We start from the raw sequence: 115,343 nt of genomic DNA on the forward strand, positions 1-115,343 counted from the left end.
TTTCAGTTGGGCCTTCAAGCGCTTGAAATAGGCAACATTATCTTTGGGCCCGGCAACCGGGTTGACAATAAACTCGTATTTACGTTCCATCACTTTTCCTGTTGTAAATGGCCGTCGTGCAGATATTGCACGTAGGCTTTTGCAAAATTCATCACCGAATCAGTTTTCGCCGGGGCATAGTTATAAAAGAAATCCTGTTTCCGGGTCTCCGTGTTCATAAACCATCCCATCTCGGGCGACATAAATCCCCAGCCTTCGCCCCTGAAATAAAACGCGTAACTGTCGTCAACCAGGAAATCCTTCGACAACAGATCGGGTTTGTGCTCCCAGCCCATTTGTTTCACCAACATCGGTGCCAAATCGTTGTGATTCCCAAACCGGTCGCTGATAAACGACTGCTTCACCACACCTCCCAGCAAAATCAACGGAATTCGGTAAGTCGCCGGCTCGGTAATATTGGTCGGCCCAGGTTCCAGTGAGGTGTGGTCGGCTGTGATCACCACCAGGGTGTGATCCCACATCGGTGTTTGCCGCAGCGAATCGATGAAAACACCCAGGCAACTATCGGCGTAAGAAGCCACATTCAAATAACGATCTGCTTTTTCCACCCCGGGAAACTTATTATAGTTGGGCACATCAAAAGGCTCGTGACTGCTTATATTATAAACGATACTGAAGAAAGGCTCCTTCTCCTGTTTCAGATCCTCGAACATGCGGGCGTACAGGTATTCGTCGGGCACACCCCACTTTTGTTTCAGGGCCAGCTCGAAAGGGAAATCCGTTTTGGAAACGATCTTATCGATTCCCGATTGGATCATCACCGCACGCGTGTTGTAGAAGTTAACGTCACCCCCGTAATAGAAAGACATGTTGTAGCCTCGGTCGGCGAAGTATTTCGGGAAATAATCAAGCTTACTCATCTTGTCGGGAAAAGCTAAAACCGTTGTTCTGCTCATATCCGACGGCCGGCCACCAATCAGGGCCGAAATACCCTTATCCGAGCGGTTGCCGGTTGAATAAAACGAGTTGAACGCAATCCCCTCTTTGCAAAACTCGTTCAAGCGAGGCGTCACATTGGGTAGCCCGCCCAGCGGTTCAATCACCTTGTTTGAAAAGCTTTCCAACAATACAACCACCACATTGGTCGGCTTTCCGACAACCGGCTGAATGATTTGCGGAGCTTTCAAACCAACTTTATCGTGTGCCTTCAGAATAGCTTCCGCCTCTTCATCCGACATATAATTCACCTCAACCTGGGCCTTTTTATTCTTCATCACATCACTCATGAAGTTCCAGAAGTAATTATATGCAAACTGGTTGGCCTCCAGGTGATCGCTAAAATAAACTTTGCTGTGATTCAAGGGTGCCCGATCGAAACCACCGCGAATCGGGATAATCAGCGCAGCCGTTAATACAAGCATCACCGGAATTCCCCACCATTGCAGGCGGAATTTGGCCATCTTCCACGCTGGCAACAAGCGGGTGAAACTCCAGAAACCGAGCCACACGATACCGCCCCACAAAACGGGAAACAGAATCAGTTGCCACCAGCTCATGGATGCGTAAATTCCCCCGGGAGTTTCCAGGTACATCAGCAGCTGCGCATTCAAACGGCTCCCCCAAGCCGGGTACACCCCCGCGTCGGACAATCCGAGTACCGTTAAAAAGATAAGAACGGCAAGCGTATAATATTTAATAAGGTACGAACTAAATCGACTTGTGAAGACAAATCCCAGGCTGAAAATAAGCCCGGGCATCATGCTGAAATAACCGGCAACCGACAAGTCCATGATGATACCATGACTGAAGATTCCCCAAAAGTCGGCCGATGGTAAGCCGGAAACAGCGTGATAATTATAAACGACAAAGAATACTTTTAAAGCCGTAAAAAAGAGTACCCAAAACAGGTAATATTTCAAAAAAGCGAAAAATACTTTTCTCATTCGATAACATAATTTTGGAAAAGTGCGACCGGCAAAATTACAAAATTATTCGTCTTTCGTCACCTGCTTTGTAATTGTTAACATGTCCCGCTATTTAAACGCACCCAGCCCAAACAAAGCGAAATCATATTTAATCGGGTCGTTCGGATCAAATTGCCGAAGTCGTTCCGACACTTCCAACACCGCTTTCCAATCGTCCTGTTTCCGCTCCAGCAAGCCGAGCTGCCGGGCTTGCTTGCTGGTGTGCACATCCAAGGGCAACAATAGAGCCGACATCGGGATACCATCCCAAATGCCAAAATCCACACCGGCATCATCCTTCCGAACCATCCAGCGCAGGTACATATTCAACCGCTTGGCCGATGCATTTTTGTCGATATTAGCAATATGCTTTTGAGTGCGACTCTCGCCGGCAACCTCGAAAAACACCTTTCGAAAATAGCGCAGCGCCCCCGCTACCGTGTCGTCCTGTTGAAAACCGGTCGCAAATACAGCTTCGAGTCCGCCGTGATTTTGATAGATATTCTTCAGCGAACGCAGAAAGTAAATGCAGTCTACGCCATTGAATGTGCGATGCTTAAACCCATCAAAATGCAGCCACTCATCTTCCGAAGTATTTAGTAGAAATGCATACGGATCGTGATCCATCGCCTCCATCAGCCACTTGCCATTTCTAATAATCGTGGGCCGCTGTCCCCAGGCAATGGTCGCCGCCAGGAAACCGGCAATTTCGATATTCTCCTTTTGTGCAAACTGCCGCGGAATTTGTATCGGGTCGGTTTCAATAAAATCGGGACAATTATATTGAAGGGTTTTCTCCTCCAGCAGGTCGTAGATTTCTGTATCACTTAAACGGGGAGCAGAGAAGTGGTCATTTATGGTCATTCTGTGGTCATTAAGTTGTCATTTTCTTTCGCGGCAAATGACGATCGCAATTCCGCGTTCAACCTTGCGCAAATTCCCTGCTTATAAATTTATTTTCCTAAGCAGAAAAAAAAATCGGCACCGCAGGGAATTTCAAAGTGCTGCGCACTGTCTTTAACTTTGCCAAATAAACAGAGAGCATTCCGGAATGTTGAGCCCAAATCAGTCGAGGGTTAATTAGCAGAACTTCGCCCCTGCGGATAACCTCATATTCGTCAAACTTTTATATTTTTGCAGCCTCTAATAAATACAACCGAAATACACAATTAATAGATACGATGGAGATTCCCAGCAAGTATAATCCGGCCGAAGTTGAAGACAAATGGTATAAGTATTGGATGGATCAGCGTTTTTTCCACTCTGTTCCCGACGAACGTGAACCTTACACGATTGTCATTCCGCCGCCAAACGTAACCGGTGTGTTGCACATGGGGCACATGCTTAACAATACCATTCAGGACATCCTGACCCGTCGTGCGCGCATGTTGGGCAAGAATGCCTGCTGGGTTCCCGGAACAGACCACGCCTCGATTGCCACCGAAGCCAAAGTGGTTAATAAATTGAAGGAGCAAGGAATCTCGAAAACGGATTTGACTCGCGAAGAGTTTTTGGAACACGCCTGGGAATGGACCCACAAACATGGTGGCATCATCCTGGAGCAGCTAAAAAAACTGGGCGCTTCGTGCGACTGGGATCGTACCTGTTTCACCATGGACGAGAAACGCAGCGAATCGGTTATCAAAGTATTTGTTGACCTGTATAAAAAAGACCTGATTTACCGAGGCGTACGCATGGTAAACTGGGACCCGGCTGCTAAAACGGCATTGTCTGACGAAGAAGTTATTTACAAAGAGCAAAGCGGAAAACTTTATTACCTGCGTTACAAAGTTGAAGGTGAAGACGATTACGCAGTCATTGCAACCACCCGCCCCGAAACGATTTTTGGTGATACGGCGGTTTGTGTAAATCCGAACGATGAAAAAACAGCTCGTTTCCGCGGAAAGAAACTGATTGTGCCGATTGTAAACCGCGTAGTTCCGGTTATCGAGGACGATTATGTTGACATGGAATTCGGTACCGGTTGTTTGAAAGTTACTCCGGCTCACGATGTGAATGACTACATGCTGGGTGAAAAATACCAACTCGAAAGTATCGACATTTTCAACGACAACGGTACGTTGAATGCGCACGGACTTCACTACGACGGCAAAGACCGTTTCGATGTGCGTAAAGCAATTGAGCAGGAACTAATCGACAAAGATTTGATGGAGAAAACCGAAGCCTACAATAATAAAGTAGGTTGTTCGGAGCGTACCGGTGTGCCGATCGAACCAAAGCTTTCAACCCAATGGTTCCTGAAGATGGAAGACCTGGCGAAACCCGCTTTGAGCGCCGTAATGGACGACATCATTAAGTTTGTTCCCGAGAAATTCAAAAATACATACCGCCACTGGATGGAGAACATCCGCGACTGGAACATCTCACGTCAATTGTGGTGGGGACACCAGATTCCGGCTTACTACCTGCCCAACGGCACCTTCGTAGTTGCCGAGACTGCAGAAAAAGCGCTGGAACTGGCACAGGCAAAACAACCGGAGCTGAAACTGGAAGATTTGCGTCAAGATGAAGACTGTCTGGACACCTGGTTCTCGAGCTGGTTGTGGCCGATCTCCGTTTTCGACGGTATCAACAACCCTGAAAACAACGAAATACAATATTATTACCCAACCAACGACCTGGTTACCGGTCCGGATATCATTTTCTTTTGGGTGGCCCGCATGATCGTTTCGGGTTACGAATACCGTCAGGAGCCTTGCTTCAAAAACGTGTACTTCACCGGTATTGTGCGCGACAAGTTGGGACGCAAAATGTCGAAGCAGCTGGGTAACTCACCCGATCCGCTCGACCTGATTGCCAGCTATGGCGCCGACGGTGTTCGTGTAGGGATGATGCTTTGCTCGCCTGCGGGTGGCGACTTACTGTTCGACGAAAGTCTGCCGCAACAAGGTGCCGGATTCGTCACCAAAATGTGGAACTCGTTCCGCCTGGTGAAAGGCTGGGAAGTTGACAACACAATCCCTCAACCGGAACATTCAAAAATCGCTATCGAGTGGTTCCGGCAAAAGTTCAGCCAGATTGTTGAGCAAACCGACGATCACTTCGACAAGTTCCGCATCTCGGACGCGTTGATGAACGCCTACACGGCTGTTCGCGACGAGTTCTCCGGATGGTTACTCGAACTGGTTAAACCGGCTTACCAACAACCGATCGACGGAAAAACTTACGGCGAACTGATTGACATCTTCGATGAGGTTTTACGCTTCATCCATCCGTTTATGCCGTTCGTGAGCGAGGAAATCTGGCAGTACCTGAAAGAGCGCAAAGAAGGCGAAAGTATCATGATCAGCAGCTGGCCGAAATCAACCGGCTACGACGCTGCCTTCCTGCAAAAGTTCGAAGATGCGAAAGAAGTTATTTCGGGTATCCGCAACATCCGCACGAAAAACAACATTGCCAACAAAGACACTTTAGAGCTGGCCGTTCTTCCGGGTGACAAAGGCTACAATGCCGATTTAAATTCAGTGGTTAGCAAACTCGGAAACTTGTCAGGCTACAACGAGGTTAGCACTGAAGTAGGCGGAGCCGGTTCATTCCTGGTTAAATCGAGTACTTATTTTGTACCACTAGGCGAGCTGGTTGATGTTGAAGAAGAACTGAAAAAGTTGGAAGAAGAGCTGAAATACACCAAAGGTTTCCTGAAATCGGTGATGGGCAAGCTGAGCAACGAACGTTTTGTTGCCGGAGCGCCGGAAGCTGTCGTGGCAAAAGAACGCGCCAAACAAGCCGATGCTGAAGCCAAGATAAAAGTTTTGGAAGAGCAAATTGCGAAGCTGAAATAATCGGCTACAAAACAATATTTTCAAAAGCCTTCTGTTTTACAGAGGGCTTTTTTGTTTGCAACAACAAGCAATTTCCGAAAGTCTGTTTATTTTTGACACAGCAATATTAATCATGCAATCATGCTAGTACACCCAAACCCACTGGTACAGTATCTACAGAAACCAGCCTCTGAATTCACGAAAGAAGACCTGATCCGTTACATTGAAGAACGCCAGATTGAGATGGTGAATTTTAGATATACTGCTGAAGACGGGAAACTGAAAACCATCAATTTCATGATTACCAGCGTGGAAGAGCTGGACATGATTTTGACCTCAGGAGAACGGGTGGACGGAAGCAGCATTTTTTCGTTTCTACCGACCAACAACAGCGACCTCTACCTGGTTCCGCGCTACAAAACAGCGTTCATCAACCCATTTTCGGAGATTCCGTCAATCGACATTCTCTGCTCTTTTTACGGGCCCGATGGTGAGCCGCTGGAAAGTTCGCCGGTTTACATCCTGCGCAAAGCCCGCAACCAGTTCAACAAATCCACCGGTATGACCATTAAGCTGATGGCCGAGCTGGAGTATTACGTGATAAGCGACATTGATGAACGGACGGTGATTGCAGAAAACGGCTACCAAAGTGCAGAGCCTTATTCTGCTCATGAAACGCTGCGGGTTGAAGCCTTAAAACTAATTGCCAAGTGCGGCGGCAAGGTTCGCTTTGGGCACGCTGAAACTGGAAACTTTATCTACAACCGAAAATTATACGAGCAACACGAGATTGAATTCTCGGTGGGCGATCCGGAGGATGCTGCCGACCAGCTCGCCGTGGCCAAATGGATCTTGCGCATGTTGGGATTGAAGTACAATGTCAATGTCACCTTCATCCCAAAAATAGCATTGAACCAGCCGGGTAGCGGCCTGCATATTCATTTCATGGTTGAGCACGCCGGCAAGAACGTGCTGATTGATCAGGAAAACCTGACGACGACCAGTTTGAAAATGATTGGCGGTATTTTGGATCTGGCACCCGCCTTGTGTGCGTTCGCCAACCCAACACCGGTGTCGTTTCTGCGCCTGATGAGCGGACAGGAAACCCCCAACCAGGTTTGCTGGGGCATCCAGAACCGATCCACGTTGATTCGTGTTCCTCTGGGCTGGAACCGCATGGAGTCCCTTTCGGCACATGCCAACCAGAATGCTGAAACGGTGATCGACCAAACCTTCCGCCAAACCCTGGAATACCGCGGAGCCGACGGATCGGCAAACCCTTACCTTTTGGTGGCAGCCCTGATCATGTGCGCCTTGTCCGGCCTCATGAACACCGAATCTGTAAAAAAAGCAGACCAGCTGAAAACCGACGAGAACCTTTTCTCGCCCGAATTAGAATCGGACTTTAGTTTTCTGCCTACCTCCTGCGAACAAGCGGCACAGCAATTGGAGGAACAGCGGAAGTTTTTTGAAGCCGACCAGGTTTTCCCGAAACCGATCATCGATCACACGATCGCGAAACTTCGTTCATTCAACGACAAAGAGCTGATCAACAATTTCAAAACATACGGCGAAAACCAGGAATTTGTCAAGCTGGTTGAAAGCTACCTTCATTTTATGTAATCAAACAGACAAACACTATTTCATATGACTCTGATTAAATCAATATCCGGGATTCGCGGAACCATTGGCGGCAAACCGGGAGAAGGCCTCTCCCCTCTTGATGTCGTGAAATTTACCGCATCGTATGCCAAATGGCTAACCGGCGTTTCCGGCGCAAAAAAATGTAAAGTGGTCGTGGGCCGCGACGCCCGTATCAGCGGCGAGATGGTTAATGCCCTGGTTTGTGCAACGCTCTCCGGAATGGGAATCGACGTGGTAAACCTGGGACTGGCAACAACCCCGACCACAGAAATTGCCGTTACAACCGAGCAAGCCGATGGCGGAATCATTCTGACAGCCAGCCACAACCCCAAACAATGGAACGCGCTGAAGCTTCTGAATGCGAAAGGTGAATTCATTTCCGCAGCCGACGGAGCTGCCATTTTAAAATATGCCGAAGAGGAAAGCTTCTCATTTGCAGAAGTTGACGACCTGGGTCGCATGACCGAAAAAGACTACACGGCTGAACATGTTCGTCAGGTCCTGGCGTTAGATCTTGTTGATGTTGAAGCCGTAAAAGCGGCCAACTTCAGCGTTGCTTTCGATGCTGTCAACTCAGTGGGTGGAATCGCCATTCCCGCGCTGCTCGAAGCAATGGGTGTGAAAAACATTGTACCGATTAACGAAGAGCCAACCGGACACTTTGCGCACGTTCCCGAACCGCTGCCAGAAAACCTGGTTGAAACCTGTGCCATTGTAAAAGAAAAGCAGGTTGATGTTTGTTTCGTGGTTGACCCAGACGTGGATCGTTTGTCGATCATTAGCGAAGACGGCAGCATGTTCAACGAGGAATATACTTTAGTAGCCGTGGCCGATTACGTACTTTCGAAAACACCCGGAAACACCGTCTCAAACATGTCGTCGAGCCGGGCGTTGCGGGTGATCACTGAAAAACACGGAAGCAGCTACACTGCATCGGCCGTTGGAGAAGTGAATGTCGTTACCGCGATGAAAGCAACGAATGCTGTAATTGGAGGAGAAGGAAACGGCGGAGTGATCTACCCGGCGAGCCACAATGGCCGCGACGCTTTAGTCGGCATTGCCTTGTTCCTGACACAACTTGCGAAGTCGGGTTTGAAATGTTCGGAACTGCGCAAAACATACCCTGACTATTTCATTTCGAAAAACAAGATTGAGTTGACGCCCGAAATCGAAGTCGACAAGATCCTGGAGAAAATGGAAGCGCTTTACGCCAATGAGCAAGTCAGCACCGTTGACGGCGTAAAAATCGACTTCCCCGACGAGTGGGTGCACCTGCGAAAATCGAATACCGAGCCCATTATTCGGATTTACGCTGAATCGACCTCGCCTGACAAGGCTGATACACTCGCCCAGAAGATCATAACGGATATCAAAAACCAGTTATAAAACACAAAGCCGGCCACTCGCCGGCTTTCTTTTTGGCATATTAATTGCATTTAACAAAACTTCGATAAACGCAATTCCTGTTAATCCACTGGGATAAAACCCAATTCGAAAAATTTGTTAAGGTTTCATAAACAGTATGAAAATATATCTTATGTAACGACCTGCTTTCTTAACTTTATTTACCGAACAGAAAACCTAAAAATCTAACAAAGCCGATATGAAAAAAAAGAAAAACCTCCTCTTTCTGTTAATTCCTGTCGTTTTACTAATCCTGATTCTCGTACTTAGCTCCGAAAGTGAAAAAAGCATTATGCTCACCGCACAGGTGCAGCGTGGCGACTTTCAGGTTGCAGTGTACTCCTCCGGGCAAATCGAATCTGAAAACAAAGAAAACATTCCTGTACCCGCAAAGCTTTCGGATCGCAGCCTTCGGATCTGGAGCCTGAAAATAACCGAGCTCGTAGAAGAAGGAACCTATGTTGATTCGGGCGATTTCGTTGCGCGACTGGACCCGGAAGCGGTGCAGGAGCAAATTAAAAATGTGCAGGACGAAATGGACAAAGCATTCTCAGAGTACGAGGATGCCAAAATTGACTCCAACCTCAACCTTTCCAACCAACGCGACGCCATCACCAACGCGCGTTTGGACATGGAAGAAAAAGACATTATCGTCAAAGAATCCATTTACGAGTCGCCTTCAATTCAAAAGAAAGCGCAAATGGATTACGACAAAGCCGAACGCAAACTCGAGCAGGAGAAAAACGCCTACGTGCTGAAAACCCAGCAGGAAGAAAACAAAGTCAACCGGCAGTTCATCAATTTTCGGCAGCTCAAAGAACGTTACGAGGGTTTGGAAGGACTCTACAACTCACTGACGATAACAGCTCCAAAAGCCGGCATTGTCACCTACATCAAAAACCCCTGGGGAATCACAAAAGTCGGATCAGATGTCGGGAGCAACGGATCGGTTGCCACGATTCCCGACATGACAAACCTGATCTCGAGAACTTACATTAACGAGATCGACATCTCTAAAATCAAGGAAGGTCAAAAAACTGACATCGGGATCGACGCCTTCCCCGATAAAGAGATGACCGGTGAAGTTGTCTCCATCGCCAATATTGGCCAAACCATGCCCAACAGCGACGCGAAAGTGTTCGAGGTAAAAATAAAAGTGTTTGGAGTTGACAAAGACCTGAAACCGGCGATGACCACGAGCAACATCGTTTACACCAACTTATACACCGACACACTCTACATTCCTATTGACGCTGTGTTTGAGAACGACAGTATGCAGTACGTTTACGTCGACCGCGGCAATATCAGCCGACAAGTCGTGAGACTTGGGGAGTCGAACGAGAACTACGTCTTGATTTCGGAAGGGCTGAAGGAAGGTGATGTCATCTGCCTGAACGAGCCCGAAACAGGTTCGGAACTCCCACTGAAAGGGACTGAAATTTACCAGGCAATGGTGCAGGAAAAAGAGGAACAGCGAAAACAAGCAGAAGAGGAAATATCGAAAGCTGAAAAAACGCAAAAGGATGAGAAACCCGGAAAAGTACCCCCAACAAAGTCCGGTGGCGCCGTCATCAGCAATTAAAATCACCTCTAACCTCAGCTTATATGATTATCAAAAAATACCTGCACGATATTGTTATCGCCATCGAAGCAATATTTGCAAACAAAGTGAAATCGCTGCTAACGGCACTGGGCATTATTTTCGGAGTAGCAGCCGTCATTAGTATGATGGCGATTGGCAACGGAGCCGAACAGGAAATTCTTGAACAAATTAAAATGGTTGGTGTCAACAACATCATTGTTACCCCTTCGGAACTATCAACCAGCGACAACAGCAACAGCGACTCAGAGGATAAAAGTTCCACCAAGAAATTCTCAAAAGGGCTTACCCTGCTTGATGCAGAAGCAATCGGATCAATCATCCCGTCGGTAGACAAGGTTTGCCCGGTAGTATCCTTCAACTATTCGGCCATGGTCGACGGCAAAAGTAAGCCGGTAGTCCTGGAAGGCACCAATGAAAACTACTTCGAACTGTTCAACATCAGCCTGCAGAGCGGTGAAATCTTTAATGAATTCCAGGACAAATCGGGACAACCGGTTTGTGTGATCGGCGACAACATCCGGGAAGTTTTTTTCAAACAAGACGATCCGATCGGAAAGTCCATTAAATGCGGGAAGATTTGGCTGAAAGTTATCGGCATTGCCGAACGGCGCGACTTCACCGCTTCGGCGTCTGACGAGATGGGCATCAGCAGTTCCGACAATAAAATCTTTGTACCCATCCAGACGCTCCTGCTCCGCTTCAAGGACCGATCATTGATTCGGGCCGACGAGGTTGAAAAAGTGAATTCAAACAAGGGAGGAAATGGTGGTGTCATCATCATCGGCGGAATGGAACAAAAGGACGATGCCATTGACGAAGATCCCGACATCAACCAACTCAGCAAAATCATCATCCAGGTGAAAGAAACCGAGCAACTGAGCGCCACCGCCAATGTCACCAAAAAGATGCTTTTACGCCGCCATTCCGGCTTGTTTGATTTTGAAGTAACGATCCCTGAACTACTTCTAAAGCAACAACAACGAACCAAAAACATCTTCAACATTGTGCTCGGAGCAATTGCCGGCATCTCGTTGATTGTGGGCGGAATCGGCATTATGAATATCATGCTGGCATCGGTATTGGAACGCATTCGCGAAATCGGCTTGCGCCTTTCAATCGGCGCTTCCAAGAAAGACATCATTGCCCAGTTTCTAGCTGAATCGACGCTGATCAGTATCTCCGGTGGAATTATCGGGATTATTTTCGGTGTAGCCCTTTCCAAGACCATCACCGCCATTTTCGACATAAAAACGGTCGTCTCCTTTTTCAGCATCTTCATCGCCTTTGGCGTATCGGCCCTTGTCGGCATTTCATTTGGCTACTTACCCGCCAAGCAAGCTGCAGAGAAAGATCCGATCGAATCTCTTCGACAGTAACCGAACGCTCATAAACCAATACTGAAAAAACAAACCCATGAAATACATCACACTCCTGCTCCTAACCTGCGGTATTTTTAACAATGCTTTTTCGCAAGACCAAAAGATAAAAATGAGTTTGAATGATGCCATCGAAATGGCATCTCAGAATTCAATTGATGCCTTCCGAATAACCAACATGTACCGGGCCAGCTACTGGGAGTACCGTTACTACAAAGCCGACCGACTCCCAACCTTGTCGCTGTCGGCTACACCCATCGATTTTAACCGATACCGAACCCGCGAATACAACTTTCAAACGAACGAAGAAGAATACGTTCAACGGGAATACCTTAGTTCGGACTTTGCGCTTTCGTTGACGCAGAATGTAGCGCTCACCGGAGGTAGCTTTTTCCTGAGCTCCGATGTGGCCATGGTCAAAAACCTTGGCGACAGTCAGAACGACAGCTATCAATCCACACCAATCAGTATTGGTTATCAACAAAGTCTGAACGGTTACAATGCCTTGAAATGGCAAGCGAAAATTGAACCGCTTAAATTTGAAATCGCTAAAAAGGAACTCATCGAGTCACGCGAGTCGCTTTCGATTAAGGCGTCTGAAAAATTTTTCGACTTGGTCGATGCTCAAATTCAACTGAATATCGCACAAAACAACCTGGCAAGTAACGACACGCTCTATCGATTAGGCAAAGGCCGTTTCCAGGTGGGAACAGTAACCCAGGATGACTTGCTGACATTGGAACTCAACCTACTGAAGGCCAAACAGTCGTTAAACGAGTCCAACTCAGAGGTTCAACGCGCCCAAGCCGATCTCAATTCTTTCCTCGGACTCGACAAAAACACGACTATCGAATGTATCATTCCATCTGATATTCCCCCCATTCAAATCGACGTTAGTAAAGCGATTGAAAAGGCGATGGCTAACAACCCGTTTCCACTCGAACAACAGCAACAGTTGCTGGAAGAAAACGAAACCGTGGCTGAAGCAAAGGCTGAAGCCGGATTCAATACAAGCATTTATGCAATCTACGGACTCGATCAATCCTCCAGTGAATTCTCTGAAGTCTACAAAAACCCGGACAACAGCCAGCGCTTTCGTCTGGGACTCAGTATTCCGATCATTGACTGGGGCCGCCGGAAAGGAGCCTACCAAATGGCACTTTACAACCGTGAAGTTGTAAAAGCAACAATCGAGCAGGCTCGGATTGACTTTGAGCAAGAGCTTTTTCAGGACGTCATTGAATTCAACCTGCAGGCTGAACAGGTGAAAACTGCCGGACTAGCAGATACCGTTGCCCAAAAAGGATACGAAGTCGCCTTGCAGCGATTCCTGATTGGAAAAGTAGATGTCGTTAAGCTCAACATTTCTCGAAATGACCTGGAAACAGCCCGCCTATCCTACATTTCTGCCGTACGAAAATACTGGAACTACTATTACACGCTGCGCATGAAAACTCTCTTCGATTTCGTGGAAAACGAAACGCTTTCGGTTGAATACGATAAACTTCTTGAAAAATAATTGTCATGAAGAAGAAAAAACTGATGGTTGCTGGAAGCATTGCAGCCATTATCATCATTGCCGCTTCTGTGATTCTCTTGGAAAGTACAGAATCAGGCAGCAGCAAACTAATTAAACGAGGAACGCTGAAAGCTGCAGTTACCGGACGGGGCGAGGTTCAGGGTGAAAATTCAGTCCGAATTGAATTGGCAAGCGTACTGCGAGACAATCAACTGCGCGTGTGGAGTTTCAAAATCAACGACCTCATCCCTGAGGGTAAAAAGGTAAAAAAAGGCGACTTCATCGCGCAACTCGATCCCAGCCAACTGGTAAGCAACATGCGCGAGCGCCAAACAGAAAAAGAAAAGTTTGATGCCGATCTCAGAAATGCCATCATCGACAGCACCGTAAACCTTACGGCCAAGCGAGAAGACATTGTCAACGCCAGGTTGGAACTGCAATACAAACAAATCGATCTCGACATGGCCGAGTTTGAATCCGGAGCCGAAAAACGAAAAGCGACAATGGCTTATCAGAAAGCACAGATTGCGCTCGATAAATCCAAGCGGGATTACCTGCTCGAAAAAAACCGCATGAAGACACGCATTCTCCGTTACGAATCCCGCGCGAAGCAGCTTCAGGAAGTCATCGACAAATTTCAACGGGCTTTGGCTGAATTGCGGATCACCTCTCCCGGCGACGGCATTGTGATGATCAGCGAAGACTTTCTGGGGAAAAAGCTGACCAAAGACAGCCGTATCAGCACCTGGATGCCATTGTTGGCAACCCTCCCCGATATGTCATCGGCCATCGTCGAAACCTACATCAAGGAAATCGACATCACGAAAATCAGTCTCGGCGACTCCGCTCAAATTGCAGTCGATGCCATTCCCAACAAACTTTTCACCGGCAAGGTGATTAAAGTGGCCAATATGGGTGAAGACAAAAGCGGCTTCGACATGAAAGTGTTTCGCGTCGTCATTCGGTTTGACAATGTTGACAATGACCTGAAGCCAGGCATGACCTGCAACAACGACATCATCTTTGCCGCCTACGAAAACCAGCTACTGGCACCTTTAAAGGCAATCTTCACAAAAGGAACTGACCGGATTGTTTACCTGAAACGAAAAGGAGAAATCATTGAGCAACCCGTTAAAACCGGGGCTGAAGACGAGGAAAATGTGGTTATTCTGAACGGACTTCAGGAAGGAGACCGGGTATTGTTATATCAGCCGTCGTCTGAAGAGATCAAAGGCTGATAACACGAGGCCGCAAAATGGTGTCTTTGGCTCGTTGGGTTGAATTGCAAAAGAATCTTAAAACGGTTAGCCTAATCCGCAAAACCTTTTATCTTTGTTTACTCGTAAAAAACACAAAAAAACAAAAATAAACACGTTATGAAAGTTACAGTAGTTGGTGCAGGTGCTGTAGGCGCTAGTTGTGCAGAATACATCGCAATTAAAGATTTTGCTGATGAGATCGTAATCGTTGACATTAAAGAAGGTTTTGCTGAAGGAAAAGCAATGGACCTGATGCAAACAGCATCGTTAAACGGTTTCGACTCGACCATCACCGGAACAACCAACGATTATTCGAAAACTGCCGGCAGCGACGTAGCTGTGATCACCAGTGGTATTCCTCGTAAACCGGGAATGACTCGCGAAGAGCTGATCGGTATTAATGCAGGAATCGTTAAAACCGTTTCTGAAAACCTGATCAAATATTCACCCAATGTTATCCTGATTGTTGTTAGTAACCCAATGGACACCATGGCTTACCTGGCACACAAAGCAACAGGACTTCCGAAAAACCGCATCATTGGTATGGGTGGTGCATTGGACAGCGCCCGTTTCAAATATCGTTTGGCCGAAGCGTTGGATTGCCCGCAATCTGACATCTCTGCCATGGTTATCGGTGGACACTCAGATACCGGTATGGTTCCATTGATTGAAAAAGCTGTTCGCAACAGCGTTCCTGTTTCTGAATTCCTTTCAGCAGAAAAAATGGCCGAAGTTGTTGAAGCAACAAAAGTTGGTGGTGCTACGCTGACAAAATTATTGGGTACAAGTGCCTGGTATGCTCCGGGAGCTGCAGTATCTGAATTGGTTCGCGCCATCGCTTTAGATTCTAAAAAAATGTTCCCATGTTCAGCTTTGTTGGAAGGCGAATATGGCTTGAGCGATATCTCGTTGGGTGTACCTTGCGTTTTGGGTAAAAACGGTATCGAAAAAATCGTTGAGATTGAACTTTCAGCTGCCGAAAAAGCAAAAATGATGGAAAGTGCTGAAGGTGTAAAAGCCGTAAACGCATTGTTGTAATCGAATTAGATTCCACCAGATATGAAAGCCACTGCATTTGCGGTGGCTTTTTTGTTTTTGACCTTCTCCCGATAAAACCAGGCAAACGTCTACTCATTCCAAACTGCTTACTCTTCGCAATAACTCGCCGTTTCATCTTTACCCTCATGAGCGATTGTTTGGCCGGAGGCTACTTTTATGCAAGAGATATTGTTACCGAAGCAATACAGATACTCCAATAGCGTATTCTGACTTACATCAAGGCTTGTCAGATTATTGTAGACGCAGTACAAAGACTTCAACAGTGTATTCTGACTTACGTCGAGGCTACTTAAATTATTTCCGTCGCAGCTCAAATATGTCAATGCGGTGTTCTGACTTACATCAAGGCTACTCAAATTATTGTAGCCACAATGCACTGATTTTAAAGCAAAATTGGGGCTCACGTTAAAACTACTTAAATTATTGCCTTCACAATTCAAAAGCTCCAATACTGTATTATGACTAACATCGAGCGTTGTCAGTTTGTTGTACTCACAATGCAAATATTCCAACGCCGTATTATCGCTCACGTCGAGACTGCTAAGATTATTATCTACGCAACTCAAAATTGCCAATTCTGCATTTTGATCTAAATCAATACTGATCAGTTCATTGCTCCCGCAGTACAGCATGATTAAAGCTGTATTTTTTTCAATATTGAGAGTGTTTAAATTATTATCATAGCAATGCAATGATGTCAACCTTGTATTTTGGCTCACATCCAGGCTAGTCAAATTATTGTAAGCGCAATCTAACTCTGTAATATTTTTAAAGTAGGCTATACCTGTCAGATCTTTTATTCCTTCTTCATTATAATATTCATCCCAAGTCCCCGCGACATTAATCTCAGATGCATAGTTTTCGGCTTCTGCAATGGAAATTTCGCCATCGTCGTTTGTGTCAATACTGTGGCGGCTCTTATCTAGCAACCGCTGTTTAAACAAAACATCGGGAAAGTTGATGTTTGCGCTTTTATCCACCGGAACCGAGCCATCTTCTGTCACACTCATTTGTGTGACATTTACAGTAATCGTAGTTTCCTTACACGAAATCAAAATGCTTGCGCTCCGATCCTCTCCGGTATAATTCACCAGCAGACTGATCGATACCGTATAATCGCCTGCTCCACTTCCGTTGTCGGGCGTAATAGAAAGCCAATCGGGCAATTCACTTGTAGTCCACACTGCGGTTGTGCTGAAAACCAGTTCGCTTTCTCCTTGTGTTTGGTCGGCAAATACTTGCTGAGTAAATTGGCTGCTGTCAAGTATTTCTATTGAGGGAGTGTTAATCGAGTCTTCTTTTTTACATCCTGTCAGGAGAACAGTCAACAATAGGAAACCAGAGATTAGTTTTTTCATAAGTATTACAAGCAATTAGGTTTTAGCAATGCGCGAACCAAATATAAAAATTCCTGAAAAAGAAATCGCTTATTTAAATTAATTATTTCTAGAGTCACTTAAATACACCCACATAAAAAACTAATTATGTGACCAATGAACAAACAACACAACCACATTACAATCAAATAAAAATAAAAAACCAACATAAACACTACCAACAACCAAGAACATCACAATAATCCGCTAACAAGAACACTGAATTAACTGTGCCCCATTAAAGCTCTCTGAACTTACCAAATACAGAATGCACGGACCGATTTCATCGAATCTCTTTGTTCTAAAAATCCAGAAATTCAAAAATCGGAGAATTCATCAATCTGACTATCTTTACCCCTTCTGACAAAAATATTGACCGGTTTGATGAAGAATCTGTTTTGCAAATCCATTGAATTACCGCTCGAAATCGTTGAGCTGGAAGAGCACAATTACCACCTGATGCTAAAAGGCCGCCTGGCTGATGGCGCTGAGGCTTGGTGGATTGTGGACACGGGCGCTTCTAAAACGGTGTTCGACCGAAACCAGGAAAGCTATTTCGAACTGGAGGAGTCGCACAACAAAAGCGACTACCAAAGTGCGGGCATCAACGCTGGGATGGTTGAAACAAAAGTCGGCAACATTTCAAAATTAAAATTCGGAACCATCAAGATCAAAAACCTGAAGGTTGCGTTAATTGACTTGAAACACGTGAACGACATCTACCAACGCTACCACGACAAACCGGTTGTCGGACTTCTAGGTAGCGACGTAATGGCCAATTATGGTTGTAAGATTGACTACATGAATAAAACCATTTCGTTTCAAACAAAGCCGCTGCGTAAATAGAAAAGTCCAGGTTCCAAATCCCAAAGTACAAATCACAAAAATCAAATTACCGCAAGTCGAAAGCTTCAAACTACGGGAAATGTTATTGATGGTCATTAGTCGTCAATACTGGCACCATGCAAACGCATTTTGTTATTTGGAATTTTCTTCTTTTGAAATTTGGTCGGAATGTCATTCATTGTCGATTGATCGCTTTGCTCCTTGCACTATGCCATTTGCCCTATGCCCAAAAATCTGTTCTAAAATAGTTGGTCATCAGGCTTAAGTTTTGTAAAAATGAATATATTTGCGACCTATTGAAAAAACTTTGAAGGAGTCTGACGACTCTTTTCCGGATTGAATTGAGAATGATGAAAGTCAAAAAACACCTTAGCCGAAAACTGATATGCCGCCTGTTGCTTTTTGCCGCAGTGGTTATTTCTGCCGTGTTGTTTGACTCCTACCACCAAGGTTCTGAGATCGTTTCAAAAGAAAAGTCTCACAAATCCGAATCGTCACAAAGTGTCATTACAACGCCTGAGTTTTGCGTTAACCCGGCTAGCACCTTCAAGCTAATCAGTGGTGCCGACAAGCTTTTCTCGGGTTTGGTATTTGCCGGAAATAAAAGTGATCTGCTCACTTCTTGGTTCAACAACCACTCTTTCCATTTATTAAAAGCAGAATCGCTGAACCGAAATAACCCGTTTTTATTATCGGCTCATTTCATGAAATTTAACTGTTGTCACCAGACCAGTCCCGACGACAGTTCTTCCGCTTCCGCTTAATTTTTCAGATCCGACACAGGTATTCGTCCCGAATGGGAGAATTGCGCCTGCCCTATTTTCACGAAAAAATTCAATACAAAACAATAGATTTTAAATTTTCGATCAAATGCAAAACAAAGGATTAATCAGAACTTTTGCCATTTTATTGGCTCTGGTTTGTGCTTACCAGCTCACCTTTACATTTGTAGCGCGCAAAGTTGAAAAAGACGCACGCGAATATGCAAAAGGTGACGAAATGAAGGAATTGGTTTACCTTGATTCCGTTTCGGGCACAACTGTTTACAACTTCCTTGGGCTTAAAAAATACTCTTACAAAGATGTAAAAGCCCTGGAGATGAACTTAGGTCTTGACTTGAAAGGCGGTATGAACGTAACCCTTGAGGTTTCGGTTGCCGACCTGATCAAATCACTTTCAAACTACAGCACCGACACAACTTTCAACGCGGCACTAGCTCTTGCAAAAGAAAAACAACGCAACAGCCAGGACGACTTCGTGACACTGTTCGGTCAGGCTTTTGAACAAGTTGATCCGAATGCACAGCTTGCTGCGATTTTCAACACACTGGAGTTGAAAGACAAAGTAAAATACAACTCGACCAACGCTGAGGTAATGCGCGTGATTCGCGAAGAAACCGATGCGGCCATCGACAATGCATTCCAAATTATTCGTTCTCGTATCGACCGTTTCGGTGTTGCTCAGCCAAACATCCAAAAGCTGCAAACTCCGGGACGTATCTTGGTTGAATTACCGGGTATCGACAACCCTGAACGTGTTCGTAAACTGTTACAAGGAACTGCCAAACTGGAGTTCTGGGAAACTTACGACAACAGCGAGGTTTATTCTGTGTTGATGCAAATCAACGAAAAAGTAAAAGAAGTTCAGTCGCTTTCAGGCGAACAAACTGCTGCGGCTGCAACTACTGAAAGCGCAGAAACTACTGCTGCGACAGCCGATACAACTGCAAACAGCTTGCTGAGCGAAATGGAAAGCTCTGGCGACACTGCTGCTGTTGATCAAATGACGAACTTCAAAAAGCAATACCCATTGTTTGCAGTAATGCAACCAAGCACAACTCAGGACGGCCAATTGTATCCGGGACCTGTTGTTGGTACTGCACACTTTAAAGACACTGCTACAATCGATTCATACCTGGCTTTACCACAAGTTAAGTCGGTTATTCCGCGTAACCTGAAGTTCATGTGGACTTCGAAAGCAATTGATGATGCCGGTAACTATTTCCGTCTGATCGCCATCAAGGTAACCGGTCGTGATGGCCGTGCTCCATTGGATGGTGACGTAATTGTTGATGCTCGTCAGGATTACGAACAATTCGGAAGCCGCCCTGAAGTTTCGATGACCATGAACAGCGAAGGTTCAAAAACCTGGGCTCGTTTGACGAAAGATAACGTAGGCAAATCAATCGCTATCGTATTGGACGGCTATGTTCGTTCATTCCCGAATGTAAACGGTGAAATCACCGGAGGTCGCTCAAGCATCACCGGTTTGGAATCGGTTGAAGAAGCGAAGGACTTGGCAAACATCCTGAAATCAGGTAAAATGCCTGCTCCTGCTCACATTATCCAGGAAGAAATCGTTGGACCTTCATTGGGTCAGGAAGCGATCAACAGCGGTCTGTGGTCATTCGCCATCGCCTTCATCCTGGTATTGGCTTACATGTTGTTCTTCTATAGCAAGAAAGCCGGTTTGGCTGCAAACATTGCCCTGCTTGCCAACTTGTTCTTCATCATCGGTGTGTTGGCATCAATCGGTGCTGTATTGACATTGCCCGGTATTGCCGGTATCGTATTGACCATCGGTATGTCTGTCGATGCGAACGTGTTGATTTACGAACGTATCCAGGAAGAAATTAAAGCCGGTAAAGGCTTGAAACTGGCAATCCAGGATGGTTACAAAAACGCTTACTCAGCCATCATCGACGGCCAGGTAACAACCTTGTTGACAGGTATCGTTCTTTACTTGTTCGGTTCAGGTCCAATCAAAGGTTTCGCTACAACCCTGATCATCGGTATCTTTACATCGTTGTTCTCGGCCATCTTCCTGACTCGTTTGACATTCGAACGTCAATTGTCAAAAGGCAAGAACATCACCTTCACATCAAAATTCACCGACGAGTGGTTGCGTAATGCAAAAATCAAATTCCTCGAAAAACGTAAAATCGCTTACATCATTTCAGGTGCATTGATTGTCATCTCGTTGGCTTCGATCTTCACGCGTGGTTTCAACTACGGTATCGACTTCAAAGGGGGTCGTACTTATGTTGTTCGTTTCGATGAAGACGTGAAAGTTGCTGAAGTTGGTAAAGCGCTATCCGCCGTTTACGGCGAAGCTCCTGAAGTGAAAACATTCGGTGGTAACAACCAGGTTAAAATCACAACAGAATACAAAATCGACGAATTGTCAACCGAAGTTGATGAAGAAGTTGACGAATTGATGTTGAAAGGTCTGCAACAAGGCGGTTTCATTGCCAGCGATGTAACCATGGCACAATTCGACTCAGAATATCGTATGAGTTCACAAAAAGTGGGTCCTACAATTTCTGACGACATCAAGAAAGACGCGTTGATCGCGATTGGTTTCTCGCTGTTGATCATCTTCCTTTACATCCTGCTTCGTTTCCGCAACTGGCAGTTTGGTTTGGGTGCATTGATCGCCTTGGCGCACGATACCATCATCACGCTTGGTTTCTTCTCGTTGCTGCACGGCTTACTGCCATTCTCGCTTGAAATTGACCAGGCGTTTATTGCAGCGATCCTGACGGTGGTAGGTTACTCGATCAACGATACCGTGGTAGTATTCGACCGTATCCGTGAGTATTTCCAAATTCACCCGAAACGTTCAAACGAAGTGAACATGAACGAAGCGATGAACTCAACACTGCGTCGTACCTTCAGTACTTCGTTGAGTACATTCGTGGTAATTTTGGCCATCTTCCTGTTTGGTGGTACTTCAATCCAAGGTTTCACATTTGCCTTGTTGATTGGTGTAGGCGTGGGTACTTACTCATCAATCTTCGTTGCAACTCCGATTGTTTACGATACTTACAAGCAAGTTGAAAAAGCAAAAGTTAAGAAAGCAGTGAAGTAATTCGCAGCAATCTGCATAATATTGAAAGCCTCTGGAAACTCCGGGGGCTTTTTTCGTTTTTAATAGATCTTTGGATTACGGGATTTCCAAATGTTGGACCAAATGACTACCAGACAAATTGAAGGTTTGTTCAGTTGACGGATTGAAGGCCCCCCGAACGAGAAAGAAAAAACAAAAATCCACCGCCTCCATCAACGACTCAACACTTCAACGTTTCAACAAAAACGACCAGTAGCAAGCAAACTGCAACCCGACACCAAGGACATGAAACAACGATCAAATAACCAGTCTTTTAAATCAGACATCGGACAAAAATTTATCAAGAAACAAACAACCAGAAACCAATAACAAGGAACTAGCAACTAGGAACAAGTAACCAGCAACTAGCGACCAAAAACAGAATTATTAATGATTGCAAATCAAACCAAGGAAGTCATAAACTTGTTTGTATATTTGCTAAAAATTATTCGATCATGGCGCATTCTTTCTTATTTATCAGTGGTGGCGAAATTGTAATGGTAATGCTGATCGCCCTGTTGTTTTTTGGGTCGAAAGCAATTCCCGATATTGCCAAAACACTCGGGAAAGGTTTGCGCGAATTCAAAAAAGCTACCAACGAGATTCAGAGAGAGCTTGAAGCCAACACTAGTGATTTCAAGCGTGAGGTGAATGACATTCAGTCTACCGTAAAAAGAGAATCGAACCGAATTTCTGATGACATCCGGAATGTTTCTTCGCGAATGGAGGAAGAAGGGAATAAGATTAGCAAAGGCGTAGAAGAAGAAATCAAAAAGAATTAAATCTGCTTTCATGTTCGAACTCGTATTGTATGCGGCAGCCATGCTGCTTTGCTTTGTATTATTGGCTCGTATCGTCGATAAATTTTTTGTGGTTTCACTCGACCGTATTTCCCACGACTGGAAATTGTCGTCGGATGCAGCAGGTGCAACATTAATGGCCGTTGGATCCAGTGCCCCGGAACTATTTGTAGCTTTATTCGCTGTTTTGAAACCCGGCGATCACGACGCTATTGGCATTGGAAGTATTGTGGGAAGTGCCCTTTTCAACTTATTGGCCATTGGTGGTATTGTTGCGTTGGTCCGCAAATCTACCCTCACCTGGCAGCCCATGGTTCGCGATATCCTTTTTTATTTCGTAGCCGTAGTATTGCTGCTATGGGGAATTATCGACGGTAATTTCAGCATTGTCGACTCACTCCTTTTCCTCGGCTTATATGCCGTTTATGTATTTGCTGTAGTTCGCTGGAGACGTTGGTTCTCCTATAAAGACAATGGCAAGGATGTTGAGCAAGAAGCAGAAGTTGACGAAAAACCGAACTTCATCGATCGCATTTTGGGCATTTTCTTTCCAAAGCCGGAACATTATTATTGGGTCTTTTTCATTTCAATCCTCCTCATCGCAGGCATGAGCTGGGTATTGGTTGAATCAGCCATTCATGTGTCGCATGTACTGAACATACCGGAATCGATTATCGCATTGACGGTATTGGCAGCAGGCACTTCAATCCCCGATTTAATCTCATCGATGGTTGTGGCGAAACAAGGCCGTGGCGATATGGCCATCAGCAATGCGATTGGCTCAAACATCTTCGATATTTTAGTCGGCCTGGGTTTTCCGTTCCTTTTAGTCATGCTCATCAGCGGCACGACTATAGAAACCGGCGGACACAATCTAGAGAGTTCATCAATTGCCCTTTTTGCATCGCTCATAGCTTTTACGCTTTTACTGGTAGCCAAACGCTGGAAGATTAACTGGTTCACCGGGATTGTCCTACTGTTGCTTTACATTGTTTATTTAACACGCGAAATCATTCTACTTTAGCTATCTTTAGAGGCAACCAAAAATTGACGCAGCATTGATTACCGCAAAAAATATTACGAAAACATTTGGCGACCTGAAAGTTCTGAAAGGAATTGATCTGGAAATCCCCGCAGGCAAACTTTACTCTATTGTTGGCCCGAGTGGCGCCGGAAAAACGACCTTATTGCAAATACTGGGAACTTTGAGCAAACCGGATTCAGGCGAAGTACACATCCACGACAAATCCGTTTTCGCTTTGGGTGAAAAGCAACTGGCTGCATTTCGGAATAAAGAAATTGGGTTTGTATTCCAGTTTCACTACCTGCTGCCCGAGTTCAATGCGTTGGAGAATGTTTGCATCCCGGCCTTCATTGCCAAGAAAGGCAAAAAGGAAACCGAAGCACGCGCCAAAGAATTACTCAACTTTTTAGGGTTGTCGCACCGTTTGACCCACAAACCAGCCGAACTTTCCGGCGGCGAACGTCAGCGGGTAGCTGTTGCACGGGCGCTCATTAATAACCCGGCAGTAATCATGGCCGACGAACCGTCCGGCAACCTAGATACACAAAACCGCAACGATCTGCACGACCTGTTTTTCAAGCTACGTGACGAGTTCAAGCAAACCTTGGTAATTGTTACCCACGACGAAAACTTTGCACGCCAATCCGACCGAATTATCCGGATGCGAGATGGACGGATTGAAGATTAGCTAATGTTTCATTACGGATTCAGAATTTCGACTACGAAAAAGCTGACTATCTCGATCTGGTTTCTATCAAGTCTTAAAGTCTTTAAAAATGCGATTTAGTGTATTTCGCCATAACCGTAGCAAACGCTTCTTCGATATTTTTATCCGCCAACTACCAGCGCAATGATGCACTCCAACTGAAATTCCGTTTTCTTCAATGGTTTGCTTTTCTTGCCTATTTTGGGGTGTAGGAGGATGAAACACCATTTTATCCGGAGTAAAGATATCTGCATAATCAGATTGCTGAAAAGCTCTGGTCAAAAATGCAGGCCCGGTCGTTTCTTCTTCCAGATTTGTGTACTCCTGTTTTTTATCGACATTCTGATGTCGGCCGTATTTTAAATCCTGAATTACGTCAAACCAAAATGGATGATTGGGTTCCGATGCAAGCAGACAGTTACCAATGCCTTCAAATTTATCTCCGTGTTATATTTGCCTGTTGTGCGGCAATACAACCCGATAATCCTTAAAATCAAACGGTTTCAGCACTTCATAATCTAAGTCTAAATACACCCCTCCTATTTTATACATAATCAGATACCGGAAGGCATCAGCACGCATCACATTTCGGGAAAAACCAAGATAGCGCTCAAGAAAATCCGGAAATTCGTCTTCGACAAACTTTTGCATCGCCTCATCAGTCCAAAGCTTGTATGTCCATCCTGAATTTAGCCGTTTAACCTTGTCAACATACGGTATCCATTCGCCGGGAATCTGTTCATCCTTCCACGTTTGATGTATTATTTTCGGAATCATCGTTGTATAGTTCATTGATCTTTTGATGCAGCGCTGTATGTGTAAAAGCATCCTGCTTTTCCTTCATACAATTTAATACTTTAGAATGAACTAAAATCCGGTTGAATAGCGAACTTCTGAATAAAAGCAAAAACACTATTTTTTCCGGAGTGCACAAACGAATTCGAATTCTAAACATCTGCTACACCTAATCAATTCCCCCGACACTAGTCCCCCGAAATAAAAAAACCCTGCCGATTGGCAGGGTTCCCCATTTATATAATTTCGTTCTACTATAAAAAAGCATCTACGTCTGCGAGTTCCATATCGAATGCTTCTGCAACACCGGCATAAACAATCTTTCCGTCAATCACGTTCAAGCCCTTTTTCAAAGGCAAGCTTTCTTTACAAGCTTTCTTCCATCCTTTGTTTGCGATCTGAATGGCGTAAGGTAAGGTTGCGTTTGTTAAAGCTAAAGTAGATGTACGCGGAACAGCTCCCGGCATGTTCGCAACTGAGTAGTGAATGATATCATCGATTACGAACGTCGGATTGTCGTGCGTTGTTGCTTTTGTAGTTTCGAAGCAACCACCCTGGTCAACTGCAACGTCTACCATTACAGTTCCCGGACGCATTGTTGGAATCATATCGCGGGTAACCAGCTTCGGAGTTTTCGCCCCTGGAATCAATACGGCACCGATAATTACATCGTGCGTTTTCACCATATCACGAATGTTATATTCGTTACTCATCATGGTTTTCACGTTGGCCGGCATGATATCGTCCAAATAGCGCAAGCGCTTCAAACTAACATCCATAATAGTCGTATCGGCACCTAAACCTGCTGCCATCTTCGCTGCTTCGGTACCAACAATTCCTCCACCAATAATCAGCACTTTGGCTGGCGGAACCCCGGCTACACCTCCCAGCAATACGCCGTAACCGCCGTAAGTTTTTTCCAGGTATTTCGCACCTTGTTGTACCGACATGCGTCCTGCAACCTCCGACATGGGTACCAACAACGGCAACGAGCGATCGTCCAGCTCAACAGTTTCGTAAGCCAAACATACTGCTTCGCTTTCGATCATCGCTTTCAGCAACGGCTCGCAAGATGCAAAGTGGAAATATGTGTATAAGATCTGGCCTTTTTTGATCAATTTGTATTCAGGCTCGATCGGCTCTTTTACTTTAATAATCATTTCTGCAATCGCGTACACGTCTTCAATCGTCGGCAGCATCTTTGCTCCCGCTACGACGTAAGCTTCATCTGCAAATCCACTTCCATTACCAGCGGTTGCTTGTACGTATACTTCATGACCATTTTTGACTAACTCAGCAGCGCCGGCTGGAGTTAATGCCACCCGGTTTTCGTTGTTCTTAATTTCTTTGGGTACTCCAATAATCATATCGCATCAAATTAAAATTATCATTCATCAAAATTAGATCAATAACCACATGGAAAACATGACAAAGGACAAGGAATAACATCCTGAGGAGAAACGTTAACAATTAGTTCAGATTGGTATGACAACCTACCAATAAACAGTGATAAATTCGCGGAAATAAATCTGTTAAAATTTCAAATTTGTATTCCTGCACCGATTTCAATTTAAAATTGATAATCGTATATTTGCCCTCCGAGCAAAAATTTTTAAATACATATGCCAACTACGTCCATTCGGGGAAATAAAATGCCTGATTCACCGATCAGGAAGCTTGTTCCGCTGGCTAATAAAGCCAAGGAAAAAGGAATTAAAGTGTACCATTTAAATATTGGTCAACCGGATTTACCCACTCCTCAGCGAGCGTTGGACGCGATTCGGAACATTGACCGCAAGATACTCGAGTATAGCCCGAGTGAAGGAATTCTGTCGCTTCGCCAAAAGTTGGCGGCCTATTATCACAAATTCAAAATCAATGTTGGGGTTGAAGACATTATTGTGACAGCCGGAGGTAGCGAAGCGGTTACCTTTGCCTTCATGTCGTGCCTTGATCCGGGCGACGAGATTATCGTTCCCGAGCCAGCTTATGCCAACTACGAAGCGTTTGCAATTGTGGCTGGTGCAATCATCAAATCAATTCCGGCAAAAATTGAAGAAGGTTTCGCCCTTCCTCCTATCGAAGAATTTGAAAAACTGATCACCCCGAAAACAAAGGGGATCATGATCTGCAACCCCAATAACCCAACCGGTTATTTGTATACGCAGTCCGAGATGAACGCTATTCGCGACCTGGTGAAGAAATACGACTTGTATTTATTCTCAGACGAAGTTTACCGCGAATTCTGTTACACCGGCGCACCATATATTTCGGCTTTCCACCTGGAAGGAATCGAGCAGAATGTGATCCTGATCGACTCCGTTTCGAAACGCTACAGCGAATGCGGAATCCGCATCGGTGCTTTGATTTCGAAAAACGCGGCTGTTCGCCGCAACGTAATGAAGTTCTGTCAGGCCCGTTTGAGCCCACCTTTGATCGGACAAATTGCCGCAGAAGCATCACTGGAGGAAACCGATGGCTACCTGATGGATTCGTACAACGAATATGTGGAGCGTCGCAAATTCCTCATCGATGGTTTAAACCGGATCGACGGTGTTTATTCGCCAATACCGATGGGCGCATTTTACACCGTAGCCCAACTACCGGTTGACGATTCGGACAAGTTTTGCGCCTGGTTACTGGACGAGTTCAGCTTCGAAGGAGAAACGATATTTATGGCTCCTGCCACCGGGTTCTACACCACACCGGGCTACGGAACAAATGAGGTGCGAATTGCCTACGTTCTGAAAAAGAAAGACCTGGCCCGTGCACTCAAAATTCTGGACGAAGCGTTGAAAGTTTATCCGGGAACGGTTTATAAACACAACCATTAAAACACGCACAAATTACATATATGAAAGCTGATCCTAACGGATTGGCTTTTTTTCATACAAAAATCGACCTGCGGAATAATATGCAAAACAGAATAACGTTTTAGCAAAAACCCCACTTTTTCATGAATGCTGTGCGACTAATCATATTATTTATCTTAATAGGATATGCTTGTCAAGCACAACAATCGCAACTAACCTACGAAAAGCCCAACTATCGAAAAATTGAAAGAGCGATCCGCAAAAAACACGGACCACTCTACTACCCAAGCTTGATGACCCGATTTGAGCAAGCCGATTCAACCCTTACTTTAAAGGAAAAACGTCACTTATATTATGGCTATCAATTTCAACCCAAATACAACCCTTATTCCTCTTCAGACTACATCGACCGCATGTTGGAAATTATGAATAAAGACCAACAAACGAATGGTGAACTGCAATTCATCGTGCAATGTGCCGATTCGGTATACCGAGAATACCCGTTCTCGGTACTGGCACTAAACTGCCAACTACATGCATTAAAGCAACTCGGCCAGCTTGAGCTGTATAATAAAAGACTGAAACAATTATTCACAGTTCTGGATGCACTTGTAAGCTCGGGAGATGGAATAACTAAGCGGACTGCATTCTACGTGATTGACCCTTCTCACGAATATGCTGTGATCAATATTTTGGGACTTGAATTCGCCGGCTCTCAATATCAAACCACCCATTTCGATTTTCTGGAACTAAAAACTAACAAAAACAAACTACGGGGCCTTTATTTCGATGTTACGCCAAGCTTAAAATACTCAGATCCATTTATAAACAAAAAATCCGGTATTCCTAATGAGGATAATACCGGATACTCAAAGTTTTTTCACAATACAATTCATTTAACTTAGATCTACATTCAACGTATAGAAAGGTGCTTTGTCCCGGTTTGTCACTACATTTTTTGATTCCAGGGAACTGATATACGCCTTCCCGCGTTGGTAGCTCAATTTAAGGTGCATAATGATGTCTCCCATCATACATTGTTCTTTCTCGTGAATCAGTTGGATGATCTCACGCTCGACTTCATTTTTCACTGTCGACAAGTCTAACTTTGTTTTCATAGGCCTTTTTTTTTATTGTTTGTTGTATGGAGTTGTTGCTGGCGGGATCTCCTCACCCGCCTCCGCTAATTGAAATCTACGACAATTTTTCCATCCTTTAATTCCTCGATTACAAAAAACATTTTTGATCAGCATTACCGGAACGTTTGGCACGGTTAAGCTTCCCTGAAACACAGGGCAGGTCTTCGCGAAGGGGCATCTTTTTCCTAAATATTGAATTCCTGTCATAACTCAATGTATTGCGATCGATCAGATCAAGTTTACAATCCCCAACATCTTGAAGCGCTCAACATGCTCTTTCTATAAAGATAAGCAACCTGCCTGAATGTTTTGTTCACCCTCATCGACGAACAAGCGCCTAATTCACCTAAAAATTAGACAAAAAAGAAAGCGACACTTAAATCAGCATCGCTTTCATATTGTTATTCAGACTATTAAATTCAAAATTGTGATTATTTGAACATTCTTATAAAAAGTTTAAAAAATTGTAAATTAATTTCCCATCTCCGACATGAACTTAATCCGCATCAATCGAATGTCCTCTTCCGAGTAATCATCCTCGCCCAATTCGTCCAAAGCTGCCTGGATAGAATCGTCTTCAGCCTCGCGGAAATACTCGTAAACTTCATCCTGATGATCTTCGTCCATCAGTTCATTGATGTAGTAATCGATATTGATCTTGGTACCGGAATTGACAATAGCCTCGATCTCACCAATGAGCTCGTTCATATCGATACTTTTCGAGTCCGCAATATCTTCGAGCGACATTTTACGGTCGATTGCCTGAATAATCTCAACTTTCGTTTTCGATTTGTTGGCAACCGTTTTAACCACCATATCCTGCGCCCGCTCAATGCTGTTATCCTCTACATAATTTGCAATGAGCTCCACAAATTCCTTTCCGTAGCGCTTGGCTTTTCCTTCGCCAACTCCCTGGATATTCTTCAACTCATCGATAGTTATGGGATATTGAATGGACATGTCAGACAAGGACGGGTCCTGGAAGATCACAAACGGAGGCAAGCTCAGTTTTTTGGCAACCTTTTTCCGAAGATCTTTCAGTGCCTCAAACAACTCGGGATCGCCAGCTGAACCGGACGACGGACCTGAAACTGTATTGTACTCTTCTTCCAGCTCGGTGTAATTGTGGTTCCGAACCAACAAGAAAGGCTGAGGTTTCTCGATAAACTCGAGCCCTTTGGGCGTGAGTTTTAATAATCCGTAATTCTCAATATCCTTGCTAATCAACCCAGCAATCATACTCTGACGAAATACGGCATTCCAGAAACTGTGGCTGTGATCGTCGCCATTCCCATAAGCTTTCAGTTCATCATGATGAAACGACTTAATCGCAGCTGTCATCTTCCCGGTTAAAATATCCGAGATGTGCTCCGCCTTGTACTTTTCTTTGACTTCCTGAATTGCTAATAAAGCGCGATGCACTTCATCCTGCGCCTGCACCTGCTCCTTCGGATTCAAACAGTTGTCGCAATTACCACAAGGTTCATCGAGTGTTTCGCCAAAATAATTCAGCAGAATGATCCGGCGGCAAATCGCAGACTCGGCGTAAGAAGCAGTATCCAGCAACAACTGGCGACCGATTTCCTGTTCTGCCACCGGCTTTCCCTGCATAAATTTCTCCAGTTTCTGGATGTCTTTATAAGAATAGAAAACCAAACATTGTCCTTCGCCGCCATCGCGCCCGGCACGCCCAGTTTCCTGGTAGTAACCTTCCAAGCTTTTCGGAATATCGTAGTGAATCACGAATCGAACATCCGGTTTGTCAATTCCCATCCCGAATGCAATTGTTGCGACGATCACGTCAACTTCTTCCATCAGGAATTTATCCTGGTTACCGCTACGGGTTGCCGAATCCATACCGGCATGGTAGGCCAACGCACGAATGCCGTTGACAGTGAGTAATTCCGCCAATTCTTCAACCTTCTTGCGACTCAAACAATAAATGATACCGCTCTTCCCTTCATTTTCTTTAATGAAGCGAATGATCTGTGCCTCCGGCTTCGCCTTTGGCTTAATCGCGTAGTACAGGTTCGGACGATTGAAGGACGCTTTGAAAACGTTCGCGCCCAACATACCGAGGTTCTTTTGAATATCGTGCTGAACTTTAGCTGTTGCTGTTGCCGTTAAAGCTATAATCGGAGCGGCACCGATATCCTGAATAATGGGACGGATTCGGCGGTATTCCGGTCGAAAATCGTGTCCCCATTCGGAGATACAGTGAGCTTCGTCAATGGCATAAAATGAAATCGTCACTGACTTTAAAAAGTCAACGTTTTCCTGTTTCGTCAATGATTCCGGCGCAACATACAACAACTTTGTTTTCCCATTCGTCACATCATCCTTCACCTGCTGCACCGCTTGTTTCGAAAGCGATGAATTGAGGAAATGCGCAATCCCGTCATCCGTTCCAAAACTCCGAATCGAATCCACCTGATTCTTCATCAAAGCAATTAGCGGAGATATAATGATTGCGGTTCCATCCATTATTAAAGCCGGCAGTTGGTAGCATAACGATTTACCACCTCCGGTTGGCATTAAAACAAAAGTGTCTTTTCCATCCAAAACACTTTTGATTACCTCTTCCTGCTGACCTTTAAAACGATCAAAACCAAAGTATTTCTGGAGTTGATCGGTCAATGTGAGATTATTCTCCATAAAGCCAATAAAATTTTGATCTCCTTAATCACGCGTTTTTTATGCGAAATCTAAGATAGCTAAAAACATTTTCATATCGCAACGATATTTTTGAAATTAAGGTGTTTTCACAAGGCTTTCGAAATTTTAAGTTTTTGCTTTTGGGTACTATTCTGAATATAAAACTATATTTGTTCCCGTTTGCCTGCGCGATATCAGGCAACTAAAATTCAACCCATTTGCGCAATATGGCCGAAGAGCAAAGCACCAAAAAAAGAGTCAAGGAAAAAGTGGAAGAAGTTGAGATGTCCTTCCTGGAACACCTGGAAGTTTTGCGCTGGCACCTGATCCGGGCATTCGCATCCATCTTCATTTTTTCGATTCTGGCTTTCATTAATAAGGATATCATTTTCGATAAAATAATTATGAGTCCCAAGATGCCGGACTTCTGGACCAACCGGATGTTTGCCAAGTTGGCTGACTTCACCGGAGCCGATTCACTAAGAATAAACACGACGGAACTCAAACTTATCAGTATTTCGATGGCCGGCCAATTCATGACGCACATCTGGACCTCGATTATTGCAGGCGTAATTATTGCCGCGCCCTATGTGATTTGGGAATTCTGGCGATTTATAAAACCGGCTTTGTACGACACCGAACGCAAACACTCGGTAGGTGCCGTTTTCTATATGACATTCTTATTTCTGACCGGCGTGCTGTTCGGATACTATTTAATAGTACCGTTGTCTGTTCACTTTTTGGGTTCCTACTCCATCAGCGGGGAAGTTGCCAACCAGATTAATGTACTGTCCTACATCAGTACCGTTTCATCTATCACCATCGCTAGTGGTGTTATTTTTGAATTGCCCGTTTTCGTGTATTTTCTGAGCAAAGTGGGCATACTGTCTCCGCAATTGATGAAAAAATACCGGAGACACGCCTACGTACTGCTGCTGATTATTTCAGCAATTATTACTCCGCCGGATGTTTTCAGCCAAATTATGGTTTGCTTACCTTTGGTATTCCTTTATGAAGTAGGAATTATTATATCGAAACGCGTGCAGAAAAAAGCCAATGCTGCGATGAATGCAGCTTAAGCGAAAAGCAATGAAATTAAAGCTATGAAATTAAGAGCCGATAATATTGTCAAGAAATATAAAAAGAGGACCGTTGTAAAAGGTGTCTCTTTCGAAGTTAACCAAGGTGAAATCGTTGGACTTCTTGGCCCTAACGGAGCCGGGAAAACCACTTCATTCTACATGATCGTCGGATTGGTTCAGCCTTTGAGCGGACACGTTTACCTCGACGATCTGGATATTACCGACATGCCCGTTTACAAACGTGCACAAAAAGGAATCGGCTACCTGGCACAGGAAGCATCGGTATTTCGCAAGCTTAGTATCGAAGATAACCTGCGCGCTGTTTTAGAGATGACTAAATTGACGAAAGCGGCGCAAAATGAAAAAATTGAATCGTTACTCGAGGAATTCCGTCTGACACACATTCGAAAAAGTAAAGGTTACCAGCTTTCAGGTGGTGAACGGCGTCGCTGCGAAATTGCACGTGCACTCGCCATCAACCCGAAATTTGTATTGCTCGATGAGCCTTTTGCCGGCGTTGACCCCATCGCGGTAGAAGATATCCAGGAAATTGTACGCACCCTGGTCGAAAAAAACATTGGTGTTTTGATTACCGACCACAACGTACACGAAACTTTGTCGATCACCGACCGCTCATACCTGTTGTTCGAAGGATCGATCCTAAAGGCCGGAACAGCAGAGGATTTGGCGAATGACGAAGATGTTCGACGGGTCTACCTGGGGCAGAATTTCACCCTGCGTTAAACCCGCAAACTAAAAAATATCCCAAAGAAGTTTTATTTCTCTTTGCAGATGTAAAAATAATGATTTACATTTGCGCCTCGATTAGCGGACGTGGCGGAATTGGTAGACGCGCTAGACTTAGGATCTAGTGTCTTACGGCGTGGGGGTTCGAGTCCCTTCGTCCGCACAAAAGAAAAGCTCAACCGCTATGCTTGGTTCTCAATCAAGCATGCGGTTTTTATTGATTTAAGACGTTGGTTAACGACCGACTTTCAACGGTAACTAATTGGTTATCCGTTCTTTTTCCAAAAAATTAAGTGGAACTTTTATGAATATTACAAAAGAAAACATCAACGAGCTAACAGCTACAATTACCGTTAAAATTGATAAAAATGATTACGAAGCAACGGTAAATGACGTTTTAAAAGACTACCGCAAAAAGGCAAACATGCCTGGTTTCCGTCCTGGTAAAGTTCCTGCAGGATTGGTTAAGAAAATGTACGGAAAAGCCATCCTGGCCGACGAGGTCAACAAAATGCTTTCAAACAAACTGTCACAATATATCGTTGACGAAAAACTTAATATTTTAGGAGAACCTCTTCCAAACGAAGAAAAACAACCTAAAATCGATTGGGAAACAACTGAAGATTTCGAATTCGTTTTCGACATCGCTGTTGCTCCTGAAATCGAAGTTAAACTGGACAAACGCAAAAAGTTTGTTTACTACAACATCGAAGTAGATGCTGATATGGTAAGCAAACAAATCGAATCATATACAAGCCGTTTCGGTCAAAACGAAGCTGCAGAAGTTGCGGGCGAAAAAGACACCTTACGTGGTGATTTCGTTCAACTGGATGCAGAAGGCAACGAACTGGAAGATGGAATCAAAGCTGAAAAAGTTGTGATCGCTATCGACCTGATGAAAGACGAAGCTGTTAAAAACGAAGCGATCGGTAAAAAAGCAGGCGACGTTTTGGTTTTCGACCCGGTAGCTGTTTACGAAAGCAAACACGAAGTTGGTCACATGCTGAACCTTTCACACGAAGAAGCTGAAAACATTGAAGGAAACTTCAAATTCACGATCGAAGAAGTGTTGAGCTTCAAAGAAGCTGAGATTAACGAAGATCTGTTCAAAAAAGCTTTCGGCGAAGAAACTGAAGTGAAAACTGAAGAAGAATTCCGCGCGAAACTGCAATCAGAATTAGAAGAAAACTTCAAATACTCAAGCGACTACAAATTCGCTTTGGATAGCCGCGACGCATTGGTTGAAAAAACAGCCATTGAACTTCCGGAAGAATTCCTGAAACGTTGGTTGAAATTAACAAACGAGGAATTAACTGACGAGCAAATCGACGCTGATTTCGACAACTTCATGCAAGACCTGCGCTGGCAGTTGATCAAAGATCGTTTGATTAAAGACAACGAGCTTAAAATTGAAGAAGGCGAAATCAAAGAATTGGCAAAACGAGTTGCTGCAATGCAATTTAGCCAGTACGGAATGCACAATGTGCCTGACGAACACCTGGAAAACTACGCCGGACACATTCTTCAAAACGAAGAAGAACGCAAGCGTTTAGCCAACAAAGCAATCGAAGACAAAATTCTGGAAGTCATTAAATCAAAAGTAACCTTGGATGAAAAACCAATTAGTTACGATGAATTTAACAAATTGCTTGAAAAGTAGTCCCCGACAATAGGGCAAAAGCATATTTTTTTAACTTTGTAAAAGTCGGTTCTCGTGCGCTTTCCAAAAGGTGGATGAGTTTGATGAAACCGATTTTTACAAAGTTTTTTTTTAACTGGAGGACAACAAATGAACGACGCAAAAGAATTCCAAAAATATGCTACCAAACACAAGGGTATCAGCAGTTTAACTATGCATCGATATGATTCGATCTTTACAAATAGCCTGACCCCTTATATCATTGAAGAACGCCAACTGAATGTAGCATCAATGGATGTTTTCTCTCGTTTGATGATGGATCGCATCATTTTCCTGGGAACACCAATTGACGATTACGTGGCGAATATCATCCAAGCCCAGCTATTATTTATGGAATCGACCGATCCGACCAAGGATATTCAAATTTATTTTAATACTCCCGGAGGATCTGTTCATGCCGGTTTAGGCATTTACGATACCATGCAATATATCAACCCGGATATTGCTACAATCTGTACAGGTATGGCAGCATCAATGGGTGCAGTCCTTTTGACTGCCGGTGCTGAAGGGAAACGCTCGGCCCTGAAACACTCTCGCGTGATGATTCACCAACCAATGGGTGGCGCACAGGGACAAGCATCCGACATTGAGATCACTGCGCGTGAGATCTTGAAATTGAAAAAAGAATTATACGACATTATCGCCAAACATGCTCATAAATCATTTGATGAAGTAGAACGCGATGCGGACCGTGACTACTGGATGACTTCAGAAGAAGCGAAGGAATACGGCATGATCGATGAGATTTTGGTGAGAAGCTAAAGCATTTGACAAAGGAGAATAAATAGTATGGATAAATGTTCTTTTTGCGGACGGGAGAAAAAAGATGTCAACCTGTTGATTGCAGGAATGGAAGGTCACATTTGTGACCGCTGTATTGAGCAGGCTTACGCCATCGTTGAAGAAGAATTCAAAACAGATACGGAATTTGATCTCACGGGCGTCAAACTCCTGAAACCAAAAGAAATTAAAGAGTTTCTGGATCAATATGTCATTGGGCAAGACCAAGCCAAAAAGATCCTTTCTGTAGCCGTTTACAACCACTACAAACGTTTGAATCAAAAGATTCAGACGGACGAAACTGAGATTGAAAAATCAAATATCATTTTGGTTGGACAAACCGGTACCGGCAAAACTTTGCTGGCTCGCACAATCGCAAAAATGCTTCACGTTCCTTTCACCATCGTTGATGCAACGGTTTTGACCGAAGCGGGTTACGTAGGTGAAGACGTGGAAAGTTTGCTGACTCGTTTGTTGCAGGCAGCCGACTACAACGTGGAAGCTGCAGAGCGCGGTATTGTGTTCATCGACGAAATCGACAAAATCGCCCGCAAAGGAGACAATCCTTCTATCACCCGCGACGTGTCCGGCGAAGGTGTTCAACAAGGTTTGCTGAAGTTGCTGGAAGGTTCGGTAGTGAATGTTCCGCCACAAGGTGGACGTAAACACCCGGAACAAAAAATGATCGCTGTGAATACAAAGAATATTCTTTTCATTTGCGGCGGCGCATTTGACGGTATCGAGAAGAAGATTGCCAACCGGATGAACACCAAAGTAGTTGGTTACGGCGCCCAAAAGAAATTGGACAAAGTTGACAAGGAGAATATGCTGCAGTATGTTGCACCGCAGGACCTGAAGAGCTTCGGTTTAATTCCAGAGATCATTGGCCGTTTGCCGGTGTTGACTTACCTGAAGCCGCTCGACCGTGAAGCCTTGCGCAATATCCTGACAGAGCCGAAGAATTCGCTGATCAAGCAGTACGTGAAATTGTTTGATCTGGACGGTATTGAACTGAGTTTCGACGAGGATGCGTTGGAGTACATTGTTGACAAAGCGGTAGAGTTCAACTTGGGTGCCCGTGGGCTTCGCTCAATTTGCGAAAACATCATGATTGATGCCATGTACGACAGTCCGTCGGACGGAGTGAAAGCACTGAGCATCTCCCGCGAATACGCCGAATCGAAATTCGATACGGAAGATCATCACAGATTAAAAGCTAGCTAATAAATATAAATGCCGGATGTAATGTCCGGCATTTTTTTGTCGAACCTTACTTATTCTTCATGATTCGCTTCAAGAACGTATCCCTCACATTGGGGAATAAGCAATTGCTCGAACAGTTCAACCTGAACATCGCCAAAGGCGACAAAGTCGTCATTTCCGCTCCTTCCGGTGCCGGGAAATCTACCCTATTGAAATTATTGCTCGGCTTCTTCGAGCCGGATGAAGGCAGGATTCTTTTCAACCAGAAAGAATTGAGGCCGGAGAACATGCGACTGATTCGAAGCCAGATCGGCTACTTGAGCCAGGATATTGATCTGCCAAACGGCAAGGTCGAAGAAGTTTTTGACGAAATCTTTCACTACGCTGTCAATCGCAACATCAACTACAGCCGCGACATGCTAATTGAAAAAATCAGGGAAGTCAATTTAAAGGAAGATATCCTTGCCAAAAACACAATTGACATTTCCGGTGGTGAACGGCAGCGTTTGGGCTGGATTTTAGTGATGCTGCTTAACCGCCCGGTTCTTCTGCTCGACGAACCAACCTCCGCGCTGGATGAAGCGATGAAAAACTATTTCGTCGATTACATCAAGCAAACGAAGAAGACAGTCATCTGCTCCAGCCACGACAAGGAATGGCACACCGAGCCTATGCGAATTATTACAAACCTAAGATCATGAATACACCACACATCAGCATATTGGGTGCCGCTGCGGGATTGCTGTTAATCCTTCCTGCCGTATTACTGGTGTGGAAACTCAAATTAGGCTTCAACCGGCAACTGATTACCGGAGCCGGCCGCATGGTCATTCAGCTCTCGTTCGTTGGCCTTTACCTCATTTATATTTTCAAACTCGACAGCATCCTCATCAACATTGCCTACCTCGGCATGATGGTGTTCTTCGCCGCTTTATCGGGCATCAAAAACTCGTCGCTTAGGTTGAAACGTTTTTTACTACAGACTTTCCTGGCAATGCTGTTTCCGACCTTTTTCACCTTATTCTATTTCAACTTGCTTGTTGTTCAGATCCCGAATGTTTTTCGGGCGGACATCATGATCCCCATTGGTGGAATGATGCTCGGCAATATCCTGAAGTCGAACATCGTCGCCTTGAAAACCTTTTTCACGCTCGTCAAGCGCGAAGAGAAAGTTTACCTGTACCTACTGGCGACAGGGGCAACCCGCAACGAAGCATTGCGCCCGTTTTTTAAAGAAGCCGTTAGGACAGCCATGGCACCCAACTTAGCTATGATGGCCACCGCGGGCCTGGTGTCACTCCCCGGCATGATGACCGGGCAGATTATTGGTGGCTCCGACCCGGCATTGGCGGTCAAGTACCAGATTATGCTGATGATCATGATCTTCTTCACCGGCCTGGTCAGTATTCTTATTCAGTTGTATTTTGCCGTCAAACAAGGCTTCGACAGCAACGACCGTTTTGATAAAAGTGTACTTCGCCCCTGAGCCACTCACCTTATAAAATATTAACAAAAGAAGTGTCCTATTCAAACAACCATCGCCTGTCCGCAGCGTTCTTCTTCTAGCAAATTGAAAAAACAGAAAATATGAATTGGAGAAGACTCTCGAGTTTTGTGATCGCAATTCTCATCCTCACGAGCGCATCGTTTGCACAAAGCGATAAACTGAAAGAACTGGACATCAACCTGGAAAATTACAAATATCCGTACCCGGTTCACTTCATCACCCTGAACGACCAACAACAATCGTTGAAGATGGCGTACATGGACGTACAGCCAAGTCACCCGAACGGCAAAGTCGTGATGCTTTTACATGGAAAAAACTTTAACGGCGCTTACTGGGGTGAAACAGCAGCCAGACTATCGAAAGAAGGTTTTCGGGTCATTATCCCTGACCAGATTGGATTTGGAAAGTCGACAAAACCCGAGCACTATCAATACACTTTCCAACAGTTAGCCTTGAATACAAAAGCGATCCTAGACACCCTGGGAATCGAAAAGACCAGTGTATTGGGACATTCCATGGGTGGAATGGTTGCTACCCGTTTTGTGCTGATGTTTCCGGATCGAACAGACAAGTTCATCCTGGAAAACCCGATTGGGTTGGAAGACTGGAAGCTGAAAGTTCCATACAAAACTATTGACTGGTGGTACCAAAGCGAACTAAAGAAATCGTACGAAGGCGTCAAGAAGTACCAGCTGGATAGTTATTACGACAACAAATGGAAACCGGAGTACGACGAATGGGTGAACCTGCTTGCAGGTTGGACGCTGAATAAGGACTATCCCTTGATTGCCTGGAATGCTGCTCTGACTTACGATATGATTTTTACCCAGCCGGTATGTTACGAGTTTAAAAATGTGACAGCGCCTACTTTGCTTATCATCGGACAGCGCGACCGCACGGCATTGGGGAAACCGCTGGTAAGTACTGAAGTTCGGGCTACGATGGGCAACTATCCCGAACTGGGACGTAAAACGCAAAAGGAAATTAAGGGAAGCCAATTGGTCGAAATCGACAACATTGGTCACCTCCCGCATATCGAAGCCTTTGATCAGTTTATTGAACCGCTGGTGAAGTTCTTAAAAGAATAGATTTTAGTTAGTGAGGGCATGACTTCGAGTCATCCCCTCACTATCTCCGCAATCCCTTTAATCCTCCAAAAATTTAGCCGGTAACTCTTTGCTGGCTTTCGCTCCAAGTTCGCGTAATTTTTCGGCCGAGCGAATCAGGTTTCCGCGACCATCGTACAACTTGTTCATCGCCAAATCATAGTTCTTCCGGGTCTGGTCCAGGTTATTGCCAATCTTTTCCAGGTCGGCAATAAAGCTCACAAACTTATCGTACAAAGCTCCACCTTGACGCGCAATTTCGATGGCGTTGCGGGTCTGGTTTTCCTGTTGCCAAATGGACGCAATTGTTCGCAGAGTGGCCAGCAAAGTTGAAGGACTTACGATGACCACTTTGTTATCCCAGGCATACGAAAACAGTTCCTGGTCGGCCTCGATGGCAACGCTAAAGGAAGACTCGATCGGGACGAACAATAACACAAAATCGGGACTATTAATCCCTTGCGCCAACTGATAGTGTTTTTCGCTTAACAACTTCACATGCGATTTCAAGCTCGCGAGGTGCTCCTTGATATGACGGGCACGCTCATCGTCGTCCGTTGCATTCACCCAGCGCTCGTAAGCAATCAGCGACACCTTTGAGTCGACAATGATATGTTTTTGATCCGGCAGGTTAATAACCACATCCGGCTGAATGCGCTGTCCGTTATCGTTCAGTGTACTGAATTGCTTGCTGTACTCCTGTCCTTCCTTCAAGCCCGAGCGTTCGAGAATCTTTTCCAGGATAACCTCGCCCCAGTTTCCTTGTTTTTTCACATCCCCTTTCAACGCTTTGGTCAGGTTGTTAGCTTCATCACTGATCTTCATGTTCAGGTCATGAAGCTTTTTCAACTCTGCTTTCAAGTCGGTTTGATCTTTCAATCCTTTCTCGTAAGTGTCTTCAACCTTCTTTTCAAAAAGCTGGATTTTCTCCCGAAGTGGATTCAGAATCTCACTGATATTTTTCTGATTGACTTGGGTGAATTCCTGTGAGTTTTGCTTCAGTATCTTGTGCGCTACATTTTCAAACTCAATAGTGAACTTCTTCTGTAAATCCTCCATCTCCTGTTTTTGATTAGCGAGCTTTTCGCGCAGGTTCGCGAACTCAACTTCTGCTTTTGCGAGTCGCTCCGCTTTCTGGTCATTCTCTGCCTGAACAGACACCAATCTCGCATCCAGACGATCCTTTTCCGAAGCCAGGTTTAAAACCCGCTCTTCCAGCTGAGCTTTATTTTTTTCGTACTCGGTTTGAACAAGCATTCGCTCTGCTTCAACTGACTTTGTCTCCAGCTCCGAAGACTTCGACTTCAACTTAAAAACAAGAAATGCGACCAGAAAACCAATTAACAGGCCAACAAGCAGATAGATAAATTCCATTACTGATCAATTTTGTTGGCTAAATGTACAAAGAACTAACACATCTGAAAAGAAAGATTCGGACGTTTTACGAAGAGGTACCAGCTGATGAAAGATGCCTTTAGCCGTATTCACAAGATGCGATACAACTAAATGTTTTTATAGCTCAAACCAAGGTTGTAAATTTATGGGCGATTCATAAAACAGAAACAATTCTTAGTTTTCACTTTAAATTCTATGACCATGAAAAAAATTATCGGATTGGCGGTCGTTCTGATTTGGGCTTTAAGTACGCAAGCCCAGGGCGAGAAAATAGGCCTGCGTGTAGGTTACCAAAACACCATGATGAAAGTGGATGGCAGCAAAATAGGGGACACAGGGAGCTCTTTCTTCCTGAATGTGTACAAAGACGCGCGAATAATTCCTTTCCTTTTCGTTCATTCGGGCTTGCAGTACTCGCAGGCGAAGGCTGACATCAGCGGAGACAATTACACCATTAACTATTTGGGAGCACCTGTTGGATTGAAGGCCAAACTTGGCCCTGTTTACGGATTGGCTGGAGCAACATTCAATGTCAAGCTCAGCGAAAAAAATTCTCCAACGGGCGACGATGCAAAGTGGTACGACACGAACACCTTTGTCGGCTTGGGCTTCAATATTCTAATGCTGAATATAGAGGGACGCTACTCGTGGGGATTGACCGACATCAACAGCGGCATCCACAACGATGCCTTCCAAATTGGCCTGGGAATAAGATTCTAAGCAACCAAGACACGAAATAGAAAAGGCGCCCGATTTTAAGCGAGCGCCTTTTTGTATTTTCTAATGGGAAAGCGGCAAAAAACAAAAAACCACCAGTTTTAAGCTGATGGTTTAGGATAATTACAATTCAATATTTTTAGCAATTGTAGCTGCTATTTCGGCAAACTGTTCCGGAGTAAATTTCTTTTTATCCGAAAAGTTCAGCAAATCGGCTTCGGTTTGCATGGGCACCAGGTGAACATGTGCGTGGGGCACTTCCAAACCCAAAACCATTACGCCAACTTTAGCGCAAGGAACAGCTTGTTTCAAGCCCTTTGCTACTTTCTTGGCGAACAGCTGCAAACCAATGTAAGTTTCGTCATCCAAATCAAACAGGTAGTCAACTTCTTTCTTCGGAATGCACAACACATGTCCTTTGGCTACCGGGAAAATATCCAGGAATGCCAGGTAGTTGTCATCCTCAGCCACCTTGTAGGCGGGGATTTCTCCTTGAACGATTCGGGTAAACAAACTTGCCATAATCTCTTACAGTGAAATGTCAATAATTTCAAATGCAACCACTCCCGACGGAACTTTAATGTCCACCACATCGCCAACTTTTTTACCGATCAGGCCTTTGGCAATAGGAGTTTCAATCGAGATTTTTCCCGATTTCAGATCTGCTTCGTGTTCCGAAACAATGGTGTAAACCATCGTCGCGTTGTTCTTTTTGTTCTTGATAGTTACCTTATTCAGGATTTGAACCTGGTCGGTATCAATCTTTGATTCATCAATAATACGGGCGTTGGCAATTTTATCGCGTAAAACAGCGATTTTTGCTTCCAACATTCCCTGCGCATCTTTTGCGGCGTCGTATTCTGCATTTTCGGAGATATCACCTTTTTCAATGGCTTCTCCAATTTGCTTTGAAATTGCAGGACGCTCAACATTCATCAAGTGTTCGAGCTCTCCTTTCAGCTTGTTCAAACCATCTTGAGTGATATAGGTCGCCTTTCCCATTTCTTAAACTTTTATTTTTAATGTTATGACTTCATATAAACAAAAAAGAATTCCGGCGAGCGGAACTCTTTGTGTATGCAAAGCTAATTAAAATATTTGATTTTAGCGAACGGTGTGTTCTAAAATTGTTTTTAAAACACTGCTAATTAAAAAGTTCTAATATTTCCGATTGATAATTTCGGAGTACAAAACTGCTTTCCGAAGCGAAAAATCTTTCATGATCAGATTCTTCGGACTGAGCTTCGCTTCGTCCTCCAACGAAAGCTTTTCAACCTCAAGCGTCTTCATTTTTCGTTCCGGCCGACTGTAGGAATGTCTCAAACTTTCACGCATCAACGGCTTATGTTCCATCTTTGCCGGAGCCTCCATTTTCGCTGGCGCTTTCATCTTCTCTTTCTTCGTCGGGGCAGGTGCCCGTTTAACGACTGGCGGCGGCACCAGGTTGTCTTCCTGCCCTCCTGTCATAAACAGGTCTCCTTCGAAAATTTCCTCGAAGACCGATCTCGAAGGGCGTTCATTCTCGTCCATACCGCGCATAGCCTCTTCCCGCTTCTTCTTTTGCTTATTCATGGCTCCAAACACCGACAGCGCAATTGCTATTAGTATAAAAATATAGTCTTCCATGATCTTGTTTTTTCGCGGCAATGAAATAAATTGCCAACTCTTTCGGTTTTGTTTATAAAGGTATAAAAAATGAACGGCATCAAACGATATTTACTGCGAATTACTTTTGCACTGGCGATTGTCACAGCTGTAAGCACTTCTTGCTCCGACAATTTCGAATCGTCGATCCCGTACGTGTATGTCAACCTCTCCATAAACATGGTAAATTATAACGACCTGACCGTACCCGGCAACGCAGTACTATTGAGCGGTGGATACGCCGGAATCATTGTTCTGTACAACGGTGTGCAATACTTTGCATATGACGCTGCGTGTCCATACGAAGCCTCACAAAGCTGCACGATATCGGTTGAAGGCGGAATAGGCACCTGCTCCTGTTGCGGGTCACAATTTAACCTCTGGGATGGTGGTTACGTGATGTCGGGATCTGCCGACGAGCCCTTGCTGCAATACCAGGCAACGGCCTCAGAAAACCGCTTGTACATTACCAACTAACCGAGCTCGTAAACCTGCTCGCTTCCCAAGTCGAATAAAAACACCCGGTCGAATCCGGAGTCAAAATTCAGGTTTTCGAGTTTGTTCTGAAGATTGAAATTGACCTCTGTCTTGATGGTTTCTGCATGAATCAGCAGCCAAATCCGATGAAGTTTCTTGCGCTGATAGAGGTAAAGCTTCTCCTCTTTGGCGGCAATTGTCTCCATAATATTTTCGATTAGTTGGGATGGATTCAACAAGCGCCCTGTTTGGTGGATAAAGTCCTGCCCTTTCAGCCCGGTCAATTCAATTCCGATTGACTTACGGGTATTGAGCCTAACCTGGAAATCGGGTGACTCTCCTGCCTGCAACTTTCCTTTGGGAAACTCATCAAAAAGAATGGTAAACCGCTGAAGTATCTCCTTTTCCTGTTGCTTATCCATGACTTGAAGATACGAAAAAAGCAGCCCGGGAGCTGCTTTTGAATTATTCTGGTTTAAAACCGATTAATAGCGGTAGTGATCCGGCTTGTAAGGACCTTCCTGTGGAACGCCCAGGTAAGAAGCCTGATCTTTTGAAAGTTTCGTCAGTTTAACACCCAATTGCTCCAGGTGCAAACGTGCAACTTCTTCATCCAAATGTTTCGGCAAACGATAAACATCCAGTTCGTAATCGTTTCTCCAAAGTTCAATTTGTGCCAATGTTTGGTTGGTAAACGAGTTACTCATAACGAAACTTGGGTGGCCGGTTGCACATCCCAGGTTCACCAAACGACCTTCGGCCAGCAGGTAAATTGAACGACCATCTTCGTATGTGTATTTGTCAACCTGTGGTTTGATGTTTGTTTTCACGATACCAGCCCAACGCTCCAAACGTGAAACCTGAATCTCGTTGTCGAAGTGACCAATGTTACAAACAATGGCCTGGTCTTTCATCGCGGCCATATGCTCAGCTGTAATGATATCTTTGTTTCCGGTTGTCGTTACGTAGATGTTTCCTTCAGCCAGCGCATCTTCCATAGTTTTCACTTCGAAACCTTCCATAGCAGCTTGCAGCGCGCAAATCGGGTCAATCTCGGTTACAATCACACGGGCACCGTAACCACGCATGGAACGGGCACAACCTTTACCAACGTCACCGTAACCTGCAACAACAACTACTTTACCGGCAATCATTACATCGGTGGCACGCTTAATACCATCAGCCAGCGATTCGCGGCAACCATACAAGTTATCGAATTTTGATTTTGTTACCGAGTCGTTCACATTGATGGCGGGGAAAAGCAATTTTCCTTCTTCCATCATTTGGTACAAACGGTGAACACCTGTTGTTGTTTCCTCGCTCACACCACGAATTTCTTTCGCAGCTTCAGTCCAACGAGTTGGTGTTTCGGCCAAAATGCGTTTCAGTGCTTTATTCAGTTGAATTTCGTCTTCTGCTTCAACGGCAACATCCAAAATTGAAGGATCTTTTTCTGCATCAACTCCGCGGTGGATCATGATGGTTGCATCACCTCCGTCGTCAACAATCAAGTTTGGACCAAGGCCGTTGCCAAAATCCAGGGCTTTTTCAGTACACCACCAGTACTCGGCCAATGTTTCGCCTTTCCAGGCAAAAACAGGCACGCCGGCAGCAGCAATCGCAGCAGCAGCATGATCCTGCGTACTAAAAATGTTACAGCTGGCCCAACGCACTTCAGCACCCAACTCAACCAATGTTTCAATCAACACCGCTGTTTGAATGGTCATGTGCAAAGAGCCCATCACGCGGGCACCTTTCAACGGTTTTTCCGTTGAATATTTTTTACGGATCGACATCAATCCGGGCATTTCTTTCTCAGCAATCTCAATTTCCTTGCGGCCAAAATCGGCCAACGAAATATCAGCTACTTTGTAATCCAATCGTGTTTCTGTTACTGTCGTCATTCTCAATTAATTTTGGACTGCAAAGATAATTTTTTCACCTGAATTGACCAGTGATTTTTTTATCGGAATGGATATTCTTTGCTTTGGGTAAGTTTACTGCTGACTATCAGCGAGTGTTTGAACCACAACTTGCTTGTCTTCTTCCAGTTGTGCGCGAAGTTCATCAATCGACGAGAATTTCTTTTCTTCCCGGATCCGCGCCACAAATTCCAGTTCAATCTCTTTGTAATACAGATCGCCCTCGAAACCGATGATGTGCACTTCAATACTACGATGATCGGCATTGTGGTTCACAGTCGGACGAATGCCGATATTGAGCATCCCCTGGTGTTTTACGGCCCCAACATTCACATAAACGGCATAAACGCCAAAGCCCGGAATTAATTTATTGGGATCAGACGCTTCGATATTGGCCGTTGGAAACTGAATCTTCCGCCCCAGCTTTTGGCCTTCAACCACATGCCCATGCAGCGTGTAGGGATAGCCCAAATATTTATTGGCGCGCTTCACATTTCCTTCCTGCAACGCATCGCGAATCTTCGTTGAACTGATGTTAACATCGTCCATCAACAAAACATCCAGCTTTTCAAGTTGAAAATTGAACTCCTGCGACAGCCCCTGCAACATTTCGTAACTTCCTTCGCGGTTCTTACCAAACTTGTGATCGTAGCCCACCACCAGTGTTTTTATTTTGAGTTTCTCGACCAAAACCTGGCGCACAAATTCAGAATAACTCAGCTGTGAAAATTCTTTTGTAAACGGGAAAATGATCAGGTGATCGATACCTGCCCGCTCAAACAACCGGATTTTTTCATGCAGTGTTGTCAAAAGCCGAAGATTCCTTTCATCGGGGAACAACACCAACCGAGGATGCGGGTAAAACGTAAAAATAACGCTCTCCCCGTTATTCTGCTTCGCGATCTCTTTTAACCGGTTGATGATTTTGAAATGCCCCAGGTGAACACCATCAAACGAGCCGATGGTGAGGATCGGGTTTTCAACGTGGAAATCATTTATATCTCGGTAAATCTTCATGCTGCTTGTTCTCTCAGGCAGGCCAAAATTACATTTTTTGCTTTGAACATACCTAATGGTATAACAAATTCATGTTTCAAAAGATTGAATCTTCATACCCGATTGATGTTGAAATTATTATTTTTACCGCTCGAATAAAATAAACTTCTGATCAGTGAGAAAATTTGGTATTCTTCTATTAGTGCTGGCAACAGCGATTGTTGCTTGTAATGATGCGTCTCAGTACAAAATTCAAGGAAAAATCAGCAATGCTGATGGTAACTACATTTATTTGGATGAATTGAAGGTATCTTCTACCGAAGCCATTGATTCGGTGATGGTAAAAGAAGACGGCACATTCAGTTTCGAAGGCAATGTCAGCTACCCGACTTTCTTTCTTTTGCGTCTGAATCCGAATAACTTCGTAACTCTTTTGGTTGACTCGGCCGAACATGTAAATGTGGCCGGCGATGCAGCTAACTTCAGCCGCGAGTATTCGGTGACCGGATCTGAAGGTTCACTTTTCGTTCAGGAGCTCAACAAACATCTGAGCCGCACAAAACACCAATTGGATTCAATCCGCTCGCTACAGCTATCCTTCCGGAATGATGCAGAGTTTGCTGAGAAAAAGAAACAATGGGACCAGGAATACTACGAAGTAAGACAAAACCAGGTGGAATATTCACAGAAATTCGTTTCTGACCACCCCTTCTCAATGGCGAACGTATTGGCGCTCTACCAAAAATTCGACGACGATACTTACGTGATTCAGGATTTGCAGTCGCTGAAATTGGCGGCCTCTGCACTAAACTCATTTTACCCGGAATCGGAGCACGTAAAAGCACTTTACGGCAATACGCTGAAGTTGATGGCAGAGGAACGTGCTGCTAAAATGAAACAGATGATCCAGGAACAAGGGGTCAACAGCCCGGATATTGTTCTTCCGAATCCAGACGGAAAAGAAATTGCACTTAGTTCGTTGCGCGGGAAATATGTTCTGCTGCAATTCTGGTCGGCAATGGACCGCGGCAGCCGCATTGCAAACCCGGTATTGGTTGAACTTTACAAAAAATACAAATCAAAAGGCTTCGAAATCTACCAGGTATCGGTTGATGAAAACCGTTATGAATGGCTGGATGCGATCGACAAAGACAAGTTGACGTGGACCAACGTTGGCGACATGAAAGGAAGCAACCAGGCCGTAAGTAACTATAATGTTACCAACATCCCACTGAACTACCTCCTCGATAAGGACGGTGTGATTATTGCCCGCGACCTGAAAGGCCCGAACTTGGATCGGTTATTAGGAGAAATTTTAAATTAACAGTCTGACCAACAATTTCCTTTTGCAACAAAAGTTGAGTATTTGCACTTCGGAAATTATATCTTTGTCAGCGTTTTAGAAAAACAGGAATTTTGATCGACCAAGGGCGTAAAATATACTTCATTTCCGACGTACACCTGGGAGCGCCGGCGTTAAACAACAACGCAGAGCGTGAACGTCTGTTTGTCCAATGGCTGGACGAAATAAAAGACGACGCAGCTATGCTGTTTCTCATGGGCGACATCTTCGACTACTGGTTCGAATACAAAAAAGTTGTACCGCGCGGGTTCACCCGTTCCTTGGGGAAAATAGCGGAGATCGCCGATTCCGGCATCCCTGTTCACTTCTTTACAGGTAACCACGACATATGGGTGTTCGACTATTTACCGAGCGAATTGGGAATCCAGGTGCACTACACGGAGATGCATGTCACGCTGGGCAATAAGAAGTTCTTCCTGGCTCACGGCGATGGCTTGGATCCATTTGATACCGGCTACCATTTTCTGAAGAAGGTGTTCACCAACCGTTTCTTCCAATGGATGTTTGCACGACTTCATCCCAACTTCGGAATTAAGATTGCGCACGGCTGGTCGAAGAAAAGCCGGTTGGACAAAGGTATGGGTGACGAATTTAAAGGTCCGGAAAAGGAAGGCCTCTATGTTTTTGCCAATAGTGTCCTTGAAAAAGAAGAGTTTGACTATTTTATTTTCGGACATCGACATTTGTTGCTAGATTTGCCGATTGGAAATCACAGCCGTTACATCAATCTGGGTGACTGGATTAATCATTTCTCGTACGGTGTTTTTGATGGTGAAAAATTTGAATTAAAGAGATATAAAAAATAAGGATTTGCTGGTGCAGATTTGAAAGTTATGACAATGAAATTATACACTAAAATTATCGGAACAGGTCGTTGTATTCCGCCGAAAGTAGTCAAAAATGACTACTTCTTGGATTACGAGTTTTTCGACCCTTCCTCCAAAAAACTTTTCGACAAAACCAACGAAGAAATTGTCACGAAGTTTCAGGAAATTACCAATATTGTCGAACGCCGCTGGCTGGGCGACAACCAGATCAATTCGGATCTGGCAACGATGGCTGTGAAAGATGCCTGCGATTCGTCAGGTATTGATCCGGAAACGCTTGACTTCATTGTTTTTGCTCACAACTTTGGCGACATTCACCCAAACCAAACCTGCATCGATACGCTGCCGGGCTTGGCCAACCGTGTGAAAAAGAACCTCGACATCAAAAATCCGGGCTGTATTTGCCACGACGTGATTTCGGGTTGCCCGGGATGGACACAAGGGATGATCGTTGCTGACGCGTACATCCGAAGTGAAACTTTCAAACGCGGTGTGGTCATCGGTTCTGACACCCTTTCACGTGTTTCGGATCCGCACGACCGCGATAGCATGATCTTCTCGGATGGTGCCGGTGCAACCATTGTTGAAGGTATTTGGAGCGAAGAGCCGGTTGGTATTTTGGCGCACTCAAGCCGTTCGGATTGTAATCCGTATGTCAACTTGCTGACTTTCGGCAAATCACTGAATCCCGATTTTAAAGGTGAAGACCTCTACATTAAAATGGCCGGCCACAAACTTTACGTTTATGCGTTGAGCCATGTTCCGGGTGTTGTAAAAGCCAGCATCGACAAAGCAGGCCTGCACCTGAGCGACATCAAAAAGGTGTTGATTCACCAAGCCAACGAAAAAATGGACGAAGCCATTTTGAAGGGCGTATTCAAACTTTACGGCGAGAAAAATATCCCGAAAGGCATTATGCCAATGAGTATTGAAAAGTTGGGGAACTCGTCAACTGCAACTGTTCCGACCCTGCTCGACCTGATTGTAAAAGGTGACATGGAAGGCCAGGAAATCAACAAAGGTGATTACGTTATTCTTTGCTCTGTTGGAGCGGGAATGAACATCAATTCGATTGTATACAAGTGGGCCTAAGCTGTCCATTCATAAAATAAAAAAGAGGCTATCCAATCGGATAGCCTCTTTTGCTTTATATCTGTTTAGCGTCTTCCGCGGAAAGTCGGTTTTCGGCTACTGCGATTGCCATTGTTGTTGCTATTTCCACTACTAGTACCGTTATTGCTTCGATTACTATTATTGTTCCGGTTGTTGCCATGACTACCGTTACGATCGCGGTTTTGTCCACCTGAATTGGTACGCGGAGCACCGAAGTTACCGGATTTGTTTTTCTTTACCGGAGCTTTCACCACAAATTCTTCTTCCTCATCATCCGGGAAAGGATGATCTTCGATAACCGGAATTTGCTGGCTGATGAACCGCTGAATATCTCTCAGATAAGCACGTTCCTCAACATCGCAAAACGACATAGCCGAACCACTTGAAACCGCACGTCCGGTACGGCCAATCCGGTGCACGTAGGTTTCCGGAATGTTGGGCAAATCGAAATTGATAACCAGCGACAACTGATCGATATCGATACCACGAGCGGCAATATCGGTTGCCAGCAACACTTTAATCCGCCCGTCCTTGAAATTATTCAACGCGTTTTGGCGGGCATTTTGCGACTTGTTCCCATGAATAGCAGCCGATGCAATACCGGCCTTATCCAACGCACGAACGACTTTATCCGCACCGTGTTTGGTTCTTGTAAACACAATCACCGAGTCGTAACTCACCGTGTTCAGCAAATGAAGCAGCAGCTGCGGCTTCCATTTTTTACTCACAAAAAACAAGGATTGCTCCACGCGCTCGGCGGTCGTCTGCTCGGGTTTAATGACCACCTTCTCCGGGTTTACCCCCAAAATTTTGCCCGACAACTCAACAATAGCCGGAGGCATAGTTGCCGAAAAGAACAACGACTGGCGTTCGAAAGGCAACAAGCCGATTAATTTACGGATGTCGTGTATGAAACCCATGTCGAGCATGCGGTCTGCTTCATCCAAAACAAAATGGGCAATACTTTTCACGTTGATGAATCCTTGATCCATCAGGTCAAGTAGGCGTCCGGGGGTGGCAATCAAAATATCCACACCTCTGCGTAACGCTTGTACTTGTGGTTCTTGTTTAACCCCTCCGAATATAACGGCATTCCGAAGTCCCAGGTATTTCCCGTAGTTATCGAAACTCTCAGCTATCTGAATCGCCAACTCCCTTGTCGGTGTAACAACCAATGCCTTAACCTTACGCGGCCCCTTGCTTTGCGACCTGTTCAAATGAAGCTGTTGCAAAATAGGAATCGCGAACGCTGCCGTTTTACCAGTCCCGGTTTGGGCCGATGCCAGCAGGTCTTTTCCGTTAAGTAGTTTAGGTATTGATTGCTCCTGAATCGGAGTTGGATTAATGTAGCCCTCTTCGTCGAGTGCTTTTTTTATGGAATCACAGATTCCTAAATCGTTAAATGTCATCTAATAAATTAAGGCCGCAAAGATAACGGAATAAATTGAATATAACTTGTTTTTACCAAATGTAGGAAAAACAACAAGCTAGCGACCGCTCGAAAGCCAATTGTGAATAGCCCGGATTGAACGTAAATTCCAGATCAAACCGTTCATCAGCGAATCGGCATTCAGCTCAAAAATAGAAGTTAGGGAAGGCGAAAAATTGGCACCTTCCCCGCTTATAGCGTTTTATTCGGTCTCACCTGCGACATACTTTTTCAACCACTGATCCTGCTCCCAAAGCACGTGCAAAATACTTTCCTTGGCAGCATAGCCGTGACTTTCCTTGGGTAGCATCACCAATCGAACAGTTGCCCCGAGTCCTTTCAATGCATTGAAATAACGTTCGCTCTGCATGGGGTAAGTGCCGGAATTATTATCAGCCTCACCGTGAATCATCAGCAAGGGATATTTCATTTTATCGGCGTGCATAAACGGCGACATTTCATAATACACTTCAGGTGCTTCCCAGTAATTACGCTCTTCACCCTGGAAGCCAAACGGAGTCAGTGTCCGGTTGTAGGCACCGCTTCGGGCAATACCTGCCGCAAAAAGGTCGGAATGTGTCAGCAAATTGGCGACCATAAACGCGCCATAACTGTGTCCTCCAACTGCCACTTTTGTGCAGTCGATATAGCCCAGGCTGTCCACTGCATCGATTGCTGCCTTTGCATTAGATACCAATTGCTCAATATACGTATCATTCGGCTCCTCGTCTCCCTCTCCTACGATCGGGAACGACGCGTCGTCCAAAACAGCGTAACCTTTGGTCAGCCATAAAATCGGCGATCCGTAGTACGGGTAGGTAAATTCATTGGGATTGCTCGTCGTTTGCCCGGCACTGGCCCGGTCCTTAAACTCGCGCGGATATGCCCACATCAACATGGGTAATTTTTTACCACTTGCCCGATCATAACCGGCCGGTAAGTACAAGGTCCCGGAAAGCTCAAGCCCATCGGCCCGCTTGTATTTGATGACTTCCTTGTAAACTCCCTCAATACTTTTAAACGGATTCTGGAAGAAGGTAATTTGCTCCGGTTTGCTTGACTTCAGCCGACGGAAAAAGTAGTTTGGATATTCTGTTGGCGACTCAATGCGGACAACCAACCGTTTCAACGCCACATCGAAATCGAGAATACTCTCCACCTTGTCTTTTAGCTCCGATTGATACAGGCGTGTTGTTGTCTTCGTTTTCAAATTCACTTTATCCAGAAAAGGAAATTGTCCCTCGGCTGTATAACCAGCACCGGTTAAAAATGCATTGTCCTTATCCAATGCCAGAATTTCCCGATTGAATTGATTCCGATTGGTCACAAATCGTCCCGGATCGCTGTATACGTCCTGGTAGTTCCGATCGAACAACACGATCGGTTGCTGCGCCGCGTCAGAAGGATTGAACACATAAGTCTTCGTATTCCGGTTATTTCTCCAATAGTCGGTGGCAATAGCAAGCTGGTCATTGCCCCAGACAATTCCACTGTAACGGTTGATTGTTTTCAACAAGCTTTTCGCTTCGTCGGAAAAAGGAGCATCAAGCTCAAAAACTTCATCCCGAAATTCCACCTCTTTCTCAGGATCTCCACCATCCAACGCAACTGCATAAATTAAACTAGCCGGCTTGTCTGCCCGCCAGCTTAAATCGCGCATACCGGCTCGGCAAGCCATAAATCCCTGCGGCAGCTCTTCCAAAAGGGGAACTTCCAATACCGTCTTCACCAATTCTCCGTCGCTGGTATAAATTGTACTAATTTCAGGGAAACGACTGTAAGGAACGATGTAAGAAAATGGCTTTTCAACCCGACTTACAAGAACGTAACCGCCATCCGGTGAAAAACGAATATTATCATACATCGCTGTTGGCAACCACTTTGTTTCGGTACCATCCAAATCGACTTTTACAATTTCCGACAAAGCCAGTTGCTCGAAATTGAATTCATCATTCGGATTTTTCAGCAGATCCTGATAAGTGCGGTTTTGTGCTTTCTGCCCTTCATTTTCAGAAACCGTCGGTCCTGTTGGAACAACAAGCTTAGTATCGATCAATGGCTTCCGATCCGAGGGAACCGTTTTTAAAAGCAGCGCGTGGCTATCAGCAAACCAATTAATCACATCTCCCAAATTGGCATTCACCGGAAGTGTACTGAGCTGCTTCGCTGTTGCTGACTGAACATCCAACAACCAAAGCGTAACAACATCGTCGCCGGTATTGGTAAAAGCGATGTAGTGTTGATCCGGTGACCACACAAAATTTGTAAGGCGTGCATCCTCAGGCAGCCCCTCAACATCCCTGACCGCTTGATCCTTCCCGACTAAATGCTGAACTTTCAAATTATTGTAGTAGGTAACCCGACTTCCGATATTCGTTTTCGGATTAATGCGCAAGCCCGCTAAGCGCAATTCTTCTTCTGATAATTCTTTTATTGACTTGTAACTGTCGCGGTAACGAAATACAATCCATTCCCGTTCGTTGTCCATTGACACGAGAGGAGCCCGTGGAACATCAATCAAATCCAGAATTGCTTTGTCCGGTTTTTGATAACTTATATCTTCCTGTGCCTGAACCGCAACACAGAGAATCACAAAGAATAGTAGCAAAAATGTTTTCATTAATTATTGTTTTTTGAATTCATAGGATAATATCTTTTCAGAAATTGTCGCCTCTCAAAAGACCAAAACACGAATTAGACAACAACCAAAAAGCTAGATTGGACGAATCCTCACATAAATAAAGACACACTTTGCATGAAAAAGGGACAGATTTGTCAAAAAATTACCATCGAATTCTTTCAATTCCCTTTTCTGTCAGAAATTCGTTGGCTCTGCTGAAGTGTTTATTGCCGAAAAAACCACGGCTAGCCGATAGTGGCGAAGGGTGAACAGATGTCAATACCAGATGTTTGTTGCGGTCGATAAATTCCCCTTTCCGGATGGCATAGCTCCCCCATAAAATAAAGACAACATTCTCTTTGGTCTCGTTGATTCGATGAATTACAGCGTCGGTGAAATCTTCCCAGCCTTTTTTCTGATGCGAGCCTGCCTGATGTGCTCGAACTGTCAGCGTTGCGTTTAAAAGTAGAACGCCTTGTTTGGCCCAATCGGTGAGATTACCCGAAGCTGGAATCGGTTTATCCACATCTCCTTTCAACTCCTTAAAAATGTTGCGCAGGCTGGGAGGAAAGTCAACCCCGTCATTCACCGAAAAACAGAGTCCGTGCGCCTGCCCCGGTCCATGATAGGGATCTTGCCCGAGGATGACCACCTTCAACTGATCGAAGGAGCACTGATCAAAGGCATTGAAGATTAGCTTTGCCGGCGGATAAACCGTGTGCGAACGATACTCCTGATGCACAAACTCGGTGAGTTTTTCAAAATACGGTTTCTCAAATTCATCGGCTAGTACAGCCTTCCAGCTTTCTTCAATTTTAACATCCATGGGCTAATTGCTTGTTTATTGCGGTGCACTAAAATAAAAGATTTGTTTGGACGAGGCAAGCAATAGGTAGCCACAAGTAAAAAGCCTGAAGCGGCAAGAGATGCCATTGGTAGTCATAATTATTTGTAGTGTAGCGTTCTGTAAGCAACAAGCGACTAGTAACCAGCAACCAGAATCACTTCACTCTTCCGGGGTTCTTCTTCACAAAGTCTCCCCAGCCTTTGTATTCAGCTTTGGCGATTGGATTTTTCATTTGCAGGTAGTGACAAACGGCCACCGCTACCGCATCGGTCGCATCCAGCTCCGGCGGAAGGTTGTCAATCTTCATGGTGTTTTTCAGGAAATAGGCAACTTGCTCTTTGGCTGCCCGTCCCATACCGGTGATTGCCTGTTTCACCTTCAGCGGTGCGTATTCAAAAACAGGAATGTCGCGCTGCAGGGCGAGTCCCATCACGATTCCCTGCGCACGTCCCAGCTTCAACATAGCCTGAATATCCTTTCCGTAGAACGGTGATTCGATGGCCAGTTCATCCGGCAAATATTCCTCAATCAGGGCCTGTGTGCGAATAAAAATATGCTTCAGCCGGAGGTAGTGATTGTCGTAACCTTTTGTTTTGACAACCCCGACATGAAGGATTTTCGGTTTATTATCTTTCACCTCAATCAAGCCATAACCCATCACCACAGTACCCGGGTCTATTCCTAAAATACGTTTTCCTTCTAAACTCATGAATTACGATTTCGATTGTCGTAGAAGCCGCCACCCAAATGGTAAACGGAGACGGACTTGCTGAATGACAATTCCTAAAAGTATAAAACTTAAACCAATAAACGTGGTTGCATAGATCGTTTCGCGCAAGATCAAATGGATAAACATCAGCGAAATGAAGGGCGACAGAAACACAAAATTCCCGGTAACTGCATTGTTTTCACTTTTATGCAACGCATAAATCCAGATAATATAGGTGATACCCAGCTCAAACATGCCGACATACACAGCCGCGCCCAACGCTTTTGCCGTCACCGGAAAATCGAAAGCGCCCGGCTCGAAGAAACTGTATCCGGCTAAAAACAGCAAGCCAAACACAAAGTTCCAAAGTAGCACAACCAGCCGATCGCGTTTATCACGGGCACTGAAAATCCAGTAAAGCGACCAGATGATACTGCTCGCCAAAGCCAAAATCGCTCCAAAAGTATTTGTCCTGGCAAAACCATCCAAACCACCTTGCGACGAAATAAACACCACACCGGCAAAGCTGCAGCAAATAGCTACCAGATTTTTCCAACTCAACTTCTGACCCAACAACGGAACCGATAGCAACGCGAGTGTTACCGGCCAAACCATATTCAGCGCCTGTGTTACCTGCGCCGGGTTCAACGAGTAGGCCTGAAACAAAACCAAGTAATACAGGAATGGATTCAGAAATCCCTGGATGGCCGACTGTGCCAATTGTACGGTCGAAACGGCACGAAACTCGGCCCATCTCCCAGTCGCCAAAACCACGATCAGGAAAAATATGAGTGACACAATGGAAGCGATAAAAATAAGCTGAAACGGGGTGTACGATTGCAAGGCCAACTTAAAGGCTGTGGCAACCGTCGACCACAAAACAACAGCCAGCAAAGCCAGCAAAATAGCAGTTTTCTGATTTTTCATTTAGTTGATGGTTTCATTTACTCGGACATCCTGCTCCGACTGCGTATCAAAATCGCCGCGAAGTTGCCGATACCAATTGCGGGCTTCCGACACATGCACACTCCCCGGGTGATCTTCCAGCAACTTGAGGTAGTACCCTTGGGCCTTTTCCGGATCATTTAGTTTGGTGCGATATAAGTTGCCCAACTCAAGCAACGCATCATCCGCGAGCAGATCCCAGGGATAATCAGCGACCAGTTGCTCTAAAAAGGAAGCAGCTTCGGTCCATTTTGCCTGCTTCTCCATGATCGACGCCTTTCGGTAGTAGATATCGTCCTGCAACGAGTGGAAAGGATATTCATTTTGCAAACTGTCGAGCACCGCCCAGGCTGACTCGGTTTGGTTGCGAAACTGAAGCAGATCGGCGCGGGCAAACATCTGCAGCGGAACACTGGTGGTATCCAGGTTCATGTTATTACCAATAAACAGCGCCAACTCCATCGCATCGTTAGCGATCAACTTGGATGTACTGGCTTTCAGCACATCCAACTGTGCCTTTGCCCAAGCCATCTCGCCCATATAATAGCCCAGCCTCGCCTTTTTCAGTTTTACCTGATCGCCCAGCTCGTTGGTCTTATTATTCTCGATAACCTGCGAGTACAACAGAATCGCTTCATAAACATCACCGGTCAACACATAAACGTCGGCGAGTTCCGTTTTCAACTCATCGATTTCAATCTGCTGCAAACGTGGCATCTTCATCCCAAACTCCAGTAATTCCACTGCCTTGTCCGCTCGGTTTAAATGAAAAGCCAGCAGATGGGCATAGTCCAAAACCAAGATCTGCGTTTCGGCAACATAACCAAGCTCTCCGAAACATTTCTCAAATTCCGCGGCTAGCTCCTCCGACGTTTTCGCACCTACAGCGCCCACCGAGAAATGACGATACAACAGATCTGCCCTAACCAGTTTTGCCTGGTAAAAATAGGGTGTTACATCTCCTTTCGAGATCAGGTAATCGTAGGCTTTCAGCGCCTCGGTATACTCGTCGTTTCGGGCTGCAATTCGCGCCAGTTCCATAATCATCGGCGACTCATCCAAGCCCCGACGATCCAGCGCTATTTGTTGGCGGAGTGCCTGCGTATAATTTTTTTCCTGCAGGAACAGCCAAATCAGCAGCCGGTTGTAGGCAATTACTGTCGGCTCCTGCTGCATGCGTTGCAAGGTCAGGGACTTTAATTTCTCCCGCAACGAATTGTCGACATCCAAACGAAAGGCGCTTTGCACCGCACTTTCCATCCGCGAAAGCGTATTCTCATCGTTCCGAATCATGTCGAGGTAGGTATCGAACATCTTCGAGTAGTTGCGCTCGAACAGGTACACCCTTCCCAATTCGTAATAGAAGTTCTCTCCGGGGATTTTCTGCGGTGCCTGCAGATAAAGCTTCTCCGCATAATCGTATGAACCCGTATTTAAATAGGCGTTCGACAAGCGGATATAATCGGCTCTTGATGCAGGCACAGCTTCCAGCGACTCTTGCAGTTTCTTCTCCGCGCCCTCATCATCCCCTTGCTTTTTCAGCAAGGTAGCCCATTGCACGTACAAAGTCGCCTGCGTTTCATCTTTACGAAGAGCCTTTTTGATTTCCTTTTCAGCAGCTTCAAAATCGCCGCTTTCGGTCAAACAAGTCAGGTACAAATCAAAATAATAGCTGCTTTTTGTATTCTGAAACAGCTCGTCATACAACACCGCCGCCTTTTCATATTCGTGCCCCTGGTAATATTTATTGGCCAGCTGCACCTTGCTCACATCGGGCACTTGTAGCTGTGCCAATGCTCCCCCTGCTCCAAACAGGAAGCACAGTGCGATGCAAATTCGAATATACATTCCGGGCATTTTCATACGTACAAAGCTAACATTCTTCGGAGATTCCGGCAGTCGTTTTCCCGAGCCTCAAGCTAAAATTACAAATTCAATTCCGGAAACAATTCGAAGAAGCTCGTTTTCCCGTAGAGACCTTCGTCATGCTGCCAAATTTCATAAAACGGAACCGAGATAAATGCCTATTTTTACGCAAAACTACCAAAGATCGATGAGTGAAGAAACACAACCGCGCCCTCGCCTGCCGCGTTGGATGAAAATGAATCTACCGAAAGGCGAAAGTTATTCGAAAGTGAAAAACCTGGTGGGCAAACACAGCCTGCACACGATATGCTCCAGCGGCAACTGCCCGAATATTGGCGAATGCTGGAACCGGGGAACAGCCACTTTCATGATTTTGGGAGAAATCTGCACCCGCAATTGTAAATTCTGCGGGGTGAAGAACGGAAAACCACTTCCACCCGATCCGGAAGAACCCGGCAGAGTAGCGGAATCGATCCGAATTATGCAATTAAAGCACGCCGTGGTCACTTCGGTTGATCGGGACGACCTGCCCGATCTGGGAGCATCCGTTTGGGTTGAAACCATCCGGCAAATAAAAGCAACAAACCCGGAGACTAAACTCGAAGTTTTGATTCCGGACTTTCAAGGGCGGCAAGAATTAGTTCGGCAAATCATCGACGCGAAACCGGAAGTGATTTCGCACAACCTCGAAACAGTGGAGCGCCTCACGCCTCAAATTCGAAGTGTGGCCAAGTACCGCCAAAGCCTCGCCGTTTTGCGAACGATTGCGGAAAGCGGCAGCGTCGCAAAATCTGGCATCATGCTGGGCTTGGGAGAAACCGAAGAAGAGGTTGTGAAAACAATGGATGACTTGAGGGATGCGGGATGCCGGGTGATGACCATTGGCCAGTACCTGGCACCAACAACCGGCCACATTCCGGTGGTGGCATACATTCAACCCGAACAATTTGAAAGATACCGAACAATTGGGCTCGAAAAGGGTTTTTCTTTCGTCGAAAGCAGTCCGCTGGTTCGCTCTAGCTACCGCGCTGAATTACATGCCGGAGGATGATGGCAAAGAGCTTGGGGAGGAGAGCAGAGGGCATAGAGCAAAGTGATCAGTCGCAGTGTTCAGTATTGAAAATGACGATCATTAGCTGCTAGTTACTTTTGAAACTTGAAATTTGGAATTTTAACGATTTATGGCACAATTTACATACGAAGACGTTGGTCTGAAAGACTATAAAGAATGCTGGGATTACCAGGAAACAATTTTGGAACAGGTACAGGCTGACAAAAAAGCGAAGAACGGCCCAACCGAAGTGAACCGCTTCCTTTTGGTTGAGCACCCACACGTTTACACGTTGGGAAAAAGCGGCGACGAGCACAACCTGCTGGTCCATGGCGATTTCCTGAAAAAGATTGAAGCGACCTTCTATAAAATCAACCGTGGTGGCGACATTACCTACCACGGACCGGGGCAACTGGTGGGCTACCCCATTATCGACCTGGAATATTACCACATCGGGGTGCGCGAATACATCGAGAAGATGGAAGACGCCATTATCGCAACCTTGGCACACTATGGCATTACCGCTGGCCGCAATCCTGGCGCTACCGGCGTTTGGCTCGACAGCGACATTCCGGCCAAAGCACGAAAAATCTGCGCCATCGGCGTGCGCGTGAGCCGCTACGTAACCATGCACGGTTTCGCTCTCAATGTAAATACCGATATGCGTTATTTCAGCTACATCAATCCTTGCGGATTCCTCACCTATGGCGTAACTTCGCTCGAACGTGAGCTTGGCCGCAAAATGGACATGGATGAAGTAAAAGCAGTTGTAATGGAGAAATTCAACGAAATCTATTGAGTTTCGAGTTCCAAGTTTCGAGTTTCGAGTTCCAAACATTTGCGACAAGAAATGACCTTTTGAAGAACAGGAAATAACCATTAATGACATTCCTTAAAAACTAAAAACCAAAATAAAATGATCGATACGGACGAATTAGACGACCAATTTGGAATTGAAGGCGAAATTGGCTTTATGGAGATGGACGGCGACCTCGTTTTCGCCAATATCTCGAATAAATATGCCGATGCCGACATCTGCCTGTACGGCGCTCATGTAACGAGCTTTCGGCCGGTGCGCACCATGGAAATGCTTTTCATGAGCCCCGACACCAATTTCGAAGAAGGTAAAGCCATTCGCGGTGGAATCCCCGTTTGCTTCCCTTGGTTTGGCCCGCACAAAACAAACAACAGCCTGCCACAACATGGTTTTGGTCGCCTGATGTATTGGGATGTTTTGGGAACAAAAAGCCTACCCAACGGAGAAACGCAACTCGATCTGATTTTAAAATCATCGGAAGCAACAAAGGCTTATTGGCCGCACGATTTTGAAGCGATCATGCATTTTACCGTTGGTGCACAGCTAACCGTATCTCTTGAAGTCCGCAATATATCGGCTGAGACATTCACTTACGGCTGCGCATTACATAGCTATTTCGTGATTTCAGACATCGCCCACATCGGAATCGAAGGCTTGCAAGGCCTGAGCTACCTGAATCAGCTGACCGACACGATGGGTAAGCAGGAAGAAGCGATATTGAAAATTGAAGAACCGCTGACCCGCCACTATCAAAATACCGAATCAGCCGTGGTACTGGCCGACGAAGGTTATCGCCGTCGGATTCGTATTGAAAAAGAAGGCAGCAAGGTGACCACTGTTTGGAATCCGGGAGCTGAAGCCTGCGTGGCCATGAGCGATATGCCCGACGATGGTTTTGCCAGCTTTGTTTGTATTGAAGCAACGGCTTCGTTCGACTATCAGATTGAATTGGCTCCGGGAACAAGCTTTCAAACGACCCAGATTTTCGGAGTTGAAGAATAATCTTAACCGGTAACAAAATGAACATTTTTGCTAAAGAAGAAATAGCCGACGCTTACGATTCGTATTACGAAACAGAGTTCGGGAAAAAGGTTGACGAACTGGAAAAGGCAGCTTTGCTGGAGGTAATAAAAGACATTCCGCGCTGCAAATTATTGGAGCTGGGCGCCGGCACCGGCCATTGGACCGAGTTTTTCGTGAACCAAGGGTTTACGGTGACTGCTACCGACGTTTCCGAAGCCATGTTTGCACATGCCCGCCAAAAACTGGTCGGCAAAGTTGAGTTTCGGAAAGCGGACATGTTGAACCTCCCCAATGAAAGTGAATCCGTCGACGCCATAGCTGTCATCGCAGCTTTGGAATTTTGCGAGGACCAAATGCAGGCTTTTGCCAACATCTACCGGGTGCTAAAGCCCAAGGGTTGGTTGATTGTCGGCTGCCTCAACGCCAATTCAACACTCGGCAAAGTCAAAAACGACGACCCGGTTTATCGCTACGGCGACTTCATGACGAAATCAGACCTGGAAACTTACCTCGAAAGTTTTGGCGAACCGACCATTTTGGAATGCGTTCACCTGTCGGACAAAATGGAAGTGCTGGACGGAACCCCTGAAGCCGCGAATGTTCCCGGAGCGTTTATGGCTGCTTGTGTTCAAAAAATCGACTAACTCGAAACAGATGCACATTACGGTTGAAATCAGCTATTACCCGCTCATGGAGCGCTACGAGGAACCGGTATTGGAACTGCTGGCACTACTGGAAAACCAGGCGGGAATTGAAATCGAAACAGGCACTATGAGCACACTACTGCGCGGCGACTTTGAACCGGTGATGGAACTTCTGAATTCGTCGATGAAAACACTCATGGAAAAACATCCATCGGTTTTCAACCTGAAGATTTCAAATTCGTGTGAACTTGCCTAGATCTTAATCAAACGAAATAGCAGCAGCAATCTTCTCCCACATACCAAAGTGCAGTTGAACGGGAACCAATGCGTCGTTGGGAGCTTCCCCCATCCGGATAACAACCAGGTTCTGACTGGGAACGACGTCGATAAACTGGCCGTTTTTACCCAAGGCCGCGAATAAGTCGGCTGGTGCAGCAGGAGCGATCGACGTGCTGATTGGTATTGTCAAACCCGGCAGGATCACCGAGCTTTTGCCATTGAGCCAGGTGAGGTAGCCATACGACAAATTCAAATCCTGCGAGGTATTGGTCATCTCCGAAAAGTAGCCCTGATCCGAAAGTAAAGTCGTTTGATCCCAGGTTCCTTTATTCAGCAGCAACAGGCCAAAGCGAGCTGCATCGCGAGCCGTGCTGTAATACACGTTGTTGTCGCCGGTTTGCAGCCAAATGCCATTCATACCGGTAGCAGCTTCCACTTCATTGTCGGTAAACGCATTGTAACTGATGCCCGCGGCAGCACTCACCACCTGTTCAATCAGCGTGTAAGCGGCGTTGTGGTAAAACCATTGTGTTCCCGCGTCGGCTTTGTACAACAGACAAGCCGGGTCGGTACAATCCAAATTATCGACCTCGTAATCCAGTCCGGTTGTCATTGTCAGCTGATGACGAATCGTAATCAGATCTTCCTTTTCCTGCGACGCGCTGGTCCAGCCTTCTCCCAAATAGTCGGAGGTTTTATCGTCGATGTCCAACAATCCTTTTTGTTGCGCAATTCCGCACAGAAAGGCCGTCAGCGTTTTTCCGGCCGAAGCCCAATACCAGATTGAAGAGGCATCGAAGTCACCGCTGTTTGTAATGGTCGATCCCCAATACTTTTCCACAGCAATTTTCCCGTTTTGCAGAATGATAAAGGCTCGGGTATTTTCGTCCTCCAGGTAAGTGTAAAGTTCGTCCAGCGCAGCTTCATCCCACCCTTGCTCTGCAGGTGTAGTTGTTTCCCATGTTGTCGAAGGTATCGGTGGAAAATATAAATCTGAGTTTTCTGCTTCGGGCGTATCGTCCGAGTTTTTACCGCATGAAACAGTGATCAGCAGTGCAAAAACAAAAAGTAAGCGCTTCATAGTCATTCCGTTTAGTTGCCACTAAAATACAAAAAAGAGGCATTGAGCCTCTCTTTTGTCATATCGGGTTGAAATTGACGTTTATCATTATGAGTCGCAAGTTGAAAGCTACAAGTATTGTCATTCAATCGTCATTTATTGTCAATCAGTAGTCATTTGTTGTAGAAAGCCCTTCATCCTGAGACTGAACACTGAGACTGAATACCGAACACTTATTGTGCTTTTACTTCCACCTTATCGGCCAGTTCGCGGGCTTCTTGTTGCAGTTGAAGTACATCGGCACCCAATTCAGCGTTCAGCACTACAACGCCCATCCGGCGATATTCGCGTGCGGCTTCCTTGCCAAACAAACGGAAATCGGCACGTGGGTTTTGGCACACCACATCCCAACCGGTGTAACTTGGGTTGATGGTTTCGATCCCCGACAGCACAACAGCGCTTGCACCTGCTTTTTCCTGACGAATTTCCGGAATCGGTAAGCCCAGCACGGCACGGCAATGCAATTCAAATTCATTCAGGTTTTGTGTTCCGCCCAAGGTCACCATACCCGTGTCGTGCGGACGCGGCGAAAGCTCACTGAACACGACGCCTTCCTTGGTGATGAAAAATTCTACTCCCCAGATTCCTGCACCGCCAAGTGCTTTGGTAACTTTTGCTGCCATCTCCTGCGCGTCTTCCTCAAATCCTTCGGGTAACACAACCGGCTGCCAGCTTTCCTGGTAGTCGCCGCGTTCCTGGCGGTGGCCAATCGGTTTGCAGAACAGTGTTTCTCCATTTTGCTGAGTTACCGTCAACAAAGTGATTTCACTCAAAAACGGCACGAAAGCTTCAACGATCACTTCACCTGCGTCGCCGCGACCTTTCTCTGCAGCGATCTTCCAGGCTTTCTCAATATCTTCTTCTGTTTTAATCGTCGACTGCCCTTTACCTGACGATGACATCAACGGCTTCACCACGCAAGGAATCCCCACTTCCCCAACGGCAGCTTTCAGCTCATCAAATGTTTTGGCATACCGGTAGTTCGCTGTCTTCAGTCCCAACTCTTTAGCAGCCAAGTCGCGAATGGCTTTGCGATTCATCGTAAAATTAGCTGCCTTGGCTGACGGCACCACGCGGATTCCGGCTTTCTCGTAGTCGTAAAAGCGCTCGGTTCGGATGGCTTCAATCTCCGGAACAATCAAATCCGGTTGATGCTTTTCAACAATCCGATCCAACTCGGCGCCGTCAAGCATATTAATCACTTCGCATCCATCAGCCACCTGCATGGCCGGAGCGCCGGCATAACTATCGACTGCAATTACTGTTTGCCCCCAACGCTGTGCAGCAATTACAAACTCTTTTCCTAATTCGCCGGAACCCAGCAACATAATTTTCTTTTGCATACCCTTTTTGATCTTTTTTTTGAAAGGCACAAAGTTAAGATTTTCCCTCACATATGGCCGGTTCCTCAACCGATGGCTGGACTAAAAAATATAGCGTTCTTCTTTCCACATTCCATCCCCGGGTGCACCCGAAAAGTATAGTTGATAAAATCAACCAATATTATTTAAACATTAATCTCGTACCCGATGTCACACCACCGTAATTCCTGATTTTCTAACTTCGCTGTCAGAAACAGAAAACAACTCTATGAAAACAATTAATTACCATCTCCGGAGGGGACTGGTCTGTTGTACCATACTCCTACTTCTCAGCTCCTGTGAGCTTTTCGAGTACCATCCGTACGATACCCAAAACTTTAGCGCAACCGACGTAAATGCCACTAATATTGCAGAAATTGAGCTGCAGAACAATCATTCGGACACGCTCCACTTTGTCTTCACCGGGGATACGCAACGCTATTACGATGAGACCGAAGAATTCGTTGATAATGTCAACAAACGAGATGATATTGACTTCGTTATTCACGGAGGTGACATAACCGACTTTGGTCTCAGTAAAGAATACAAGTGGATGTACGACATTCTCAACAAGCTTGATGTTCCCTTCGTAACTGTCATCGGAAACCACGATGTTTTGGGACATGGCAAAGATGTCTACCTGGAAGTTTTCGGCGACTATAATTTCTCTTTTATCTCACACCGCACACGTTTCATTTGCCTAAACACCAACGCGCTCGAATTCGATTACGCAACAGCTGTTCCTGACTTCGATTACATGTCCGGTTTTCTGAACGACTCAGCTGATGTTGACCAGACTATCGTCGTCATGCATGCCCCTCCTAACAGCACCGAATTCAATAACAATGCTTCCCCGATGTTCAATTACATTATCGAACGTTACAAGAATGTGAGGTTTTGCATACACGGTCACAACCACAAGTTCGAAATAAACGACTTTTTTGACAACGGCATTCTGTATTATGGCTGTGAAGACATTTCGCGAAGAAGCTACCTGGTCTTCACCGTCACCCCCGACTCTTACAGCTACACTCTTGAACAATTTTAATCGAGGCCTTTCATGAAAACAACAATAATAACAGTTCTTCTAAGTCTGCTTAGCTTTCATTCAAGTTTTGCCGAAAACATTCAGGAATATTTTGACCGGGAAAACCGGAAAACGCAAAAAGAAGAACGCATCAGAAACCGATGGGCAAGCCTCATTCCAAAACAAAACAAGTTACAGTTCGCTGGTTCGATGGGAATGCTGTCCGGCTCATTCGGATGGTACTATGGTAAAAAGAACCAGTGGGAAACAGACCTTTTTTTAGGATTTATTCCTAAAATGAACCGTCAGGACGGACACGTGACAATTACTTTAAAAGAAACATACACACCTTGGCGTATTCAACTGAACGATGATTTCAGTTACGAACCGCTAACAACGGGCTTATATATCAACAAAATCTTCGGGGAATACTTTTGGAATAACCTGCCCGAGAGGTATCCGGAGGGCTACTATTTTTGGGCAGTAAACACTCGATTCAACATATTCGTAGGGCAAGCTGTAACGGTAAAGCTGAACAAGTCGCCGCTTTTCGGGAAGGAACTGTCATTTTACTACGAGTTTAGCACGAACGATCTTTACCTGATCAGTGCCATTGGCAACCAAAGCATACGCCCCTGGGATATTATCGGTTTATCATTAGGTATTCGGTACCGGGTATTTTAAACGGACTGTTTCAATTGTGCACATTTACACCTGTGAAATTTACTTAAAGAGAAGGGGAATGATTATGGATTTGTTCCCTTCCTTTTAATCGGAATCCAAATTTCTTCCTCTGAGTCCGGGTGATTGTTCCGGTACTTCTCACCCAGGATTTCGAAATGGGGGCGATCATCCAACTCGTAAGCCGAAGCTGGCAACCATTCACCAAAAATCCAGGCGAAAACGCGCGGAGCATCCGCTGAAGATCCGTTGTAATGGAACACAACGTAAAGTCCGGCGGGTAGAATGATCTTCTCCATTCCTTCGGGAATGAGCGAACTTTCAGACACGCAAACAGCTGCCCATTTCTTAAATTCCTGTTCCGGGTGGAAGCTTTCGAAAAACGTCGGAGGATAGATCTGAACAGAATACCGCTCAGCTCCAATTGTAGCAGCTATTTCATTTCGACGGGACATAAATCGCTGCCACAACTCACCCGTTCGGTTGTTTGCAAACGACATCGTCAAGCCCAGACCGACCAATGTTGTTTCGGGTAGCATTTCAATTCGGTGCTCCATCATACCGGGTTCTTTTGATCAGGATATGCCCTCAGCAAATGGTCCGCCGCCTGCAGTACTTTCAATTTCAGCGGTGCCGGGAACTGCGGGTTTGCACGCAAGAAATCACGGACTGCCTCTGCCGCTTCTGCACTGCGATGCCCGCCTAATAGCTGGTTGACCCAGTTGTAGGGGAAGAAGATGTCGCCCGTCTGCTGGATTTCCGGCAGAAGCTCCAAGGCCGGACGAATGTACTTTTCGCGTCCTTCCGCAAATTCAACACTATTCAGAAGTCCGAGCGATGTCTGAACCCAAGGTTCGTGCTCCCGGTTTTCCGCTTTTGCAAACGAATTGAAAACACTATCGCGAACAGCCTCATCAGCGGAAACCGCCGGACGGATAAATTGGAAACGTGCTTTCAGATCCGGGTTATCCAAACGTGCTTCCTGCTCGTCCAAAATTGCATCAGCCTGCTGCGGAATATGTGCCGCTAAAACCAGAGAAAGGTTGGTAAGCTGTGTCGCCGTTAGCGCATTCGCTTGCAGGTACTGTTTTTTCCATCCGTCGTATAAAGTGGCCATTCCCTTTTCGGAACGGAAAACCGATATCGCCGCATTGCAAAGCGCATTTGCGTGATCCGCGTGAATTTTCAATTGCGTTGAAATCAGGCCTTCTATTTTGGATTGCAGTGCTTCTTGTTGTGCCTCATTTAAGTTGTATTGATAACAAGCCGACAAATACGAGAGCATGCGCTCGTAGAGCACCGCGTCGCTTTCGTTCGGCAAATTATTGATGATTGCTTCGGCAAAAGCTACTGGTTCCATGTTTCCTTCCAACATGTTTTCGCGCAAATCGATCCACCCTCCAGCCCGCACCAAAACGTCCGGGACTTCGGACAAATGTTGACTGAAAAAGTCCTGTGTTTGAGGATCGATCCGGATGAAACCGTACGCTTTCCCGTTTCCGTTTAAGTACAACCACTCTGGCTTGCCCCCGGTGAAGAGATTCGTAAAACGAATGTCGGCACTATCCAATTCTATTTTTGCCTGGTGCAAGCTATCATTAACTGACCAAACGATTTCAAGCTCTTGCTGCCAGATTCGGTTTTTTCCGGCCGGGTCCTGCAGCTGAACGAGCAAATCGTCTCCTTCAACAGTAGCCGTCAAGGTAGGGCGGCCAGCTTCTTCAACCCACACCTTCGACCATTGGCTTAAACTTCCATCAGTATCCAATATCGAAATGAGTTCGTTCCAACCCGCATTACCGTAACTGTAATCCTTCAAATAGGTCTGCAATCCTTTTTGCAGCGCGTCTTTCCCGATTCGATCCTCCAGCATACGCATCACCACCGGCGCCTTGTGATAAATAATCGAGCCATACAAGGTACCGGCGTCCTTTAGGTTTGAGAGCGGCTGCGTTATCGGGTTGGTGCCGCCTGTGCGATCAACCGAATAGGCATCGGCATAGTGCGCCATCAGAAACAACAGATCCTGGTTGAAATCGGGAAACAAAGGCGAAGTCACTTTATCGGCGATGAAGTTCGCATAAACTTCCTTCAGCCAAACCTCGTCGAACCAAGGCATGGTCACCAAATCGCCAAACCACATGTGCGATGTTTCGTGCGCAATCAGGTTTGCGCGGTTTAGTAATTCGCGGGGCGTTGGCTTGCCCTCCAAAAACATGCGCAGGTCGCTGTAAAGTGTCACTCCGGGATGCTCCATTCCGCCATATTGAAACGAAGGAATAGCGACCAGGTCGTATTTGGCAAACGGGTACGGAATACCCGTGTATGACTCAATGCTATCGACTGACAGAAACAACAGGTTGAAAATATCGTCGAGATTATTTTCGAGTTTCGCGGGGCTGTTTTCCCGGTGATACAGGGTATATGCTCGCCCATTGTGCTCGCGCGAAACCGCTTCAAACTTACCCGCGACAAAAGCAAACAGGTAGGTTGGTAAAGGTTGCGTTTGTGCAAAAACGTGCTTCGTAAATTCCCCTTCCGGCTCCGCTTTTTCCTCCGGACCATTACCAACGGCTTTCCAATCGTTCGGCACAGTCAGCTCCAGTGAAAACTTCCCTTTTAAGTTCGGCTGATCAAAGCAAGGGAAAGCGGTTGACGCGCGATCCGGCACAAACAAGGTGTACAGGTAATCATCGTTTCGATTCAGGGATTGATTTGGAGAGGTAAACTGAATCACAATCTTATTCTCTCCTTTTTTCAAATAGCTGGAGTCGACAATTACATGTTGCAATTCCCAGCGAACCGGTATTTTCTCGCCGTTGGCAACCACCGAATGCACAATCGCTCCATCGCCTTTAAAATCAAACTGCAAATCCTGACCGACATCGTCCAATTGAAAAGTAGCCTCAACGTTGCCACGAATTTTTTCTTCCCGCGATGCCGGAATCTGAAACGAAAGTTGATAAAAAAGCTCGTCGATATGCTCATGGCGCCAGTTCGCCAGATCTTCGGAGATTCCCATTTGCACCGGCATAGGTTGTTGCTGACAGGCCATAGCTAAAAGTAATAAAATGGAGAGGTATCGATACATGCACGAAGTATTTACTGTTTTGCCCGAAAATAGACTGACTGGCTTGAATAAACAAATAATTCCACATGGGAAAATCTGTTTTTCTCCGAACAACCAAAATTGGCGACAAAAAAAGAATGATGCCTCCGAAGAAACACCATTCTCGTTCCAAATAACTATACTACTAAACTAACTATTCCCAACCCATTTCATAGGACTAGTGAATTCTTATTTCAACCCCCACGTTCAAATTGAAGCGTTGGTAAGCATTGTCGTTTACCTCCATAAACGAACGCAGGTAGTGAGTATACCCGGGAGAGAGTGTGAGCCCCAGGTTTTCATTTAAATCGTATTTCATGATTGCTGTTAGATTGGCACCGGCAATGCTCTTCGGATAATAGTCTCCCAAAGAAGAAAAGCGGCTTGATGTTTCATCACCATCCGTTTTCAAAGTATTGTAACTAACCCCCATCGAGTATTCAGTTACCAGGCCCGGAGAGACGAAAATCTTAAACTTCGAATTCAACCCGGCAAGCAAATAGTCCAGGTGAAAATTCAATCCAAAATAATTCACTTTGGCGGTTGTGTACTCCATCGTTGTATAACTCGCACTCGACGCGCCAAGCCATTCCTGACCGTAAGCCAGACGGTGATACTGAAACTCGATGCGCGGACGCAGTCGTTTGGTAACAAGTACACCTGCATCAAAGCTAATATTGTAACGGGGCCCTTTATCTTCAAACGAAAAATCCGAGGTTGCTACACTTCGAAAAGCATTCACATTGTAATCAACTCCTGAGCTAAGTCCAAGGAAAAAATCACCTACTTTGTAAGTATATTCTGACTTTTCGGTTTCCTGATCCTGTGCCATGCTAAACACAGGTAAAAAACACATGAGCAGGAGCGCATTCAAAATTTTCATCTTCATTTTTTTATTAAATTGAATTGTATTCTGTTTACCCCTGTATCCCCCGAATACCGGCTCTACCCTACGTTAAAAAGTCTTAATTCCTGGCGTAAATAAATCGAGAAGATATAATACACAAAAGCCGAAGTAGTTACCCCGGCTCTATCAGATTAAAAAAAATTTTTAGTTCATCTGTTTTTACATGAAAAATGAGTCATTCAACAAGCTGTTGATACCCGATTCTGAACAAGCTTATACTTTTTTGATCTCGACAAACAGCGAATAATAAAACGGATCAGCATGGGTAAGCGCCTCCACCCTGAAACCAGTTTTGTTCAATAACTGCAAAAATTCATCCCAAATTTCAGCTTGCACAAAAGCATCCGATGCTTCATTCCAAAGCGAGTTCGCATAAAGAATTTTGTCGCCGTAAAACGCAGCCACCCGCTTCGCCAATCCGGCATCACCTTGGTGCTGTTTCAGCTGATCTTTCAAATCTTCGATTCCGGCATAATATTGGCAAATCAGGATCGAGCCGGTATCACTCAACACCTCGTGCAGCTTGGTAAAAAGCCGCTCCTTCTGCTCATTGCTGAAATAGAAAAGCACGTAATTCATCAGTACCAGGTCGACCGGCTTGCCAGGCTTCACATCAAAAACATTGCTGTTTAGAACAGATACCCGGTCATTGCCTGCAAATCGCTCTTCTGTTTCACGATAGACTTTCTCCTGCAACTCAACGCCGCAAATCTGCACTTCAGGCAAATGCCGGCTCAGTGCGTCCATATAATTACCATAGCCACAACCAATATCCAGCACTTCACGAATCGGGTTTCTCGAATCGATATGATCGACACAAGTCAGGAAACGGTTTTTGGTGAAATTCCTGAATGCATTACGACCGGACTCGGTATAATAGCTATCGTCTAAAGCGGAATGAATCTTTTTCGGGAGTTCCAATTGCCACAAATGCTTCAGGGTCTCTGCCAGGCGAATCTCGTAATCCAGCTGCTGTCCGGCAATCAGGCTTCGCCAATGTTTCTCCGACGGAATCCCGACAACCTGATGCTCTGGATTCCGGTATAACAGAATCAGCTTGTTTACGATTCGATAGTTATTCAGTTTTTGTAGAAGAAATTCAGGTAACTCTGAATTGGATTTTTGAGGTTGATCAACGCTCTCCACAATTTGCTGAAAATCATTTTCTGCTAGCGAAGAATATGGATTTTGAAACACATAAGACTCTTCTCTTAGTTCAATCAAACCGTAAGCTTCCAGCATCGACAAAAATAAACGGGTAATCCGTTCTTCCTGCTTTCGGGGCATCCCGTCTTTTAGCGATTGAACCAATCCATTCTTTTCAATCAACCCCAATGATAGGATATCCAGGAAATCGAGAAAAGCTTGAAAATATCTAATCTTAAATCGCTGATTGCATAACGGAATAGCTTTTACGAATGCAACTAAGGCTCTTTCAGTCAGCCCCAACTGCCGACACGCAACAGTCTGCTCAGTACCCACATTCAAATCTTCAAATCGAACCATTTCGGAATTAATTAGTCGACTAGTCAAACAAACGGAACGCGAATTGTTTCATCGTCAAACAAAAAATCTATCCATTTTCTCATCTGGATGATCTAGTTAACCCCTAAAACCGTCCCCCTGTTCCGGCGAAATCCCATCAATCATAAACTTTATTCAGCTTAAGGCGTTAAGAAACAAGCAAGCAACAACGCACAAACCGTCTCGCAGTCACGAGGCGCTTTGCTTCAAGTCTGATTCAGACAACCAAAACTCAATTTTTAAACCTTGTCCAATGAATGTTAGCTCGTGGATTTTTCTGCTGTTTTCGCTGATACTCGTCATCGGAACCTATCTGCCATTCACCCCGAAGTCACACTGGTTTTTCCGGATCTTCGATTTCCTTCGACTACAATTACTCGCCATAAAAGTATTGCTGCTGGCAATTGGCCTTGTTTTCATTCATAATCCGGAAGTCACAATCATCTTGTGTTATGCTGCTATCGCTGTTGCTATCGTCGCTGAGCTCATTATTATTGCTCCGTACCTTCCCTACAAAGCTAAAGCAACCGGAGCCGGGCAGGTGAAACTGATCAGTGTCAATGTTCTTCAGTCGAATGACCAATACCAAAAGCTGATCGCTTTGGTTGAACAGCAGCAACCCGATATTTTACTGACGGTTGAAACGAACAAGGATTGGGAAAAGGCGATGGAAAAGTTTGAAAAAGACTATCCTTTCAGTCGGAAAATTGCACGAGAGAATACCTATGGAATGCACTTTTACACCAAGCTAAAAGTGATCGATTGCCAGGTTTTCTTTTTCCTGACCGAAGAACGGCCGGCTATAAAAGTCGAAATGGAAACCGAGGATCACAATCGATTTATATTTTGGGGGCTGCATCCGCCGCCACCAAGCCCGTCGGAAGAGACAACAGCCAAGAAAAAAGACGGAGAGCTGATGGTGGCCGCCAAACTGATTCACGACTGCAGGCAACCATCTATCGTGGCAGGAGATTTTAACAATGTGTGCTGGTCGGGTATTGCGCGCCTTTTTGCGAAAGTGTCAGGTCTCACCGACGCCCGGATTGGACGGGGACTTTATTCAACTTTCCCTGTAAAACCGGCAATTATGCGTTATCCGATCGACCTGTTGTATCACTCCGCGGAAGTTACCATCAATCAAATGGGAACCCTCGATTCCATTGAATCCGATCATCTCCCGTTTTACGCTCATTTTTCGGTTAACTCGTCGGTGACAGAACCGCCAAATGAAATGGACGAAGCGCTGGAAGAGGAAGCCAACGAAATCATCCAAAGTGGCATAAGGGAACAACGCGAGGAAGACCGATAACGATCGTCCTCTTACCGGTTGGTAATTGTTTCCGGGTTCAGGTCGTGATTCTGCATGCGATACCAGGCCAGTTCTTCAAACTTGGTTCCGGCTTTTCCGTAGTTCGAATACGGATCGATACTGATCCCGCCACGAGGTAAAAATTTGCCCCAAACCTCGATGTACTTCGGATCCATCAACTTGATCAAATCTTTCATGATGATGTTGATGCAATCCTCATGAAAATCACCGTGATTGCGGAAGCTGAACAAATACAACTTCAGCGATTTGCTTTCCACCATCTTTTCACCCGGAATGTAGCTGATGTAGATGGTCGCAAAATCAGGCTGACCGGTAATTGGGCAAAGGCTGGTAAATTCCGGCGCATTAAATTTCACCCAATAATCGTTTTGCGGGTGTTTGTTATCGAAAGTTTCCAAAACCGCCGGACTATAGTTAAATCCGTAGTTCGTATCGTTTCCTAAATGTGTTAAGTTTTCCATAGCGAGTAAAAATTTCAAATTCCAAAGTTCAAATTCCAAAGTTCAAATTCCAAAGTTCAAATCCCAAAGTTCAAATCCCAAAGTTCAAATCCCAAAGTTCAAATCCCAAAAATCAAAAGTTGCAAGTAACGTCGTTCAGTAGTTATCTCAAGCACTGATTACTGCGACTGATCACTTTTGTGGTTCTTTTTCAAGAGGTAGCTGTCCAAACCGTTTTTCCGCAGTTTACATGCCGGGCAATGTCCACAACCTTCGCCAACGATTCCGTTATAGCAGGTCAATGTTTGTGTCCGAACAAGGTCGAAAACACCCAGCTCGTCCGACAATTGCCAAACAGCTTCTTTATCGCGCCACATCAGCGGAGTGTGAATTTCGTATTCGTAATCCATCGACAGGTTCAATGTTTGATTCAGCGAACGGATAAACTCATCGCGACAATCGGGATAGCCACTGTAATCAGCTTGTCCCACGCCGGTTACCAAATGATGAATATCTTTCGATTTGGCATAAATAGCCGCATAAGTCAGAAACAACATGTTCCGTCCTTCAACCAAGGTATTTGGTGGACGGTTGTCCGGCTTATCGGTTTCAACCTCCATATCGGGGTTCGTCAGTGCATTGTTGGTAATCTTTCCGAGCATCTCCAACTGCATCACTTGAAATGGCACACCAGCTTCGCGGGCAATTTTGGCGGCCAGCTCCAACTCGAGCCGATGCTTTTGGCCATAGTCAAATGAAATGGCCTCAACTTCACCAAACTCCTTTTTGGCCCAGAACAAACAGGTTGTTGAGTCCTGCCCTCCAGAGAAGACCACTAGTGCTTTGCTTTTATTATTCATTGTTTATCGATTTCCGAATGAAAAATACTTGTCTCAAATTTGTTTCAGGCGAAACGGATTGTACGAGATTTCCTCGTCAAAGGTATCCACGCCTTCAATTTCCTTCACCTTGGTCACAACCAGTATCGTGAATGGCAGGATAATGATCTCGTAGGCTGTTTTCAGCAGCGCCTGCGTCACAATCATGGTTAGAATAACCGAAGTCGGGAATATTCCTACAAACGCAATCGTTATGAAAATCAACGAATCTGCGCCTTCACCGGCCAAAGTAGAAACGATTGCCCGCAACGAGAAACCTTTCCCCTTGGTCATCAATTTAAACTTGCTCATGACGTAGGCATTCAGGAACGAACCGGCCATGTAGGCCATCAGGCTAGCAAATACCAAACGAATAGAGCTTCCCAAAATCGACTGGAAAGCGTCCTGATGTTCGTAAAACGGTGCGGCGGGCACCGTAATCGCCAGCGCAAAAAATACAGCGGCCAATAAATTAACACCGAAACCGGCCCAAATAATCAGTCGCGCTTTGGCATAACCCCAAACCTCGGCAATCACATCATTAATGATGTAGGCAACCGGAAAGATGAGCACACCTGCCGGAGCCGACCACGGCCCGATCATGATGATCTTGGAAGCTAAAATATTGGCGATTAAAAGACTGGCTGCAAACAGCACGCCTGTCAACAGGAATAAAACGGATACTTTATTTCGCATAAATCTTGTTTTTTACGTGGTTATCAAGAACACGTGATCAATAATGGCGCAAAGATAGATTAATTTCAGAAAACCCAAATGCTTCGTGTTCACATTCAAAACATTCGCTTCATTGATTGAGCTTCAGACACCAGCTCAGATATCTAACAAAAAATGCTATTTTTGCAGTTAGAACAGAAAGAGCGACTTTCCCACCGGTAGGCTATTTTTTGTGCAATAAGAATTAATTGCCGCATTATTTATGAAGTTTCACGATTTTGATTTACACGACGATATTTTGGATGCCTTGTATGACATGGGTTTTGACGAGCCCACGGAAGTACAAAAGAACACAATTCCAATTATCCTTGAAGGCCACGACCTGATTGGATGTGCCCAAACAGGTACCGGAAAAACCGCTGCGTTCATGCTCCCGATCATTGAGAAAGTTTCGCAACTGGAAGCCGGAAAGACCCGGGCACTGATTGTTGTGCCTACGCGCGAGCTGGCCATCCAGATCGAACAACAAGTACAAGGCTTCTCCTACTACGCGGGAACAACTTCGTGCGCCATTTACGGTGGCGGCGACGGTAAAGAATGGGAAGAACAACGCGCCGCGCTGGAAAAAGGCGTCGACATTATTGTTGCTACACCCGGGAAATTAATCTCATTTATCGATAACGAGATTGCCAACCTGAAGCAAGTGGAGTACGTGGTACTGGACGAAGCCGACCGCATGCTCGACATTGGCTTCCACGATGATATTATCCGCATTTTCAGCCACCTGCCTCAACAACGTCAAACGTTGATGTTCAGCGCGACGATGCCTCCAAAAATCCGCCAATTGGCAGCCAAAGTACTGACCAATCCGAAGGAATTTGCGACGGCAATCAGCAAACCCGCCGAAGGTGTATTGCAGGCTGCCTACGTTTGCCACGAAGAGCAAAAAGTGCCCTTGCTGACCCAGTTGATCACCGGCAAAGACGATTGCCAAAGTATCATTGTTTTCAGTTCGACCAAGCGAAAAGTGAATACAATTGTGCGGGCATTGCAAAAGAAAAAGCTGGATGCCCAAGGCATTTCATCCGACCTGGAGCAAAAAGAACGCGAAGAAGTGTTGATGAAATTCCGTGCACGACAAACACGTATTTTGGTAGCCACCGACGTTTTGAGCCGCGGGATCGACATTAAAGATATTAACCTGGTTGTGAATTTTGATGTGCCGGGTGATGCTGAAGACTACGTGCACCGTATCGGGCGGACAGCCCGTGCCAATACAACCGGTATTGCGTTGACGTTCGTGAACCAGGAAGACATGTTCAAATTTCAGCAAATTGAATCACTGATTGAGAGCGAAGTATTTAAAGCACCGCTACCTCCCGAATTGGGTGAAGGTCCTGAATGGAAAGTGATTGAAAAGCGGAAAGGTAAAAAGAAACGCAACTTCAAGCGCAACAACAACCAGAACAATAACAACAAGCAGGGTGGCAAACCCAGGTTTCAACCTAAGAAACAAAACTAAGAATGGAAGCTGCTCCGAAAATTAGAGATTCGGAGCATTAAAAAAGTGAAGCGGCGACTGCTGTTTTAACTTAAGCAACCAGCCTCGCAAACTTCTTATATAACTTTGATTCCTTGATTCTGCAATAACTGCAGCCCAAGTTCCTTTAGTTTGTATTTTTGAATTTTACCGCTTGCTGTCATCGGATATTCGTCGACGAAGAAAACATACTTCGGCACTTTAAAGCGAGCAATCTGACCGCGACAATACTCCTGCACTTCTTCTTCGGACAATGATTGTCCTTTCTTGATTTTGATGAACGCCCCAATTTGTTCTCCGTATTTCGGACTAGGAATACCGGCAACCTCAACGGCTTCAATTTGTGGCATTTGAAACAGGTAATTCTCAATTTCGCGCGGGTAAACGTTCTCTCCGCCACGAATGATCATGTCCTTTATTCGTCCGGTAATCCGATAAAAACCGTCTTCCCCGCGAACGCCCAAATCCCCGGAATGCAGCCATCCTTCTTCATCAATGGCTTTGCGGGTTGCCTCTTCATTCTTGTAGTAGCCTTTCATGACGTTATAGCCACGGCAGCACATTTCTCCCTGCACATTGTCGGGGCACTCTTCACCTGTTTCAGGATCGAAAATCGCCACTTCAACATTGGGAAATTCGAAGCCCACAGTCGTCGCGCGTACTTCAGGCGAATTGTGCGTACGGGTAGCAGTCATTCCCGGAGAGGACTCAGTCAATCCGTAAACGCTGATAATATCTTTTAGGTACATCTTCTCCATCACCTGTTTCATGGTTTCGATCGGGCACAAGGCGCCGGCCATGATGCCGGTTCGCAAACTGCTCAAGTCGAACATGTCGAACATCGGGTGATTCAGCTCTGCAATGAACATCGTCGGAACACCATACAAAGCGGTACATTTTTCTTTTTCAACAGAAGCCAGCACCATCAGCGGATCGAAATTCTCGACTACCACCATGGTTGCTCCATGCGTAACAACCGCACACAAAGCCAAAACACAACCAAAGCAATGGAAGAACGGCACGCACACCAACAAGCGATCGGCCGAGGTGTATCGCATACATTCGCCGGTAGCCTTTCCGTTATTCAATATATTGTGGTGCGACAACATCACGCCTTTCGGGAAACCGGTAGTGCCCGATGTATATTGCATATTCACCACATCGTGGCAACCGACACTTTCTTTTACCTCTTCCAGCTCCAAGTCATCCAGGTGGCTTCCCATCAGAATCAGCTCCGAGGTATTGAACATGCCGCGATGCTTTTCTGGCCCGATAAAGACCACATTTTTCAGCTCCGGAAATTTCTCAGATCTCAACTCTCCACGAGGCTGTGTCTTTAACTCGGGCACCAAGTCGAACATCATATTCACATAGTCGCTGTCGCGGTAATTGCCAATCAGGCAAAGTGTATGGATGTCGGCATCTTTCAGCAAATACTCCAGCTCAGACAGTTTATAGTTGGTATTGATGGTGACGAGCACCGCTCCGATTTTAGCAGTAGCAAACATAAAAGTGAGCCAATCGGGCACATTGTTTGCCCATATTCCCACTTTATCGTCTTTCCCAATACCGATGTACATCAAGCCTTTTGCGAGTCGGTCGACACGCGTGTTGAACTCGCTGTAGGTAAAACGCAAATCCCGGTCGGGATAAACGATGAATTCTTTATCCGGGGTTTCAAATGCATACTTTTCAAGGATGCCTCCCAAGGTATAATCGACTAATTGCATGCTTTCAGCTTCAGTAAACGAAAAATCAGAATGGGGTGTACAAAACCACTAATACACGGGCTTTTTGGTTATTCGCAGCGTGCACATTGTGCATTACAAACGAATCGAGATAAATGCTATCCCCCGCTGCCAGTTGGTACAAATCTTTTCCGTAATTGATTTCAATCTGCCCTTCAATAACGTAGATAAACTCCTCTCCCTCGTGTGTTGAGAGTTTATAATCCGACTGTTCTGAGGGTTCAATTTCGACGATGAACGGCTCCATATTCCGTCCGGCTTTGTCGGCCGCCAACGAGAAGAAGTTCAAATGTTCTCTCGATCCATTCTCTTCAGAGGTAAACCGAACACCCGCATGATGCTCTCCTCCTCTTGCCACAACGGGACCAATATTATCGACATCGTCGAGAAAAGTTCCCAGACGAACACCTAACGCACGTGCAATTTTAATCAATGGAGATAAAGAGGGAATGATGCCTTCTTTCTCAATTTTTTGGATCTGACCAGCCTGCAAACCGCTTCGATCCGCTAACTCGTCGACGGTCAACTTCTGTATAGTCCGTATTTCCTGAACCTTGACTCCAAGGTTGTTTTTTCCAGCCATATCTCGGTTTTCTTAAGGTGACCAGCAAAATTAATTTTATTTTGAAAGACCTCAAATCGCCGGGACTGCCGTTTAACATCAAAAAAAGAGAGGTCTACTGTTCAGTAGCCTCTCTCCCAATTATTTTGATTTCCTATTTATAACCATTTTAAAAACATGAAATCCTGACGATGCGGCAAATGTTCATTTTTCGGGAACATGCGCAAACCGTAATTGTAGTATCCGGGATCCATCAGGTTAATGTCCAAATTGTAGGTAGTCACCCCCTTAACAGATTCAGCTGCTTCGAATTCAAGGGTTTTAACCAACTCCAACTGACCGTTTTCGCCCGGAGCAGAAATAACCATTTCGAGACCAACATCTTCTGATGAAAGTGTTTTCAAATCGAGCACAACCTTCGCCGGATAGCTTTCGCCGATCTTCAAAGCATTGTTGATACCATCAGTAATCTGAACATCACTTACCTCGATATCGGCCCAAACAGCAGCGACTTTCGCTTTCCAGGCAGCCAGTTCTTTCGCTAACTTGTAGTCTTCAGCAACCAGACCGTCGTAACGTTTTGCCTGCGGGTTGTAAAAACGATCCTGGTAGTCACGAATCATGCGCGTTGTTGTAAAGTTCGGCGCTACCTGACCGATTGTATTTTTCACGACCGCCACCCAGTCTTCCGAGTATCCTTTGTCGTTCTTATCGTAGTAAGTCGGTACAATCTCGTCGTCGAAGATGTTGTAGATGGTTTCAGCATCCAGTTCATCCTGCAGATCCTGCACATCATAAGTACGTTCCATCGGAAGCGCCCAACCGGCGTTCTCCTTGTAACCTTCAACCCACCATCCGTCTAACACAGAGAAGTGGATTGTTCCGTTCATCACACCTTTTTCACCACTGGTACCCGAAGCTTCCAGCGGACGAGTTGGTGTGTTCAACCAAATATCGACACCTTGAAGCAATACTTTTGCCAGGTTGATATCGTAGTTTTGAACAAATATGATTTTCCCAAGGAACTCAGGACGTTTCGAAATCTCGATGATGTACTTGATCAAATCCTGACCTGCTTTATCGGCAGGGTGTGCTTTACCGGCGAAGATGAACTGAACCGGGCGATCCGGATTGTTCACAATCTTGGACAAGCGATCGAGGTTGCGGAACAACAGGTGCGCGCGCTTGTAAGTTGCAAAACGACGGGCAAAACCGATTGTCAATGCATTCGGATCCAAGCGGCTCAGAACCTCGCTGATCAACTTCGGATTTTCGTGACGCTTGATCCAGTTGTCAGCGAAACGCTCCTTGATGTAGTCGATCATCTTCAGCTTCAGCTTTTTCTTCGTATTCCAGATTTCTTCATCCGGCACTTTGTAGATCTTTTCCCAAAGGTCGAAGTCCAACTGATTCTGAACAAACGATTCACCGAAATATTTTAAATGAAGCTCTTTCCATTCCTTGGCAGTCCATGTCGGATAGTGAACACCATTGGTCACATATCCAATATTCAACTCTTCCGGAAGGAATCCTTCATACAAATTCTTCAGAATATCTTTTGATACTTCACCATGCAACCAGCTCACACCGTTAATTCCCTGCGACATGTTCGCAGCCAGGTAACTCATGTTGAAATGGTCTTCGCCTGGGTTCGACTTTCCAAGCATCATAAACTCATCCCAGGTCAATCCCAGTTTCTCTGCAAAGAAGTTCATGTAGCCACGGAACAAATCCTGGTGAAACGAGTCGTGCCCGGCCGGAACCGGTGTATGTGTTGTAAACAGGGTTGAAGCACGAACAACTTCTTTTGCTTCCGCAAATGAAAGTCCTGTTTCAGACAAATAGTCTTTCATACGTTCAAGGCCGATCATCGCCGCATGACCTTCGTTACAGTGGTACAACTGAGACTCGAAGCCCAGTTTACGCAATGCACGAATACCACCCAAACCAAGCAACATTTCCTGTTTCAAGCGGTTTTCGTTGTCGCCCCCGTAAAGGTGGTGAGTTACAAAGCGATCTTCATCGCTGTTGGCTTCGTAGTCGGCATCCAGCAAATACAGGCTGATGCTACCTACTTTGGCTTCCCACAAACGAGCTTTCAAATTGCGGCCCGGATACTCAACTTCCACTTCAATCCATTTACCATCGGCATCCAAAGCTGGCTGCACAGGCACTTTATTGAATTGTTGCGCATCGTAGTTGGCCATTTGATCGCCATGAATAGAGATGGTTTGCTTGAAATAGCCATAGCGGTACAAAAGCCCTACAGCAACCAGGTTTACCTTGAAGTCACTTGCTTCTTTAAGGTAGTCACCGGCTAAGATTCCCAAACCACCTGAAAATATTTTCAGACTGTCGTGCAGACCATACTCCATACTGAAATACGCAATATGCGGTCCATTCAACTCTTTCCGATCTCCCAGATATTGTTGTAAGTGTTTACTAACGCCTTTCATCTTGTTAATGAAAGCCTCGTCGCCTTCCAGCTCCAAAAAGCGTTGATAACTTACTTTATCCAATAAATCAATCGGATTATGTGCGGTTTCCTCCCAGATTTCCGGATCAATCTGCTCGAATAACTCGCGGGCATCAGTATTCCATGCCCACCACAAGTTTTTGCTCAACTCTTTAAGAGGAGCTAGTTTCCCCGGAATGTTTGATTCAACAAACAGTTTCTTCCAATTTGGTATTTCCACAACAAGTCAGTTTTATAATTCAACGTAACAAAATCCTTGCACTGCACTACTGTGAATGGTACAATTAGTGAGATTAAACACTCCGAAAAACGGGTGTCTATATTCAAAAAATCATTTTGATTGCAAAAACAGGATTACATCAAATTAGGGTTAAACATCAATCTTTCTTGGTTGATTTAGTTGCGGTTTTTTTTCGTTTAGTGGCTTCCGGCTTCGACTCTTTGTTTTTTTTCACAGTGCCGGACTGCAGATTTTTAAGTTCAAGTTCGTATTTACGAAGCCGTTCTTCCTTCTCTGCCAATAATTTATTTAACGCTGCAATTTCCTTCTCAACCTTACTCTCAGGAACAAAACTATTCAAGCGAAGTTCAAAATCACTCAACACATTCATATAATTAATGAAAGCTTCATATGGGCTTTCAAACGGATTATAAGTTCGTTGAGGACTTCCGTCGGTGAAAAATTTTGTATTCATGTAATAAAAATGGTTGCAGACCTGCAGATATTCCCAATCTTTGATTAAAGCAGGGTCATCAACAAACTGCATTCGTGGCTCCAGTTTATAGAGCTTATTGAACGCCTCCTGCTGAAGCTCGTTGCCCAGCCAGATTGAAAGGTCGCGTTCCTCGTTTGACCACGAGATCGGGTAAGGAACACTAACGATTGAAATTGGCTGGAATGCATCTGCAATTTCAGAGGGCGTTGCAAACTTGAATTTCGATTTCTTAGCGACTGTCGCCGGCAATTCCTGCAAAAACTTGAAGATGCCGGTTGATTCGCGTTGGTATTCCCCAAAGGTTTCGTAATCCATGAAAAGGTTGACCACCTCATCCTTCGGATTGGAATCCATCCAACCTACAAACTTCTCGGAAGTAAGCGGGTACTCACTCCAAGCCTGGTTCGAGAAACGGAACGACAGGTCGTCACTCATTTGGAAGTTACGCATCAGCACCTTCAGCTTTGGACTGACGGCACTGCAATACACGTAGTTGGGCGACTTCCATCCCAAAACGTGTTTCGGACCTTCCGTAAGTATGGCTTTGAAGCCCATATCGGCCACAACAGCACTAATATCGTCGGAATAAATTTTCTCGGTGTTACAAAATACCTTCGGTTCCTGTCCAAAATATTTTTGGATCAAGGTGGCATGCTTTTCAACCTGCGCTTTAAACGACTCCGGGCTCTTCAACGAGATTAACGAATGGGAGTAAGGTGCAGCCAGAAATTCGACCTGTCCTGTTTCGGCCAATTCAATGAAGGAATCCAAAACCTCGGGAGCGTATAAATCCATCTGCTCCAATGCGATTCCCGAAATCGTAAAACTCACCTTGAAAGCATTCTTATTCTTCCGAATTAAATCAAGTAATATTTTATTGGTTGGCAAATAAGAGTGATCAGCCATCTTTCTCATGATGGTTTCATTCGAATAATCATCGTAATAATAATGATCATTGCCAATATCGAAGAAACGGTATCTGCGAAAACGGAAAGGTTGATGCACCTGAAAATTTAAACAAATGGCTTTCATAGTTTTATTCCTTATATTACTCGTTAATCAAAGCTTTTAAATAAACATCCCGGACATTCTTCGCGGAATTTCTCCATTGCAAGCTGTCCACTTCTTTTTTCCCGTATTTCATGAAAGTATTCCACAAAGCAGGGTAGTTTAGCAATCCGTAAATGGCATCGGCCATAGCATGCGTATCCCAATAGTCGATTTTCACGGCATATTTCAGGATTTCAGATACGCCCGACTGGTGTGAAATGATCACCGGTACGTTCGACTGCATCGCCTCCAACGGCACAATTCCGAATGGCTCGGATACCGACGGCATCACGAAAACATCGCTCATGCGGAACATGTCGAAAACATCATCTCCTTTCAGGAAACCCGTAAAGTGAAAACGATCGCTGATCTTCAGTGCAGCTGCACGTTTGACCATCGCGTTCATCATGTCGCCGCTGCCGGCCATCACAAACCGAACGTTGTTCATCTTTTTCAAAACAAGGTTCGCCGCTTCGACAAAATACTCCGGACCTTTTTGCATGGTAATGCGTCCCAGGAAAGTGACGATCTTTTCATCAACGCCTTTTTTGAGTCTAATTTTTTCCTCTTGACTCAATGGTTCAACAGCATTATAAACAGTGGTTACCTTGGCCGGATCTATCCCATAGCGCTCAATCACAATCTTCCGGGTGAGGTTACTTACTGTTATAATTTGATCTGCTGCGTCCATTCCGCGTTTTTCAATCTCGTAGACCTGTGGGTTCACACTGCCGCCACTACGGTCGAAGTCTGTTGCATGAACATGAATCACCAGCGGTTTGCCACTCATTTCCTTGGCAGCAATTCCGGCAGGATAGGCCAACCAGTCGTGGGCATGAATCATGTCGAACTCGTTATCCCGGGCAATCACTTCTGCAACCAGCGAATACTTATAAATCTCGTGCAAGAGATTGTTGTCGTATTTACCCGAAAACTCCAGCTTCCCTTCTTCGTCTGTTTCAACAAAGCGAGTGGTTTCCGTGTATTTCTTACTACTCATCTTCCAGAATTCCTCGGGGTCCACGTAAGGAACCATGCCCGATTCAACCTCGTAGTAGTCGATCTTCTTTTGAAGATCTTCGAAGACCACTTTCTTCCGGGTAATTGACACATTATTCGCACCAATCAATTCCATGTTTGATTGATCTTCATCACCGTAAGCTTTGGGAACGACAAAAAGAACTTCAACATCCTTGAACTCAGACAAACCCTTGGTTAACCCGTAGCAAGCCGTCCCTAATCCTCCCGAAATATGAGGAGGAAACTCCCAACCAAACATTAATACTTTCATACGCTATGGAACTATAGAAATTAAACAAATATTATTCTTCTTCAAAGTCGACCAACATCCTAAACAAGCGGGTTACGGCAGCAACACTCCAGGCTTGCGAAATGGCGCCTTTGGCCGCGTGTGGCGGGTTTCCGGTGTACATTTCTGCAATAGATCCAACACAGTGTTCAGACATGTCACTTTCAAAATCTTCGAGAATGCGTTTTGCCACGTGCAAACCACCTCGTTTGTGAATGCGCAGGTAAGCCTCAACAAAGAATTGAATCAACCAGGGCCAAACTGCCCCCTGGTGAATCGCTTTCTCGCGCAAGGCAATTCCGCCTTCGATCAGCCCCTCATAAACAGGGCTCTCCGGAGTCAGCGTTCTCAACCCGCGCGGAGTCAACAACTGCTTTTTTGCGACGCTTAGAATAGCTTTCTGCTTCTCCCTATCCAAAGGAGTGTAGTCCATGGAAGCTGCAATAACCATATTCGGTCTCACATTCCAATCTTTATTGGTTAAACTGATGGAATCGGCCAGGTAACCTTCCGAATCACTCCAGTATTCGTCGACAAATGACTTTGCAATACGTGCAGGAAGCTCATCCCATTCTTTAATAAATGCTTTGTCTTTAACAACCTGCGCTAACTCCAATGCCAAACTAATCGCATTGTACCACAACGCATTTACTTCAACGGGCATCGCATAACGCTTAACAACCGGATTTCCATTCAGTATGGAGTCCATCCAGGTCAATGGTTCCTGATCAAACTCGGAACCGATCAGTCCGTTTTCATACATATGGATTCCATAGTCGGTCCCATAGCGGTATGCGTTGAGAATTTCCTTCATTGCAGGTCCGTACTTGGACCAAATACCAACCCCGCACTTTTTGTCGCTGTATAAATGCTGCACGGCCCAAAAAAACCAAAGAGGTGTGTCGATCGCCCCATAGCTGCCCGACGTTTTCCCGTAAAGCTTCGGGAAAAGTCCATTCTTAAGTCCCTTCAATTGTGTATCGACTATCTCCTCAAAAGTTTCCGTGTCACCGTGAGCTAAAGTCAAGCCTGGCAGGGAAACAAAAGTTTGACGTGTGATGCCGGTATACCAAGGGAAACCGGCAATTATATCAGTTCCGTCTTCATTTTTTGTGATGAATTGCTGAGCGGAATTTTTTAAACTATTCAGGTACGAGTTGCGGGGAGTTCTTTTCGATAACTCTTTTGTGAATTTTGCTTTCATTGACGCCGGTTTTGCTTCGGCAGTTGAAGCTGAGAAAATAATGCTCTCCCCTTTTTTAATCGGAATTTCGAAATAACCCGGAATATAAAGATCCTCCTGGTAGTCGAAACCACGTTCTTTTTCTTTTTGATATTCGATACTGTTATTCCAATGCGGCACCGGTACAAAATCGACTTCTTTCGAGAACTGCATATTCAGGAACGGATAGCCGTCGTACATTTTCAACTTAATGCCGTTTTCCACCGGAACATACTTGGTGTTAGCATACATGTTTGCTTTGCTCAACTGATGAATACTCCGAAATGCCAGGAACGGCTTAAAACGAAGAATCGTCGGCGAGTTTGCTTCGACAAGAGTGTAACGAACCAAGGCTTGCTCTTCATTTTCGACCAACAGGCGCTCCTTGGTCAGCACAACCCCGCCTACACGCCAGGTTGTCTTCGGAACCAGTTCCGCGTCGAAATCGCGAATATACTTGTGCCCTTTCGGCTCATAATGATCACCTTCATACTTATGAATACCAAGATTAAACTCGGCACCATGCTGAATCACAGTTTCATCCAGCGAGCTCAACAGCAAGTGCTTATCACCTTCCAAACCGGGAATCGGACAAATCAGCAGTCCGTGGTATTTTCGGGTGTTACAACCTGCAATTGTTGTGCTCATGTATGAACCTGCACGGTTCGACCGAAGTACCTCTCGCGTGAGTGAATACTCCAGGTTTACCAAATTACTCTTATCAAATTTCAGATAGCTCATAGCTTTTCAGACTTTAGGCCTAAAAATTAGTTATTGTGATAATTATCAGGAATTGACGGGTGGTTTTGTTACAAACATAGTCAAACATTTCAAAAGTGATCGTTCGTCATTTTTTACATCCGTTCAATTCCGCTCGAAAATATTCTTTTTCTTTCTTCAGGTTAAGATAAGGGAAATTAATTGTTAACTCCTCTAATAGAGACATATTCTTTGTTAAAAAATCTTCGTATTCCGGAACGTCCTTCCGGAAAGGTCGGTGCTGAATTGCCTTCCGTAATTTGGCAATCCGACTCATTAGTTTCCCAGCCTTATCATCGATTAAACTTTCGTTGAATTTCGACCAAATATGGTCGACCGCGACTGGCGATAAATGCACTAAATCCGCCCCGTAGAAGCGATAGTCGCGTAGTTCATCCATCACTAGTTCATAGGATGGAAAATAGTTATAATACGCCTTCCCCTGGTCGTTTATCAATTGATCCACAGCCAAAAGAAGAGTCGACTTGCTTAACTGATTTCCTGTTGCCCCATCCTTAAGGTGCCGAATCGGGCTAACCGTAAACAGTAATTTCAAATTTGGGTTAAATTTCTGCAACTTCGTTAATAAATCCCTAAATTCACTTACAATTTGCTCAAAAGTTAAGCGAAAGCGGTTAAAATCCGAAGCCGGAAATTTATGACAATTGGCAACCAGTTTCCCCGTTGCCTTCAAATTGAAAACCCATGCTGTACCAAATGTGATAACCAGGTAGTCTGCCTGCTCCAAAAACGAATGCCCGTTTACCACCTGGTCATTCATTATAGCAAGCGCGTCCGCAGCCGAACTCCCTGAGTATCGGCTATGAAAATCATAACTTCCCCAACGTCCGCTTTGTTCAAACAAATCGGCCTCGGTGTAGTATCTTTTTTCGATTAACTTTCGCAGGCTGGCTGCAACCGACATGGGGTTATAAATAATTCCAAAGGGATTGATACAGGTCTGAAATTTGAGTTCCTCCATTTTCTCGCCAATATTCTCCGTAAAACAAGACCCCATAAACATGATCTTGTCCGGGTAGCCCATTCGCCACGGGTACTTTTCAATTTCTATTTCGGTAAAATATTGGTTCATAAAATCCCTCTTTTTCGCAACAATCTCTATTTTCTTCTCAACGTCGGCTATTATCGTATACGCCTAAAAGCTTCCTTTTTGAAAACCACTGCGGTTCGCGCCGGGAGATAAAGATTTAAATAATGCTGACTGCTGATTCCCGCCGCAGGACGGGTATAATAAGTCATTCCTTTGTCAATTCGTCCCTGGCCTCCGAAACGCTCTTCGTCGGTGTCGAATAAAACCTTCCACTTCGAAGCATCCATCGGAATGCCGTAGCCGGTGTATGAATTTATCGGGTTGAAGTTGAAGACCACTAGGAATTCACCCCGTGAAAAAGCCAAAATCTGATCGGTTTTATTATCGAAGCGCCAGAAAACTTCAGGAATCTCCAGTAATCGTTCCCGTTTAATCCACTGCATCATTTCCTGGTCGAAGTCAGCCAACCAGTGGAAACGCAATTCTGGATTATCGGCAATACTCCACAAACGCCGGGCATGCTTGAACGACCAATCGTTCCCCTCGCGTGGAAAGTCGATCCATTCGGGGTGACCAAACTCGTTACCCATAAAGTTCAAGTAAGCGCCACCAGCACTGGATGCCGTGGCCAACCGGATTATTTTATGCAAGGCGATGCCACGGTCAACCGTCATATTCGGCTGATCCTTGCGCATGCTGAAATACATTTCTTTATCAATCAGGCGGAAAATGATGGTTTTGTCGCCTACCAAAGCCTGGTCGTGCGACTCGGCGTAACTTACTACCCGTTCATCCAGGCGCTTCGACGTCAACTCGTAAAAAATCTGGCCAACATCCCAATCTTCATCAGCAACCTCTTTGATGAGCTTAATCCAATAATCCGGCACGCCCATCGCCATGCGGTAATCAAACCCCAGACCTCCGTCGGCCAAAGGACTTGCCAAGCCAGGCAGACCGCTCATTTCCTCGGCAATCGACAAGGAATTCGGATTGATCTCGTGCATGAGTTTGTTTGCCAAATAGAAATAGGTTGTGGCCTCAATGTCCACGTTGGCATTGTAATAATCATCGTAGCCGGTAAAAGCTTTTCCCAAACCGTGATCGAAGTACAACATGCTTGTTACCCCATCGTAGCGGAAACCATCAAATTTGAATTCTTCCAGCCAATACCGAATATTTGAAAGCAAGAAATGAAGCACTTCATTTTTGCCATAATTGAAGCAATAGGAATCCCAAGCCGGATGTTCACCTTTTGGCCCGCTGTGGAAAAACTGGTAACGCGTACCATCGTATTTTCCCAAGCCTTCATTCTCATTTTTAACAGCGTGCGAGTGAACCAGGTCGATAATGACGGCCAGCCCCAAACCGTGTGCTTCGTCAATCAAGGCTTTCAACTCGTCCGGCGTTCCAAAACGCGATGAAGGCGCAAAGAAACTCGACACATGATAACCGAAACTTCCGTAATAGGGATGCTCGGGAATAGCCATCAGCTGCACCGTATTATAACCAGCCGCCTTGATGCGAGGCAAAACATTTTCCCGGAACTCATTATATGTATGAACCCGTTCTTCCTCACCTGCCATACCAACATGGCTTTCGTAAATCAGCGGAGCCTCTTTTCCGCGATTGAAGTCGGGATTCTTCCATTCGTAAGTTTGTTCGGGGCTCCACACCTGGGCACTGAATATCTTCGTTTCATCATCCTGAACGGCACGTTTTACCCAAGCAGGAATCCGGGTACCACTGCCACCGTCCCACTCAATATTAAAAGCGTATAAATCTTCGTGAGCTAACTGATCGAAAGACAACAGCAACTCCCAGTTTCCATTGCCGACTGACGCAAACCGATATGCTTCATCCTTTTTCCAACCATTGCAATCGCCGATCAGGTAAATGGCTGTTGCGTTGGGAGCCCAATCGCGAATAACCCAGCCTTCATTTGTGCGGTGAAGTCCATAATAAAAGTAGCCACTTGCAAAATCGCGCAAACTTCCTCCCTGGGTCAATTCGAACTCCTTACTCCGGGCCGATTCGTACCTTGAAGTAATTACATCAGCATGTTTCTCAAGCCAGGGGTCGTTTGCGATCAATTTTAGTGTGTCCATGAGGAGTAGCTTTTTGCCTAAAGATAGGGATTTAAGACTACCGGTGGTCAATTAAAACCCGCATTTAATGCAGATTTCACAACATTTTTTCATTGGAGCAACTCCCCAATACTTGTTGTACAACATACGCATTAACCAACTGACTATCACTATTTGTACAATCTACAGCGAATCTTATATAAAAAGAAAATCAGCCAATTATCGATTCGAATTGACTGATTTTTTGCGAGCGGGAAACGGGGGTCGAACCCGCGACCCTCAGCTTGGGAAGCTGATGCTCTACCACTGAGCTACTCCCGCGAAATAGTGATCAAATGTAAATTATTTTTTAATTCCTGATTCCGACGGTGCTAATTATTCTAATTTCTGTCCTGGAAAGAAGCCGATTTTGATGCGCTGTATGAAGTTTTCGATCCGCTTAACGCGCGTTTCTGCTCGTTTTGCCGAATTAATGTAGTTTATAATGGATGATTTGTTGCTGAAGGAAAGCTGCTCAAACTTTGTATTTAAGTCCGGATCTTCGTCCAACAGCCATTGAAAATCATCCGGGATCTCCAGTTCCCGGGGCGACAAATCCTGCTCAACAACCAGATGAACTTCATCTCCTTCTTCCTTCCCTATTTTATACAGAATTTCTTTGCGTATGTGAATGGCGTGCTCTCCATTGCCGATTGGTACCAGGCTCCCCGTTTTATGCTCTCCGTCGATCCAGCAATTTATCCTAACCGGGCCCCCGGTTTCAAATTCCTTCCGAACATCATACGGAAAACCGGCAAAAGTTCCGGGAATGCCCTGTTCCATCTGGAATAAAATAGTTTTGTATTCGAAACGCTTAATCGACATATTCTTCAGTATTATTCTTATAAGGCTGTGACATTATGTCTAGCCCTCAATAATATCAGCTTTTTCCAATAAACTTCAGATTTCGCATCAGCCCACTGTACTTGGTTCGCATTACTGCAGACTTGCGAAAAAGCTCCGCAAAAAGTGACTCATCCATATTTTGCCAATCCAGCCGACTTAACTCCATCAACCGCGGGTGTGGATCGAAAGCGGGTTCTTCATGCGGTTCCGACTTCAAATTCCAGGGACAAACATCCTGGCAAATATCGCAGCCAAAAACCCGATCCTTGAATTGACCTTCCAAAGTCTTGTCAATCTCTCCCCGCTGTTCGATGGTCTGGTATGAAATACACCGACGGGCATCAACCACGTAAGGAGCCACAATTGCCTTGGTTGGGCAGGCATCGATACAGCGCGTACAATTACCGCAGTGATTGCTGACGATCCGATCATCCGTTTTCAGCTCCAAATCGACCAACAGTTCTCCGATAAAAAAGAAACTACCGTGCTCCACTGAAATCAGGTTTGTGTTTTTCCCAATCCAGCCTAGGCCGGAGCGAACAGCCCAAGCTTTATCCAAAACCGGAGCCGAATCCACAAACGCCCGCCCGTTACATGGCCCAATTTCATCATGGATAAACTTCAGCAATTCATTCAGCTTGTCTTTCAACACAAAATGATAATCGGTGCCGTAAGCGTATTTGGAGAGAACAGGTGCTTCCGGATCAAGCTGTCGTTCTTTGGGATAATAGTTCAGCAAAACGGAAATCACGGATTTGGTTCCTTCGTGCAGCAAACGGGGATCGAGACGTTTTTCATGATTGCGCGCCATGTATTCCATCTCGCCATTCATCCCTTCTGCCAGCCAACTTCTCAACCGCTCTTTTTCATCAACCAGGTAACCCGCCGCTGAAATTCCGCAAGCCAGAAACCCCAGCTCGACTGCCTTTTGCTTTATCCGTTCATGTTTATCCATCAACCAACAAGGTATAAAAAAACCCGGACTATCCGGGTTTGTATCTGAAAGCTTCTACGCTGTTTTGTTAGTCATTATCAGAAGAATCCGAGCTCAAGGCGCGCTTCTTCACTCATCATCGATTTGTCCCAAGGCGGTTCAAATGTCAGCTCCACATGAGCATCCTCGATTCCCTCAACGGCCAAAGCAGCCTGTCGGGTATCTTCAACTAACATATCCGCAACCGGACAACCTGGGGCAGTCAGTGTCATTACGATGTTGGCTTTGCTTGAGTCGTCAACATCAACATTGTACACCAAGCCCAAATCGTATATATTAACCGGAATCTCCGGGTCGTAAACATCTTTCAGTTTTTCAATAATCAGATCAATTCTGCTATCCATACAACAACCTCCTATTCTGAAATCTTCTTATAAGCAACAGCGTATAGCTTAATTTGTTTGATCATCGCAACCAGCCCGTTGGAACGTGTTGGCGATAAATGCTGCTTCAAACCAATATCGTCGACAAAATGCAACTCGCTGCCCAAAATTTCGTCTGCCGTATGGCCCGACACAACCCGCAACAGCAATGCAACCAATCCTTTTACAATGACAGCATCACTTTCGCCCTGAAAGTAAATTTTTCCGTCTTTCAACTCAGGCACCAGCCAAACACGACTTTGGCAGCCTTTGATCACGTATTGGTCATTTTTCAATTTCGCGTTCAACTCCGGCAAATCGTTACCCAACTCAATCAGGTAACTATACTTGTCCATCCAGTCCTCGTAAATCGAAAACTCGTCGTTTATTTCCGCCTGGATTTGCTCAATCGTCATAATTCATTCGTTTAAGGTCTCAAATGTCGCAAAAAAATCAAGCAACAAAAACTATCACGCAAAATCGAACCAAATAATTAAGGAAAAGACAAAAATCCGGGCTTCATTGAATAATTCTAAATTAAATCCAAACATAATAAGAGGGAGCCATTTTTCGTACTTTTGGTAAAAACAACCAAAAATTAACAACAATTAGGTCGATATGAATTCATTGAAAGGATCACAGACAGAAAAGAACCTGCTGAAAGCATTTGCAGGCGAATCACAAGCCAAAAACCGTTACGAATTTTTCGCCAAGCAAGCCCGTGCCGAGGGGCTGGAACAAATAGCTGCTCTTTTTGAAGAAACAGCCATTAACGAACAAGCGCATGCCAACCGTTTCTTCGGGTTCCTGGAAGGAGGCATGGTTGAAATTACCGCAGCGTACCCGGCTGGCAAAGTAGGAACCACGTTGGAAAACCTGGAAGCAGCTGCAGCGGGCGAAAACGAAGAGTGGACAGAATTGTACCCTGAGTTTGCACGCATCGCCGAAGAGGAAGGGTTCAAACAAGTGGCTACCGTTTTTAAAACAATTGCAAAAATTGAAAAACACCACGAAGAACGCTACCGCAAGCTTTACAAAAACCTAGAAGAAGGTAAAGTTTTCGAGCGTGAAGGCAAAGTAACCTGGAAATGTCGCGTGTGCGGATTCCTGCACGAATCGGCCCGTCCACCTAAAAAATGCCCTGCCTGCGAACATGAACAGGCTTATTTTGAGCTCGAAGCCACAAACTTTTAGTATATTTGATATCGGGAATCACGTATTCCCGATTTTCTATCGATAAACAGGTTAACTATATATACATGAACAGCATTCTGCCAGAACTCGAAAAGCGCTTTCCGTTTTTTGAGAAAGAATTGATTGAGGAGATGCAGGCATGTGGCATTACTCAAAACTTCAACACTGGAGATGAGATATTGAGAGAGGGACAATATATCAAATCTCTACCGATTGTTCTGGAAGGAAACATCCGCATTGTTCGCAGAGACGCCGAAGGCCGCGAGCTTTTACTGTACTTTTTAAACCCCGGCGAAGCATGCAGCATGGCACTTACTTGCTGTATCGGCGAACAACAAAGCAACATCAGCGCTTATGCCGACAACGACAGCATGTTGATTCGGATACCAGCTGAGCAGCTCGACCAATGGATGATTAAATACCCTTCCTGGAAAACTTACATCATGTACTCTTATCGCAAACGCTTCGACGAGCTTCTCGACACAATCGACGCAGTTGCATTCTTAGAAATGGACGACCGCTTAACCCGGTTCTTCTACGCGCACTTTAAAGCAACAGGCGAAACCATCTTCAAAGGAAAACATCAGGATATTGCCAATCACCTGAACACCTCCCGCGAAGTTATCAGCCGCTTGCTTAAGCAAATGGAGACCAAAGGGCTCGTTAGTCTAAGTCGTGAAGTAATTGATTACACCCCAATAACAGATCAATTCAATTAGAGTAATTAATACTTTTTAAATATTTTAACTAGCTATGTGACAAAGGTCACATTCAGTTCAATTTTGAATTCCTTTTTTTGTCGGAAATTATTTCGATAATGAAACTCAGGAAGTTCACTTCAAAATATAAATGGCAGCTATTTGGAACCGGAATCGGCATTATCGCCGGGTTCCTGTACTGGTATTATATTGGCTGTACTTCGGGCACCTGTCCGATACAGTCGAACTGGCATACCAGCTCCTTGTACGGCGGTTTACTGGGTTATTTCGTTAGCGATTTAAAGAAAAAGCCTGCAGCAAAAGAGGAGGATCAGGATGGAGCAGTTTAATGCGATCATTAGCGGGAACACCCCGGTTTTGGTCGATTTCTTTGCTACCTGGTGCGGACCATGTAAGATGATGGGGCCAATTTTGCAGCAGTTAAAAACCGAGTTGGGCGAGAATATTCGGATCATTAAAATTGATGTCGATAAAAACCCCGCAATTGCTCAACACTATCAGGTTAGAAGTGTCCCGACACTAAAAATCTTCCAAAACGGACAAGTAAAATGGAGCGGTAGTGGAGTGATGCAGGCCGACCAGATAGCGAGTATTGTCAGGAAGGTAACATCCCAAAAATAATATCAGACAAAACTCAACTGACAGCAGTTGATTAAAATATTGCGCTTCTGAATCCGAAAGGGAATCTATTATCTAAAAGCAACAAAAGGGGAGAGGAAGCAAACAGGGACTCGTATGAGTTCCTGTTTTTATTTAGTAAAAATGATATTGCTTCAAGACATCCGGACAACAATACTCGAACAAACCAGTTTCGTACAACCGGTTAGCCGTGTTTATAATATCAATATCCGGACTCGTGGCAACCAGCAAAAATTTGGGCAACCGATGCAGATCTTCCCGACCAATGTTCAACCCATAATCGCTCACCAACTGACGAAAACGCCCTACACTCTCTTTCTTTTTCAACTGCACCACGATTTCCCATGTGAAATAAAACGGGTCGTCTGATCCGAATTGGTAAAACTGTCCGGATACATAGTCGATACGCTCATCAGCCCACAATAGACACCAAAGTTCGTCGGCCGTATGCGGTGGATAAAGCCTTACTTCCAATTGACCAACCTGCCCCTCCATTGCCGTATAAGAATCGGGACGGACGATGCCGGTTTCCTGCAACAGGTGATCCAAATCGCTGGCCGAAATGTCACTAGTCCCTATACGGGCCACTTGCGGGTCACCCTCACTGAAGAAGACCTTCTCATTCCCATTGTAGTAATAGTTATCCTGAGCACTCAGCCCGTTTAACAGGAAGAAGAATAAACCACATAGTACGATTAGATGACGATGAGGTGCCATAACCCGATTCTTTTTGTGTATTGGATGAACAGCCTGATCTAATCCACGTTTCCTCCCGACACCGAGATTAAACACCTCGCCTGCACCTTTCAATTCCGGCTAATCCATCGCTGATTTCCACCTAAGTTACAACTTTAACTTACATAATTCAAAGTTAAACACTAAGGAGTTATGCTTTAACGGCTAAAGGATAGGAAACGGCCTAGTACTCAAAAGAAATCCTCAAAATTCAAATTGGAGATTGGAATTAGCTCAGCATCACCATCAATTTCTTCAAGGCAGCAATAAACTGGTCTATTTCTTCCAACGTGTTGTAAACTGCAAAGGAAGCGCGGATTGTTCCCGAAACGCCGTAATGTTGCATCACTGTATCGGCACAAAGGCGTCCCGAACGCACGGCAATTCCCATTTTGTCGAGCATTGTACTAATGTCGAATGAATGAATGCCTTCTATGTTGAATGTAATCACCCCGGATTTTTGCTCTTGTGTTCCGTAAATAATCATGCCGGGGATCTCCAGCAGCTTTTCGGTAGCGTAAGTCAGCAACTGGTGTTCGTATTCTGCAACGGCCTCAACCCCTAAGTCCGTCAAATAGCGGATGGCCTCACCAAAAGCTATTACACCGGTAATATGCGGCGTTCCTGCTTCGAACTTATATGGCAATTCATTGTAGGTCGTACCTTCGAAACTCACTTCCGAAATCATCTCTCCTCCACCTTGATAAGGCGGCATTTCATCCAGCAATTCTTTCCGTCCATAAAGCACTCCTACTCCATTCGGCCCGAACATTTTATGAGCTGAGAACACATAAAAATCAGCGTCCAGGTCCTGCACATCAACAACGAGGTGATTGATTGCCTGTGCACCGTCAACCAATACTTTTACCCCCTTAGCATGTGCCTTGGTAATAATGTCTTTCACCGGATTAATCGTGCCCAAAGTGTTCGCTACCTGGCAAACCGCAATCAGCTTGGTTTTCGAATTGATCAGCTCATTCAGTTTCTCGATCATCAATCGACCATTGTCTTCGAAGGGTAAAACGCGGATTTTTGCACCTTTTCGTTGAGCCATCATTTGCCAGGGAACAATGTTGGCGTGGTGTTCCATTTCTGAAACGATAATTTCATCACCTTCTTTGATGAACGCTTCCCCAAACGAAAAAGCAACTAAGTTGATGCTTTCCGTTGTGCCTTTGGTAAAAATGATTTGTTCGCGAGCCGGAGCGTTAATAAAACCCTTCAGCTGATCTCTCACCGCTTCGTAATCGTTGGTTGCTTTATCGGCCAGGAAATGGGCTCCACGGTGAATATTACCGTAGTATTCCAGGTGCAATTGCTCCTCCTTCTTCAAAACCTGAACCGGTTTCTGGGATGAAGCGGCACTATCCAAATAAATCAACGGTTTGTTGTAAACCTTTTGTTCCAGAATCGGGAAATCTTTACGAATGCGGGCTATATCGAGTGTCATTTACTTCCGGTTTTATGCTTTCACACAAAACTACTAATTTTTTATTTGCACATTCTATTTCGGCATCATCCGGGAAGTTGGTTAACAAATCTTCAACATTGAGACTTTCAGAAACTTGTACAAAAAAAGAAATCCATCCCAAGGGATGGATTTCCTGATAATATATCTGAGTCCAATTTTTTACTTCACATTACCTGTTTCGTCGGTGAAATCGCCGATGATCTCGCCGCTGTTATTCACGGTAACATCGCCGTATACAGCGATTGAGCTGCTACTACCTACAAACTCCAACGAGCCGCCACTGTTAACAATCAGGTCGCCGTAAACAACCAATGAGCCATCAACAATCATCTTGCTGTTTACAATCAGCGACGATCCACTACTAGCGTTTCCGTTTGCTTTTTGACCTGTAGCTAACGAACCGATGAGCACGAATTCGCCTTGTGAATTGACATTCACATGCTGGCTTACCGCCAATGAACCACACCAGATTAATTGAGCACTGATATTGATACCACCCAAACTGGCCGAACCACTGTAAGCCTGGTCATCGTTTGAGTTGACATTCAACCAGCTACTTCCCGAATAAGCAGGATAAGTGTCGCAAGCATAGTCAGAGCTGGTATCCTCATCTGAAGCGGATGTCGTCACAATTTTCAGGATTTTCAATCCACCTGTTCCATCGGCTACAAAGATGTAATCGCCGCCGCCTCTCACATAGTTGGCAGATCCTTCCAAATTCAAACCACCAATTTCTTCCGGGCTGTCAAGTCCGTTATCAACCAAACTGTAAACAACGACACCGGCTGCACCTTCGGCCATAAAAATATGGTCGTCGCTGGCGGTAACCGCATTACAAACCACATCATCCAGGCTGATATCCTCGTCGGTTACCGATGCTACCGGGATGTTGATTTTTTGAGAACCGTCCGTTACGCTGTAAACTCCCATGCCGTCGTAACCTTCAGCAACCAAAACGTAACCGTCGTAAAAGTCGATTGTACGTTTTGCTTCTTCAACATCATCCGAAACCGAGAAATTCAATTTCTCAGCGGTTGCATTGATATCGTAAACATGAATACCATCGGCTCCACTTAAAGTTACCAGGTTTTCGCCATCGACACCGACCGCACGAAGGTCGTTCGTTTCAACGGTTGCAGCAACGGCATCATCGGTATACGAAAACGCAGTCAACGCACCCGTGCTGCCCGATACGCAGTAGAAATAGCTTTCGCCTGCCACAACATCGGTACCAACAAAGCTGCTCAGCTCAAGGAAGGTAATGTCATCTGACAACATATCTCCATCAAGGTTCATTTTTACCAATACGGCAGGATTTGTGACATCCTCGTATGCATCCACATCGCGGGCACCAGCCAGGTAAAGAACTCCGTTTTTGATTGTCAACGAGCTTATGTCCATACTCGGGAAAACAGCCTGCATCGCCAACTGGGGCAAAGCCGGGTCGGTGATGTCGATCACATCCACAGCTCCCAAGTAGGTTGCACCTTTCACGTTATAGGATACGTAAGCATAGTTTCCATTAAAGCAAACATGTGTTGCCTGCAAAGTCAACCCCTCGTACTCGGGAGCATCAACTTCGGCAATTAATGTCAATGGTAAGTCACTGGCCACATCAGATTCAATTGTAGCCGATTTAGCAACGTTCATCTGAACGCTGTAGAAGTTTTCAGGCATTTCTGCAATGCCTTTGGTTTCGACTACGCCAGCGTTATCGGTGTGAACGCGGCCATCGAGGTTTTGCAATTGAAGAACAATTTTCTGATCACTCTGAGAATCCGTTTCTGAATCTCCTGAATCACAAGCAAACATAATCATTCCAATCAATACAAGCGCATAAAGTTTAAATTGTCTCATAAACAATCGGTTAACAAGCATTACTAAGTCAAATAAATTCTCTTTCTCTTTCACGTCTCTACTTTTCCACGGTAGAGAGGGCAATATAAGCAAATATCTTTAAACAAGTAAAGGCTCGTAAATAACGAGCCTTTAGGTAGATATATTATAATAATATCTTAATTTTTATCGCAGGAATGGCATTTTGCCAACTCCCCTTTCAGTCGTTTTTCAACCAACTCATCAATCCGATCACGCAACGGCTCGATACGAATTTCCTGAACAACCTCGTGTGCGAAGGCATTCATCAGCATCATGCGGGCGTCTTTTTCGCCAATACCACGTGCACGAAGGTAAAATAAGGCGTCTTCGTCGATTTGACCAACAGTTGCACCGTGACTACATTTAACATCATCAGCGTCAATAATCAACTGAGGCTTGGTGTTCATTTTGGCCGAGTCGGTCAACAACACGTTGTTGTTCCGCTGGAACGCATTTGTTTTTTGCGCATCGCGTGCAACGTGAATGCGCCCGGTGAATGCACCAACTGAATCCTCGTCGAGCACGTTTTTGTAAAGCTGGTTACTCAAACAATTTGCCTGGTTGTGTTGAATGTTGGTGTAATTATCAACATGCTGGCGCTTGTCGGTAAACGACATTCCGAAAACGCTGGCTTCGGCATTTTCTCCATCCAAACTCACGACCAAATTATTGCGAATCAATCCGCCATGCAGAGTAGCAACGCCGGAAAGCAAGTTTGATTTTTCGCCAACCTTAAAGAAAGTCGAGTTCACCGAGTTCGACTTGTTGTTTTGATTCTGGATTGTGTAAACATCCACAACCGCTTCGTCACCAACAAACACTTCGGTTACATTATTCCCCAAACATTCAGTTGAAGTCAACGTGTGATCGCAGAAAATAACTTTTGCCTCACTGTTTTTACCGGCAACAATCAGGTTACGCTGGGTTGAAAACACAGATTCCTGTGCGCGGGTCAGGTTGATTACCTGGACAGGTTTTTCAAACTTTACATTGTCCGGCACATACAGGAAAAAACCATCCTGTGCAAAAGCAGTGTTCAGAGCAACCAACGGATCGTTCGACAAAGCCGCCTGACGGTTCAGAAAGCTTTCAACCAATTCCGGTTTCTCGTTGGCAATCTGTTTCAAACTACCCACCACAACACCTTCGGGTAATCCTTCCAGTTCTTTGTTACGGGCGTAATACCAGCCGTTAACCAATAATATCGTGTAAGTGTCCAACTGCGGAACATCGCATTTGAACACTTCATTTAAATCTACATCTACAGTTTCGTAGGCTAAAACAGGTCGATAGTCTTTCCCAAAAACACGCTCCAAATTGGTGTATTTGTAATCCTCGTTTTTGAATCCGGGAACACCAACCTGCTCGAAGCGCTTCAGGGAAATCTCGCGCATACGGTTGAACAAAGGCGAAGATCCTTCGTCAAGCGCAGCCCGGCTAGCCTGAAACAACGCGCTGTACTTTTCGTTTACAGCTTTTTTATTGATAAGCGTTTGCGTCATCTTAAACCAATTCTTTTTTAATCCAATCGTATCCTTTTTCTTCCAACTCTAGTGCCAACTCTTTACCGGCCGACTTCACAATACGACCATTGTAAAGCACGTGAACGAAATCGGGCACGATATAATCCAGCAAACGTTGGTAGTGTGTAATCACGATCGTTGAACGCTCAGGGCTTTTCAGTGCATTCACACCTTCAGCAACCACACGCAAAGCGTCGATATCCAAACCTGAATCGGTTTCGTCAAGGATGGCTAATTTAGGTTCAAGCATCGCCATTTGGAAGATCTCGTTTTTCTTTTTCTCACCACCCGAGAAACCTTCGTTTACTGAACGATTTGTCAGTTGAGAATCCAAATGCAAAAGATCTTTCTTTTCACGCATCAGTTTCAGGAATTCGCCAGCTGTCAACGGTTCCAAACCTTTGAATTTACGGTGTTCGTTCACCGAAGTCTTCAGGAAGTTAACCATTGGCACACCCGGAATTTCTACCGGATACTGAAAGCTCAGGAATAAACCTTTACGGGCACGATCTTCCGGAGAAAGATCCAACAAATCTTCACCAAGGAAGCTTACTTCGCCTTCTTCGATCTCGTAACCGTCGCGACCCGACAACACGTTGCCCAACGTACTTTTTCCGGCACCGTTAGGTCCCATGATGGCGTGAATCTCACCCGGCTTAATTTCCAGATTGATTCCCTTCAATATCTCTTTACCTTCTACTGAGGCTTTTAAATTCTTTATTGTTAGCATATCTGTTCTAAATTCCAAATTACATTTTTAAAAATCCAAATTCTTTTGCCGTTTCGTTCGGCAGCTTAACCAACGCTACCTTCCAAACTAATTTGAAGAAGTTTTTGCGCTTCAACGGCAAACTCCATTGGCAGTTTGTTCAATACCTCTTTGGCGTAACCATTCACGATCATACCAATCGCATCTTCGGTTGAAATACCTCGCTGGTTACAGTAGAAGATTTGGTCTTCACCAATTTTCGAAGTGGTTGCTTCGTGCTCGATAATCGATGATTTATTGGCCACTTCGATGTACGGGAACGTGTGTGCACCGCAATTTGAACCCAACAGTAACGAGTCGCACTGCGAGAAGTTACGTGCGTTGGTTGCACCAGGCATTACTTTCACCAAACCACGATACGCGTTGTCGCTACGTCCGGCTGAAATACCTTTCGAGATAATCGTACTTTTCGTGTTTTTACCAATGTGAATCATTTTTGTACCCGTATCGGCTTGCTGGTAGTTGTTGGTTACAGCTACTGAGTTGAACTCACCAACTGAATTATCGCCCATCAAAATACAGCTTGGGTATTTCCAGGTAATCGCAGAACCGGTTTCAACCTGTGTCCAACTAATTTTGGAAGACTCGCCGCGGCAAACACCACGCTTAGTCACAAAGTTGTAAACACCACCTTTTCCGTTTTTATCACCAGGGTACCAGTTTTGAACGGTCGAATATTTCACTTCGGCACGGTCCAAAGCTACAATTTCAACCACGGCTGCGTGCAACTGATTTTCGTCACGCATCGGAGCGGTACAACCTTCCAGGTAGCTCACGTAGCTTTCGTCGTCGGCAACAATCAACGTACGCTCAAACTGGCCGGTTCCGGCAGCATTGATACGGAAATAGGTTGAAAGTTCCATTGGACATCTCACCCCTTTCGGGATGTAGCAGAACGAACCATCCGAGAAAACGGCGGAGTTCAGTGCTGCGAAATAGTTATCGGTAACCGGAACGGCCATCCCCAGGTATTTCTGAATCAAATCAGGATGTTCCTTCACCGCCTCCGAGAACGAGCAGAAAATAATTCCTTTCTCTGCCAGGGTTTCTTTGAAAGTTGTTTTCACCGAAACACTGTCGATCACCGCATCAACGGCAACACCTGAAAGGATTTTCTGTTCTTCCAATGGAATCCCCAATTTATTGAAGGTTTCCAATAAATCCGGATCTACTTCGTCCAGACTTTCGTATTGTGGTTTTTTCTTCGGAGCCGCGTAATAGATGATATCCTGGAAATCAATTGGCGGAATTTTCAAATAAGCCCAATCCGGCATGGCCATTTTTTGCCATTTACGGAAGGCCTCCAACCGGAAGTTCAGCATGAACTCGGGTTCCTCTTTTTTGGCAGAAATCATCCGGACCACATCTTCACTCAGTCCCTTCGGAATGGTATCCATGTCAAAATCAGAAACGAAACCGAACTGATACTCCCTCGACGTTACTTCTTCTAAAATTTTATCTTGTTCTTCCATATTCTAAGAGTATATTCTGTGGTACTATAACAATCCTTGACACACCATGTTTAAATTATTATTGCAAAGATAAGTAAGTAAGCGTATTTTTGCGGATTCAGTGCTCAATTGGCACTCCAACGTCTGATATTTAAAAAATGGATAATAAAAAAGCGACATCTATTTCAAGCATGGGTGAGTTCGGACTTATTCACCACCTGACTGATAAAATCTCGTTAAAAAACAGCAGTACAATCAAAGGAGTCGGCGACGATGCGGCGATTTTGGACTACGGCACCAAGCAACAAGTAGTAACGACCGACTTGCTGGTTGAAGGCATCCACTTCAACCTGATGTATGTTCCGTTGAAACATTTGGGATACAAATCGGTTATGGTTAACCTGTCGGATGTTTTTGCGATGAACGCCACGCCGAAACAAGTGACCGTTTCACTCGCTATTTCCAGTAAGTTCTCGGTTGAAGCGATCGACGAATTGTACGAAGGAATTTACCTGGCTTGCGAAAAATACGGCGTTGACCTGATTGGTGGCGACACCACCAGCTCGTTAACAGGATTGTTGATCAGCGTAACCGCACTGGGTGAAATTGAGCCGGGCAAAGCGGTAATGCGTAGCGGCGCGCAAGTGAACGATTTGATCTGCGTATCGGGCGACCTTGGCGGTGCCTACATGGGACTGCAATTGCTGGAGCGCGAAAACGAAGTATTCAAAGTGAATCCGAAAGAACAACCACAGTTTGATGGTTATGACTACATACTGGAGCGCCAGCTGAAACCGGAGGCCCGCGGCGACATTGTTCAGGCATTAAAAACCCTTGGCGTAACTCCGACATCCATGATTGACATTTCGGACGGCCTTTCGTCAGAACTGATGCATATCTGCACCCAATCGAAAGTGGGCTGTTTGGTTTATGAAGAAAAAATTCCGCTGGATTACCAGACCAAGCGCTTTGCCGACGAGCTCAGCATTAACCCACTGGTAGCTGCACTGAATGGTGGCGAGGACTACGAATTACTATTCACAGTGCCGATTGCCGATCACGACAAAATTAAAAATGACCCGGATATCACGATCATCGGCCACATTACCGAAGCCGGAACCGGCACCCAACTGGTCACCGGGCTCGGATCAACCATCGAGTTGCAAGCCCAGGGCTGGAATCCCCTAAAAGAAGAACAATAGACACGATACTCTGCAAAAGAAAAAGACCTTTGAGAAATCTCAAAGGTCTTTTTTCATATCCGTTTTCGTGTAATTAATCCGGGAAATATCCACGAATAATACCACGTTTAGAGTCTTTCACGAAAAGAAGAATCTCGTCGCGTTCAGGAGTTGCCGGCATCTCAGCTTCGATAATTTCGATCGCCTGAGTTACATTCAACCCTTTTTGGTAGATGTACCGATAAATATCCTGCACTTCGCGGATTTTATCGTTGTTGAAGTTACGGCGACGCAGACCAATTGAGTTGATACCTACGTACGAAAGCGGTTCGCGACCTGCTTTAATGAACGGAGGAACATCTTTACGGACCAGCGATCCACCGGAAATCATCACGTGCGTTCCGATGTGAACAAACTGGTGTACGGCAGTCATACCACCGATAATCGCCCAATCGTCAACTGTAACTTCACCGGCCAGCTGTGTGCTGTTCACCAGGATAACGTTGTTACCAACAATACAATCGTGTGCAACGTGTACATAGGCCATAATCAAACAATTGCTGCCAATCACGGTTTTGCCGCGGGCAATCGTTCCGCGGTTCACTGTAACGCATTCGCGGATTGTTGTGTTATCACCAATTTCAACGGTTGTATATTCTCCTTTGAATTTCAAATCTTGTGGTGCCGCCCCGATAACTGCCCCCGGAAAAATCCGACAGTTTTTACCGATGCGTGTGCCGGGAAGAATTGTAACATTGGATCCGATACGAGTTCCTTCACCAATGACAACATCCTTGTCAACTGTAACAAACGGCTCGATAACGACGTTGTCTGCTACCTGCGACTCAGGATGAACATAAGATAATGGTTGTTTCATTTTATATTGTTTTCAATCTCTCTTTAGTTTTTAACTATCTGAGCCATAAATTCCCCCTCGGCAACTAAAGTTTTGCCAACATAGCATAAACCTTTCATATTTGCAATACCTCGCCGAATGGGTGATGTCAGCTCCATTTTGAAAATCAACGTATCGCCGGGCACCACCTTCTTCCTAAACTTCACATTGTCGATACGTATAAAGTATGTTGAATATTTTTCTTTTTTAGCATGAAGGACATAAAGTCCGCCGCACTGCGCCATGGCTTCAACCAGCAACACGCCGGGCATTACCGGTTCTTCCGGGAAATGTCCGGTAAAGAATGGCTCGTTAACTGTCACGTTCTTAATACCAACGATGTAGTCTTCGTTGATTTCCGTGATTTTATCAACCAGCAAGAACGGGAAACGATGTGGTAAACACTGGCGAATCTTGTTCACATCCATCACCGGTTCGACGTTGGGATTGTAAACTGGAATACCATTTCGCTTGCGTGCCTGGTGTTCTTTCTTCAGCAACTTCGCGAATTCAGTATTGGCTCCGTGTCCAGGTTTGGTTGCGATAATGCGTCCTTTAATGCGAACTCCGGCTAAACTCAAGTCTCCGATTACATCCAACAATTTGTGGCGGGCACATTCATTTTCAAATTGAAGATCCAGGTTATTCAGGATACCAGTCTCTTTTTGAACGGCAACGTGCTCGTGATCAAACAAATCAGCCAAACGATCCAACTCGTCCTGACCAACCTGGCGATCCATGATAACAATGGCGTTATCCAGATCACCACCTTTTACCAAATTATTCTGAAGCAGGAATTCCAATTCGCGCAAGAACACAAATGTGCGGCACGAAGCGATTTCCTTTTTGAAATCGGAAAGTTTATCCAGGGAAGCAAACTGATTGTTGAGTACGCTCGAATTGAAGGCGATCATCACATTCAACCGATAATCGTCGTCCGGCAAGGCAATCAGCTCCGATCCGGTTTTCGGATCTTTGTATACAATTTTTTCTTTGATTTCAAGATATTCCCGTTCTGCATCCTGCGCTACAACTCCTGCTTCTGCAATTGCTTCCACAAAAGCGCGAGAGCTACCATCCATAATCGGCATTTCCTGGTTGTCGATCTCAATCAACACATTATCCAGATCCATACCAACCAAAGCAGCCAAAGCATGCTCGATCGTACTCAATCTAACATCACCATTTACAAGAACGGTTCCTCGGGAGGTATCGCCCACCAAATTGGCATCGGCCTCCAAAATAGGTTGACCTTCAACGTCAACTCGTTTAAACTTGAAGCCGTGATTTTCGGGGGCTGGTTTAAAGACAGCCGTCACCAGGCAACTCGTATGCAGACCTTTCCCGCTGATCGTAAATTCACCAGCCAAGGTCTTTTGCTTATCTGTCATCATGCTGTTAATATCCGAAGTTATTCTTCGTTTAATTTTGCTTTCAATTCTTTTACTTCTTTCTGAAGATCATTCAGCGTTTCACGCATTTCTGGCAGACGCCTGTAAACCACGAAGGTTTTCAAGGCACGGTCGTGATCCATTGCTGGAGCACCAAGAACTGTCTTTCCTTCTTTTACATTATTTGTGATTCCGGCCATCGCACCAATCGTCACACGATCACCCACATTCAGGTGACCGGCAACGCCAACGTGTCCGGCAACAATACAGTTTTTACCGATTTTTGTCGATCCGGCAACACCCGTCATCGCAGCCATTACCGTGTTCTCACCAACTTCACAGTTGTGAGCAATCTGAATCAGGTTATCCAATTTCGCACCTTTGCGAATAATTGTTGAGCCCATGGTTGAACAGTCGATTGTGGCATTGGCACCAATCTCAACGTCGTCTTCGATGACAACATTACCTACCTGTTCAATCTTTTTATAGCTACCATCGGGTGTTGGAGCAAAACCAAATCCGTCGGCGCCAATAACAGCTCCGGCGTGGATGATACAATTATTACCGATCACACAATCGTCGTAGATTTTTGCACCGGCATAAATAATTGTATTGTTTCCGATTTTCACATTGTTACCAATGTAGGTTTGCGGATATATTTTTGAACTGTCGCCAATGGCCACGTTCGCACCGACGTAAGCAAAAGCGCCGACATAAATATTGTCGCCCATTTTTGCACTGCCATCTATAAACGAAGGCTGTTCGATACCAAATTTCTGTGGTTTCGACTGCTGGTATAATTCGAGCAAAGCAGCCATTGACTGGTAAGGATCTTCGACTCTGATCAGCGTGCAGGATACTGGTTTTTCCGGCACAAAATCGTTCTTCACCAATACGATCGACGCTTGCGTGTCGTACACGTATTTCTCATATTTTGGGTTAGCTAAAAAAGCGAGCGTCCCGGGCTTACCCTCCTCTATTTTAGACACATTGCTTACGCTAACATTTTCATCGCCTTCTACTTTTCCTTTCAGAAATTCGGCAATGGTGATTGCTTTAAATTCCATATTTTCTTTCTTGGAGCGGTGCAAAAATAGGTTTAATTTACCTAATGTCCAATTCTTTCGGATAACACACAAAATATTTCCTCACTGTGTGCGATAACCCTGATAAATTAATATCAGATGCCTGATTGATTTCGCAGATTTTTCCATTCTTCTGCAAAATGTTAATCTTGTTATCATCTGTGATATATGCATTATTCGTGATCGAATCCTGAACTAAGAAGTATTCCAGCTCCCGACCCGAAACCCCGAATTTTTTTTCTACTTTTTCTTTCAATGCCGCTACCTGGCTTTCCTTGAATTTCGAATTCTGCAGTTTTATCCGGAACAATTTTCGATTGATCAAACAACCCGCCAGATAAGAAAGAATCGGGTCGCTGTGGTATTGCCACTGCTTGATTGAGGCGATAACATCATCATCCTCCAGGCTTGCAAAAACAGAGAGCAACGAACGCCCCATAAAGGTATCGCCATTTTGAAAATGCTCCAGGCTGATTTTATTTTCAAGAAAAACGGAAAGGCTGGGAGTTGCAAAAACCGGCACACCGGTCATGGCTAATTCTTTCGCTCGCTTCAACACATTGACTAATAAAAACTCGGCCGACAACACCGTTTTATGCAAATACACCTGCCAGTACATCAATCGTCTCGCTATCAAAAACTTCTCGATCGAATAAATCCCCTTCGCTTCAACAACCAATTCATCATTCCGAACATTCAACATTCGAATAATCCGATCTGATCCGACAACCCCTTCGGTAACGCCCGTGAAAAAACTGTCGCGCCGCAGATAATCAAGCCGGTCCACGTCGAGTTGGCTAGCTACAAGTTGATGCAAAAACTTTTTGGGATACTCATTTTTGAATATCTGGATGGCTTTTGTCAGTCGCCCATCAAATTGTTGATTGAGATCCTCCATCAACAGAACCGAGATCCGCTCGTGCACCAAACCTTCCACTATTGAATATTCGAGCGCGTGCGAGAATGGACCGTGCCCAATATCGTGCAACAAAATAGCGACCGTGGCCGCCTCCAACTCATCGTCGGTTATTTTCACCCCTTTAATACGCAAATCGGCAATGGCAGAGCGCATCAAATAAACGGCACCGATAGCGTGCTCGAAACGGGTGTGATTGGCCCCCGGGAACACAATGCAGGATAAGCCCAATTGCTTAATACGTCTTAATCGCTGAAAGTAAGGATGTTCTATTAAATCGAAAATCAGTTCGGACTGAATTGTAATGAACCCAAATACCGGATCGTTGATAATCTTTTTCTTGTTTGTTTTCAAACTACTGAGGTATTCATGGATAAAATTGATGAGTCAAAATTACGAAAAGTTTTCAATCTCCGTCATGATCCTGATTCACCGGAGGAAGCACTGAAAATCATAAACTTCCCCATTTTGTTGTTTCAATAGATTTTCTTACTTTTGCGCTGACAAATGAAAACATCCACGGATAGGGGACCTGAAGTCCCCTATTTTATTAGCCATAAAATGATTGACAAAAAAAGAATCGTTCAACTGATTGAAGAGAAACTGACGGATGACCAGTTCATTGTTGATGTTGAAGTCAGTCCGGCTAACCAGATCTCGGTGCAGATCGACAGCGAAAATGGGATTACCATCGACACATGTGTTGCTGTTAGCCGCCAGATCGAGGGAAACCTGGATCGCGAAGTTGAAGACTTCGAACTACAGGTGTCGTCAGCCGGATTGGGACAACCTTTTAAAGTTTTTCGCCAGTACGTGAAAAACATTAACCGCGATGTAGAGGTTGTTTTAAAAGACGGCAAGAAAATGGAAGGCATTTTGAAAAGTGCCGACGAAAACGGATTTGAGTTCGAGACTTCGCAAAAAGAGAAGATCGAAGGCAAAAAGAAAAAGGAGCTGGTAACGCGGCTTCATCAATTTTCGTTTGAAGAAGTAAAAACAGTAAAGAATATTATAAAATTTTAAAACCGGGGCAAGATGGATACGATTAATCTTATCGATACCTTTTCCGAATTCAAAGACCTGAAAAACATTGATCGGGTCACCATGATGAGCGTTCTCGAGGACGTTTTCCGCAATGTGCTGCAAAAAACTTACGGCACCGATGAGAATTTCGACATCATTATCAACATTGACAAAGGTGACTTTGAGATCTGGCGAAACCGGACTGTGGTTGCGGATGACGAAATCAGCGACCCCAACCTGGAAATTTCCCTGACTGCAGCCAAAAGAATTGACGAAGATTACGAAATCGGCGAAGAAGTAACCGATGAAGTAAAACTGAAAGATTTTGGTCGCCGCGCCATCCTGAACCTGCGCCAAAACCTGGCCAGCCGGATTTTAGAATTGGAAAAAGACCATATCTATAATAAATATAAGAACAAGATCGGCGACATCGTTGCCGGTGAAGTTTACCAGGTGTGGAAAAAGGAAATCCTGATTTTGGATGACGAAGGCAACGAATTGTTGCTTCCGAAACAGGAACAAATTCCTTCTGACTACTTCCGTAAAGGCGACACCTTGCGTGCCGTTGTTTATAAGGTAGATCTTCGGAACAACAACCCGGTCATCATCCTTTCAAGAACTTCTCCTGTATTCCTCGAGCGTTTATTCGAACTGGAAGTACCGGAAATTTTCGACGGCTTGATTACCATTAAAAAGATTGTTCGTGTTCCGGGAGAACGGGCTAAAGTTGCTGTTGAATCATACGACGAGCGCATCGACCCGGTTGGAGCATGCGTTGGTATGAAAGGTTCACGTATTCACGGTATTGTTCGTGAATTGCGCAACGAAAATATCGACGTGATCAACTTCTCGAACAACCTGCAACTGTTTATTCAGCGTGCGTTGAACCCGGCTAAAATTACATCCATCAAAATTCACGAGGAGAATAAAAGAGCGGATGTATACCTGAAACCGGAAGAAGTATCACTGGCAATTGGTAAAGGTGGTTTAAATATTCGCCTGGCCAGCCAACTTACGGGCTACGAAATCGATGTATATCGTGAAATGGCAGCCGACGAAGAAGACGTAAATCTGGACGAATTTGCAGACGAAATTGAAAGCTGGGTGCTTGATGAGTTGAAGTCAATTGGTTGTGACACCGCGAAAAACGTGTTGAGCCTTAGCCGCAATGACTTGATCAAGAGAACTGACCTGGAAGAAGAAACCATTGATGATATTCTTCGAATTCTTCGTTCTGAGTTCGAGTAATCGTTGATGTAAAATTCATCGTTTGCCTGTCAGATTTTAAATAAATTGAGTAAAATTGCAAAGTTTTTGGGGCCTTGTGCTCGGAAACATAAAAAATAAGAGATTGGGTTTATGACAATTGGCAATAAAAATACGCGACTTAATAAGGTAGCACGAGAGTTTAATGTTGGGATTCATACCATTGTAGAATTTCTTCACAAGAAGGGATTCGACGTGGACAACAATCCAAACACTAAAATTTCGGACGAGGCTTATCATTTGCTTGAAAAAGAATATAAGAATGATATTTCTCTGAAAAAAGAGTCTGAAAAGATCAACCTGAAAAGTCAGCGTAACAAAAAAGAAACAATTACTCTGGATGATATGCACGAGGAGGACGTTTCGCCGGAGGAAGAAGAAGACTACGGCTCTGACGAAATCCGCATTACCGACCATAGTAGTTCGAAACATGATTTGCCAGGTAAATCCAAGCCGGTTGAAGAAAAACCGGAAGAGTTTAAATCGAATACCAGACATCTGGACGGACCCAAAGTATTGGGTAAAATCGATTTGAACGGACCTAAAAAAGAGAAACCGGAACCAAAAGCTCCAGAAGCAGAAAAGGCACCTGCTCCTGCACCTGCGCCACCGGTAGAGTCGAAGAAAGAGGAAGTTGTTGAAAAGCCTGCTCCGCAAGAACCGGTTCAAGCCAAAACTGTTCCTCAAGCTGAAGAACCCATTAAGGCTGAAGAAAGCAAGCAAGAGGAAAAATCTAAAGAACCGGCAGAGACGGAACAAATGCCAACGAATATCCCCAAAGTAGACGAAGTTAAAGTTGTTGGGAAGATTGATCTTTCCAGCATCAACCAAAAGACCAGACCTGCGAAGAAATCGAAAAAGCAAAAAGAGGACGAACGCAGAGAACGTGAAAAGCAAAAACGCCAGGGCCAAAACGCCGGGCAGGAACTCAATCAGGATCGCAGAGATTCTGAAATCCGCACAAATGTTAACCGACTTTCAGGTCCGACCGTAGTTGGAAAAATTGATTTACCCGACAATCAACAGAATCGCGGTAACCAATCTCAAAACCAAAATTCGGATCCGAAAAAGAAACGTCGCCGTATCCAAAAAGATGCTTCCGGTAGAATTACCGTTGGCAACAAACCACAAGGACCAGGTCAAGGTGGACCAGGAGGACAAGGTGGTCAGGGCGGCCAAGGCGGTGGTCAGAGACATGGTGGCTCAATGGCCGGCAAGGTTAAAAAGCGGGTTATTAAAGCCGAGATTAGCGACGAAGATGTACAAAAGCAAATTAAAGATACGCTAGCTCGCCTGACCTCAGGAAAAGGAAAATCCAAAGGATCAAAATATCGTCGTGACAAGCGTAATGCAGCCAGCGAGCGTGCAGCCGCCGAACACGAAAGAGAATCGGCAGAAAAGAACATTCTGAAAGTAACCGAATTCGTTTCGGTTGCTGAACTGGCAACCATGATGGATGTTGGTGTGAACGAAGTAATCTCATCTTGTATGAGCCTTGGTTTGTTCGTATCAATCAACCAACGTTTGGACGCTGAAACCATGTCGATTGTTGCTGAGGAATTCGGATACAAAGTTGAATTCGTCAGCGCCGACATCCTCGAAGCGATTGAGGAAGATGATACTTTACCGGACGAAGTACACTCACGTGCACCGATCGTAACTGTGATGGGACACGTTGACCACGGTAAAACATCGCTGTTGGACTACATCCGTAATGCCAACGTAATTGCCGGTGAAGCCGGGGGTATCACCCAGCACATTGGTGCGTACAACGTAACCTTGGACGACGGACGCGAAATTACCTTCCTGGATACTCCGGGTCACGAGGCCTTTACCGCGATGCGTGCGAGGGGTGCTCAGGTAACCGACATCGCAATCATCATCGTAGCTGCCGACGACGACATCATGCCTCAAACGAAAGAAGCGATCAACCACGCGCAGGCAGCGGGTGTTCCAATCGTCTTCGCGATTAACAAGATTGACAAACCGGGTGCAAATCCGGAGAAAATAAAAGAAGGATTGGCCAACCTCAACTTCCTGGTTGAAGAATGGGGTGGTAAATACCAATCACAAGATATTTCAGCTAAAAAAGGTACCAACGTCGACGAATTGTTGGAGAAAGTACTGTTGGAAGCTGAAATGCTTGACCTGAAAGCTAACGACGAAAAACGTGCTGTTGGTACGATCATCGAATCGTCACTCGACCGCGGTCGTGGTTACGTAGCAACCGTATTGGTTCAAAACGGTACACTCCGCCAAGGCGACATCGTATTGGCTGGACAGTACTTCGGACACGTGAAAGCGATGTTCAACGAACGTAACCAACGCATCCAGGAAGCTGGTCCGTCAGAACCGGTGATCATTCTTGGTTTGGACGGTGCACCACAAGCGGGTGACAAGTTCAACGTACTGGAGAATGAACGTGAAGCTCGCCAGATTGCCAACAAACGTGAACAGTTGGCTCGCGAACAAGGCTTGCGTACTCAGAAACATATTACGCTGGATGAAATCGGTCGTCGTATCGCTATCGGTAACTTCCAGGAATTGAACTTGATTGTTAAAGGTGACGTGGACGGTTCAATCGAAGCATTGTCCGACTCATTGATCAAGCTTTCAACAGAAGAAATTCAGGTGAATGTGATCCACAAAGCTGTGGGTGCGATCTCCGAATCAGATATCATGTTGGCAACTGCATCCGATGCGATTATTGTCGGCTTCCAGGTTCGTCCTACTGTTCAGGCTCGTCGTCTGGCAGAGAAAGAAGAAGTGGATATCCGCCTGTACTCAATCATCTACGATGCGATCAACGAGATCACTTCAGCGATGGAAGGTATGCTTTCACCGGAGATCAAAGAAGAAATTCTTGGTACCGCCGAAGTTCAGGAAACCTTCAAGATTACCAAAGTGGGAACCGTTGCCGGTTGTATTGTTCGCGACGGAAAAATTATCCGTACGGCAAGTCACAAAGTTCGGATTATCCGCGATGGCATCGTCATCTACACCGGTCAGCTTGGTTCACTGAAACGTTTCAAAGACGACGTGAAAGAAGTTGCTAAAGGTTACGAATGTGGTTTGAACATTGATGGATACAACGACATCAAAATCGGTGACTTCATCGAATCGTTCCACGAAATCGAAGTGGCAAAAACACTGTAAAACAGTTTTACACGAAATACAAAATCCGGTCAATTGGCCGGATTTTTTTGTGCCTGCTCTACCTGAAAACGAACATAGCGAGCATAAAAAATCCCCGAAGCGCAAGCTCCGAGGATTTCGATTTATTTTCAAACTAGAATTAAGCTTCCAACATAGCCTGGTAGGCTGCAGCATCCATCAAAGCATCCAATTGCGATGCATCTTCGATTTTCACTTTTACCATCCAGCCGTCACCGTAAGCGTCTTTATTGATCAATTCAGGGCTATCTTCCAAAGCCGAGTTGAATTCAACCACCTCTCCAGTAACAGGCATAAACAAGTCCGACACTGTTTTTACAGCTTCAACAGTTCCGAACGTTTCACCCGCAGCAAGTGACTCGCCTACAGTTTCAATCTCAACGAAAACGATGTCTCCAAGTTCACCTTGAGCAAAATCTGTAATACCAACAACTGCAATATCACCTTCAACACGAACCCACTCGTGTTCTTTTGTGTACTTTAAATTTTCAGGAAGATTCATATTTGTAAATTTCATAGTGTTTGCTTCAAAAGTAATACATTTTTTAAAAAGAATCCCTGATTTATAGGGGTTGCAATTTAAATTCAACTGAAATACAGCTAAAATCGCAAACAACTAAACTCTATTTGCTTTCGAATGTTGAATGACTGGAAAATCACAAACTTGCACGGAAATATCCTTCGAGTTTTGTTAATTTGCATGCACAAATAATATGAATATGTTTTCGATTCAGATCAACGCGCTTGATGAGCTACCAGCTGTAGCCGAACAGTTTTTAAACACCTTCCGCGACAAACGCATTTTTGCGTTTTACGGAAAAATGGGCGCGGGAAAAACAACCTTTATCAAGGCGCTTTGCCGAGCCATGGGCTCAAAAGACAATATTACCAGCCCGACATTTGCGTTGGTAAACGAGTACGACACCGCCCTTCCGGAAAAAATATATCATTTCGATTTTTACCGTCTGAAAGATATGACCGAAGCGATGGACCTGGGATTTGACGATTATGTTGAAAGTGGCAATTACTGCTTTATGGAATGGCCCGAGCGAATCGAATACCTTCTTCCTGAACACCTCGTTGAAGTACATATCGAAGAGATTAGCCCGTCGGTAAGGGAATTGAAAGCCAATATCATCTGACATGTTTGGCAATCTTGCCCAGAAAAACTAACTTGGTAAAACTTAGCATCGAAAAAATGACAGAACAAGAAAATAAACCGGGAATCTCCAGTTGGTATATGCCGCAGGAAGAGATGCTGGAAATCCGGCGAAAAGGGAAGAAAATCACCATTGGTATCCCCTCCGACTTTGCACAGGTTGAATCGCGTGTACCGCTAACACCTGAAGCTGTTGAATTGCTGGTTTCCTACGGGCACGAAATTTACCTGGAAACCAATGCCGGCAAAGCTTCGAGCTACTCTGACGATGAATACCGAAATGCCGGTGCTGTTGTTCTGGAAAAAAGAGCTGATGTTTTTCAATGCGATATCATTTTACGGGTTTCACCCTTCGACGAGAAAGATATTGATTTGCTTCGTGGCAATCAAACGTTGATCTCGAATATGCAGCTGAGTAACCATTGTACTGAAACTGTTCAAAAGTTGATGCGGAAAAAAGTAACCGCCATCGCCTACGAGTACATGGAAAACGAGGAACACTGCCTGCCGGTGGTTCAACTTATGAGCCAACTCTCAGGATCAACCTCCATTATGGTTGCCAGCGAGTATCTCAGTAATTCCAGAGATGGCAAAGGTGTATTGC

Annotated in this window: 101 protein-coding genes and 2 tRNA genes (2 of these 103 only partly in view); 49 read left to right on the plus strand and 54 right to left on the minus strand. The window is 45.1% G+C overall.

The features are described from left to right. The 3 genes from BC643_RS10030 to BC643_RS10040 all read right to left on the minus strand — a co-directional run. Nucleotides 1-90: the start of a diacylglycerol/lipid kinase family protein gene (locus tag BC643_RS10030; protein WP_120272955.1), read on the minus strand. 795 nt of this gene lie to the left of the window's left edge; 90 of the gene's 885 nt are visible here — the first part of the coding sequence; it begins with the start codon at nucleotides 88-90; its stop codon lies off the left edge, out of view. Beyond that, the gene (locus tag BC643_RS10035) at nucleotides 90-1,943 is read right to left on the minus strand and encodes an LTA synthase family protein (RefSeq protein WP_120272956.1); all 1,854 of its coding nucleotides are present in this window, start codon (nucleotides 1,941-1,943) and stop codon (nucleotides 90-92) included. The genes BC643_RS10030 and BC643_RS10035 overlap by 1 nt, the downstream gene beginning before the upstream one ends. Nucleotides 1,944-2,033: 90 nt before the next feature. Beyond that, the gene (locus BC643_RS10040; protein WP_120272957.1) at nucleotides 2,034-2,828 is read right to left on the minus strand and encodes a TIGR02757 family protein; all 795 of its coding nucleotides are present in this window, start codon (nucleotides 2,826-2,828) and stop codon (nucleotides 2,034-2,036) included. A gap of 317 nt (nucleotides 2,829-3,145) precedes the next feature. On the opposite strand from BC643_RS10040, the gene BC643_RS10045 reads away from it, so the two are divergent. From BC643_RS10045 to BC643_RS10080, 8 genes are all read left to right on the plus strand, one after another. Then, nucleotides 3,146-5,767, plus strand: coding sequence for a valine--tRNA ligase (locus tag BC643_RS10045; protein ID WP_120272958.1), 2,622 nt, complete (start codon nucleotides 3,146-3,148; stop codon nucleotides 5,765-5,767). A 120-nt stretch (nucleotides 5,768-5,887) separates the two neighbouring features. After that, entirely contained in the window at nucleotides 5,888-7,369 is a 1,482-nt protein-coding gene (locus BC643_RS10050; RefSeq protein WP_120272959.1) for a glutamine synthetase family protein, read from the plus strand. Nucleotides 7,370-7,393: 24 nt separating this feature from the next. Further along, a complete protein-coding gene (gene glmM, locus BC643_RS10055) occupies nucleotides 7,394-8,776 on the plus strand; it encodes a phosphoglucosamine mutase (protein ID WP_120272960.1) in 1,383 nt (460 codons plus the stop codon). Between the two features lie 217 nt (nucleotides 8,777-8,993). Further along, nucleotides 8,994-10,376: an efflux RND transporter periplasmic adaptor subunit gene (locus BC643_RS10060; protein ID WP_120272961.1), complete on the plus strand. Its 1,383-nt coding sequence runs from the start codon at nucleotides 8,994-8,996 to the stop codon at nucleotides 10,374-10,376. A gap of 23 nt (nucleotides 10,377-10,399) precedes the next feature. Further along, nucleotides 10,400-11,773 (plus strand): ABC transporter permease, encoded by a 1,374-nt coding sequence (locus tag BC643_RS10065; RefSeq protein WP_120272962.1) that lies wholly within the window; start codon nucleotides 10,400-10,402, stop codon nucleotides 11,771-11,773. Between the two features lie 37 nt (nucleotides 11,774-11,810). Then, nucleotides 11,811-13,292 (plus strand): TolC family protein, encoded by a 1,482-nt coding sequence (locus BC643_RS10070; protein ID WP_120272963.1) that lies wholly within the window; start codon nucleotides 11,811-11,813, stop codon nucleotides 13,290-13,292. A gap of 5 nt (nucleotides 13,293-13,297) precedes the next feature. Then, entirely contained in the window at nucleotides 13,298-14,530 is a 1,233-nt protein-coding gene (locus BC643_RS10075) for an efflux RND transporter periplasmic adaptor subunit (protein WP_120272964.1), read from the plus strand. A 138-nt stretch (nucleotides 14,531-14,668) separates the two neighbouring features. Beyond that, nucleotides 14,669-15,589 carry a malate dehydrogenase gene (locus tag BC643_RS10080; protein WP_120272965.1) on the plus strand — a complete coding sequence of 307 codons (921 nt, stop codon included), beginning with the start codon at nucleotides 14,669-14,671 and terminating at the stop codon, nucleotides 15,587-15,589. 107 nt (nucleotides 15,590-15,696) lie between these two features. Here BC643_RS10080 and BC643_RS10085 read toward each other — a convergent pair whose 3' ends face one another. Next, the gene (locus tag BC643_RS10085) at nucleotides 15,697-16,968 is read right to left on the minus strand and encodes a BACON domain-containing protein (RefSeq protein WP_120272966.1); all 1,272 of its coding nucleotides are present in this window, start codon (nucleotides 16,966-16,968) and stop codon (nucleotides 15,697-15,699) included. Between the two features lie 402 nt (nucleotides 16,969-17,370). On the opposite strand from BC643_RS10085, the gene BC643_RS10090 reads away from it, so the two are divergent. The 6 genes from BC643_RS10090 (at nucleotide 17,371) to BC643_RS10115 (ending at nucleotide 24,232) form a co-directional block, all read left to right on the plus strand. Next, nucleotides 17,371-17,832: a retropepsin-like aspartic protease gene (locus tag BC643_RS10090; RefSeq protein WP_120272967.1), complete on the plus strand. Its 462-nt coding sequence runs from the start codon at nucleotides 17,371-17,373 to the stop codon at nucleotides 17,830-17,832. Between the two features lie 347 nt (nucleotides 17,833-18,179). Beyond that, nucleotides 18,180-18,596: a hypothetical protein gene (locus BC643_RS10095; RefSeq protein ID WP_120272968.1), complete on the plus strand. Its 417-nt coding sequence runs from the start codon at nucleotides 18,180-18,182 to the stop codon at nucleotides 18,594-18,596. 106 nt (nucleotides 18,597-18,702) lie between these two features. Beyond that, complete coding sequence (gene secDF / locus BC643_RS10100) at nucleotides 18,703-21,702, plus strand: protein translocase subunit SecDF (RefSeq protein ID WP_120272969.1); 3,000 nt, start codon at nucleotides 18,703-18,705, stop codon at nucleotides 21,700-21,702. 473 nt (nucleotides 21,703-22,175) lie between these two features. Further along, nucleotides 22,176-22,502: a twin-arginine translocase TatA/TatE family subunit gene (locus BC643_RS10105; protein ID WP_120272970.1), complete on the plus strand. Its 327-nt coding sequence runs from the start codon at nucleotides 22,176-22,178 to the stop codon at nucleotides 22,500-22,502. Between the two features lie 10 nt (nucleotides 22,503-22,512). Beyond that, on the plus strand, nucleotides 22,513-23,544 hold the full coding sequence (locus tag BC643_RS10110; RefSeq protein ID WP_120272971.1) for a calcium/sodium antiporter: 1,032 nt from the start codon (nucleotides 22,513-22,515) through the stop codon (nucleotides 23,542-23,544). A gap of 34 nt (nucleotides 23,545-23,578) precedes the next feature. After that, nucleotides 23,579-24,232 (plus strand): ABC transporter ATP-binding protein, encoded by a 654-nt coding sequence (locus BC643_RS10115; RefSeq protein WP_120272972.1) that lies wholly within the window; start codon nucleotides 23,579-23,581, stop codon nucleotides 24,230-24,232. A 465-nt stretch (nucleotides 24,233-24,697) separates the two neighbouring features. On the opposite strand, the gene BC643_RS10120 is transcribed toward BC643_RS10115, so the two are convergent. Together BC643_RS10120 and ald are read right to left on the minus strand one after the other, a co-directional pair. Next, nucleotides 24,698-25,042, minus strand: coding sequence for a glycosyltransferase family 32 protein (locus BC643_RS10120; protein WP_170154517.1), 345 nt, complete (start codon nucleotides 25,040-25,042; stop codon nucleotides 24,698-24,700). 257 nt (nucleotides 25,043-25,299) lie between these two features. Continuing rightward, on the minus strand, nucleotides 25,300-26,412 hold the full coding sequence (gene ald / locus BC643_RS10125) for an alanine dehydrogenase (protein ID WP_120272974.1): 1,113 nt from the start codon (nucleotides 26,410-26,412) through the stop codon (nucleotides 25,300-25,302). A gap of 255 nt (nucleotides 26,413-26,667) precedes the next feature. Between ald and BC643_RS10130 the strand changes: the two genes are divergently transcribed. Both BC643_RS10130 and BC643_RS10135 read left to right on the plus strand, forming a co-directional pair. Further along, the gene (locus BC643_RS10130) at nucleotides 26,668-27,879 is read left to right on the plus strand and encodes a pyridoxal phosphate-dependent aminotransferase (RefSeq protein ID WP_120272975.1); all 1,212 of its coding nucleotides are present in this window, start codon (nucleotides 26,668-26,670) and stop codon (nucleotides 27,877-27,879) included. Between the two features lie 122 nt (nucleotides 27,880-28,001). Beyond that, nucleotides 28,002-28,763: a DUF4919 domain-containing protein gene (locus BC643_RS10135; protein WP_120272976.1), complete on the plus strand. Its 762-nt coding sequence runs from the start codon at nucleotides 28,002-28,004 to the stop codon at nucleotides 28,761-28,763. Here BC643_RS10135 and BC643_RS10140 read toward each other — a convergent pair. Both BC643_RS10140 and recQ read right to left on the minus strand, forming a co-directional pair. Further along, on the minus strand, nucleotides 28,755-28,976 hold the full coding sequence (locus BC643_RS10140) for a hypothetical protein (RefSeq protein ID WP_120272977.1): 222 nt from the start codon (nucleotides 28,974-28,976) through the stop codon (nucleotides 28,755-28,757). The genes BC643_RS10135 and BC643_RS10140 overlap by 9 nt on opposite strands. Before the next feature lie 492 nt (nucleotides 28,977-29,468). Beyond that, a complete protein-coding gene (gene recQ, locus BC643_RS10145) occupies nucleotides 29,469-31,652 on the minus strand; it encodes a DNA helicase RecQ (RefSeq protein ID WP_120272978.1) in 2,184 nt (727 codons plus the stop codon). Between the two features lie 227 nt (nucleotides 31,653-31,879). Here recQ and tatC point away from each other — a divergent pair, with 227 nt between their 5' ends. The 9 genes from tatC to BC643_RS10190 all read left to right on the plus strand — a co-directional run bounded on the left by tatC (nucleotide 31,880) and on the right by BC643_RS10190 (nucleotide 39,758). After that, entirely contained in the window at nucleotides 31,880-32,731 is an 852-nt protein-coding gene (gene tatC, locus BC643_RS10150) for a twin-arginine translocase subunit TatC (protein ID WP_120272979.1), read from the plus strand. A gap of 24 nt (nucleotides 32,732-32,755) precedes the next feature. Continuing rightward, nucleotides 32,756-33,478: an LPS export ABC transporter ATP-binding protein gene (gene lptB / locus BC643_RS10155; RefSeq protein WP_120272980.1), complete on the plus strand. Its 723-nt coding sequence runs from the start codon at nucleotides 32,756-32,758 to the stop codon at nucleotides 33,476-33,478. 84 nt (nucleotides 33,479-33,562) lie between these two features. Further along, a tRNA-Leu gene (locus BC643_RS10160) sits at nucleotides 33,563-33,644 on the plus strand. A 141-nt stretch (nucleotides 33,645-33,785) separates the two neighbouring features. Next, on the plus strand, nucleotides 33,786-35,141 hold the full coding sequence (tig, locus tag BC643_RS10165; protein ID WP_120272981.1) for a trigger factor: 1,356 nt from the start codon (nucleotides 33,786-33,788) through the stop codon (nucleotides 35,139-35,141). A gap of 129 nt (nucleotides 35,142-35,270) precedes the next feature. Next, nucleotides 35,271-35,942: an ATP-dependent Clp endopeptidase proteolytic subunit ClpP gene (gene clpP / locus BC643_RS10170; protein ID WP_120272982.1), complete on the plus strand. Its 672-nt coding sequence runs from the start codon at nucleotides 35,271-35,273 to the stop codon at nucleotides 35,940-35,942. 27 nt (nucleotides 35,943-35,969) lie between these two features. After that, nucleotides 35,970-37,184 (plus strand): ATP-dependent Clp protease ATP-binding subunit ClpX, encoded by a 1,215-nt coding sequence (clpX, locus tag BC643_RS10175; RefSeq protein ID WP_120272983.1) that lies wholly within the window; start codon nucleotides 35,970-35,972, stop codon nucleotides 37,182-37,184. Nucleotides 37,185-37,243: 59 nt separating this feature from the next. Next, nucleotides 37,244-37,864, plus strand: a complete 621-nt coding sequence (locus tag BC643_RS10180; protein WP_120272984.1) for an ABC transporter ATP-binding protein — start codon at nucleotides 37,244-37,246, stop codon at nucleotides 37,862-37,864. Then, nucleotides 37,861-38,649 (plus strand): ABC transporter permease, encoded by a 789-nt coding sequence (locus tag BC643_RS10185; protein WP_170154518.1) that lies wholly within the window; start codon nucleotides 37,861-37,863, stop codon nucleotides 38,647-38,649. The genes BC643_RS10180 and BC643_RS10185 overlap by 4 nt, the downstream gene beginning before the upstream one ends. A gap of 101 nt (nucleotides 38,650-38,750) precedes the next feature. Continuing rightward, nucleotides 38,751-39,758 carry an alpha/beta fold hydrolase gene (locus tag BC643_RS10190; protein WP_120272986.1) on the plus strand — a complete coding sequence of 336 codons (1,008 nt, stop codon included), beginning with the start codon at nucleotides 38,751-38,753 and terminating at the stop codon, nucleotides 39,756-39,758. A 57-nt stretch (nucleotides 39,759-39,815) separates the two neighbouring features. On the opposite strand, the gene rmuC is transcribed toward BC643_RS10190, so the two are convergent. Next, entirely contained in the window at nucleotides 39,816-41,150 is a 1,335-nt protein-coding gene (rmuC, locus tag BC643_RS10195; protein ID WP_120272987.1) for a DNA recombination protein RmuC, read from the minus strand. A gap of 222 nt (nucleotides 41,151-41,372) precedes the next feature. Here rmuC and BC643_RS10200 point away from each other — a divergent pair, with 222 nt between their 5' ends. Beyond that, complete coding sequence (locus BC643_RS10200; protein ID WP_170154519.1) at nucleotides 41,373-41,891, plus strand: outer membrane beta-barrel protein; 519 nt, start codon at nucleotides 41,373-41,375, stop codon at nucleotides 41,889-41,891. 120 nt (nucleotides 41,892-42,011) lie between these two features. On the opposite strand, the gene BC643_RS10205 is transcribed toward BC643_RS10200, so the two are convergent. From BC643_RS10205 to BC643_RS10215, 3 genes are all read right to left on the minus strand, one after another. Then, entirely contained in the window at nucleotides 42,012-42,410 is a 399-nt protein-coding gene (locus BC643_RS10205; RefSeq protein ID WP_120272989.1) for an HIT family protein, read from the minus strand. A gap of 6 nt (nucleotides 42,411-42,416) precedes the next feature. Next, nucleotides 42,417-42,890 (minus strand): transcription elongation factor GreA, encoded by a 474-nt coding sequence (greA, locus tag BC643_RS10210; RefSeq protein ID WP_120272990.1) that lies wholly within the window; start codon nucleotides 42,888-42,890, stop codon nucleotides 42,417-42,419. 156 nt (nucleotides 42,891-43,046) lie between these two features. Continuing rightward, nucleotides 43,047-43,514: a hypothetical protein gene (locus BC643_RS10215; protein ID WP_120272991.1), complete on the minus strand. Its 468-nt coding sequence runs from the start codon at nucleotides 43,512-43,514 to the stop codon at nucleotides 43,047-43,049. Nucleotides 43,515-43,583: 69 nt separating this feature from the next. On the opposite strand from BC643_RS10215, the gene BC643_RS10220 reads away from it, so the two are divergent. Then, nucleotides 43,584-44,009, plus strand: a complete 426-nt coding sequence (locus BC643_RS10220) for a Rieske (2Fe-2S) protein (RefSeq protein ID WP_120272992.1) — start codon at nucleotides 43,584-43,586, stop codon at nucleotides 44,007-44,009. Here BC643_RS10220 and BC643_RS10225 read toward each other — a convergent pair. The 3 genes from BC643_RS10225 to BC643_RS10235 all read right to left on the minus strand — a co-directional run bounded on the left by BC643_RS10225 (nucleotide 44,006) and on the right by BC643_RS10235 (nucleotide 46,948). Next, complete coding sequence (locus tag BC643_RS10225; RefSeq protein ID WP_120272993.1) at nucleotides 44,006-44,431, minus strand: hypothetical protein; 426 nt, start codon at nucleotides 44,429-44,431, stop codon at nucleotides 44,006-44,008. The genes BC643_RS10220 and BC643_RS10225 overlap by 4 nt on opposite strands. A 63-nt stretch (nucleotides 44,432-44,494) precedes the next feature. Beyond that, complete coding sequence (gene ahcY / locus BC643_RS10230) at nucleotides 44,495-45,913, minus strand: adenosylhomocysteinase (protein ID WP_120272994.1); 1,419 nt, start codon at nucleotides 45,911-45,913, stop codon at nucleotides 44,495-44,497. Between the two features lie 93 nt (nucleotides 45,914-46,006). Next, complete coding sequence (locus BC643_RS10235) at nucleotides 46,007-46,948, minus strand: bifunctional riboflavin kinase/FAD synthetase (RefSeq protein ID WP_120272995.1); 942 nt, start codon at nucleotides 46,946-46,948, stop codon at nucleotides 46,007-46,009. 154 nt (nucleotides 46,949-47,102) lie between these two features. On the opposite strand from BC643_RS10235, the gene BC643_RS10240 reads away from it, so the two are divergent. The 3 genes from BC643_RS10240 to BC643_RS10250 all read left to right on the plus strand — a co-directional run bounded on the left by BC643_RS10240 (nucleotide 47,103) and on the right by BC643_RS10250 (nucleotide 50,209). Beyond that, nucleotides 47,103-48,251 (plus strand): TlpA disulfide reductase family protein, encoded by a 1,149-nt coding sequence (locus BC643_RS10240; RefSeq protein WP_120272996.1) that lies wholly within the window; start codon nucleotides 47,103-47,105, stop codon nucleotides 48,249-48,251. A 92-nt stretch (nucleotides 48,252-48,343) separates the two neighbouring features. Then, complete coding sequence (locus tag BC643_RS10245; RefSeq protein WP_245994911.1) at nucleotides 48,344-49,096, plus strand: UDP-2,3-diacylglucosamine diphosphatase; 753 nt, start codon at nucleotides 48,344-48,346, stop codon at nucleotides 49,094-49,096. A 33-nt stretch (nucleotides 49,097-49,129) separates the two neighbouring features. Next, nucleotides 49,130-50,209: a 3-oxoacyl-ACP synthase III family protein gene (locus tag BC643_RS10250; RefSeq protein ID WP_120272998.1), complete on the plus strand. Its 1,080-nt coding sequence runs from the start codon at nucleotides 49,130-49,132 to the stop codon at nucleotides 50,207-50,209. Between the two features lie 65 nt (nucleotides 50,210-50,274). On the opposite strand, the gene BC643_RS10255 is transcribed toward BC643_RS10250, so the two are convergent. The 6 genes from BC643_RS10255 to BC643_RS10280 all read right to left on the minus strand — a co-directional run bounded on the left by BC643_RS10255 (nucleotide 50,275) and on the right by BC643_RS10280 (nucleotide 58,628). After that, the gene (locus BC643_RS10255) at nucleotides 50,275-51,639 is read right to left on the minus strand and encodes a DEAD/DEAH box helicase (RefSeq protein ID WP_120272999.1); all 1,365 of its coding nucleotides are present in this window, start codon (nucleotides 51,637-51,639) and stop codon (nucleotides 50,275-50,277) included. Nucleotides 51,640-51,861: 222 nt separating this feature from the next. Further along, nucleotides 51,862-54,279, minus strand: a complete 2,418-nt coding sequence (locus tag BC643_RS10260; protein WP_120273000.1) for an alpha/beta hydrolase family protein — start codon at nucleotides 54,277-54,279, stop codon at nucleotides 51,862-51,864. Between the two features lie 163 nt (nucleotides 54,280-54,442). Continuing rightward, nucleotides 54,443-55,105, minus strand: coding sequence for a uracil-DNA glycosylase (ung, locus tag BC643_RS10265; RefSeq protein WP_120273001.1), 663 nt, complete (start codon nucleotides 55,103-55,105; stop codon nucleotides 54,443-54,445). 175 nt (nucleotides 55,106-55,280) lie between these two features. Further along, a complete protein-coding gene (gene ruvC, locus BC643_RS10270) occupies nucleotides 55,281-55,835 on the minus strand; it encodes a crossover junction endodeoxyribonuclease RuvC (protein ID WP_120273002.1) in 555 nt (184 codons plus the stop codon). 3 nt (nucleotides 55,836-55,838) lie between these two features. Beyond that, nucleotides 55,839-56,762: a DMT family transporter gene (locus tag BC643_RS10275; RefSeq protein WP_120273003.1), complete on the minus strand. Its 924-nt coding sequence runs from the start codon at nucleotides 56,760-56,762 to the stop codon at nucleotides 55,839-55,841. Continuing rightward, on the minus strand, nucleotides 56,763-58,628 hold the full coding sequence (locus BC643_RS10280) for a tetratricopeptide repeat protein (RefSeq protein WP_170154520.1): 1,866 nt from the start codon (nucleotides 58,626-58,628) through the stop codon (nucleotides 56,763-56,765). A gap of 172 nt (nucleotides 58,629-58,800) precedes the next feature. On the opposite strand from BC643_RS10280, the gene lipA reads away from it, so the two are divergent. From lipA to BC643_RS10305, 5 genes are all read left to right on the plus strand, one after another. Beyond that, nucleotides 58,801-59,697, plus strand: a complete 897-nt coding sequence (lipA, locus tag BC643_RS10285; RefSeq protein WP_120273005.1) for a lipoyl synthase — start codon at nucleotides 58,801-58,803, stop codon at nucleotides 59,695-59,697. Between the two features lie 130 nt (nucleotides 59,698-59,827). After that, nucleotides 59,828-60,496: a lipoyl(octanoyl) transferase LipB gene (gene lipB, locus BC643_RS10290; RefSeq protein ID WP_120273006.1), complete on the plus strand. Its 669-nt coding sequence runs from the start codon at nucleotides 59,828-59,830 to the stop codon at nucleotides 60,494-60,496. 117 nt (nucleotides 60,497-60,613) lie between these two features. Then, nucleotides 60,614-61,516, plus strand: coding sequence for a D-hexose-6-phosphate mutarotase (locus BC643_RS10295; RefSeq protein WP_120273007.1), 903 nt, complete (start codon nucleotides 60,614-60,616; stop codon nucleotides 61,514-61,516). A gap of 17 nt (nucleotides 61,517-61,533) precedes the next feature. Then, nucleotides 61,534-62,181, plus strand: coding sequence for a class I SAM-dependent methyltransferase (locus BC643_RS10300; protein ID WP_120273008.1), 648 nt, complete (start codon nucleotides 61,534-61,536; stop codon nucleotides 62,179-62,181). A 10-nt stretch (nucleotides 62,182-62,191) separates the two neighbouring features. Beyond that, on the plus strand, nucleotides 62,192-62,437 hold the full coding sequence (locus tag BC643_RS10305) for a hypothetical protein (protein WP_170154521.1): 246 nt from the start codon (nucleotides 62,192-62,194) through the stop codon (nucleotides 62,435-62,437). A 3-nt stretch (nucleotides 62,438-62,440) separates the two neighbouring features. Here BC643_RS10305 and BC643_RS10310 read toward each other — a convergent pair whose 3' ends face one another. Both BC643_RS10310 and purT read right to left on the minus strand, forming a co-directional pair. Next, nucleotides 62,441-63,541, minus strand: a complete 1,101-nt coding sequence (locus BC643_RS10310) for a serine hydrolase domain-containing protein (RefSeq protein WP_120273010.1) — start codon at nucleotides 63,539-63,541, stop codon at nucleotides 62,441-62,443. Nucleotides 63,542-63,753: 212 nt separating this feature from the next. Then, nucleotides 63,754-64,923, minus strand: coding sequence for a formate-dependent phosphoribosylglycinamide formyltransferase (gene purT, locus BC643_RS10315; protein ID WP_120274232.1), 1,170 nt, complete (start codon nucleotides 64,921-64,923; stop codon nucleotides 63,754-63,756). Between the two features lie 247 nt (nucleotides 64,924-65,170). Here purT and BC643_RS10320 point away from each other — a divergent pair, with 247 nt between their 5' ends. Both BC643_RS10320 and BC643_RS10325 read left to right on the plus strand, forming a co-directional pair. Continuing rightward, nucleotides 65,171-65,989 (plus strand): metallophosphoesterase family protein, encoded by an 819-nt coding sequence (locus BC643_RS10320; protein WP_120273011.1) that lies wholly within the window; start codon nucleotides 65,171-65,173, stop codon nucleotides 65,987-65,989. A 12-nt stretch (nucleotides 65,990-66,001) separates the two neighbouring features. Next, on the plus strand, nucleotides 66,002-66,652 hold the full coding sequence (locus BC643_RS10325; protein ID WP_120273012.1) for a hypothetical protein: 651 nt from the start codon (nucleotides 66,002-66,004) through the stop codon (nucleotides 66,650-66,652). 62 nt (nucleotides 66,653-66,714) lie between these two features. Here BC643_RS10325 and BC643_RS10330 read toward each other — a convergent pair whose 3' ends face one another. The 4 genes from BC643_RS10330 to BC643_RS10345 all read right to left on the minus strand — a co-directional run bounded on the left by BC643_RS10330 (nucleotide 66,715) and on the right by BC643_RS10345 (nucleotide 72,171). Continuing rightward, on the minus strand, nucleotides 66,715-67,209 hold the full coding sequence (locus tag BC643_RS10330; RefSeq protein WP_211338034.1) for a GyrI-like domain-containing protein: 495 nt from the start codon (nucleotides 67,207-67,209) through the stop codon (nucleotides 66,715-66,717). Continuing rightward, nucleotides 67,206-69,740 carry a M1 family metallopeptidase gene (locus BC643_RS10335; RefSeq protein ID WP_120273013.1) on the minus strand — a complete coding sequence of 845 codons (2,535 nt, stop codon included), beginning with the start codon at nucleotides 69,738-69,740 and terminating at the stop codon, nucleotides 67,206-67,208. Before BC643_RS10335 ends, BC643_RS10330 begins: the two co-directional genes overlap by 4 nt. Before the next feature lie 196 nt (nucleotides 69,741-69,936). Beyond that, nucleotides 69,937-70,647 carry a hypothetical protein gene (locus BC643_RS10340; protein WP_120273014.1) on the minus strand — a complete coding sequence of 237 codons (711 nt, stop codon included), beginning with the start codon at nucleotides 70,645-70,647 and terminating at the stop codon, nucleotides 69,937-69,939. A 231-nt stretch (nucleotides 70,648-70,878) separates the two neighbouring features. Beyond that, nucleotides 70,879-72,171, minus strand: coding sequence for a class I SAM-dependent methyltransferase (locus BC643_RS10345; RefSeq protein ID WP_120273015.1), 1,293 nt, complete (start codon nucleotides 72,169-72,171; stop codon nucleotides 70,879-70,881). Nucleotides 72,172-72,442: 271 nt separating this feature from the next. Between BC643_RS10345 and BC643_RS10350 the strand changes: the two genes are divergently transcribed. Next, entirely contained in the window at nucleotides 72,443-73,498 is a 1,056-nt protein-coding gene (locus tag BC643_RS10350; RefSeq protein WP_120273016.1) for an endonuclease/exonuclease/phosphatase family protein, read from the plus strand. 11 nt (nucleotides 73,499-73,509) lie between these two features. Here the strand turns inward: BC643_RS10350 and queF are convergent, their stop codons facing one another. From queF to BC643_RS10365, 3 genes are all read right to left on the minus strand, one after another. Beyond that, nucleotides 73,510-73,980 (minus strand): preQ(1) synthase, encoded by a 471-nt coding sequence (gene queF / locus BC643_RS10355; RefSeq protein ID WP_120274234.1) that lies wholly within the window; start codon nucleotides 73,978-73,980, stop codon nucleotides 73,510-73,512. Nucleotides 73,981-74,138: 158 nt separating this feature from the next. Next, the gene (gene queC / locus BC643_RS10360; RefSeq protein WP_120273017.1) at nucleotides 74,139-74,819 is read right to left on the minus strand and encodes a 7-cyano-7-deazaguanine synthase QueC; all 681 of its coding nucleotides are present in this window, start codon (nucleotides 74,817-74,819) and stop codon (nucleotides 74,139-74,141) included. A 33-nt stretch (nucleotides 74,820-74,852) separates the two neighbouring features. Continuing rightward, a complete protein-coding gene (locus BC643_RS10365) occupies nucleotides 74,853-75,533 on the minus strand; it encodes a queuosine precursor transporter (protein WP_120273018.1) in 681 nt (226 codons plus the stop codon). Between the two features lie 241 nt (nucleotides 75,534-75,774). Between BC643_RS10365 and BC643_RS10370 the strand changes: the two genes are divergently transcribed. Continuing rightward, nucleotides 75,775-77,034: a DEAD/DEAH box helicase gene (locus tag BC643_RS10370; RefSeq protein WP_120273019.1), complete on the plus strand. Its 1,260-nt coding sequence runs from the start codon at nucleotides 75,775-75,777 to the stop codon at nucleotides 77,032-77,034. A 95-nt stretch (nucleotides 77,035-77,129) separates the two neighbouring features. Here the strand turns inward: BC643_RS10370 and BC643_RS10375 are convergent, their stop codons facing one another. From BC643_RS10375 to BC643_RS10435, 13 genes are all read right to left on the minus strand, one after another. Next, the gene (locus BC643_RS10375; protein WP_120273020.1) at nucleotides 77,130-78,782 is read right to left on the minus strand and encodes an AMP-binding protein; all 1,653 of its coding nucleotides are present in this window, start codon (nucleotides 78,780-78,782) and stop codon (nucleotides 77,130-77,132) included. Between the two features lie 25 nt (nucleotides 78,783-78,807). Beyond that, nucleotides 78,808-79,383 (minus strand): helix-turn-helix domain-containing protein, encoded by a 576-nt coding sequence (locus BC643_RS10380; protein WP_120273021.1) that lies wholly within the window; start codon nucleotides 79,381-79,383, stop codon nucleotides 78,808-78,810. Nucleotides 79,384-79,520: 137 nt separating this feature from the next. Then, the gene (gene glgP, locus BC643_RS10385; RefSeq protein ID WP_120273022.1) at nucleotides 79,521-82,058 is read right to left on the minus strand and encodes an alpha-glucan family phosphorylase; all 2,538 of its coding nucleotides are present in this window, start codon (nucleotides 82,056-82,058) and stop codon (nucleotides 79,521-79,523) included. A 157-nt stretch (nucleotides 82,059-82,215) separates the two neighbouring features. Next, a complete protein-coding gene (locus BC643_RS10390) occupies nucleotides 82,216-83,586 on the minus strand; it encodes a glycoside hydrolase family 57 protein (RefSeq protein WP_120273023.1) in 1,371 nt (456 codons plus the stop codon). 16 nt (nucleotides 83,587-83,602) lie between these two features. Next, entirely contained in the window at nucleotides 83,603-84,895 is a 1,293-nt protein-coding gene (locus BC643_RS10395) for a glycosyltransferase family 4 protein (RefSeq protein ID WP_120273024.1), read from the minus strand. Between the two features lie 31 nt (nucleotides 84,896-84,926). Then, on the minus strand, nucleotides 84,927-86,876 hold the full coding sequence (locus BC643_RS10400) for an amylo-alpha-1,6-glucosidase (RefSeq protein ID WP_120273025.1): 1,950 nt from the start codon (nucleotides 86,874-86,876) through the stop codon (nucleotides 84,927-84,929). Between the two features lie 106 nt (nucleotides 86,877-86,982). After that, nucleotides 86,983-87,987 (minus strand): GSCFA domain-containing protein, encoded by a 1,005-nt coding sequence (locus tag BC643_RS10405; protein ID WP_120273026.1) that lies wholly within the window; start codon nucleotides 87,985-87,987, stop codon nucleotides 86,983-86,985. A gap of 50 nt (nucleotides 87,988-88,037) precedes the next feature. Continuing rightward, nucleotides 88,038-90,050 carry an alpha amylase C-terminal domain-containing protein gene (locus BC643_RS10410; protein ID WP_120273027.1) on the minus strand — a complete coding sequence of 671 codons (2,013 nt, stop codon included), beginning with the start codon at nucleotides 90,048-90,050 and terminating at the stop codon, nucleotides 88,038-88,040. Nucleotides 90,051-90,278: 228 nt separating this feature from the next. Continuing rightward, nucleotides 90,279-90,350 (minus strand) — tRNA-Gly (locus BC643_RS10415). A gap of 54 nt (nucleotides 90,351-90,404) precedes the next feature. Next, the gene (locus BC643_RS10420; protein WP_120273028.1) at nucleotides 90,405-90,893 is read right to left on the minus strand and encodes a YdeI/OmpD-associated family protein; all 489 of its coding nucleotides are present in this window, start codon (nucleotides 90,891-90,893) and stop codon (nucleotides 90,405-90,407) included. A gap of 55 nt (nucleotides 90,894-90,948) precedes the next feature. Next, the gene (gene queG / locus BC643_RS10425) at nucleotides 90,949-91,869 is read right to left on the minus strand and encodes a tRNA epoxyqueuosine(34) reductase QueG (protein ID WP_120273029.1); all 921 of its coding nucleotides are present in this window, start codon (nucleotides 91,867-91,869) and stop codon (nucleotides 90,949-90,951) included. A gap of 77 nt (nucleotides 91,870-91,946) precedes the next feature. After that, a complete protein-coding gene (locus BC643_RS10430) occupies nucleotides 91,947-92,252 on the minus strand; it encodes an iron-sulfur cluster assembly protein (RefSeq protein ID WP_120273030.1) in 306 nt (101 codons plus the stop codon). Between the two features lie 11 nt (nucleotides 92,253-92,263). Then, nucleotides 92,264-92,686 (minus strand): SufE family protein, encoded by a 423-nt coding sequence (locus tag BC643_RS10435; protein WP_120273031.1) that lies wholly within the window; start codon nucleotides 92,684-92,686, stop codon nucleotides 92,264-92,266. Nucleotides 92,687-92,888: 202 nt separating this feature from the next. On the opposite strand from BC643_RS10435, the gene rbr reads away from it, so the two are divergent. The 4 genes from rbr (at nucleotide 92,889) to trxA (ending at nucleotide 94,804) form a co-directional block, all read left to right on the plus strand. Then, entirely contained in the window at nucleotides 92,889-93,464 is a 576-nt protein-coding gene (gene rbr / locus BC643_RS10440; RefSeq protein WP_120273032.1) for a rubrerythrin, read from the plus strand. A gap of 65 nt (nucleotides 93,465-93,529) precedes the next feature. Beyond that, entirely contained in the window at nucleotides 93,530-94,183 is a 654-nt protein-coding gene (locus BC643_RS10445; RefSeq protein WP_120273033.1) for a Crp/Fnr family transcriptional regulator, read from the plus strand. A gap of 98 nt (nucleotides 94,184-94,281) precedes the next feature. Continuing rightward, nucleotides 94,282-94,512 carry a DUF6132 family protein gene (locus BC643_RS10450; RefSeq protein WP_120273034.1) on the plus strand — a complete coding sequence of 77 codons (231 nt, stop codon included), beginning with the start codon at nucleotides 94,282-94,284 and terminating at the stop codon, nucleotides 94,510-94,512. Then, on the plus strand, nucleotides 94,499-94,804 hold the full coding sequence (gene trxA / locus BC643_RS10455; protein WP_120273035.1) for a thioredoxin: 306 nt from the start codon (nucleotides 94,499-94,501) through the stop codon (nucleotides 94,802-94,804). Before BC643_RS10450 ends, trxA begins: the two co-directional genes overlap by 14 nt. A gap of 132 nt (nucleotides 94,805-94,936) precedes the next feature. Here the strand turns inward: trxA and BC643_RS10460 are convergent, their stop codons facing one another. From BC643_RS10460 to sufB, 6 genes are all read right to left on the minus strand, one after another. Further along, nucleotides 94,937-95,539 carry a hypothetical protein gene (locus BC643_RS10460; RefSeq protein WP_147377194.1) on the minus strand — a complete coding sequence of 201 codons (603 nt, stop codon included), beginning with the start codon at nucleotides 95,537-95,539 and terminating at the stop codon, nucleotides 94,937-94,939. Between the two features lie 247 nt (nucleotides 95,540-95,786). Next, nucleotides 95,787-97,007 (minus strand): aminotransferase class V-fold PLP-dependent enzyme, encoded by a 1,221-nt coding sequence (locus BC643_RS10465; RefSeq protein WP_120273037.1) that lies wholly within the window; start codon nucleotides 97,005-97,007, stop codon nucleotides 95,787-95,789. Between the two features lie 180 nt (nucleotides 97,008-97,187). Beyond that, on the minus strand, nucleotides 97,188-98,885 hold the full coding sequence (locus BC643_RS10470; RefSeq protein ID WP_120273038.1) for an LVIVD repeat-containing protein: 1,698 nt from the start codon (nucleotides 98,883-98,885) through the stop codon (nucleotides 97,188-97,190). A gap of 158 nt (nucleotides 98,886-99,043) precedes the next feature. Then, nucleotides 99,044-100,408 carry a Fe-S cluster assembly protein SufD gene (sufD, locus tag BC643_RS10475; protein WP_120273039.1) on the minus strand — a complete coding sequence of 455 codons (1,365 nt, stop codon included), beginning with the start codon at nucleotides 100,406-100,408 and terminating at the stop codon, nucleotides 99,044-99,046. A 1-nt stretch (nucleotide 100,409) separates the two neighbouring features. Then, a complete protein-coding gene (sufC, locus tag BC643_RS10480) occupies nucleotides 100,410-101,159 on the minus strand; it encodes a Fe-S cluster assembly ATPase SufC (protein ID WP_120273040.1) in 750 nt (249 codons plus the stop codon). Between the two features lie 65 nt (nucleotides 101,160-101,224). Beyond that, nucleotides 101,225-102,670 carry a Fe-S cluster assembly protein SufB gene (sufB, locus tag BC643_RS10485; protein ID WP_120273041.1) on the minus strand — a complete coding sequence of 482 codons (1,446 nt, stop codon included), beginning with the start codon at nucleotides 102,668-102,670 and terminating at the stop codon, nucleotides 101,225-101,227. A gap of 137 nt (nucleotides 102,671-102,807) precedes the next feature. On the opposite strand from sufB, the gene thiL reads away from it, so the two are divergent. Next, complete coding sequence (thiL, locus tag BC643_RS10490) at nucleotides 102,808-103,851, plus strand: thiamine-phosphate kinase (protein ID WP_120273042.1); 1,044 nt, start codon at nucleotides 102,808-102,810, stop codon at nucleotides 103,849-103,851. Between the two features lie 73 nt (nucleotides 103,852-103,924). Here thiL and lpxA read toward each other — a convergent pair whose 3' ends face one another. Genes lpxA through BC643_RS10510 form a run of 4 tightly spaced genes read right to left on the minus strand, consistent with a single transcriptional unit; the run spans nucleotide 103,925 to nucleotide 108,471 of the window. Next, nucleotides 103,925-104,707 carry an acyl-ACP--UDP-N-acetylglucosamine O-acyltransferase gene (gene lpxA, locus BC643_RS10495; protein WP_120273043.1) on the minus strand — a complete coding sequence of 261 codons (783 nt, stop codon included), beginning with the start codon at nucleotides 104,705-104,707 and terminating at the stop codon, nucleotides 103,925-103,927. A 23-nt stretch (nucleotides 104,708-104,730) separates the two neighbouring features. Beyond that, nucleotides 104,731-106,119 carry a bifunctional UDP-3-O-[3-hydroxymyristoyl] N-acetylglucosamine deacetylase/3-hydroxyacyl-ACP dehydratase gene (locus tag BC643_RS10500; RefSeq protein ID WP_245994916.1) on the minus strand — a complete coding sequence of 463 codons (1,389 nt, stop codon included), beginning with the start codon at nucleotides 106,117-106,119 and terminating at the stop codon, nucleotides 104,731-104,733. A gap of 17 nt (nucleotides 106,120-106,136) precedes the next feature. Further along, nucleotides 106,137-107,183, minus strand: coding sequence for a UDP-3-O-(3-hydroxymyristoyl)glucosamine N-acyltransferase (gene lpxD, locus BC643_RS10505; RefSeq protein WP_120273044.1), 1,047 nt, complete (start codon nucleotides 107,181-107,183; stop codon nucleotides 106,137-106,139). A gap of 37 nt (nucleotides 107,184-107,220) precedes the next feature. Then, nucleotides 107,221-108,471, minus strand: coding sequence for an HD domain-containing protein (locus BC643_RS10510; RefSeq protein ID WP_120273045.1), 1,251 nt, complete (start codon nucleotides 108,469-108,471; stop codon nucleotides 107,221-107,223). A 207-nt stretch (nucleotides 108,472-108,678) separates the two neighbouring features. Between BC643_RS10510 and rimP the strand changes: the two genes are divergently transcribed. From rimP to infB, 3 genes are all read left to right on the plus strand, one after another. Further along, entirely contained in the window at nucleotides 108,679-109,140 is a 462-nt protein-coding gene (gene rimP, locus BC643_RS10515; protein ID WP_120273046.1) for a ribosome assembly cofactor RimP, read from the plus strand. A 12-nt stretch (nucleotides 109,141-109,152) separates the two neighbouring features. Next, entirely contained in the window at nucleotides 109,153-110,388 is a 1,236-nt protein-coding gene (nusA, locus tag BC643_RS10520; protein ID WP_120273047.1) for a transcription termination factor NusA, read from the plus strand. 111 nt (nucleotides 110,389-110,499) lie between these two features. Continuing rightward, entirely contained in the window at nucleotides 110,500-113,562 is a 3,063-nt protein-coding gene (infB, locus tag BC643_RS10525; RefSeq protein ID WP_120273048.1) for a translation initiation factor IF-2, read from the plus strand. Between the two features lie 139 nt (nucleotides 113,563-113,701). Here the strand turns inward: infB and gcvH are convergent, their stop codons facing one another. Next, nucleotides 113,702-114,097, minus strand: a complete 396-nt coding sequence (gcvH, locus tag BC643_RS10530) for a glycine cleavage system protein GcvH (protein WP_317127730.1) — start codon at nucleotides 114,095-114,097, stop codon at nucleotides 113,702-113,704. Nucleotides 114,098-114,299: 202 nt separating this feature from the next. Between gcvH and tsaE the strand changes: the two genes are divergently transcribed. Together tsaE and BC643_RS10540 are read left to right on the plus strand one after the other, a co-directional pair. Further along, nucleotides 114,300-114,722, plus strand: coding sequence for a tRNA (adenosine(37)-N6)-threonylcarbamoyltransferase complex ATPase subunit type 1 TsaE (tsaE, locus tag BC643_RS10535; RefSeq protein WP_120273049.1), 423 nt, complete (start codon nucleotides 114,300-114,302; stop codon nucleotides 114,720-114,722). Between the two features lie 56 nt (nucleotides 114,723-114,778). Further along, nucleotides 114,779-115,343, plus strand: the 5' end (the start) of a protein-coding gene (locus BC643_RS10540; protein WP_120274237.1) for an alanine dehydrogenase. Its footprint extends 644 nt past the window's final position; 565 of the gene's 1,209 nt are visible here — the first part of the coding sequence; its start codon is at nucleotides 114,779-114,781; the stop codon falls past the right edge of the window.

Origin of the sequence: Mangrovibacterium diazotrophicum (assembly GCF_003610535.1) — a bacterium.
GTDB classification, from domain to species: domain Bacteria; phylum Bacteroidota; class Bacteroidia; order Bacteroidales; family Prolixibacteraceae; genus Mangrovibacterium; species Mangrovibacterium diazotrophicum.

Excerpts from the sequence above, each read along its gene's own strand:
- BC643_RS10380 (WP_120273021.1), bottom strand. The coding sequence starts at position 79,383 with ATGGCTGGAAAAAACAACCTTGGAGTCAAGGTTCAGGAAATACGGACT.
- BC643_RS10335 (WP_120273013.1), bottom strand. The coding sequence starts at position 69,740 with ATGTATCGATACCTCTCCATTTTATTACTTTTAGCTATGGCCTGTCAG.
- BC643_RS10410 (WP_120273027.1), bottom strand. The coding sequence starts at position 90,050 with ATGGACACACTAAAATTGATCGCAAACGACCCCTGGCTTGAGAAACAT.
- lipA (WP_120273005.1), top strand. The coding sequence starts at position 58,801 with ATGCCTATTTTTACGCAAAACTACCAAAGATCGATGAGTGAAGAAACA.
- BC643_RS10450 (WP_120273034.1), top strand. The coding sequence starts at position 94,282 with ATGAAACTCAGGAAGTTCACTTCAAAATATAAATGGCAGCTATTTGGA.
- BC643_RS10250 (WP_120272998.1), top strand. The coding sequence starts at position 49,130 with ATGAAATTATACACTAAAATTATCGGAACAGGTCGTTGTATTCCGCCG.
- glmM (WP_120272960.1), top strand. The coding sequence starts at position 7,394 with ATGACTCTGATTAAATCAATATCCGGGATTCGCGGAACCATTGGCGGC.
- gcvH (WP_317127730.1), bottom strand. The coding sequence starts at position 114,097 with ATGAAATTTACAAATATGAATCTTCCTGAAAATTTAAAGTACACAAAA.
- nusA (WP_120273047.1), top strand. The coding sequence starts at position 109,153 with ATGGATACGATTAATCTTATCGATACCTTTTCCGAATTCAAAGACCTG.
- BC643_RS10075 (WP_120272964.1), top strand. The coding sequence starts at position 13,298 with ATGAAGAAGAAAAAACTGATGGTTGCTGGAAGCATTGCAGCCATTATC.
- queG (WP_120273029.1), bottom strand. The coding sequence starts at position 91,869 with ATGGATAAACATGAACGGATAAAGCAAAAGGCAGTCGAGCTGGGGTTT.
- recQ (WP_120272978.1), bottom strand. The coding sequence starts at position 31,652 with ATGGAGAATAATCTCACATTGACCGATCAACTCCAGAAATACTTTGGT.
- BC643_RS10070 (WP_120272963.1), top strand. The coding sequence starts at position 11,811 with ATGAAATACATCACACTCCTGCTCCTAACCTGCGGTATTTTTAACAAT.
- BC643_RS10465 (WP_120273037.1), bottom strand. The coding sequence starts at position 97,007 with ATGACACTCGATATAGCCCGCATTCGTAAAGATTTCCCGATTCTGGAA.
- BC643_RS10500 (WP_245994916.1), bottom strand. The coding sequence starts at position 106,119 with ATGATGACAGATAAGCAAAAGACCTTGGCTGGTGAATTTACGATCAGC.
- BC643_RS10280 (WP_170154520.1), bottom strand. The coding sequence starts at position 58,628 with ATGTATATTCGAATTTGCATCGCACTGTGCTTCCTGTTTGGAGCAGGG.
- BC643_RS10375 (WP_120273020.1), bottom strand. The coding sequence starts at position 78,782 with ATGCAATTAGTCGATTATACCTTGGGAGGCATCCTTGAAAAGTATGCA.
- BC643_RS10435 (WP_120273031.1), bottom strand. The coding sequence starts at position 92,686 with ATGACGATTGAGCAAATCCAGGCGGAAATAAACGACGAGTTTTCGATT.
- BC643_RS10405 (WP_120273026.1), bottom strand. The coding sequence starts at position 87,987 with ATGAACCAATATTTTACCGAAATAGAAATTGAAAAGTACCCGTGGCGA.
- infB (WP_120273048.1), top strand. The coding sequence starts at position 110,500 with ATGACAATTGGCAATAAAAATACGCGACTTAATAAGGTAGCACGAGAG.
- BC643_RS10370 (WP_120273019.1), top strand. The coding sequence starts at position 75,775 with ATGAAGTTTCACGATTTTGATTTACACGACGATATTTTGGATGCCTTG.
- BC643_RS10205 (WP_120272989.1), bottom strand. The coding sequence starts at position 42,410 with ATGGCAAGTTTGTTTACCCGAATCGTTCAAGGAGAAATCCCCGCCTAC.
- BC643_RS10320 (WP_120273011.1), top strand. The coding sequence starts at position 65,171 with ATGAAAACAATTAATTACCATCTCCGGAGGGGACTGGTCTGTTGTACC.
- secDF (WP_120272969.1), top strand. The coding sequence starts at position 18,703 with ATGCAAAACAAAGGATTAATCAGAACTTTTGCCATTTTATTGGCTCTG.
- BC643_RS10445 (WP_120273033.1), top strand. The coding sequence starts at position 93,530 with ATGAACAGCATTCTGCCAGAACTCGAAAAGCGCTTTCCGTTTTTTGAG.
- BC643_RS10200 (WP_170154519.1), top strand. The coding sequence starts at position 41,373 with ATGAAAAAAATTATCGGATTGGCGGTCGTTCTGATTTGGGCTTTAAGT.
- BC643_RS10130 (WP_120272975.1), top strand. The coding sequence starts at position 26,668 with ATGCCAACTACGTCCATTCGGGGAAATAAAATGCCTGATTCACCGATC.
- BC643_RS10040 (WP_120272957.1), bottom strand. The coding sequence starts at position 2,828 with ATGACCATAAATGACCACTTCTCTGCTCCCCGTTTAAGTGATACAGAA.
- BC643_RS10395 (WP_120273024.1), bottom strand. The coding sequence starts at position 84,895 with ATGAAAGTATTAATGTTTGGTTGGGAGTTTCCTCCTCATATTTCGGGA.
- BC643_RS10220 (WP_120272992.1), top strand. The coding sequence starts at position 43,584 with ATGAACGGCATCAAACGATATTTACTGCGAATTACTTTTGCACTGGCG.
- BC643_RS10345 (WP_120273015.1), bottom strand. The coding sequence starts at position 72,171 with ATGGTTCGATTTGAAGATTTGAATGTGGGTACTGAGCAGACTGTTGCG.
- BC643_RS10365 (WP_120273018.1), bottom strand. The coding sequence starts at position 75,533 with ATGCGAAATAAAGTATCCGTTTTATTCCTGTTGACAGGCGTGCTGTTT.
- BC643_RS10215 (WP_120272991.1), bottom strand. The coding sequence starts at position 43,514 with ATGGAAGACTATATTTTTATACTAATAGCAATTGCGCTGTCGGTGTTT.
- BC643_RS10135 (WP_120272976.1), top strand. The coding sequence starts at position 28,002 with ATGAATGCTGTGCGACTAATCATATTATTTATCTTAATAGGATATGCT.
- BC643_RS10185 (WP_170154518.1), top strand. The coding sequence starts at position 37,861 with ATGAATACACCACACATCAGCATATTGGGTGCCGCTGCGGGATTGCTG.
- BC643_RS10460 (WP_147377194.1), bottom strand. The coding sequence starts at position 95,539 with ATGGCACCTCATCGTCATCTAATCGTACTATGTGGTTTATTCTTCTTC.
- BC643_RS10120 (WP_170154517.1), bottom strand. The coding sequence starts at position 25,042 with ATGAACTATACAACGATGATTCCGAAAATAATACATCAAACGTGGAAG.
- queC (WP_120273017.1), bottom strand. The coding sequence starts at position 74,819 with ATGAATAATAAAAGCAAAGCACTAGTGGTCTTCTCTGGAGGGCAGGAC.
- greA (WP_120272990.1), bottom strand. The coding sequence starts at position 42,890 with ATGGGAAAGGCGACCTATATCACTCAAGATGGTTTGAACAAGCTGAAA.
- rimP (WP_120273046.1), top strand. The coding sequence starts at position 108,679 with ATGATTGACAAAAAAAGAATCGTTCAACTGATTGAAGAGAAACTGACG.
- BC643_RS10300 (WP_120273008.1), top strand. The coding sequence starts at position 61,534 with ATGAACATTTTTGCTAAAGAAGAAATAGCCGACGCTTACGATTCGTAT.
- BC643_RS10190 (WP_120272986.1), top strand. The coding sequence starts at position 38,751 with ATGAATTGGAGAAGACTCTCGAGTTTTGTGATCGCAATTCTCATCCTC.
- clpP (WP_120272982.1), top strand. The coding sequence starts at position 35,271 with ATGAACGACGCAAAAGAATTCCAAAAATATGCTACCAAACACAAGGGT.
- BC643_RS10260 (WP_120273000.1), bottom strand. The coding sequence starts at position 54,279 with ATGAAAACATTTTTGCTACTATTCTTTGTGATTCTCTGTGTTGCGGTT.
- BC643_RS10390 (WP_120273023.1), bottom strand. The coding sequence starts at position 83,586 with ATGAAAGCCATTTGTTTAAATTTTCAGGTGCATCAACCTTTCCGTTTT.
- BC643_RS10225 (WP_120272993.1), bottom strand. The coding sequence starts at position 44,431 with ATGGATAAGCAACAGGAAAAGGAGATACTTCAGCGGTTTACCATTCTT.
- BC643_RS10295 (WP_120273007.1), top strand. The coding sequence starts at position 60,614 with ATGATCGATACGGACGAATTAGACGACCAATTTGGAATTGAAGGCGAA.
- purT (WP_120274232.1), bottom strand. The coding sequence starts at position 64,923 with ATGCAAAAGAAAATTATGTTGCTGGGTTCCGGCGAATTAGGAAAAGAG.
- BC643_RS10035 (WP_120272956.1), bottom strand. The coding sequence starts at position 1,943 with ATGAGAAAAGTATTTTTCGCTTTTTTGAAATATTACCTGTTTTGGGTA.
- BC643_RS10095 (WP_120272968.1), top strand. The coding sequence starts at position 18,180 with ATGATGAAAGTCAAAAAACACCTTAGCCGAAAACTGATATGCCGCCTG.
- BC643_RS10065 (WP_120272962.1), top strand. The coding sequence starts at position 10,400 with ATGATTATCAAAAAATACCTGCACGATATTGTTATCGCCATCGAAGCA.
- BC643_RS10350 (WP_120273016.1), top strand. The coding sequence starts at position 72,443 with ATGAATGTTAGCTCGTGGATTTTTCTGCTGTTTTCGCTGATACTCGTC.
- rbr (WP_120273032.1), top strand. The coding sequence starts at position 92,889 with ATGAATTCATTGAAAGGATCACAGACAGAAAAGAACCTGCTGAAAGCA.
- BC643_RS10180 (WP_120272984.1), top strand. The coding sequence starts at position 37,244 with ATGATTCGCTTCAAGAACGTATCCCTCACATTGGGGAATAAGCAATTG.
- tsaE (WP_120273049.1), top strand. The coding sequence starts at position 114,300 with ATGTTTTCGATTCAGATCAACGCGCTTGATGAGCTACCAGCTGTAGCC.
- queF (WP_120274234.1), bottom strand. The coding sequence starts at position 73,980 with ATGGAAAACTTAACACATTTAGGAAACGATACGAACTACGGATTTAAC.
- BC643_RS10430 (WP_120273030.1), bottom strand. The coding sequence starts at position 92,252 with ATGGATAGCAGAATTGATCTGATTATTGAAAAACTGAAAGATGTTTAC.
- BC643_RS10470 (WP_120273038.1), bottom strand. The coding sequence starts at position 98,885 with ATGAGACAATTTAAACTTTATGCGCTTGTATTGATTGGAATGATTATG.
- tig (WP_120272981.1), top strand. The coding sequence starts at position 33,786 with ATGAATATTACAAAAGAAAACATCAACGAGCTAACAGCTACAATTACC.
- BC643_RS10050 (WP_120272959.1), top strand. The coding sequence starts at position 5,888 with ATGCTAGTACACCCAAACCCACTGGTACAGTATCTACAGAAACCAGCC.
- ruvC (WP_120273002.1), bottom strand. The coding sequence starts at position 55,835 with ATGAGTTTAGAAGGAAAACGTATTTTAGGAATAGACCCGGGTACTGTG.
- thiL (WP_120273042.1), top strand. The coding sequence starts at position 102,808 with ATGGATAATAAAAAAGCGACATCTATTTCAAGCATGGGTGAGTTCGGA.
- BC643_RS10045 (WP_120272958.1), top strand. The coding sequence starts at position 3,146 with ATGGAGATTCCCAGCAAGTATAATCCGGCCGAAGTTGAAGACAAATGG.
- rmuC (WP_120272987.1), bottom strand. The coding sequence starts at position 41,150 with ATGGAATTTATCTATCTGCTTGTTGGCCTGTTAATTGGTTTTCTGGTC.
- trxA (WP_120273035.1), top strand. The coding sequence starts at position 94,499 with ATGGAGCAGTTTAATGCGATCATTAGCGGGAACACCCCGGTTTTGGTC.
- BC643_RS10140 (WP_120272977.1), bottom strand. The coding sequence starts at position 28,976 with ATGAAAACAAAGTTAGACTTGTCGACAGTGAAAAATGAAGTCGAGCGT.
- BC643_RS10085 (WP_120272966.1), bottom strand. The coding sequence starts at position 16,968 with ATGAAAAAACTAATCTCTGGTTTCCTATTGTTGACTGTTCTCCTGACA.
- BC643_RS10400 (WP_120273025.1), bottom strand. The coding sequence starts at position 86,876 with ATGAGCTATCTGAAATTTGATAAGAGTAATTTGGTAAACCTGGAGTAT.
- BC643_RS10235 (WP_120272995.1), bottom strand. The coding sequence starts at position 46,948 with ATGAAGATTTACCGAGATATAAATGATTTCCACGTTGAAAACCCGATC.
- BC643_RS10330 (WP_211338034.1), bottom strand. The coding sequence starts at position 67,209 with ATGATGGAGCACCGAATTGAAATGCTACCCGAAACAACATTGGTCGGT.
- BC643_RS10060 (WP_120272961.1), top strand. The coding sequence starts at position 8,994 with ATGAAAAAAAAGAAAAACCTCCTCTTTCTGTTAATTCCTGTCGTTTTA.
- lpxD (WP_120273044.1), bottom strand. The coding sequence starts at position 107,183 with ATGGAATTTAAAGCAATCACCATTGCCGAATTTCTGAAAGGAAAAGTA.
- BC643_RS10105 (WP_120272970.1), top strand. The coding sequence starts at position 22,176 with ATGGCGCATTCTTTCTTATTTATCAGTGGTGGCGAAATTGTAATGGTA.
- BC643_RS10275 (WP_120273003.1), bottom strand. The coding sequence starts at position 56,762 with ATGAAAAATCAGAAAACTGCTATTTTGCTGGCTTTGCTGGCTGTTGTT.
- BC643_RS10110 (WP_120272971.1), top strand. The coding sequence starts at position 22,513 with ATGTTCGAACTCGTATTGTATGCGGCAGCCATGCTGCTTTGCTTTGTA.
- tatC (WP_120272979.1), top strand. The coding sequence starts at position 31,880 with ATGGCCGAAGAGCAAAGCACCAAAAAAAGAGTCAAGGAAAAAGTGGAA.
- BC643_RS10420 (WP_120273028.1), bottom strand. The coding sequence starts at position 90,893 with ATGTCGATTAAGCGTTTCGAATACAAAACTATTTTATTCCAGATGGAA.
- lipB (WP_120273006.1), top strand. The coding sequence starts at position 59,828 with ATGGCACAATTTACATACGAAGACGTTGGTCTGAAAGACTATAAAGAA.
- clpX (WP_120272983.1), top strand. The coding sequence starts at position 35,970 with ATGGATAAATGTTCTTTTTGCGGACGGGAGAAAAAAGATGTCAACCTG.
- BC643_RS10305 (WP_170154521.1), top strand. The coding sequence starts at position 62,192 with ATGCACATTACGGTTGAAATCAGCTATTACCCGCTCATGGAGCGCTAC.
- BC643_RS10080 (WP_120272965.1), top strand. The coding sequence starts at position 14,669 with ATGAAAGTTACAGTAGTTGGTGCAGGTGCTGTAGGCGCTAGTTGTGCA.
- BC643_RS10340 (WP_120273014.1), bottom strand. The coding sequence starts at position 70,647 with ATGAAGATGAAAATTTTGAATGCGCTCCTGCTCATGTGTTTTTTACCT.
- ung (WP_120273001.1), bottom strand. The coding sequence starts at position 55,105 with ATGGATGTTAAAATTGAAGAAAGCTGGAAGGCTGTACTAGCCGATGAA.
- sufD (WP_120273039.1), bottom strand. The coding sequence starts at position 100,408 with ATGACGCAAACGCTTATCAATAAAAAAGCTGTAAACGAAAAGTACAGC.
- BC643_RS10255 (WP_120272999.1), bottom strand. The coding sequence starts at position 51,639 with ATGACATTTAACGATTTAGGAATCTGTGATTCCATAAAAAAAGCACTC.
- ald (WP_120272974.1), bottom strand. The coding sequence starts at position 26,412 with ATGATTATTGGAGTACCCAAAGAAATTAAGAACAACGAAAACCGGGTG.
- lpxA (WP_120273043.1), bottom strand. The coding sequence starts at position 104,707 with ATGAAACAACCATTATCTTATGTTCATCCTGAGTCGCAGGTAGCAGAC.
- BC643_RS10310 (WP_120273010.1), bottom strand. The coding sequence starts at position 63,541 with ATGAAGCGCTTACTTTTTGTTTTTGCACTGCTGATCACTGTTTCATGC.
- ahcY (WP_120272994.1), bottom strand. The coding sequence starts at position 45,913 with ATGACGACAGTAACAGAAACACGATTGGATTACAAAGTAGCTGATATT.
- sufB (WP_120273041.1), bottom strand. The coding sequence starts at position 102,670 with ATGGAAGAACAAGATAAAATTTTAGAAGAAGTAACGTCGAGGGAGTAT.
- BC643_RS10090 (WP_120272967.1), top strand. The coding sequence starts at position 17,371 with ATGAAGAATCTGTTTTGCAAATCCATTGAATTACCGCTCGAAATCGTT.
- BC643_RS10325 (WP_120273012.1), top strand. The coding sequence starts at position 66,002 with ATGAAAACAACAATAATAACAGTTCTTCTAAGTCTGCTTAGCTTTCAT.
- lptB (WP_120272980.1), top strand. The coding sequence starts at position 32,756 with ATGAAATTAAGAGCCGATAATATTGTCAAGAAATATAAAAAGAGGACC.
- sufC (WP_120273040.1), bottom strand. The coding sequence starts at position 101,159 with ATGCTAACAATAAAGAATTTAAAAGCCTCAGTAGAAGGTAAAGAGATA.